The 111,992-nt window shown below is 68.1% G+C and carries 101 protein-coding genes and 2 pseudogenes (1 of these 103 only partly in view); 59 read left to right on the top strand and 44 right to left on the bottom strand.

The window, feature by feature from the left end; translation table 11 throughout:
• Positions 1 to 46 precede the first annotated feature (46 nt).
• The 4 genes from ACTJLF_RS14630 to ACTJLF_RS14615 all read left to right on the top strand — a co-directional run bounded on the left by ACTJLF_RS14630 (position 47) and on the right by ACTJLF_RS14615 (position 3,341).
• A complete protein-coding gene (locus tag ACTJLF_RS14630; protein ID WP_440883322.1) occupies positions 47 to 295 on the top strand; it encodes a (2Fe-2S)-binding protein in 249 nt (82 codons plus the stop codon).
• Entirely contained in the window at positions 292 to 1,596 is a 1,305-nt protein-coding gene (locus tag ACTJLF_RS14625) for an FAD-dependent oxidoreductase (RefSeq protein WP_440883321.1), read from the top strand. The genes ACTJLF_RS14630 and ACTJLF_RS14625 overlap by 4 nt, the downstream gene beginning before the upstream one ends.
• Positions 1,593 to 2,333 carry a GntR family transcriptional regulator gene (locus ACTJLF_RS14620; RefSeq protein WP_019653783.1) on the top strand — a complete coding sequence of 247 codons (741 nt, stop codon included), beginning with the start codon at positions 1,593 to 1,595 and terminating at the stop codon, positions 2,331 to 2,333. Before ACTJLF_RS14625 ends, ACTJLF_RS14620 begins: the two co-directional genes overlap by 4 nt.
• Before the next feature lie 81 nt (positions 2,334 to 2,414).
• Positions 2,415 to 3,341, top strand: a complete 927-nt coding sequence (locus tag ACTJLF_RS14615) for a fatty acid desaturase family protein (protein WP_440883320.1) — start codon at positions 2,415 to 2,417, stop codon at positions 3,339 to 3,341.
• A 7-nt stretch (positions 3,342 to 3,348) separates the two neighbouring features.
• Here the strand turns inward: ACTJLF_RS14615 and ACTJLF_RS14610 are convergent, their stop codons facing one another.
• Positions 3,349 to 4,242, bottom strand: coding sequence for an EamA family transporter (locus tag ACTJLF_RS14610; protein WP_145759545.1), 894 nt, complete (start codon positions 4,240 to 4,242; stop codon positions 3,349 to 3,351).
• Between the two features lie 81 nt (positions 4,243 to 4,323).
• On the opposite strand from ACTJLF_RS14610, the gene ACTJLF_RS14605 reads away from it, so the two are divergent.
• The gene (locus ACTJLF_RS14605) at positions 4,324 to 5,211 is read left to right on the top strand and encodes a LysR family transcriptional regulator (RefSeq protein WP_440883319.1); all 888 of its coding nucleotides are present in this window, start codon (positions 4,324 to 4,326) and stop codon (positions 5,209 to 5,211) included.
• Here the strand turns inward: ACTJLF_RS14605 and ACTJLF_RS14600 are convergent.
• From ACTJLF_RS14600 to ACTJLF_RS14585, 4 genes are all read right to left on the bottom strand, one after another.
• Positions 5,148 to 6,386 (bottom strand): acyltransferase family protein, encoded by a 1,239-nt coding sequence (locus ACTJLF_RS14600; protein WP_440883318.1) that lies wholly within the window; start codon positions 6,384 to 6,386, stop codon positions 5,148 to 5,150. The two genes, ACTJLF_RS14605 and ACTJLF_RS14600, sit on opposite strands and share 64 nt — an antisense overlap.
• A 33-nt stretch (positions 6,387 to 6,419) precedes the next feature.
• On the bottom strand, positions 6,420 to 7,436 hold the full coding sequence (locus ACTJLF_RS14595; RefSeq protein ID WP_440883317.1) for a MerR family transcriptional regulator: 1,017 nt from the start codon (positions 7,434 to 7,436) through the stop codon (positions 6,420 to 6,422).
• Positions 7,437 to 7,458: 22 nt separating this feature from the next.
• Positions 7,459 to 7,794: a hypothetical protein gene (locus tag ACTJLF_RS14590; RefSeq protein WP_126183666.1), complete on the bottom strand. Its 336-nt coding sequence runs from the start codon at positions 7,792 to 7,794 to the stop codon at positions 7,459 to 7,461.
• Positions 7,795 to 7,922: 128 nt separating this feature from the next.
• On the bottom strand, positions 7,923 to 8,093 hold the full coding sequence (locus ACTJLF_RS14585) for a hypothetical protein (protein WP_019653790.1): 171 nt from the start codon (positions 8,091 to 8,093) through the stop codon (positions 7,923 to 7,925).
• Between the two features lie 60 nt (positions 8,094 to 8,153).
• Here ACTJLF_RS14585 and ACTJLF_RS14580 point away from each other — a divergent pair, with 60 nt between their 5' ends.
• On the top strand, positions 8,154 to 9,629 hold the full coding sequence (locus ACTJLF_RS14580) for an MATE family efflux transporter (RefSeq protein WP_440883316.1): 1,476 nt from the start codon (positions 8,154 to 8,156) through the stop codon (positions 9,627 to 9,629).
• A gap of 95 nt (positions 9,630 to 9,724) precedes the next feature.
• On the opposite strand, the gene dbpA is transcribed toward ACTJLF_RS14580, so the two are convergent.
• The 3 genes from dbpA to ACTJLF_RS14565 form a co-directional block, all read right to left on the bottom strand.
• Complete coding sequence (gene dbpA, locus ACTJLF_RS14575) at positions 9,725 to 11,137, bottom strand: ATP-dependent RNA helicase DbpA (RefSeq protein ID WP_440883315.1); 1,413 nt, start codon at positions 11,135 to 11,137, stop codon at positions 9,725 to 9,727.
• A gap of 84 nt (positions 11,138 to 11,221) precedes the next feature.
• The gene (gene infA / locus ACTJLF_RS14570; protein WP_019653793.1) at positions 11,222 to 11,506 is read right to left on the bottom strand and encodes a translation initiation factor IF-1; all 285 of its coding nucleotides are present in this window, start codon (positions 11,504 to 11,506) and stop codon (positions 11,222 to 11,224) included.
• 361 nt (positions 11,507 to 11,867) lie between these two features.
• A complete protein-coding gene (locus tag ACTJLF_RS14565) occupies positions 11,868 to 13,121 on the bottom strand; it encodes an MFS transporter (protein ID WP_132754400.1) in 1,254 nt (417 codons plus the stop codon).
• Between the two features lie 87 nt (positions 13,122 to 13,208).
• On the opposite strand from ACTJLF_RS14565, the gene pdxR reads away from it, so the two are divergent.
• Positions 13,209 to 14,669: a MocR-like pyridoxine biosynthesis transcription factor PdxR gene (pdxR, locus tag ACTJLF_RS14560; protein ID WP_440883314.1), complete on the top strand. Its 1,461-nt coding sequence runs from the start codon at positions 13,209 to 13,211 to the stop codon at positions 14,667 to 14,669.
• 53 nt (positions 14,670 to 14,722) lie between these two features.
• Here pdxR and ACTJLF_RS14555 read toward each other — a convergent pair.
• Positions 14,723 to 14,932: pseudogene (locus tag ACTJLF_RS14555) on the bottom strand (Lrp/AsnC ligand binding domain-containing protein); the annotation flags it as partial.
• 12 nt (positions 14,933 to 14,944) lie between these two features.
• Positions 14,945 to 15,205 carry an Lrp/AsnC family transcriptional regulator gene (locus ACTJLF_RS14550; protein WP_440883313.1) on the bottom strand — a complete coding sequence of 87 codons (261 nt, stop codon included), beginning with the start codon at positions 15,203 to 15,205 and terminating at the stop codon, positions 14,945 to 14,947.
• Between the two features lie 119 nt (positions 15,206 to 15,324).
• Here ACTJLF_RS14550 and ACTJLF_RS14545 point away from each other — a divergent pair, with 119 nt between their 5' ends.
• Complete coding sequence (locus ACTJLF_RS14545; protein WP_440883312.1) at positions 15,325 to 16,623, top strand: aspartate aminotransferase family protein; 1,299 nt, start codon at positions 15,325 to 15,327, stop codon at positions 16,621 to 16,623.
• Between the two features lie 3 nt (positions 16,624 to 16,626).
• Here the strand turns inward: ACTJLF_RS14545 and ACTJLF_RS14540 are convergent, their stop codons facing one another.
• Positions 16,627 to 17,682, bottom strand: coding sequence for a sugar phosphate isomerase/epimerase family protein (locus tag ACTJLF_RS14540; RefSeq protein WP_440883311.1), 1,056 nt, complete (start codon positions 17,680 to 17,682; stop codon positions 16,627 to 16,629).
• Between the two features lie 140 nt (positions 17,683 to 17,822).
• Here ACTJLF_RS14540 and ACTJLF_RS14535 point away from each other — a divergent pair, with 140 nt between their 5' ends.
• Positions 17,823 to 18,716 (top strand): gamma-glutamyl-gamma-aminobutyrate hydrolase family protein, encoded by an 894-nt coding sequence (locus tag ACTJLF_RS14535; RefSeq protein ID WP_019653799.1) that lies wholly within the window; start codon positions 17,823 to 17,825, stop codon positions 18,714 to 18,716.
• A gap of 25 nt (positions 18,717 to 18,741) precedes the next feature.
• Here the strand turns inward: ACTJLF_RS14535 and ACTJLF_RS14530 are convergent, their stop codons facing one another.
• Entirely contained in the window at positions 18,742 to 20,382 is a 1,641-nt protein-coding gene (locus ACTJLF_RS14530; RefSeq protein WP_440883310.1) for an acyl-CoA dehydrogenase family protein, read from the bottom strand.
• Between the two features lie 40 nt (positions 20,383 to 20,422).
• A complete protein-coding gene (locus tag ACTJLF_RS14525; protein ID WP_440883309.1) occupies positions 20,423 to 21,259 on the bottom strand; it encodes a thioesterase family protein in 837 nt (278 codons plus the stop codon).
• A gap of 75 nt (positions 21,260 to 21,334) precedes the next feature.
• Here ACTJLF_RS14525 and ACTJLF_RS14520 point away from each other — a divergent pair, with 75 nt between their 5' ends.
• Positions 21,335 to 21,964, top strand: coding sequence for a TetR/AcrR family transcriptional regulator (locus ACTJLF_RS14520; RefSeq protein WP_440883308.1), 630 nt, complete (start codon positions 21,335 to 21,337; stop codon positions 21,962 to 21,964).
• A gap of 6 nt (positions 21,965 to 21,970) precedes the next feature.
• Here the strand turns inward: ACTJLF_RS14520 and ACTJLF_RS14515 are convergent, their stop codons facing one another.
• The 3 genes from ACTJLF_RS14515 to ACTJLF_RS14505 all read right to left on the bottom strand — a co-directional run bounded on the left by ACTJLF_RS14515 (position 21,971) and on the right by ACTJLF_RS14505 (position 24,045).
• Positions 21,971 to 22,162 carry a hypothetical protein gene (locus ACTJLF_RS14515; RefSeq protein WP_019653803.1) on the bottom strand — a complete coding sequence of 64 codons (192 nt, stop codon included), beginning with the start codon at positions 22,160 to 22,162 and terminating at the stop codon, positions 21,971 to 21,973.
• Positions 22,163 to 22,241: 79 nt separating this feature from the next.
• Complete coding sequence (locus ACTJLF_RS14510; protein ID WP_416490764.1) at positions 22,242 to 23,123, bottom strand: N-formylglutamate amidohydrolase; 882 nt, start codon at positions 23,121 to 23,123, stop codon at positions 22,242 to 22,244.
• Between the two features lie 13 nt (positions 23,124 to 23,136).
• Positions 23,137 to 24,045 (bottom strand): tripartite tricarboxylate transporter substrate binding protein BugE, encoded by a 909-nt coding sequence (locus tag ACTJLF_RS14505; protein WP_440883327.1) that lies wholly within the window; start codon positions 24,043 to 24,045, stop codon positions 23,137 to 23,139.
• A 166-nt stretch (positions 24,046 to 24,211) separates the two neighbouring features.
• On the opposite strand from ACTJLF_RS14505, the gene ACTJLF_RS14500 reads away from it, so the two are divergent.
• Positions 24,212 to 25,144, top strand: coding sequence for a LysR substrate-binding domain-containing protein (locus ACTJLF_RS14500; RefSeq protein ID WP_126183677.1), 933 nt, complete (start codon positions 24,212 to 24,214; stop codon positions 25,142 to 25,144).
• A gap of 16 nt (positions 25,145 to 25,160) precedes the next feature.
• Here ACTJLF_RS14500 and ACTJLF_RS14495 read toward each other — a convergent pair whose 3' ends face one another.
• Complete coding sequence (locus tag ACTJLF_RS14495) at positions 25,161 to 26,147, bottom strand: Bug family tripartite tricarboxylate transporter substrate binding protein (protein ID WP_440883307.1); 987 nt, start codon at positions 26,145 to 26,147, stop codon at positions 25,161 to 25,163.
• 3 nt (positions 26,148 to 26,150) lie between these two features.
• Positions 26,151 to 29,102: a DNA topoisomerase III gene (locus tag ACTJLF_RS14490; protein WP_440883306.1), complete on the bottom strand. Its 2,952-nt coding sequence runs from the start codon at positions 29,100 to 29,102 to the stop codon at positions 26,151 to 26,153.
• Positions 29,103 to 29,187: 85 nt separating this feature from the next.
• Here ACTJLF_RS14490 and ACTJLF_RS14485 point away from each other — a divergent pair, with 85 nt between their 5' ends.
• From ACTJLF_RS14485 to ACTJLF_RS14475, 3 genes are read left to right on the top strand one after another with little or no spacing between them, the layout of a single operon-like run.
• Positions 29,188 to 29,907 (top strand): SET domain-containing protein, encoded by a 720-nt coding sequence (locus ACTJLF_RS14485; protein ID WP_440883305.1) that lies wholly within the window; start codon positions 29,188 to 29,190, stop codon positions 29,905 to 29,907.
• 5 nt (positions 29,908 to 29,912) lie between these two features.
• Complete coding sequence (locus ACTJLF_RS14480) at positions 29,913 to 30,728, top strand: biotin--[acetyl-CoA-carboxylase] ligase (protein ID WP_440883304.1); 816 nt, start codon at positions 29,913 to 29,915, stop codon at positions 30,726 to 30,728.
• A gap of 11 nt (positions 30,729 to 30,739) precedes the next feature.
• Entirely contained in the window at positions 30,740 to 30,940 is a 201-nt protein-coding gene (locus tag ACTJLF_RS14475) for a sporulation protein (RefSeq protein ID WP_354423760.1), read from the top strand.
• 18 nt (positions 30,941 to 30,958) lie between these two features.
• On the opposite strand, the gene ACTJLF_RS14470 is transcribed toward ACTJLF_RS14475, so the two are convergent.
• The 3 genes from ACTJLF_RS14470 to ACTJLF_RS14460 all read right to left on the bottom strand — a co-directional run bounded on the left by ACTJLF_RS14470 (position 30,959) and on the right by ACTJLF_RS14460 (position 33,749).
• The gene (locus ACTJLF_RS14470; RefSeq protein WP_126183681.1) at positions 30,959 to 32,401 is read right to left on the bottom strand and encodes a sensor histidine kinase; all 1,443 of its coding nucleotides are present in this window, start codon (positions 32,399 to 32,401) and stop codon (positions 30,959 to 30,961) included.
• Positions 32,402 to 32,516: 115 nt separating this feature from the next.
• Positions 32,517 to 33,191: a response regulator transcription factor gene (locus ACTJLF_RS14465; RefSeq protein ID WP_019653813.1), complete on the bottom strand. Its 675-nt coding sequence runs from the start codon at positions 33,189 to 33,191 to the stop codon at positions 32,517 to 32,519.
• Between the two features lie 72 nt (positions 33,192 to 33,263).
• The gene (locus ACTJLF_RS14460) at positions 33,264 to 33,749 is read right to left on the bottom strand and encodes a MarR family winged helix-turn-helix transcriptional regulator (protein ID WP_019653814.1); all 486 of its coding nucleotides are present in this window, start codon (positions 33,747 to 33,749) and stop codon (positions 33,264 to 33,266) included.
• Positions 33,750 to 33,895: 146 nt separating this feature from the next.
• Between ACTJLF_RS14460 and recA the strand changes: the two genes are divergently transcribed.
• From recA to ACTJLF_RS14445, 3 genes are read left to right on the top strand one after another with little or no spacing between them, the layout of a single operon-like run.
• Complete coding sequence (gene recA / locus ACTJLF_RS14455; RefSeq protein ID WP_019653815.1) at positions 33,896 to 34,999, top strand: recombinase RecA; 1,104 nt, start codon at positions 33,896 to 33,898, stop codon at positions 34,997 to 34,999.
• Between the two features lie 49 nt (positions 35,000 to 35,048).
• Complete coding sequence (gene recX / locus ACTJLF_RS14450; protein WP_019653816.1) at positions 35,049 to 35,510, top strand: recombination regulator RecX; 462 nt, start codon at positions 35,049 to 35,051, stop codon at positions 35,508 to 35,510.
• Positions 35,491 to 35,922 carry an SRPBCC family protein gene (locus ACTJLF_RS14445; RefSeq protein WP_440883303.1) on the top strand — a complete coding sequence of 144 codons (432 nt, stop codon included), beginning with the start codon at positions 35,491 to 35,493 and terminating at the stop codon, positions 35,920 to 35,922. Before recX ends, ACTJLF_RS14445 begins: the two co-directional genes overlap by 20 nt.
• A 26-nt stretch (positions 35,923 to 35,948) precedes the next feature.
• Here ACTJLF_RS14445 and yiaA read toward each other — a convergent pair whose 3' ends face one another.
• Complete coding sequence (gene yiaA / locus ACTJLF_RS14440; protein ID WP_019653818.1) at positions 35,949 to 36,386, bottom strand: inner membrane protein YiaA; 438 nt, start codon at positions 36,384 to 36,386, stop codon at positions 35,949 to 35,951.
• Positions 36,387 to 36,476: 90 nt separating this feature from the next.
• Between yiaA and ACTJLF_RS14435 the strand changes: the two genes are divergently transcribed.
• Positions 36,477 to 37,220, top strand: a complete 744-nt coding sequence (locus tag ACTJLF_RS14435) for a hypothetical protein (RefSeq protein ID WP_440883302.1) — start codon at positions 36,477 to 36,479, stop codon at positions 37,218 to 37,220.
• A gap of 52 nt (positions 37,221 to 37,272) precedes the next feature.
• Here ACTJLF_RS14435 and argC read toward each other — a convergent pair whose 3' ends face one another.
• Positions 37,273 to 38,196 (bottom strand): N-acetyl-gamma-glutamyl-phosphate reductase, encoded by a 924-nt coding sequence (gene argC, locus ACTJLF_RS14430; RefSeq protein WP_126183684.1) that lies wholly within the window; start codon positions 38,194 to 38,196, stop codon positions 37,273 to 37,275.
• 218 nt (positions 38,197 to 38,414) lie between these two features.
• Here argC and sucC point away from each other — a divergent pair, with 218 nt between their 5' ends.
• The 10 genes and pseudogenes from sucC to ACTJLF_RS14380 form a co-directional block, all read left to right on the top strand.
• Entirely contained in the window at positions 38,415 to 39,581 is a 1,167-nt protein-coding gene (gene sucC, locus ACTJLF_RS14425; RefSeq protein WP_019653821.1) for an ADP-forming succinate--CoA ligase subunit beta, read from the top strand.
• Positions 39,582 to 39,591: 10 nt separating this feature from the next.
• Complete coding sequence (gene sucD / locus ACTJLF_RS14420) at positions 39,592 to 40,485, top strand: succinate--CoA ligase subunit alpha (protein WP_126021035.1); 894 nt, start codon at positions 39,592 to 39,594, stop codon at positions 40,483 to 40,485.
• A 120-nt stretch (positions 40,486 to 40,605) separates the two neighbouring features.
• Positions 40,606 to 41,292, top strand: coding sequence for a TerC family protein (locus tag ACTJLF_RS14415; RefSeq protein WP_019653823.1), 687 nt, complete (start codon positions 40,606 to 40,608; stop codon positions 41,290 to 41,292).
• A gap of 28 nt (positions 41,293 to 41,320) precedes the next feature.
• Positions 41,321 to 42,121, top strand: a complete 801-nt coding sequence (locus ACTJLF_RS14410) for a Stp1/IreP family PP2C-type Ser/Thr phosphatase (protein WP_145759560.1) — start codon at positions 41,321 to 41,323, stop codon at positions 42,119 to 42,121.
• 78 nt (positions 42,122 to 42,199) lie between these two features.
• A complete protein-coding gene (locus tag ACTJLF_RS14405) occupies positions 42,200 to 42,853 on the top strand; it encodes an FHA domain-containing protein (protein WP_019653825.1) in 654 nt (217 codons plus the stop codon).
• Positions 42,854 to 42,904: 51 nt separating this feature from the next.
• On the top strand, positions 42,905 to 45,163 hold the full coding sequence (locus ACTJLF_RS14400) for a CHASE2 domain-containing protein (protein ID WP_440883301.1): 2,259 nt from the start codon (positions 42,905 to 42,907) through the stop codon (positions 45,161 to 45,163).
• Between the two features lie 29 nt (positions 45,164 to 45,192).
• On the top strand, positions 45,193 to 45,996 hold the full coding sequence (locus ACTJLF_RS14395; protein ID WP_440883300.1) for a 3',5'-cyclic-nucleotide phosphodiesterase: 804 nt from the start codon (positions 45,193 to 45,195) through the stop codon (positions 45,994 to 45,996).
• A 211-nt stretch (positions 45,997 to 46,207) separates the two neighbouring features.
• Positions 46,208 to 46,705 (top strand): pilin, encoded by a 498-nt coding sequence (locus ACTJLF_RS14390; protein ID WP_440883299.1) that lies wholly within the window; start codon positions 46,208 to 46,210, stop codon positions 46,703 to 46,705.
• A 100-nt stretch (positions 46,706 to 46,805) separates the two neighbouring features.
• Positions 46,806 to 48,776, top strand: coding sequence for a hypothetical protein (locus tag ACTJLF_RS14385; protein ID WP_440883298.1), 1,971 nt, complete (start codon positions 46,806 to 46,808; stop codon positions 48,774 to 48,776).
• 101 nt (positions 48,777 to 48,877) lie between these two features.
• A pseudogene (locus tag ACTJLF_RS14380) lies at positions 48,878 to 49,859 on the top strand (IS5/IS1182 family transposase); the annotation flags it as partial.
• 281 nt (positions 49,860 to 50,140) lie between these two features.
• On the opposite strand, the gene ACTJLF_RS14375 reads toward ACTJLF_RS14380, so the two are convergent.
• Genes ACTJLF_RS14375 through ACTJLF_RS14350 form a run of 6 tightly spaced genes read right to left on the bottom strand, consistent with a single transcriptional unit; the run spans position 50,141 to position 57,921 of the window.
• Complete coding sequence (locus ACTJLF_RS14375) at positions 50,141 to 54,487, bottom strand: PilC/PilY family type IV pilus protein (RefSeq protein ID WP_440883297.1); 4,347 nt, start codon at positions 54,485 to 54,487, stop codon at positions 50,141 to 50,143.
• Positions 54,488 to 54,513: 26 nt separating this feature from the next.
• On the bottom strand, positions 54,514 to 55,128 hold the full coding sequence (locus ACTJLF_RS14370; protein ID WP_440883296.1) for a hypothetical protein: 615 nt from the start codon (positions 55,126 to 55,128) through the stop codon (positions 54,514 to 54,516).
• 21 nt (positions 55,129 to 55,149) lie between these two features.
• The gene (locus tag ACTJLF_RS14365) at positions 55,150 to 56,382 is read right to left on the bottom strand and encodes a PilW family protein (protein ID WP_440883295.1); all 1,233 of its coding nucleotides are present in this window, start codon (positions 56,380 to 56,382) and stop codon (positions 55,150 to 55,152) included.
• 10 nt (positions 56,383 to 56,392) lie between these two features.
• Positions 56,393 to 56,818 (bottom strand): type IV pilus modification protein PilV, encoded by a 426-nt coding sequence (pilV, locus tag ACTJLF_RS14360; RefSeq protein ID WP_440883294.1) that lies wholly within the window; start codon positions 56,816 to 56,818, stop codon positions 56,393 to 56,395.
• Positions 56,819 to 56,848: 30 nt separating this feature from the next.
• Positions 56,849 to 57,478 carry a pilus assembly FimT family protein gene (locus ACTJLF_RS14355; RefSeq protein WP_440883293.1) on the bottom strand — a complete coding sequence of 210 codons (630 nt, stop codon included), beginning with the start codon at positions 57,476 to 57,478 and terminating at the stop codon, positions 56,849 to 56,851.
• A complete protein-coding gene (locus ACTJLF_RS14350; RefSeq protein ID WP_440883292.1) occupies positions 57,472 to 57,921 on the bottom strand; it encodes a type IV pilin protein in 450 nt (149 codons plus the stop codon). Before ACTJLF_RS14350 ends, ACTJLF_RS14355 begins: the two co-directional genes overlap by 7 nt.
• A gap of 178 nt (positions 57,922 to 58,099) precedes the next feature.
• On the opposite strand from ACTJLF_RS14350, the gene ACTJLF_RS14345 reads away from it, so the two are divergent.
• The 7 genes from ACTJLF_RS14345 (at position 58,100) to ACTJLF_RS14315 (ending at position 67,942) form a co-directional block, all read left to right on the top strand.
• A complete protein-coding gene (locus tag ACTJLF_RS14345) occupies positions 58,100 to 59,764 on the top strand; it encodes a PglL family O-oligosaccharyltransferase (protein WP_440883291.1) in 1,665 nt (554 codons plus the stop codon).
• Between the two features lie 229 nt (positions 59,765 to 59,993).
• A complete protein-coding gene (locus ACTJLF_RS14340; protein WP_440883290.1) occupies positions 59,994 to 60,569 on the top strand; it encodes a GspH/FimT family pseudopilin in 576 nt (191 codons plus the stop codon).
• Positions 60,570 to 60,580: 11 nt separating this feature from the next.
• A complete protein-coding gene (gene pilV / locus ACTJLF_RS14335; protein WP_440883289.1) occupies positions 60,581 to 61,198 on the top strand; it encodes a type IV pilus modification protein PilV in 618 nt (205 codons plus the stop codon).
• On the top strand, positions 61,195 to 62,199 hold the full coding sequence (locus ACTJLF_RS14330) for a PilW family protein (protein WP_440883288.1): 1,005 nt from the start codon (positions 61,195 to 61,197) through the stop codon (positions 62,197 to 62,199). The genes pilV (ACTJLF_RS14335) and ACTJLF_RS14330 overlap by 4 nt, the downstream gene beginning before the upstream one ends.
• Positions 62,196 to 62,828, top strand: a complete 633-nt coding sequence (locus tag ACTJLF_RS14325; RefSeq protein WP_184606091.1) for a pilus assembly PilX family protein — start codon at positions 62,196 to 62,198, stop codon at positions 62,826 to 62,828. The genes ACTJLF_RS14330 and ACTJLF_RS14325 overlap by 4 nt, the downstream gene beginning before the upstream one ends.
• Positions 62,829 to 62,831: 3 nt before the next feature.
• A complete protein-coding gene (locus tag ACTJLF_RS14320; protein WP_440883287.1) occupies positions 62,832 to 67,466 on the top strand; it encodes a pilus assembly protein in 4,635 nt (1,544 codons plus the stop codon).
• Positions 67,463 to 67,942, top strand: a complete 480-nt coding sequence (locus ACTJLF_RS14315) for a type IV pilin protein (protein ID WP_145759573.1) — start codon at positions 67,463 to 67,465, stop codon at positions 67,940 to 67,942. The genes ACTJLF_RS14320 and ACTJLF_RS14315 overlap by 4 nt, the downstream gene beginning before the upstream one ends.
• Positions 67,943 to 67,973: 31 nt before the next feature.
• Here the strand turns inward: ACTJLF_RS14315 and moaC are convergent, their stop codons facing one another.
• On the bottom strand, positions 67,974 to 68,456 hold the full coding sequence (moaC, locus tag ACTJLF_RS14310; RefSeq protein ID WP_019653841.1) for a cyclic pyranopterin monophosphate synthase MoaC: 483 nt from the start codon (positions 68,454 to 68,456) through the stop codon (positions 67,974 to 67,976).
• Positions 68,457 to 68,651: 195 nt separating this feature from the next.
• On the opposite strand from moaC, the gene ACTJLF_RS14305 reads away from it, so the two are divergent.
• Entirely contained in the window at positions 68,652 to 70,076 is a 1,425-nt protein-coding gene (locus ACTJLF_RS14305; RefSeq protein ID WP_440883326.1) for a M48 family metalloprotease, read from the top strand.
• A 19-nt stretch (positions 70,077 to 70,095) separates the two neighbouring features.
• Here ACTJLF_RS14305 and ACTJLF_RS14300 read toward each other — a convergent pair whose 3' ends face one another.
• From ACTJLF_RS14300 to ACTJLF_RS14290, 3 genes are all read right to left on the bottom strand, one after another.
• On the bottom strand, positions 70,096 to 70,449 hold the full coding sequence (locus ACTJLF_RS14300; RefSeq protein ID WP_019653843.1) for a phage holin family protein: 354 nt from the start codon (positions 70,447 to 70,449) through the stop codon (positions 70,096 to 70,098).
• A 94-nt stretch (positions 70,450 to 70,543) separates the two neighbouring features.
• Positions 70,544 to 71,008 (bottom strand): hypothetical protein, encoded by a 465-nt coding sequence (locus ACTJLF_RS14295; RefSeq protein WP_019653844.1) that lies wholly within the window; start codon positions 71,006 to 71,008, stop codon positions 70,544 to 70,546.
• Positions 71,009 to 71,087: 79 nt separating this feature from the next.
• A complete protein-coding gene (locus ACTJLF_RS14290) occupies positions 71,088 to 71,837 on the bottom strand; it encodes a TerC family protein (protein WP_019653845.1) in 750 nt (249 codons plus the stop codon).
• A gap of 496 nt (positions 71,838 to 72,333) precedes the next feature.
• On the opposite strand from ACTJLF_RS14290, the gene ACTJLF_RS14285 reads away from it, so the two are divergent.
• Both ACTJLF_RS14285 and ACTJLF_RS14280 read left to right on the top strand, forming a co-directional pair.
• Positions 72,334 to 72,819, top strand: a complete 486-nt coding sequence (locus tag ACTJLF_RS14285) for a DUF3717 domain-containing protein (protein ID WP_440883286.1) — start codon at positions 72,334 to 72,336, stop codon at positions 72,817 to 72,819.
• A 2-nt stretch (positions 72,820 to 72,821) separates the two neighbouring features.
• Complete coding sequence (locus ACTJLF_RS14280; RefSeq protein ID WP_126183705.1) at positions 72,822 to 73,127, top strand: putative signal transducing protein; 306 nt, start codon at positions 72,822 to 72,824, stop codon at positions 73,125 to 73,127.
• 119 nt (positions 73,128 to 73,246) lie between these two features.
• On the opposite strand, the gene ACTJLF_RS14275 is transcribed toward ACTJLF_RS14280, so the two are convergent.
• Entirely contained in the window at positions 73,247 to 73,807 is a 561-nt protein-coding gene (locus ACTJLF_RS14275; RefSeq protein ID WP_019653847.1) for a YaeQ family protein, read from the bottom strand.
• A 90-nt stretch (positions 73,808 to 73,897) separates the two neighbouring features.
• On the bottom strand, positions 73,898 to 75,277 hold the full coding sequence (gene purB / locus ACTJLF_RS14270; RefSeq protein ID WP_132754361.1) for an adenylosuccinate lyase: 1,380 nt from the start codon (positions 75,275 to 75,277) through the stop codon (positions 73,898 to 73,900).
• A 153-nt stretch (positions 75,278 to 75,430) separates the two neighbouring features.
• Here purB and ACTJLF_RS14265 point away from each other — a divergent pair, with 153 nt between their 5' ends.
• Complete coding sequence (locus tag ACTJLF_RS14265) at positions 75,431 to 76,042, top strand: glutathione S-transferase N-terminal domain-containing protein (protein WP_019653849.1); 612 nt, start codon at positions 75,431 to 75,433, stop codon at positions 76,040 to 76,042.
• 60 nt (positions 76,043 to 76,102) lie between these two features.
• On the opposite strand, the gene ACTJLF_RS14260 is transcribed toward ACTJLF_RS14265, so the two are convergent.
• Both ACTJLF_RS14260 and ACTJLF_RS14255 read right to left on the bottom strand, forming a co-directional pair.
• Entirely contained in the window at positions 76,103 to 77,350 is a 1,248-nt protein-coding gene (locus ACTJLF_RS14260) for a class I SAM-dependent methyltransferase (RefSeq protein ID WP_440883285.1), read from the bottom strand.
• A gap of 421 nt (positions 77,351 to 77,771) precedes the next feature.
• Positions 77,772 to 78,386 carry a glutathione peroxidase gene (locus ACTJLF_RS14255; RefSeq protein ID WP_019653851.1) on the bottom strand — a complete coding sequence of 205 codons (615 nt, stop codon included), beginning with the start codon at positions 78,384 to 78,386 and terminating at the stop codon, positions 77,772 to 77,774.
• 128 nt (positions 78,387 to 78,514) lie between these two features.
• On the opposite strand from ACTJLF_RS14255, the gene ACTJLF_RS14250 reads away from it, so the two are divergent.
• The 3 genes from ACTJLF_RS14250 to ACTJLF_RS14240 all read left to right on the top strand — a co-directional run bounded on the left by ACTJLF_RS14250 (position 78,515) and on the right by ACTJLF_RS14240 (position 80,959).
• A complete protein-coding gene (locus ACTJLF_RS14250) occupies positions 78,515 to 79,372 on the top strand; it encodes a ferritin (RefSeq protein ID WP_019653852.1) in 858 nt (285 codons plus the stop codon).
• A gap of 145 nt (positions 79,373 to 79,517) precedes the next feature.
• Positions 79,518 to 80,408, top strand: coding sequence for an RNA polymerase sigma-70 factor (locus ACTJLF_RS14245; RefSeq protein WP_440883284.1), 891 nt, complete (start codon positions 79,518 to 79,520; stop codon positions 80,406 to 80,408).
• An 89-nt stretch (positions 80,409 to 80,497) separates the two neighbouring features.
• Complete coding sequence (locus ACTJLF_RS14240) at positions 80,498 to 80,959, top strand: carboxymuconolactone decarboxylase family protein (protein ID WP_126183708.1); 462 nt, start codon at positions 80,498 to 80,500, stop codon at positions 80,957 to 80,959.
• A 25-nt stretch (positions 80,960 to 80,984) separates the two neighbouring features.
• Here ACTJLF_RS14240 and ACTJLF_RS14235 read toward each other — a convergent pair whose 3' ends face one another.
• Both ACTJLF_RS14235 and glnE read right to left on the bottom strand, forming a co-directional pair.
• Positions 80,985 to 82,193 (bottom strand): septal ring lytic transglycosylase RlpA family protein, encoded by a 1,209-nt coding sequence (locus ACTJLF_RS14235; protein WP_440883283.1) that lies wholly within the window; start codon positions 82,191 to 82,193, stop codon positions 80,985 to 80,987.
• Complete coding sequence (gene glnE / locus ACTJLF_RS14230; RefSeq protein WP_354423797.1) at positions 82,186 to 84,999, bottom strand: bifunctional [glutamate--ammonia ligase]-adenylyl-L-tyrosine phosphorylase/[glutamate--ammonia-ligase] adenylyltransferase; 2,814 nt, start codon at positions 84,997 to 84,999, stop codon at positions 82,186 to 82,188. Before glnE ends, ACTJLF_RS14235 begins: the two co-directional genes overlap by 8 nt.
• Positions 85,000 to 85,024: 25 nt before the next feature.
• Between glnE and ACTJLF_RS14225 the strand changes: the two genes are divergently transcribed.
• The 4 genes from ACTJLF_RS14225 (at position 85,025) to ACTJLF_RS14210 (ending at position 93,178) form a co-directional block, all read left to right on the top strand.
• Positions 85,025 to 89,335: a YhdP family protein gene (locus ACTJLF_RS14225; protein ID WP_440883282.1), complete on the top strand. Its 4,311-nt coding sequence runs from the start codon at positions 85,025 to 85,027 to the stop codon at positions 89,333 to 89,335.
• Positions 89,332 to 90,147: a carbon-nitrogen hydrolase family protein gene (locus ACTJLF_RS14220; protein WP_440883281.1), complete on the top strand. Its 816-nt coding sequence runs from the start codon at positions 89,332 to 89,334 to the stop codon at positions 90,145 to 90,147. The genes ACTJLF_RS14225 and ACTJLF_RS14220 overlap by 4 nt, the downstream gene beginning before the upstream one ends.
• 232 nt (positions 90,148 to 90,379) lie before the next feature.
• Positions 90,380 to 92,422 (top strand): PAS domain S-box protein, encoded by a 2,043-nt coding sequence (locus ACTJLF_RS14215; RefSeq protein WP_354324862.1) that lies wholly within the window; start codon positions 90,380 to 90,382, stop codon positions 92,420 to 92,422.
• 129 nt (positions 92,423 to 92,551) lie between these two features.
• Entirely contained in the window at positions 92,552 to 93,178 is a 627-nt protein-coding gene (locus tag ACTJLF_RS14210; protein WP_019653860.1) for a response regulator transcription factor, read from the top strand.
• A 200-nt stretch (positions 93,179 to 93,378) separates the two neighbouring features.
• On the opposite strand, the gene ACTJLF_RS14205 is transcribed toward ACTJLF_RS14210, so the two are convergent.
• From ACTJLF_RS14205 to ACTJLF_RS14195, 3 genes are all read right to left on the bottom strand, one after another.
• Complete coding sequence (locus ACTJLF_RS14205; protein WP_440883280.1) at positions 93,379 to 93,951, bottom strand: OmpA family protein; 573 nt, start codon at positions 93,949 to 93,951, stop codon at positions 93,379 to 93,381.
• Between the two features lie 90 nt (positions 93,952 to 94,041).
• Positions 94,042 to 94,701: an OmpA family protein gene (locus ACTJLF_RS14200; RefSeq protein WP_440883279.1), complete on the bottom strand. Its 660-nt coding sequence runs from the start codon at positions 94,699 to 94,701 to the stop codon at positions 94,042 to 94,044.
• A 197-nt stretch (positions 94,702 to 94,898) separates the two neighbouring features.
• Complete coding sequence (locus ACTJLF_RS14195; RefSeq protein ID WP_164713485.1) at positions 94,899 to 95,063, bottom strand: hypothetical protein; 165 nt, start codon at positions 95,061 to 95,063, stop codon at positions 94,899 to 94,901.
• Here ACTJLF_RS14195 and mltA point away from each other — a divergent pair.
• Positions 95,062 to 96,210: a murein transglycosylase A gene (mltA, locus tag ACTJLF_RS14190; RefSeq protein ID WP_019653864.1), complete on the top strand. Its 1,149-nt coding sequence runs from the start codon at positions 95,062 to 95,064 to the stop codon at positions 96,208 to 96,210. The genes ACTJLF_RS14195 and mltA overlap by 2 nt on opposite strands.
• Before the next feature lie 157 nt (positions 96,211 to 96,367).
• Positions 96,368 to 98,632, top strand: a complete 2,265-nt coding sequence (locus ACTJLF_RS14185) for a PhoX family protein (RefSeq protein WP_440883278.1) — start codon at positions 96,368 to 96,370, stop codon at positions 98,630 to 98,632.
• Between the two features lie 126 nt (positions 98,633 to 98,758).
• On the opposite strand, the gene ACTJLF_RS14180 is transcribed toward ACTJLF_RS14185, so the two are convergent.
• On the bottom strand, positions 98,759 to 99,223 hold the full coding sequence (locus ACTJLF_RS14180; RefSeq protein WP_019653866.1) for an Lrp/AsnC family transcriptional regulator: 465 nt from the start codon (positions 99,221 to 99,223) through the stop codon (positions 98,759 to 98,761).
• A gap of 105 nt (positions 99,224 to 99,328) precedes the next feature.
• Between ACTJLF_RS14180 and mdeB the strand changes: the two genes are divergently transcribed.
• The 11 genes from mdeB to ACTJLF_RS14125 all read left to right on the top strand — a co-directional run bounded on the left by mdeB (position 99,329) and on the right by ACTJLF_RS14125 (position 111,757).
• Positions 99,329 to 101,989: an alpha-ketoglutarate dehydrogenase gene (gene mdeB, locus ACTJLF_RS14175; protein ID WP_440883277.1), complete on the top strand. Its 2,661-nt coding sequence runs from the start codon at positions 99,329 to 99,331 to the stop codon at positions 101,987 to 101,989.
• Between the two features lie 67 nt (positions 101,990 to 102,056).
• A complete protein-coding gene (locus tag ACTJLF_RS14170) occupies positions 102,057 to 102,833 on the top strand; it encodes a FadR/GntR family transcriptional regulator (protein WP_126183717.1) in 777 nt (258 codons plus the stop codon).
• A 122-nt stretch (positions 102,834 to 102,955) separates the two neighbouring features.
• Positions 102,956 to 104,281 (top strand): MFS transporter, encoded by a 1,326-nt coding sequence (locus ACTJLF_RS14165; RefSeq protein ID WP_440883276.1) that lies wholly within the window; start codon positions 102,956 to 102,958, stop codon positions 104,279 to 104,281.
• A gap of 157 nt (positions 104,282 to 104,438) precedes the next feature.
• A complete protein-coding gene (gene ltnD / locus ACTJLF_RS14160) occupies positions 104,439 to 105,386 on the top strand; it encodes an L-threonate dehydrogenase (protein ID WP_440883275.1) in 948 nt (315 codons plus the stop codon).
• A complete protein-coding gene (locus tag ACTJLF_RS14155; RefSeq protein WP_440883274.1) occupies positions 105,383 to 106,279 on the top strand; it encodes an alpha/beta fold hydrolase in 897 nt (298 codons plus the stop codon). Before ltnD ends, ACTJLF_RS14155 begins: the two co-directional genes overlap by 4 nt.
• A 25-nt stretch (positions 106,280 to 106,304) precedes the next feature.
• A complete protein-coding gene (gene denD / locus ACTJLF_RS14150) occupies positions 106,305 to 107,318 on the top strand; it encodes a D-erythronate dehydrogenase (RefSeq protein ID WP_145759588.1) in 1,014 nt (337 codons plus the stop codon).
• A gap of 5 nt (positions 107,319 to 107,323) precedes the next feature.
• Complete coding sequence (gene otnK, locus ACTJLF_RS14145; RefSeq protein WP_184606109.1) at positions 107,324 to 108,595, top strand: 3-oxo-tetronate kinase; 1,272 nt, start codon at positions 107,324 to 107,326, stop codon at positions 108,593 to 108,595.
• Positions 108,596 to 108,603: 8 nt separating this feature from the next.
• A complete protein-coding gene (locus tag ACTJLF_RS14140; protein WP_126183722.1) occupies positions 108,604 to 109,275 on the top strand; it encodes a class II aldolase/adducin family protein in 672 nt (223 codons plus the stop codon).
• Positions 109,276 to 109,287: 12 nt separating this feature from the next.
• Positions 109,288 to 110,109 carry a 2-oxo-tetronate isomerase gene (gene otnI, locus ACTJLF_RS14135; RefSeq protein ID WP_019653875.1) on the top strand — a complete coding sequence of 274 codons (822 nt, stop codon included), beginning with the start codon at positions 109,288 to 109,290 and terminating at the stop codon, positions 110,107 to 110,109.
• The gene (locus ACTJLF_RS14130) at positions 110,106 to 111,305 is read left to right on the top strand and encodes an amidohydrolase family protein (RefSeq protein ID WP_184606111.1); all 1,200 of its coding nucleotides are present in this window, start codon (positions 110,106 to 110,108) and stop codon (positions 111,303 to 111,305) included. The genes otnI and ACTJLF_RS14130 overlap by 4 nt, the downstream gene beginning before the upstream one ends.
• Positions 111,302 to 111,757, top strand: coding sequence for a RidA family protein (locus ACTJLF_RS14125; protein ID WP_019653877.1), 456 nt, complete (start codon positions 111,302 to 111,304; stop codon positions 111,755 to 111,757). Before ACTJLF_RS14130 ends, ACTJLF_RS14125 begins: the two co-directional genes overlap by 4 nt.
• A 118-nt stretch (positions 111,758 to 111,875) precedes the next feature.
• Here the strand turns inward: ACTJLF_RS14125 and ACTJLF_RS14120 are convergent, their stop codons facing one another.
• On the bottom strand, positions 111,876 to 111,992 hold the final stretch of the coding sequence (locus tag ACTJLF_RS14120) for a TetR family transcriptional regulator C-terminal domain-containing protein (RefSeq protein ID WP_019653878.1). Its footprint extends 573 nt past the window's final position; 117 of the gene's 690 nt are visible here — the last part of the coding sequence; the start codon falls outside the window, past its right edge; its stop codon occupies positions 111,876 to 111,878.

The following is a 111,992-nucleotide window of genomic DNA, read 5'->3' as shown; positions in this document are numbered from 1 at the left end:
CCACCTCAGCACCTGTCAAAGGCAGCGTCAAGAAGGAGGTTGCCTTATGAGCGCCCACACCCTGCTGAACATCGACGGCCGCCTGGTCCGCGTGAGGGCCGGCAGCTCGGTCGCCGCCGCGCTGCGCGTGGCCGGCGGCACGGGCGTGGCGCGCACCTCCGTCGACGGCCAGCCGCGCGCGCCCTTCTGCGGCATGGGCGTGTGCCAGGAATGCCGCGTGCTCGTCGACGGGCGGCGCAGGCTCGCCTGCCAGACGATATGCGTCGAGGGCATGCGCGTGGAGACTGCGGAATGAGCGGCGTCGTGCCCGAGCATTGCGACGTGTTGATCGTCGGCGCCGGCCCGGCCGGCATGGCGGCGGCAGTGGCGGCTGCGCGCAGCGGCGCATCGATCGCCGTGATCGACGACAACCCCGCGCCCGGCGGACAGATCTGGCGCGACGGCCCCGGCGCGAAGCTGCCGCCGGCCGCGCGCAAGTGGCGCGAGGCGCTCGAACGCCACGCCAACATCCGCGTGCGCAGCGGCACACGCGTCGTCGCTGCGCCCTCGCCCGGCGAACTGCTGCTCGAAGACGCCGACGGTGCCGTGCGCATGCGGTGGGGCAGGCTCATCCTGTGCACAGGCGCGCGCGAACTGCTGCTGCCCTTCCCGGGCTGGACGCTGCCCGGTGTGACCGGCGCGGGCGGGCTGCAGGCGCTCGTCAAGGCCGGCCTGCCGGTCGAGGGCGAGCGCATCGTCGTCGCGGGCAGCGGACCGCTGCTGCTTGCCGCCGCGGCCACTGCGCGTTCGGCGGGCGCCAAGGTGCTGCGCATCGCCGAGCAGGCTTCGTTCGCCGCGGTCGCGCGCTTCGGCGCCAGCCTCGCGCGCTGGCCCGGCAAGGCGGCGCAGGCCGTCGCGCTGGCCGACCCCTGCTATCGCACCTCGTCGCACGTCGTCTCGGCGGGTGGCGCCGTGCAGGTCGAGTCGGTGCGCCTGCGCCAGGGCAACGGCCAGGAGGTGGAGATCGCCTGCGACCGCATCGCCTGCGGCTTCGGCCTGGTGCCCAACACGCAGCTCGGCCGCATGCTCGGCTGCGCGCTGGCTTCGGACGGCTTCGGCGCGCGGGGCCTGCAGGTCGATGCGCGGCAGGCCACCAGCGTGCCGGGCATCTACGCGGCGGGCGAGTGCACCGGTTTCGGCGGCAGCGAGCGCGCGCTGGCGCAGGGCAGCATCGCCGGCCATGCAGCGGTGGGCGACGAGCGCGCGGCCACCGCGCACGAGGGCGAGCGCGCGCGCTGGGATGCCTTCGCGGCGCAGCTGCACCGCGGCTTCGCGCTGCATGCCGCCATCCGGGCGCTGCCACGGCCCGACACCCTCGTGTGCCGATGCGAGGACGTGCCCTTCTCCGCGCTGCAGGACTGCAGCGGCTGGACCGACGCCAAGCTGCACCGCCGCTGCGGCATGGGCGCCTGCCAGGGGCGCGTGTGCGGCGATGCAGCGCAGTTCCTCTTCGGATGGACGCCGCCCGCGCCGCGCCCGCCGCTGTCGCCGGTGCGCATCGCGACGCTCGCGGGACTCGCCGAGATCGAGTCCACGGGCGCGGACGCCCGACAATGACGGCGCCGCCGCATCCGCAGAACGAGACCATGGCCTCCCCGAAGACAGCACCGAAGAAGAAAGAAGCAGAGACAGCCCCCGTGGCCGCCGCCCGCGCGCGGCCCAAGCGCCGTGCCGCCGACGAGGCCTACGACGCCATCGAGACGCTGCTGTCCACCATGCAGCTGCAGCCCGGCAGCCAGATCGTCGAGGCCGAACTCGCCGAGCGCACGGGGCTGGGCCGCACGCCGGTGCGCGAGGCGCTGATGCGCATGGTGTCCATCGGGCTGATCGTGCAGCAGCCGCGCCGCGGGCTGCTGGTGTCGACCATCGACCTGGCCGACCACCTCGACGTGATCCAGACGCGGCGCGTGCTCGAGGTGCTGATCGCCGCCTGCTCGGCGCGCCGCGCCACCGCGCAGCAGCGCCAGGAGATCGTGCGCTGCGCCGAGATGATGGTCGAGGCCGCGAGCCGCGGCGACCTCAACGACTACATGCAGGCCGACCGCGCGCTGGACCTCGTCAACCACCGGGCGAGCCACAACGACTCGGCGGTGCGCGCGGTGATCCCGCCCATCGTCCAGTGCCGGCGCTTCTGGTACGCCTACCAGCACGAAGGCGAGATCGTCGAGGGCGCGAACGCCCACCTGCAGCTGGCGCGGGGCATCGCGACCGGCGACGAGGCGGCCGCCACAGCGGGCGCCAACCGGCTGATGGACTATCTCGAAGTCTTCGCACGCAAGATCATCGACAACTAGGCCGAAGGGCTTCGCTTTCCGCACTGGCACCCCGGGCAACTCCGCGTGCCTGCGCCCGTCTCGCGGCGCATACTGGCCCGCATGGCCGTCGCACCCCGCGCCCAACCCGAGGACTTCTTCACCGCCGACGAGTGGGGCTCGCTCACCGCGCGCTCGTCGTGGAAGGGCCTCTGGCTGGTGCTGCACTGCTGGGGCGTGATCGGCGCGGCGATGCTCGCGGGCATCATGTGGCCGTGGGCCGTTCCGCTGGTCGTGCCGATCGTCGGCGCGCGGCAGCTGGGCCTTTTCATCCTCATGCACGACGCCGCGCACGCGGCGCTGCACCGCAACCGCAAGATCAACGACTGGGTGGGCCACTGGCTGTGCTCGTCGACGCTGCGCGACTACCGGCCCTATCACCTTCAGCACCATCGCTTCGTGCAGCAGACCGAAGACCCGGACCTCGTGCTGTCGGCGCCCTTCCCCATCACGCGCGCCTCGATGTGGCGCAAGGTGGTGCGCGACCTGAGCGGGCAGACCTTCTACAAGCAGCGCTTCGGGCACATCGCCGAAGGCATCCGCAAGAGGGCGCCCGGCGAATCGGCGCTGCAGGTTTTCGGCCGCGAGCTCGCGAAGGACCGGCGATTCCTCGTTGCCAACGGGCTGGGCTTGCTCGCCTTTGCGCTCGCCGGCTACGGGTGGGCGTGGCTTGCGATGTGGCTGCTGCCGATGGCGACTTGGCTGCCTCTGGTGAGCCGCGTGCGCAACATCGCCGAGCATGCGCTGGTCGCGCAGAACGAGCCCGATCCGCTGCGGCAGGCGCGCACCACGCATGCCGGCTGGCTGGAACGTGCGCTGGTGGCGCCCTACTGGGTCAACTACCACTGCGAGCACCACATGTTCACGAGCCTGCCCTGCTGGGCGCTGCCGAAGGCGCACCGCCTGCTGCAGCGGCAGGGCGCCATCGCGCGCATGGAAGTGCAGCCGGGCTACCTGAGCCTGCTCGGGCGGGCCACGGCCGCAGCCTAGCCTTCCCTCAGCGCGCGCCCGCCGGCGCGGTGCACACCTTCGGCGCCTGCGCGCCGCGCTGCGCATGCTGGCTCAGCCAGATGCTCGCGATCACGACGAGGATGCCCAGCACCTGCCAGGTCGAAAGCGCCTGGCCGAGCAGCGCCCAGCCGAGGATCACCGCCGTCACCGGGCTCAGAAAGGCCAGCGGCGCGACGGTCGATGGCTCCAGGCGGGCCACGCCGCGGAACCACACGATGTAGGTCAGCGCGGCGCCCACCAGGCCCAGCCAGCCGAAGCCGATCCAGTTGTGCAGCGTGAGTGCAGGCAGCGGCGGCTCCAGCAGCAGCGCCACGGGCAGCAGCAGCAGGCCGCCCGCGGTGAGCTGCCAGGCGGTGAAGGTCAGCGCCGACACCGGCGGCTGCCAGCGCCGGCTCAGCACCGTGCCGAAGGCCATCGACACCGCGGCAGCGATGGCGGCCGCGATGCCCAGCGCATCGAGCGCCGCGTTCGGCGTCAGCACCAGCAGCGCCACCCCGCCGATGCCGACCACCGCCGCCACCACCGACAGCGCGCGCACCGGCGAGCCCAGGAAGACGCTGGCCAGGAACACCACGAAGAGCGGCTGCACCGAGGTGATGGTGGCCGCCACTCCGCCCGGCAGCCGGTAGGCCGCGAGGAACAGCATCGCCCACAGCACCGAGAAGTTCAGCGCGCCGAGCAGCAGGATGCGGCCCCACCACGCGCGCTCGGGCAGCTGACGCACGATCGCCAGCAGCAGCAGGCCCGCGGGCAACGCGCGCAGCAGCGCCACCGTCAGCGGGTAGTTCGCAGGCAGCAGCTCGGTCGTGACGATGTAGGTGCTGCCCCAGACGGCGGGCGCCGTGGCGGTCAGGAGGATGTCGGTGGTGCGGCTGGTCATGCCTCGAATCTAGTGAGTTGACCGGTAGTTGTGAATGTTCGAATAATGAATTGATTCTTTACCGTCAGTCGTCAATCAGGCATGGACCACCTCACCGCCCTCAGAGTCTTCCGCACCGCCGCCGCCACTGGCAGCTTCGCCGGCGCCGCGCGGCAGATGGGGCTCTCGCCCGCGGCGGTGAGCAAGAACATCGCCGAGCTGGAAGCGCACCTGAAGGTGCGGCTCATCAACCGCACCACGCGGCAGATGAGCCTGACGGAGGCCGGCGCGACGTACCACGAGCGGCTCTCGCGCATCCTCGACGAGCTCGCCGAGGCCGATGCCGCGCTCGCGCCCATGGGCAGCAGCCCCGGCGGCGTGCTGCGCGTGAGTGCGCCCCTGACCCTGGCGCTCACGCTGCTGTCGCCGGCCATCCCGGAGTTCATGGGCCGGCATCCGAACCTGCGGCTGGAGCTGAACCTGCAGGACGCCCGCGTCGACATCATCGGCGAGGGCTACGACCTCGCCATCCGCGGCAGCGACCGGCTCGAGGATTCGAGCCTGGTCGCGCGCGAGCTCATGACCATGGACCACGTGCTGTGCGCCGCCCCCGCCTACCTCGACGCCGCCGGCCGGCCGGGGCAGCCCGCCGACCTGAAGAGCCACGAGTGCGTGCAGTTCACGCTCTCGGGCCACGCCAACAAGTGGACCTTCACGCGCGCCGGCCGCAGCGTGGCGGTGCCGATCGACGGACGCTACAAGGTCGGCTCCAGCATCGCCGTGCGCGACGCGCTGCTCGCGGGCTTCGGCCTGAGCCTGATCCCGCGCATCTACGTGGAGAAAGAGCTGGCCTCCGGCCGGCTGGAGGCGGTGCTGCAGGAATGGGAGGCCGACCGCACGCCGGTGTACGCGGTGTACCCCTCGCGTCACCTCGCGGCCAAGACGCGCGCCTTCGTCGACTTCCTGGTGGAGCGGTTCTCCGGCCGCTGACCGTTCAGCAGCCTGCCGAGGGGCGTGCGGCGCACCAGCAGCTGGTAGCTCGCGAGCGCGGCCAGCGAGGTCGCCGCGATGTTCAGCCCCATCTTCGCGACCGCGCCCAGCGGCACGTCGAACAACAGGATGCCGAAGCCCACGGTGCCCAGCATGTGCACCAGGTACACCCAGTACGAGCTTTGTGACAGGTAGTCGAGCACCGCGTTGCGGCGCGGCAGGTAGCGCAGGAAGCCGCCGATCAGCGCCATGCTCCAGAGCCACGCGGTCGCGCTGTAGGCGTAGGCGATCCAGAACTCGGGATGCGGCACACGATGCAGGCTGCCGCCGCGCGTGGCACCCAGCAGCAGCACCGTCGCGACCAGGAAGGCGAAGCCGGCCGCCGCATGGCCCTTGCAGCGTGCCGAGAAGACTGCGAGCAGCTGTTCCTGCCGGCCATGAACGTACCAGCCGGCCGCGAAGAAGAGGCCGCTGCGCATCCACTCGGCCGCAGGCGGCAGGAAGGAGCCGGTTTCCTGGAGCAGGCCCGACGGATAGGCCATGCCCACGAGGGCCAGCGGCAGCGCCAGCACCGCGAAGCCCCAGCGCCGCGACAGCAGTTGCGTGAAGCCCCGTGACAGTGCCTCGCGCAGCCGTGCCGGCACGAAGCGCCGGACCCGCATGCCGGCCCAGGCCAGCACGCTGAGCCAGAACAGCTGGTACAGGAACCACAGGTGCATGGTGTTGAAGGGCGAGCCGCCGGCCTGCCGCGGGGGTGCCAGCGCGACGTCGATGCCCGGCACGCCGCGCACCGTCAGGTGGATGTAGACCATCGCCAGCACCGTGGTCGCCGCGAACAGCGGCGGCCAGAAGATCGCGAAGGGCAGCGCGAGCCGCAGGCAGCGGTTCCTCAGCATGCCGTTCGCGCCGCGCCGCTCGGCCAGCAGCGCCACGAAGAAGCCGGCCAGCACGAAGAACACCGGCATGCGGAAGCTGTGGATGAACAGCAGCAGCAGGTCGGCCACCGGCGACGTCTTCGGGTCGCGCCAGGGCAGCGGCGAGTCGACGGTGAGGTGGTTGATCGCCACGTGCAGCACGATGCCGAGCCACATCATGAGGGCGCGGAGGTTGTCGAGCGCGTGGAGCCGCTCGAGCGGCTGCGGATGTGGCGGCAGTGGAGTGTGTGCGTTGTTCATGAGGCCACTGTCGGGCCTCACGCAACGTCAGGGTCAAGCGCTGCGCGGGGCCGTCGCGGGGTTCATCGCACGCAGCAGGTAGTCACGCACCGCAGGCGTGGTGACGGCGGTGGCCTGCAGCACCGGCTCGGCGGCCATCGCCTGCATCAGCCGGGCGCCGATGCCGGGGTCGTGGTCGGTGAAGGCGTCGAACAGGCGCACCCATTCGCGCGCGATGGCCCGCACGGCCTCGTCTTCGGGCGGAACGCCGCGCGCCTGCAGGGCAGCGAGTTCGGCCGCGAGCCTGCGCCATTCGTCTTCGGGCGGCGGGCCCAGCCGTGCGAAGTCGTCGGTGCGCATGTGGCGCAAGAGCGCGGCCATGCGGATGCCGATGGCCTCGCCGATGTAGTCGACCAGCTCGGCGGACGGCCCGTCGTCGCGGCGCGCCACGGGTTCGCGGCGGTACATCTCGCCCCAGCGCGTGACGAGGTCGTAGTTGCCGTCCATCCACTGGCCCATCAGCGTCATCCAGCGCGCGGCCAGCGGCTGCACCTCCAGCGAACCGGCCGGCACGCCCCGCGCCATGAGCGCGGCCACCTCGGCCACCAGCGGCGGCCAGCGGTCGGCCACCTGCTTCCAGTTGGCCATGAGCGACCTGATCTCGGCGGGGCTGAAGTAGCGGCCGTAGGTGGTCATCTGCTCGAGCGTAGCGAGCCAGTCCTTCATGTCGGGCTGGGCGCCTTCGGCCAGGCGCTGCTCGAGCAGGCCGAGCCGCTCGCGCAGCGCGGTGGCCTGCGCGATCTGCTGGTCGAGCGATTCGATCTGCCGCGCGATGATCGCGGGCATCGAGCCGCCTTCCGCGTCGAGCACCGCGCCGATCTCGGCCAGCGGCAGGCCCAGCAGCCGCAGCGCCTGGATGGCGTGCAGGCGGGCGATGTCAGCCGCGTCGTAGAGGCGGTAGCCGGCCTCCGACCGCGCCGAGGGCGCCAGCAGGCCGATGGCGTCGTAGTGGTGCAGCGTGCGCACCGTGAGGCCGGTGTGCCGGGCGAGTTCTCCGACCTTGAGCAGCACGGGTTGTCGCTCCTGCGGGGACTCAGCCGGCTTCGGAACCGGGCTCGGGCTCGGGCAGTTCCGGATCCTCCCAGCCGAGCAGTTCGGCCAGCCGCCGCACCACCCACGTGGCCTCGGCCGGCGACACGCCCGATTCGGGCGCGGCCAGTCCGGCGTGGATGCGGCGCAGGATCTCGCTTTCGACCGGCACCTCGGTGTGGTGCTGGATCTGCGCGTGGCCCACGAGATGGCTGGCGAGGTCCTCGCAGATCTCGTAGCGCTCGCGCACCACGCCGATGGGCTCGCTCAGGCGCTGGCGCGCGTCGCTGTAGACGGCGAAGAACGAGGGCGGGATGAGGATCTGGTTGTCTTCGGACATCGCGGGCCTGGGGAAAGTCTGGTGGCAGCGGCGGCCCCAATGACAAAACGCGCCCTGGGGCGCGTTCGTCGTGGCTCCTTCGGTGCTCTTTCAGGAAGCGTGGGGAGCCGGCGGGGGCAGAAGCCGGATCAGCCGCCCTTCTTGGCGCGCTTGCCGGGGTTCTTCTTGCTGCGCGTGGCGGTGCCGCGTTCGAGGCTGACCTTCTGGCCGCCACCGGAGCGCGGCGCGGTGTAGCCGGGCAGCGGCGTCGGCTTCGGGGTGGCAACGCGTTCGGCTTCGGTACGGAATGTCTTGGGCATGAAAAGCTCGGGTAAAAGTGAATGTTCGAACCTGCAATTAGGCCACATCGGGAATTTCACATGCCAATAACCGCAACGGCCGGTGGTGTCGGGCGCGCGCGTTTCGTTTCGGGCTCGCTGATGCGCCACGTCTGCGTGATGGCCGGCACAGGGGCCATCGGGCTGATCGCGGTGTTCGCGGTCGACCTCATCAACCTGTTCTACATCTCGCTGCTGGGCGAGAAGGAGATCGCCGCGGCCATCGGCTTCGCGGGCGTGGTGGGTTTCTTCCATGCGTCGCTGTGCATCGGGCTGACGATCGGCATCGCGGCGGTGGTGTCGCGCACCGTGGGCGCGGGGCGCGCCGAGGATGCGCGCCGCATCGCCACGTCGAGCCTCGTGCTGATGACGGCGCTGGCCGTGGTGGCGGGCACGGGCACCGCGTTCTTCCTGCATCCGGCGCTGCACGCGCTCGGCGCACAGGGCGAGACGGCGCGGCTCGCGCACCGCTATCTATCGGTGACGGTGCACACGCTGCCGCTGCTGGGCATCGGCATGGCGACCTCGGCGCTGCTGCGCTCCATCGGCGATGCGCGCCGCTCGATGACGGTGACGCTCGGCGGCGCCTTCGTGACGGCTGTGCTCGATCCGATCCTGATCTTCGGCTTCGGCCTGGGGCTCGACGGCGCGGCCATCAGCGCGGTGGTCTCGCGCATCGTGCTCGCGGCCATCGGCCTGCACGGCGTGATCGTGCGGCACCGCATGCTCGGGCGCTTCGAGCCGCACAAGCTTGCCGACGATGCGCGCGCGCTCGGCACGGTGGCGGCTCCGGCGGTGCTGACGAATCTTGCGACGCCGGTAGGCGCGGCCTTCGTCACGCATTCGGTCGCGCAGTTCGGGCCCTCGGCGGTGGCGGGCGCCGCCACCATCGACCGGCTGACGCCTGTGGCCTTCGGGCTGGTCTATGCGCTCAGCGGCGCGGTCGGGCCGATCCTTGCGCAGAACCTGGGTGCGGGGCAGTTCCGCCGCGTACAGGAGGGCCTGCGCGACAGCCTGCTCTTCATGGTGGTGTCGGTGGCCGCGGCGTGGCTGGTGCTGGGGCTCGGGCAGGGCGTGATCATCCGGGCGTTCTCGGCCGACGGACAGGCGGCGCAGCTGATCTCGCTCTTCTGCAGCTGGCTGGCCGCGAGCTTCTTCTTCGCGGGCGGGCTGTTCGTGGCGAACGCCTCGTTCAACAACCTCGGGCATCCGCTGCTGTCGACGGCGTTCAACTGGGGGCGCGCCACGCTGGGCACGATTCCGTTCGCCTGGTGGGGCTCGCACTACGGCGCGGCCGGCGTGCTGATCGGGCAGGCGGTGGGCTCGTCGATCTTCGGCCTGCTGGCGGTGATCGTCGCGTTCCGGCTGGCCGCGAAGCTGGCGCGCCAGGAGCTGCCGGCGCCGGACGCCATACCGGCCCCGGTGCTCGACGCGCCGGTGGCGCCGACCTCGGCACATGCGGAGGCCGCAGCTTTGAGCACGCCGCAATCGGTTCCGAAGGGCGCCGCATCTTCGTGAGGGCCGCCGCGCACGGCCGCCCGAAGCGGGCCGGCCTGCCCCCGGGTAGGGGGTTGGAGAAGCGACACGAAGTGCGCGAAGCCTGGGAGCGAGTCCTAGATGAGCCGCACCCTGACCGACTTGCCCTTCACGCGGCCGGCGGAGAGCTTGCGCGCCGCCTCGGCCGCGATCGCACGGTCCACCGCCACATAGGTCGAGAACTCGTTGACGTTGATCTTGCCGACCTGCTCCTTCGCATAGCCGCATTCGCCGGTCAGCGCGCCCAGCACGTCGCCGGCGCGGATCTTCTCCTTGCGCCCGCCCACGATCTGCAGGGTGGCCATCGGCGGCTGCAGCGGCGCGCCCTTGCCCGGCGTGAGTTCGGCCAGCGGGTGCCATTCGGATTCGCGGCCCTGCAGCTGCTCGATCTTCCCGACGCTGCCCATCTCGTCCATGCTGGCCAGGTTCAGCGCCAGCCCTTCCGATGCGCCCTGCTGTCCCACGCGGCCGGTGCGGCCGACGCGGTGGATGTGCACTTCGGCATCGGGCGTCACGTCGACGTTGATCACCGCTTCGAGCTGCGCGATGTCGAGCCCGCGCGCCGCCACGTCGGTGGCCACCAGCACCGAGCAGCTGCGGTTGGCGAACTGCACCAGCACCTGGTCGCGCTCGCGCTGCTCCAGCTCGCCGAAGAGCGCCAGCGCGCTGAAGCCCTGCGCGCGCAGCACGTCGACCAGGTCGCGGCACTGCTGCTTGGTGTTGCAGAAGGCCAGCGTGCTGACGGGGCGGAAGTGGTCGAGCAGCAGGCTCACGGCGTGCAGGCGCTCGTGGTCTTCCACCTCGTACCAGCGCTGGCGGATCTTGCTGCCCTCGTGCTGCGACTGCACCGCGATCTGCTCGGGGCTCTTCATGAACTGCTCGGCGAGCTTCGCGATGCCTTCGGGATACGTGGCCGAGAACAGCAGCGTCTGGCGCTCCTTCGGGCACTGGCGCGCCACCTTCACGATGTCGTCGAAGAAGCCCATGTCGAGCATGCAGTCGGCCTCGTCGAGCACCAGGGTGTTGAGCGCTTCCAGGTCCAGGTTCCCGCGCTCGAGGTGGTCCATGATGCGCCCCGGCGTGCCCACCACGATGTGCGCACCGTGCTCCAGGCTCGCGACCTGCCCGCGCAGCGCGACGCCGCCGCAGAGCGTGACCACCTTGATGTTCTCCTCGGCGCGCGCGAGGCGGCGGATCTCGAGCGTGACCTGGTCGGCCAGCTCGCGCGTCGGGCACAGCACCAGCGACTGCACTGCGAAGCGGCGCGGATTGAGGTTGGCCAGCAGCGCCAGGGCGAAGGCGGCGGTCTTGCCGCTGCCGGTCTTGGCCTGCGCGATCAGGTCCTTGCCGAGCAGCGCGCTCGGCAGCGAGGCTGCCTGGATCGGCGTCATCTGCGTGTAGCCGAGCTGCGTGAGGTTGGCCAGCATCCGGGGCGAGAGCGCCAGCGTGGAGAAGCCGTTGTTGCCGGCCGTGGAATCAGGGGTGGTCATGGTTCTAAGGCCGACAGACGCGCGAATGACAAAGGCCTTGCGGCGCCCCTGGGGAGCGTCGCAAGGCCTTGGGTCGGTGGCGTATCAGCGGCGGGGTGAGTTGTTGCCGGAACCGCCGGAGCCGGAGTTCGTCGGCGGGGGGCCGCGGCGCTCCAGGTGGCGGAAGGTGATGCGGCCCTTGGTCAGGTCGTAGGGCGAGAGCTCGAGCGAGACCTTGTCGCCGGCCAGGATGCGGATGTGGTGCTTGCGCATCTTGCCGCCGCTGTAGGCGATCAGCTGATGGCCGTTGTCCAGCGTGACGCGGTAGCGCGAGTCCGGCAGGACTTCGGTCACCGCGCCGTTCATTTCGATCAGTTCTTCCTTTGGCATCTGTGCTTACCTCTGAATCGTTCGTTCGATGTGTGTTGGAGATTGAATTGGTGTGATTGTTTCAGCCCGCGAACGGGAGCGCGAGACGGACGCGCGATTCGCTTCAACAGGAACGACGGCAGTGGTGGCCATCATGGGCGCCGGTCGGGCACTCCAACACACTGTGAACGCCGGCGTGCCGAGCGGGAGGCCGGAGAATCCGGAAAGCAGCGCAGCTCGCAGGCGGGATTGACGAAATTCTTCGTCGTGGTATCGAAACGAACCCGACATTATAGCTTGCGGGGCATGACAGTTGCTTGTCTTGAAGCAATGCTCCAAAGAAAAAGGCCCCGAAGGGCCGTGGTGCATGCGTTATTTGCTATCAAAAACATAGCTTCGCCGAAGCGGATCCGGGCACGCGCGCCTGGCGTGCGGCACGCAGCAGCAGCATCAGGCCGGCGAGCTGGCAGGCCGCCCCCACCCAGCCCACCGTGGCGACGCCGAACAGGTCGATCGCCACCCCGCCCAGTCCCGAGCCCGCCGCGATGCCCAGGTAGATCGCCGAGGCGTTGAGCGACAGCGTCATCGGCGCGCGCTCCGGCGCGAGCCGGATCAGCCGCACCGCCTGCGCCGGCCCGAAACCCCAGCCCGCGAAGCCCCAGAGCGCCGACAGCACCACGATCGCTGGCAGCGCCAGTCCGTGCGGCAGCATCTGTGCGGCGAACGACAGCCCGCCCAGGATCAGCACCAGCATCAGCGCGAAGCCCTGCGCCATGCGGTCGGCGCCGAAGCGGTCGGTGGCCCAGCCGCCGGCCGCAGTGCCGATGGCCGCTGCCACGCCGATGGCGAAGAACACCGCGCCCGTGCCTTCAGTGCCGAAGCCCAGCGTGTGCGAGAGGAAGAGCGCGATGTAGGTGTAGAAGCTGAAACCACCCGTGGCCCAAAGCAGGCTGACCAGCAGCCCCGGCAGCACGCCCGGCTCCCGGGCCACGGCGAAGGCCGGAGTGCGCTTTTGCGCGGCAGGCGCCTGCGACAGATCGCGCGGCAGCCCCAGCGCGAGGCCCCAGGTGGCGAGCGCCGCCACCGCTGCGATCAGCAGGTAGGCCGTGCGCCAGCCGCCCCAGCCCGCGATCCATGCGCCCAGCGGCACGCCGAGCGCCACCGCCACCGTGCCGCCGCCGGTCACGATCGCCAGCGCCCGGCCGCGCAGCGCGGGCGACACCATCACCGCCGCCACCGCGCTCGCCGTCGGCAGGAACACGCCGGCCACCAGCCCCAGTGCGACGCGCGCCAGCGCCAGCTGCACGAACCCGTGCGCCATCGATGCGGCCAGCGTCAGCCCCGAGAAGGCCGCGAGGCTCACCACCAGCAGCCGCCGGCGCCCGAAGCGCGCCAGCAGCGCCGCCATCAGCGGCGAGCCGATCGCATAGCTCAGCGCGAACAGCAGCACCAGCTGCCCGGCGCGCGCGGCGCTGATCCGCAGGTCGGCTGCGAGCACCGGCAGCAGGCCTGCGACCATGAAGCTCTCGGTGCCGATGGCGAATGCGCCCAGCGCGAGCCAGCCCAGGCTTAGCGGCAGGCGTTCGGCCGGCTGCGGCGAGGAGGAGGGGGAAGAAGAAAGAGCCGGGTTGTTCATGACGATGGACTCCGTGGCGAGTGTGTTCAGTGCCTCCAGAATAGGTTTGCAACTGGCTCTTCAAAAGAACCACAATCGGCGAAGTTCATGGAGCCACTTTTCGAACTCGCCATCCGCCTGCCGCCCGCCGGCTCGCGCGACCTGCTGCGCGAGCTGCACCGCCAGCTGCGCGCAGCCATCCTCGATGGCCGCCTGCAGCCCGGCTCCCGCCTGCCCGCCACGCGGGCGCTGGCGCAGCGGCTGGGCGTTTCGCGCAACACCATGCTGGCGGCCTACGACCTGCTGCTGGGCGAGGGCTACCTGCTCGCGCGGCCGGGCGCCGGCACCTACGTGGCCGACACGCTGCCGGTGTCCCGACGGCGCCTCGTCCCCAGGAGAGCCCTGGCCTCCGGCCGCGACCCCCGCCTCGTGCCCGCGAGCGTTCCCGGCGCCGATCTCGCCCCCACCCTGCAGCCGCCGCCCGCGCGTGACGACTTCCGCGTCGGCCTGCCCGACGTGAGCCTCTTTCCCTTCGACATCTGGCGCCGCCTGAGCGACCGCGCCCTGCGCCGCATCGCGCGCCAGACCGCCGACTACGCCGACCCGCAGGGCCAGCCCGCGCTGCGCGAGGCGATCGCCGGGCATGTGTCGTTCACCCGCGCGGTCGGCTGCACCGCCGACGACATCGTGGTCACGGCCGGCGCCCAGCAGGCCTTCGGGCTGCTCGCGCGCATCCTGGTGGTGCCGGGGCGCACGGTGGTCGCGGTGGAGCAGCTTTTCTACCCCTCGCTGCGCGAGGCCATGCTGGCGGCGGGCGCGAAGGTGGTGACCGTTCCCACCGACGCCGAGGGCCTGTGCGTGGACCGCATCCCGCCCGATGCGCGCGTGGTCTGCGTGACGCCCTCGCACCAGTTCCCGACCGGCGTCGCGATGTCGCCGCAGCGCCGTGCGGCGCTGCTGGCCTTCGCGCGCGAGCGCAACGCCGTCGTCGTCGAGGACGACTACGACAGCGAATTCCGCTTCGCCGGCCGCCCGCTCGACGCCCTGCAGACGCTGGACCGCGCCGAGTCGGTCTTCTACGTCGGCACCTTCTCGAAGAGCCTCTTTCCCGCGCTGCGGCTGGGCTTCGTGGTGGCGCCGCCCTGGGCCCGCGCGGCGCTGGTGCGATCGCGCGAGCTGGCCGACTGGCACGGCCCGGTGCTCGGGCAGGAGGCGCTCGCGGCCTTCATTGCCGAAGGCCACCTGGCGCGCCACATCCGCAAGATGCGCAAGCTCTACGGCGCGCGGCGCAACGCCCTGCTCGACGCGCTGGCGCGCCACGGCGCGGGCCGGCTGGAAGTGATTCCCTCCAGCGCGGGCCTGCACCTGTCGGCCTGGCTCCACGGCGGAACGCGCGCCGACTCGGTGGTCGAGCGCGCCGCGGCGGCCGGCATCACGCTGCCGCCGCTGTCGCGCTTCGCGCTCGATCCGCTGGCGCCCGGCACGCCCAACGGGCTGGCCTTCGGCTACGGGCTGATCGGCGAAGCGCAGATCGACGGGGCGATCCGGCGGCTGGCCGGGCTGCTGTAGCTAGGGCCTGTCCACACTATGTCCGCGGCCCCGGAAATAGTGTGAACAGGCCCCTAGGCCCGGTCCAGCGGCAGCTGCGTGGTGAACTTGGTGGTCGACAGCACCACGTCGCTCGAATAGTTCTCCAGCTCCAGCGCGTCGCCCAGCTGCTCCTGCGCGAAGGCCTGGTACTCGGGCAGCGAGCGCGCGCAGATCACGAGCACGAAGTCGGTGTCGCCCGCCACGCAGTGGCATTGCAGCACCTGCGGCAGCGCGTGCACCTTGCGCTCGAAGGCCTATATCGCCTCGCGCGTGGTGCTGCGCAGCGACACGCGCGAGATCACCAGCACCGGAAAGCCCACGCGCGCCGCGTCGAGGATCGCCACCTCCTCGCGGATCACGCCCGAGCGCCGCAGCCGCTGCACGCGCTTGAGGCAGGCCGAGGGCGAGAGGTTCACGCGCTCGGCCAGCGTCTGGTTCTGCAGGCCGGCGTCGGCCTGCAGCTCGGCGAGGATGCTCTGGTCGATGCGATCGAGATCGAGGGTGCCGGTCTTCATGGTGCCGCCAGTGTGGCGCAACGCCCGTGCAATCGGATGCGCTTTGGGGCCTGCACAACGACACCGGATTCTCCCGCCGCTGGCTACGCTGCCCGCATCCCCACGAAAAGGAGCATCCGATGGCAGAAGGCGCAACCTACGACCCGGCGGCCGCCAGGCACCTCGTGCGCTACGGCATGGGCCTGAGCCCGCACGTGATCGTCAAGGCGCGCGGCGCCACGCTGTGGGACCAGCACGGCCGCGAGATCCTCGACTTCACCTCCGGCCAGATGTGCGCCACCATCGGCCACAACCATCCGCGCATCGTCGCGGCCATCGAGAAGGCCTGCGAAGGCGCGCTGCACCTCTACAGCGGCTTCGTCGGCCCGGCCGTGCCCGCGCTGGCGGGGCGGCTGGCGTCGATGCTGCCGCCGTCGCTGTCGAAGTCGCTCTTCCTTTCCACCGGCGGCGAGGCCAACGAGGCGGCGGTGCGCATGGCGCGGCTGACCACCGGCCGCTACGAGATCGTGGGCCTCAACGGCGGCTGGCACGGCGTGACCGGCGGCATCGCCTCGCTCACCTTCGCCGGCCGTCACCACGTCGACTACGGGCCGCGCAAGCCCGGCACCATGTCGATTCCGGCGCCCAACTGCTACCGATGCCCGGTGCGCCACTGCCGCGATGCCTGCGACACCACCTGCCTCGACGTCGGCTTCGACATGGTCGACGCGCAATCCAGCGGCTCGCTCGCGGCCTTCATCGCCGAGCCGGTGCTCAGCTCGGGCGGCGTGATCGTGCCGCCCAGGGGCTACTTCCCCAAGCTCAAGGAGAAGTGCCGCGAGCGCGGCATGCTGCTGATCCTCGACGAGGCGCAGACCGCCTTCGGCCGCATGGGCGCCAACTTCGCCTTCGAGCAGGCCGATGTGGTGCCCGACATCCTCACCGTGTCGAAGACGCTGGGCGGCGGCGTGGCCATCGGCGCGACGATCACCGGCGAGGCCATCGAGCAGGACTGCCACGACAAGGGCTTCGTGCACGTCACCTCGCACGTGTCCGACCCGCTGCCGGCCGAGGTCGCGCTGGCCGTGCTCGACGTGCTGGAGGAGGAAGGCCTCGCCCGCCGCGCCGCCGAGATGGGCCGGCGGCTGCGCGATGGCCTGCAGACGCTGAAGGCCCGGCACGAGGTGATCGGCGACGTGCGCGGCCACGGCCTGCTGCAGGGCGTCGAACTCGTGAAGGACCGCGAGACCCGCGAGCCCGACGCCGAGCGCGGCCGCGCCATCACCGACGCCTGCATGGCGCGCGGCCTCAGCATGAACATCGTGTCCGTCGGCGGCATGGCGGCGGTGTGGCGCATCGCGCCGCCGCTGAACGTGAGCGAGGCCGAGATCGACCGCGGCCTCGAGATACTCGACGACGCGATCCGGTCTACGTCCTAGTCTCTAGCCGATCCCCAGCATCCGCTTGTTCGTCGCCACGTCGACCCCGCCTGCCGCGAAGTCGTCGAAGGCGCGGTCTGCCACGCGGATGATGTGGTCGGCGATGAACTTCGCGCCCTCGCGCGCGCCGTCTTCGGGGTGCTTGATGCAGCACTCCCACTCAAGCACCGCCCAGCCCGGGAAGTCGTACTGCGCCATCTTCGAGAAGATGGCCTTGAAGTCCACCTGCCCGTCGCCCAGCGAGCGGAAGCGCCCTGCCCGGTTGATCCAGCTCTGGAAGCCGCCGTACACGCCCTGCTTGCCGGTCGGGTTGAACTCGGCGTCCTTGACGTGGAAGATCTTGATGCGCTCGTGGTAGTGGTCGATGTAGGCCAGGTAGTCGAGCTGCTGCAGCATGAAGTGGCTCGGGTCGTACAGCAGGCAGGCGCGCGGATGGTTGTTGACGCGCTCCAGGAACATCTCGTAGCTCACGCCGTCGTGCAGGTCTTCGCCGGGGTGGATCTCGTAGCCCACGTCGACGCCGGCCGCGTCGAAGGCGTCGAGGATGGGCCGCCAGCGGCGCGCGAGTTCGTCGAAGGCCTCCTCGATGAGGCCCGGCGGGCGCGGCGGCCATGAGTAGAGATAGGGCCAGGCCAGCGCACCCGAGAAGGTCGCGTGCGCCGTGAGCCCGAGGTTGGCCGAGGCCTTCGCCGCGAGGTGCAGCTGCTCGACGGCCCACTGCTGGCGCCGCACCGGGTCGCCGCGCACCTCGGGCGCCGCGAAGCCGTCGAAGCCCGCGTCGTAGGCCGGGTGCACCGCCACGAGCTGGCCCTGCAGGTGGGTCGAGAGCTCCGTGATCTGCAGGCCGTGGCTCGCCAGCGTGCCCTTCACCTCCTCGCAGTAGGTCTTGCTCTCGGCTGCGCGCCGAAGGTCGAAGAGGCGGGCGTCCCAGCTCGGTATCTGCACGCCCTTGTAGCCCAGGCCGGCGGCCCAGCCGGCGATGCCGTCTAGCGTGTCGAAGGGGGCGGTGTCTCCCGCGAACTGGGCCAGGAATATGGCTGGGCCCTTGATGGTTTTCATCGGCTTGTCTTCCTTGTACGTTGGGGCAGCGTTGAAAGCATACTTGGCGTGTCGTCCGACCCCGTGCGAGAGGCCAACGAGCCAAAATGGACTTTCCTTTCCGCATCCCCCGTCCGGTTCGCACTGGCGACAGTCCTGCGATGACACAACCTGTTTCCGCCCGGCTCAAGATCGGCCTGTCGGCCTGCTTCTCGCATGCCGACCCGGCGCGTTCGCTCTTCACCAACAAGACGCTGCAGTACGTCGAGCAGTCGATCGCGCACTGGCTCATGTCCGCCGGCGCCATGGTCGTGATGGTGCCCTGCCCCACCGGCGAGACCGCGCGCGGCGATACCAAGCTGTCGCACTACGCCGAGTGGCTCGACGGCGTGGTGATGCACGGCGGGGCCGACGTCTGGCCCGGCAGCTACGGCGAGGTGCCGCTGAAGGACGCCTGGATCGGCGACCGCATCCGCGACCTCTACGACCTCGCGCTGGTCGAGGCCTTCGAGCAGGCCGGCAAGCCCATCTTCGGCGTTTGCCGGGGCCTGCAGCTCATCAACGTGGCCTTCGGCGGCACGCTCTACCAGGACATCGAGGAGCAGCACGGCCACCCCCAGACGCTGAAGCACCGCGACCCGGTGACCTACGACCAGAACTTCCACGACATCGAGATCGTCGAGGGCACGCGGCTTTCCAAGCTCTATCCGAAGATTCGCTCGGCGCGCGTCAACAGCATCCACCACCAGGGCATCAAGGGGCTCGCGCCGGGCTTCGAGATCGAGGCCTGGAGCCTGCCCGACCGCGTGCCCGAGGCCATCCGCCGGCTGCCCGACCGCGGCCGCAGCTACATCGCCGCGACCCAGTGGCACCCCGAGTTCCACAAGTACGGCAGCACCGAGACGGTGGACGACACGCCCATCCTGCACGACTTCCTCTGGGCCTGCGCCACCGCCAAGGTCGCGCCCAGGACCTCGCCGCGCTCCGGTCCCGGCAAGATCCGCGACCGCGCCGCGCGCGTGCTGCGGCAGGCGCTGCTGAGAAGGCGGGGCTAGGCGGACGCGAGCCTCGCCCAGGCGCTCAGCGCCAGGCGGCGCGCAGCAGCGCTGCCGGATCGGAAGTGCCGGCACTGATGCCCGTCACCGGCCCCCAGTCGGGATCGAAGCGGCTCGACAGGAAGGCGGCCGACTCCTCGTCGCTCGCGTGCTCCAGCATCAGGCAGGCCTGCGCGGCCAGCACCAGGCGCTGGGTGAAGCGGCGGGCCTGCGGCTCCAGCTCCTGTGGCGGCAGCTGCGTCATGCGGCGCACGGACTGCAGCGCGTCGAGCACGCGGGGCTCGCCGGTGGCGACTTCCCGCAGCTGGTCGAGCACGAGATGCGCGTCGTCGGGATTGCGCGAGACGGCGCGCAGCACGTCGAGGCACATCACGTTGCCCGAGCCTTCCCAGATCGAGTTGACCGGCGCCTCGCGGAACAGCCGGCCCATCGGGCTCTCCTCGACGTAGCCGTTGCCGCCGAACACCTCCATCGCCTCGCCGGTGAAGGCCACCGCGCGCTTGCAGTTCCAGAACTTGGCCGCGGGCGTGAGCAGGCGGCGCCAGGCCGTGTCCAGCGGCGCCGCCGAGCCGAAGCGCGAGGCCAGCCCCATCGCCAGCAGCGTGGCGGCCTGCGATTCGAGCGCCATGTCGGCCAGCAGCGCGGTCATCACCGGCTGGTCGGCCAGCGCCTTGCCGAAGGCGTGGCGGTTGCGCGCGTAGTGCAGCGCCTGCGCGAAGCCCTGGCGCATGAAGCCGGCGCTGGCCAGCGCGCAGTCCAGCCGCGTCACGGTCGCCATCTCGATGATGGTCGGGATGCCCCGGCCCTCCTCGCCCACGAGCACGCCCCAGGCCTCCTTGAACTCGACCTCGCTGCTCGAGTTGGAGCGGTTGCCCACCTTGTCCTTCAGCCGCTGGATGTGCACCGCGTTCCTGCTTCCGTCGGGCCGCCAGCGCGGCGCGAAGAAGCACGAGGAGCCGTGCTCTTCGGTCTTGGCCAGCACCAGGTGGCCGTCGCACATCGGCGCCGAGAAGAACCACTTGTGACCGGTGAGGAGGAATTCGCTTCCCCATGGACCACTCCCCGCCGGCACGGCGCGCGTGGTGTTGGTGCGCACGTCGCTGCCGCCCTGCTTCTCGGTCATGCCCATGCCGACGGTGATCGAGGTCTTGCCCTCGAGCGGAATGTCGCGCGGATCGTGCTCGTTCGACGCGAGCTTGTCGCGCAGCACGGCATGCAGCGCCGCGTTGCGGCGCACGACAGGGATGCAGGCCTTGGTCATGGTGGTCGGGCAGGTGGAGCCCGACTCGATCTGGCTGTGCATGTACAGCGACGCGCCGTAGCCCACCCAGGCCGAGGGCCGTTCGTCGAAGAACGGCAGGTTGGCGATGCCGTTGCGCCGGGCGATGGCCATCATCGTGTGCCAGGCCGGATGGAAGCGCACCTGGTCGATGCGCTCGCCCGTGCGCGAGTGGGTGTGCAGCTCGGGCTCGTGGCGGTTCGCGTCCTCCGCGGCACGCAGCGTGGCCTCGGCGCCGTATTCCGCGCCCTGGCGCACCAGTTCCTCGTCGCGCCAGGCCGCGCCGCCGCGTTCCACTGCGCCGCGCAGCGCGGGGTCGCTGGTGTAGACGTTGTAGTCCTTGAGTTCGGGGACCTGGTTGTCGGGATGGATGCCGGTGGTGGTCATGCGCGTCTGTCTCCTGAGTGTTCGTTCGGGTGTCGATGGATCAGGCGCCGGGGCTGCGTTCGCGCAGCACCAGCGTCTGGGTGGCGATGCCGATCGGGCCCTGCTCGTCGAAGAGGTGGGACACGACCAGGCCCGCGCCGCCGCCGTGCACCTCCGAGGCCGAGCGCAGGCCGATCCACTCTCCCTGCGGCACGCGGAAGAGGTTCATGCTCAGGTCGGCATTGGTGAACAGGTAGCGGTCGACCGGCAGCACCCAGCTCAGCCCGTTGCCGAAGTCGGCCGCCGCCGCGGCGCGCATCGCAGGCGAGGTGGCCGCGCCGCGCAGCAGCGGCAACGCGAGGCGGAACCATGCGGAACACGGACCGGGCCGGGTCGAGTCGCCCTCGGCGACGCGCGTCTCCATGGCCGTGCTGTAGAACGACTCGCCCTCGGGCAGGCCCGGGATGCGCACGTGCTGTGTGCAGTCGCGCGGCAGCGGCCGCAGCGGCTCCTGCGGCCAGCCCGGCAGGCCGGGCGGAAGCGCCAGCGACTGGCTTGCCAGCAGCAGCGCGTGCGCCCGCGCCACCAGCACCTCGCCCGCCAGCAGATCGATGCCCACGCGCACCGTGGATCGCGCTGACTGCACCTGCGTGCGCGTGACGAGCGGTGCCAGCGGCACCGGCTTGACCAGTTCGAGCGTGAGCCGCGACAGCTGCCAGCCAGGCCCCGGCGCAGCGCGCTCGGCCACGTGAACCAGCAGCGCGGCCGGTGCGCCGCCGTGCTGCGCACGCGGGTCCCAGGGGCCGCGCGACGACGGGCCGGGCAACCATGCATCGTCGCCCTGTGCGGTGTAGACAGCTGGATGCGATTCGTCCCGGGTGCTCTCGTCTTGTGCCATTGCAGAATGCCGTTCGATGGGTCAGAAAATTCTAGGAACAACCCGCCCGCGAGGTGTTCGGGTTCGGCTGCGCTGATGGCGACCGCTCGCGCCCCGGCCGCCACCCCCAGGCGCAAGCCGCGCCAGTCCCGCGCGCGCCACACCTCGCAGGCCCTGCAGGAGGCCTTTGTTCGGCTTTTGGTCGAGAAGGGCTACGCCGCCATCACCATCCGCGAGATCGTGTCGGTGGCCGGCACGGGGCTCGGCAGCTTCTACGAATACTTCGCGAGCAAGGAAGACCTGGCGCGCGTGTGCCTGCACCTGCGATCCAAGGCACTGCTGCTGGACATGCGCGCCGCCGTCGCCGCGCATGCGGGCCGGCCGCTCGCGGAAATCGTGGATGCAGTGATCGACGCGCAGCTGGAGGCGCATCGCGCGCAGCCCCTGGCCTGGGGCGCGCACTACCTGCTGGAGCGGCATCTCTCGGGCCCCGAGGCCTATCGCAAGATGTACGACCGCTTCGTGGCCGAATGGGTGGGCGTGCTCGACGCGGCCATCGACCTGTCGCCGGACTGCCAGAAGAAGGAAGTCGCCCGCGTGTGCCAGACCATCATCTACGGCCTGTTCGCGCACCTGCACATCGGCACGGGCGGGCGGCCCGACCTTCAGGCGCTGTCACGGCAGTTGCGTGCCGCACTGCACGGCTACCTGAAGGGCGTGACCTGATCCGGGTCAGCGCGGGCTGCTGCTGTTCTTGTAGCCGCTGACGCTGGCGTCGATGGTGCCGAACACCGTGACGCCGCTGCCGCTGCTCGGCGTTGCGGCGGAGGAGCCGGCGTTGCCTGCGGAACCCGTGCCGGCGCAACCCGTGGCCAGCACGCCCATGGCGATCGCGAATGCGGCGGCGATGAAAGACGACTTCAACGGAATCTCCTGGGTGGTTGGATCGGAACCACTATAGGCCGGCCGCGTAAAGCGGCCTGTAACAGCACACCCGGCGCCGTCAGGGTTGTTGGCGCGGGTCGGTGGCCAGCAGCATCTCGACCATCGAGCGCAGGTGCCCCTGCAGCCGCGCCGCGCCGGCCTCGTCGAGCGCCAGCGTGGCCTCGTCCATGTAGAGCCTGCGGTTGATCTCGACCTGGATGCTGTGCCGGTTCGCGTCGGGCCTGCCCTGCCGGCGCACCAGTTCCACGCCCTTGTAGGGATGGTTGTAGTCCACGCTGTAGCCGAAGCCGCGGAGGTGTTCGCAGATCCTGCGCGACAGCGCCGGATCTGCCGTGCTGCCGTCGCGGTCGCCGATCACGAAGTCGGCATGCACCAGGCCCGGAAAGTCGGTCGCATGGCTGGCCGCGACGGCCGGCATCGAGTGGCAGTTGATGTGGATGCTGTAGCCGTGGCGCGCATGCGCCTCGTCCACCGCCTGCGCCACGGCGGCGTGGTACGGCCGCCAGCAGCTGTCGATGCGATGGCGCACCTCTTCCACCGGAAGCAGTCGGTCGTAGATCGGCAGGCCGTCGTCGGTGAGCTTCCAGATCAGGCCCTTGCCCAGGCGCACCTTCGACAGCACGCGCGGGTCGGTGGAGACCGGGTCGGTCCACGTGCCTTCGAGCATGCTGGTGTCGATCTCGGTCGTGTCGCGGTTGGCGTCAAGGTAGCTGCGTGGAAAGTGCGCCTCGATCCATGCCGCGCCCAGTTCGGGCGCGAAGGCATAGAGCTTCTCGACGTGCGTGTCCTCGGCCCGGCGCAGCGTGGCCAGGTCGCGCACCGTGCGGAAGTCCTCGGGGTAGACGGTGCCGCTGTGCGGGGAGTCCAGCACCAGCGGCGTGTGCCCGGCGACGCTTGTCACCTGGGCGCGGGTTTGAATCAGTTTCAGGACAGGATGCATAGGCAGGCCGGGCTCAGTCCAATCGCACGCGTGCGAATTCGGCCACCTTCTTCATCTTGTCGATCTCGCTGGCGATCTGCCTGGTGAACTGCGCCGGCGTGGTGCCCGAGGCGTACAGGCCCTGGAGCGCCAGGCGCTCGCGCACCGAGGCGTCCTTCAGCGCGGTGGCCACGGCCTGCTGCATGCGCAGCACCAGCTCGGCCGGCGTGCCTGCGGGCGCGACCATGCCGAACCACGACGGGTCGTTGTTGACCGGATAGCCCAGCTCCGCATACGTGGGCACGTCGGGCAGCACGTCGAGGCGGCCGTTCCACGACACGGCCAGCGCCTTCAGCTTTCCCGCCTTCACGTGCGGCAGCGAGGAGGCCACCTGGTCGAAGTACACCGGCACCTCGCCCGCGAGCACGTCGTTGATGGCCGGGCCCGCACCGCGGTAGGGGATGTGCACCATCGAGGTTCCGGTGCTGCTCTTGAACAGCTCGCCCCACATGTGGCCGATGGTGCCGTTGCCCGGCGTGGCGTACGACACCTTGCCCGGGTTGGCCTTCAGGTACTTCACCAGCTCGGCGAAGCTGGCCACCGGCAGCTTCGTCGGGTTGATGACGATCACGCCCGGCGCCTTGACGATCTCGGTGACGGCGGCGAAGCCCTTGATCGGGTCGTAGGGCAGCTTCTGGTAGACGGCCGGGTTCACGCCGTGCGTGGACAGGGTGGCGATGCCGAAGGCCAGGCCGTCCGGCGTGGCGCGGGCCAGTTCGGCCATGCCGATGGAGCCGCCGGCGCCCGCGCGGTTGTCGATGACCACGGGCTGCTGGAGGATCTTGCCGAGGGGCTCGCCGAGCACGCGCGCCGTGATGTCTGTGGCGCCGCCAGGCGGGAAGGGCACGATCAGGCGGATCGGCTTGCCCTGGGCGAAGGATATTCCTGGCACGACAGATGCGGCGGCGAGGGTGGAAATGAAATGACCGACGTAGCATGGGATTTTTCCGATGAATCAGGAGGTGACGGAGCGATTCGCTCCCATCACCTGAAGCAAAGGATAGACCAGCTAACATTCCAATCTGGAATGTTTTGATGGGCTTCCTTCCATGTCGCTTCGCCGTCTCAACCCGCCCCTGAACCTGCTGCGCGCCTTCTCGACCGTGGTGCGCTTCGGCGGCGTCTCGCGCGCCGCCGAGGCGCTGCACCTCACGCAGGGCGCCGTCAGCAAGCAGGTGCAGGAACTCGAGCGCTGGATCGGCGCGCCGCTGTTCGAGCGCAGCCGCAAGCGCCTCGCGCTCACGCCGGCGGGCGAGCGCTACGAGAAGGCAGTGCGCGCCACGCTGGCGCAACTGGAGGCGGCCACGCTGGAGCTCATCACGAGCGGCGACGGCGGCGGCGCGCTGCACCTCTCCGCCCTGCCCACCTTCGGCGCCAAGTGGCTGATTCCGCGGCTGCCCGATTTCCAGCGCGCGCATCCGCAGATCACGCTGCATTTCGTGCCCTTCGTGCACGGCTACGACTTCGAGCGGCCGGAGCTCGACTGCGCCATTCTTTTCGGCGATGGCCATTGGCCCGGCGCCCGGTCGCACTACCTCGCGGGGCAGGACGTGGCGCTGATCGCGCCGCGAGCGGCGCAGGCCGAGGTGGCCATCCGCACGCCGCAGGACGTGGCACGCTGCACGCTGCTGCGCCACGTCACGGTGCCGCAGTCGTGGCTGCACTGGAGCGAAACGCATGGGGTGCGCGGGCTCGACCCGCTGGCGGGTCCGCAGTTCGACCAGTTCCAGACCATGATTCGCGCGGTCATGGCCGGCATGGGCGTGGCGCTGGTGCCGCGCTGCCTGGTGCAGGACGAGATCGCCTCGGGGCTGGTGGACGAGCCGCTGCCCGGCGGCGGCTACCGCGGCAACGAGGGCTACTGGTTCTGCTACCCGGAAGGGCGCGGCCAGCTCGCCACGCTCGATCATTTCCGCAGCTGGCTGCTCGCGGAGGTGGACCGCGCCAAGGAGGCGCCGGCCCCCCTGCCCGCCCCTGGCTGAAGCGCCCGGCGGGACGCTACTCGGGCTTGGCGCCCGAGGCCTTCACCGCCGCGCCCCAGACACCGATCTCGCTCGCCACGAAGCGGTCGAACTCGGCCGGCGTGGTCGGTGCGGGCTCGGCGCCGCGCTCGCGGATGAAGCGGGCCATCTGCTCGCTCTTGAGGATGTCGGTCACCTCATGGTTGAGGCGCTCGACGATCTCGCCCGGCGTGCCGCGCGGCGCCATCAGGCCGAGCCAGCCGACGGCCTCGAAGTTCTTCGTGCCCGCCACGCCGCTCTCGCGCACGGTGGGCACGTCGCGCAGCTGCGAGGAGCGCGTGGCCGAGGTCACGGCCAGCGGCACCGCGCGGCCCGACTTGATGTGCGGCAGCGCGGCCGTCACCGAGTCGATCATCAGCGGCACCTGGTTGCCCAGGAAATCCGACTGCGCCGGGCCGCTGCCCCGGTACGGAATGTGCGTGACGAACACATGCGCCGCCGCCTTGTACATCTCGCCCGACAGGTGCTGCGTGCCGCCGATGCCGGCGCTCGCGTAGCTCAGCCGGCCGGGTTCGGCCTTGGCGCGCGCGGTGAGCTCGGCCAGGGTGCGGATGCCGCTTTCGGGCGTGGCCAGGAACACCAGCGGAACCTTGGCGACGAGCGAGATGCCGACCAGATCCTTGCGCGGATCGAAGCCCGGCTTCGCGTAGAGCGTCTGGTTCACCGCCATCGCGCTGCCTGCCACCACCAGCGTGTAGCCGTCGGGCTGCGAGCGCACCACGAACTCGGTGCCGATGTTGCTGCCGGCGCCGGCCTTGTTGTCGACCACCACCGGCTGCCCCAGCCGCTTGCCGAGCTGCTCGGCCAGGGCGCGGGCGAAGATGTCGGTGGCCTGCCCGGGCGGGAACGGCACCACCAGCTTGACCGGCTTGTCGGGCCACGCGGCGGCCTGCGCCGGGCCGGTGCCGCCGAGCAGCACCGCCGCAGCCATCGCGAGGCTTGCGCCGAAGCGTCTGCGCCGCATGGCTCAGGGCGCCGAGAGGTGCTTGCCCACGATGCCCGCGAGCTCGAACATCGTCACCTGGTCCTTGCCGAACACGGGCTTGAGCTTGGCGTCGGCGTTGATCGCGCGCTTGTCCTTCGCGTCCTGCAGGCCGTTGGCCTTGATGTAGTCCCACAGCTTCTTGACCACCTCGGTGCGCGCGACCGGCTCGTTGCCGATCACCGCCGCCAGCGCGTCGCTGGGCTTCAGGCCCGCGCCGGGCTTGCGCGGCGCGGCGGCCTTCTTCGCGGCCGGTGCCTTCTTGGCGGCGGGCGTCTTCTTCGCCGCGGCCGTCTTCTTGGCTGCAGGGGTCTTGCCGGCGAAGGTCTTGCGCGGCGGGAACTTGGCTGCACCCTCGCGCGGCGCGAACTCGAAGGTCACCTTGCCCTCTTCCGCATTCCAGGTCAGGAAGGCCTTGAAGGGGCGGCGCGTGCGCATGCTCACGAACTTGTCGAGCAGGTCGGTCTTGCCGGTGGCCAGCAGCTTCTCCATCTGCGCGCGCTCCACCGGCTGCTGCAGGATGATCTTGCCGGTCTTGAAGGTGCAGCTCGGCGTGGGCTGCGCATTGGTCGGCACCGACTTCTCGCAGACGTAGTTGCTGCCGTGCTCGAACACCGGCGCGCCGCACACCGGGCAGGGGCCCACGGTGTCCTGATCGCTGAAGTCGACGATCTCGCCGCTTTCCTCGTTCTTGTCGTCGCCGAAGTCGAACTCCAGCTTCCAGTTCTTCGCCTCCTCGTCGTACTTGATGACGATCTCGGAGGTGAAGGGCCAGCCGGCCTTGGAGCGGAAGCCTTCCAGCGGACCGATGTGCTTGTCGCGCAGCAGCGCCTCGGCCTCTTCCACCTCGAAGGTGCGCCCGGCCGGCGACTTGCCGAACGAGAAGCCGCAGGCGTCCTCGCCCGTGCCGCTCTTGCCGGTGCAGGCGTAGCGGCGGTAGTTCTCGCGCACGATGCCGCCGCAGTTGGGGCACGGCGTGCGCAGGGTGGCGTAGTCGCCCGGCACGGTGTCGCGGTCGTATTCCTTGGCCTTCTTGACGATGTGCTGCGTCATCTCGGCGATCTCGCGCATGAAGGCGTCGCGGCTGAGCGAGCCCTTCTCCATCTGCGCGAGCTTGTATTCCCACTCGCCGGTCAGCTCGGCCTTGGAGAGTTCCTCCACGCCCAGGCCGCGCAGCAGCGTCATGAGCTGGAAGGCCTTGGCCGTGGGGATCAGCTCGCGGCCTTCGCGCAGGATGTACTTCTCGGCGATCAGCCCTTCGATGGTGGCCGCGCGCGTGGCCGGCGTGCCGAGGCCCTTCTCCTGCATGGCCTCGCGCAGCTCGTCGTCGTCGATGGTCTTGCCCGCGCCTTCCATGGCGCCGAGCAGCGTGGCTTCGGAGTAGCGTGCCGGCGGGCGCGTCTTCAGGCCCTTGATGTCGGCCGCGAGGGTCTTGACGATCTCGCCCGGCTTCACCGGCACGAGGCGCTTGCCGTCCTTGTCGTCTTCCTTCTCGTCGTCCTGCGCTTCCTTGCCGTAGATGGCGAGCCAGCCCGGCTTCACCAGCACCTTGCCGTCGGTGCGGAAGGCGTACTTCCTGCCGCCCTGATCCACCGTGCTGATGCGCGTGGTGACCTGGTACTCGGCGCTCGGGAAGAACACCGAGAGGAAACGCCGCACCACGAAGTCGTAGAGCTTCTGCTCGGCCTCGCTCAGGCCGCTGGGCGCCTGCAGCGTCGGGATGATCGCGAAGTGGTCCGACACCTTCGCGTTGTCGAAGATGCGCTTGTTGGGCTTCACGTAGTTGCCGTCGATCGCCTGCTGGGCGAAGGGCGCGAGGTGCTTCATGCCGCTGTTCGCGAGCATGCCCATCGTCTGCTTGACCACGGGAAGATAGTCTTCCGGCAGCGCGCGCGAATCGGTACGCGGATAGGTCAGCGCCTTGTGGCGCTCGTACAGGCTCTGCGCCAGCGCCAGCGTGGTCTTGGCGCTGAAGCCGAAGCGGCTGTTGGCCTCGCGCTGCAGCGAGGTCAGGTCGAACAGCAGCGGCGAGGCCTGCGTGGTGGGCTTGCTCTCTTCCGTGACGGTGGCGGGCTTGCCGCGCGCGGCGTCGGCGATGGCGCGGGCTTCCTGTTCGTTCCACACGCGGTCGGCGCGCTGCTCGGGGTCGGGCTCGCCGTTGGGCAGCAGCGGGGCGCCGGCCTTCTTCCAGTCGGGGTTGAACCACTTGCCGGGGTACTCGCCGGCCTCGGCGCCGAAGGTGCCGTGGATCTCCCAGTAGTCGCGCGAGACGAACTTGCGGATCTGCTCCTCGCGCTCCACCACCACCGACAGCGTGGGCGTCTGCACGCGCCCCACGGTCGTGAGAAAGAAGCCGCCGTCGCGCGAATTGAAGGCCGTCATCGCACGCGTGCCGTTGATGCCCACCAGCCAGTCGGCCTCCGAGCGCGAACGCGCGGCGTCGGCCAGGCCCTGCATCTGCTTCTCGGTGCGCAGGGAGTCGAAGCCGTCGCGGATGGCCTGCGGCGTCATCGACTGCAGCCACAGCCGTTTCACCGGCTTGTTCAGCCCCGACTTGCCGCCCGCGTACTGCTCGATGAGCCTGAAGATCAGCTCGCCCTCGCGCCCCGCGTCGCATGCGTTGATGAGCTGCGTGACGTCCTTGCGCTTGGCCTGCTTGACCACCGCGTTCAGGCGCGTCTTGGTCTTGTCGACGGGCTTCAGGTCGAAGTGCGGCGGGATCACCGGCAGGTTGGCGAAGCTCCACTTGCCGCGCTTGACGTCGAATTCCTCGGGCGCCTGGATTTCGACCAGGTGACCGACAGCGCTGGTCACGACATAGCTGTCGTTCTCGAAATGCTCGTCATGTTTGTCGAATTTGCCGGCCACCGGCGTGAGAGCGCGGACGATGTCCTGCGCCACCGACGGCTTTTCTGCGATTACCAACGTCTTTGTCATCTAAGGGCTCTCTATACTCTGCGGCTTCCCGCGTGCGCACGCGCACACGCGCATGTGTGCATATTCAAACTAACAGACTTCGGCGATGCCTTCCAAATCCCCACTTCCGGCCGGTCGTGATTCGCAGGCCACCGCGCTCCCCGAGGCGGATGCGAAGTCCGCCAAGGATCGCTCCACCGGCCGCCGCATCCAGATGCGGCGCTCTGCCGTCCACGGCAACGGCGTTTTCGCCGTGCAGGACCTGGCCGAAGGCGAGACGCTGATCGAATACAAGGGCGAAGTCATCAGCTGGAAGGAGGCGCTGCGCCGCCATCCGCACGACCCGAGCCAGCCGAACCACACCTTCTACTTCCACATCGACGACGGCCGCGTGATCGACGGCAACGTCAAGGGCAACGATGCACGCTGGATCAACCACTCGTGCGAGCCGAACTGCGAAGCCGACGAGGTCGACGGGCGCGTTTATATCAAGGCGCTGCGCAACATCGCAGCCGGCGAAGAGCTCAACTACGACTACGGCCTGATCATCGACGAGCCGTACACGCCGAAGCTGCTCGCCGAATTTCCGTGCTGGTGCGGCTCGGAGCAGTGCCGCGGCACGCTGCTGACACCGAAGGATGAGGACGAAGAAAAGAAAAAGAAGAAGAAGGCGAAGAAAAAGGCTGAAAAGAAGGCCGAGAAGAAGGCCGAGAAGAAGGCCGAAAAGAAAAAGGCCGAGAAAAAGGAAGCCAGGAAGGCCGAGAAGAAGGCCGACGCCAAGGCTGAAAAGAAATCGGCGAAGAAAGCCAGGTCCGCCAGGGACTGAAGGCGATGAACGACAGCAGCACCGCCGACTGGTTCCAGGACCGGCTCGCCGCGGCGGTCGCGCCGCTGCTGCCCGGCTTCGCGGTCGAGGCCGTGGCGGAAATCGACTCCACCAACACCGAATTGATGCGCCGCGCGCGTGCCGGCCGTGTCGAGCCCGTGCTCCTGGTGGCCGAGCGCCAGACGGCCGGGCGCGGCCGCCTCGGGCGCCCCTGGCAGAGCGGCGCGCAGCAGGATGCGGCCGCCTCGCTGACCTTCTCGCTCGGCATGCCGCTGGCGCCCGCCGACTGGTCGGGCCTGTCGCTGGCCGTCGGCGTGGCGGTGGCCGAGGGGCTCGATCCCTCGGGCGCGCACAAGGTCGGCCTCAAGTGGCCCAACGACATCTGGGTCGACGACCGCAAGCTGGTCGGCATCCTCATCGAGACCGCCCTGCCCTCCGACGGCGGGCCGGCCGCGTCGCGCTATGTGGTGATCGGTATCGGCATCAACATCGGCGCGCGCGAGGGCGACGGCATGCGCACGCCGCCGGCATGGCTGCACCAGTGGCGCCCCGGTGCCACCGCGGCCGAGGTGCTGGCCGATCTGGCCGGGCCGCTGGTGCGGACGGTGCTCGACTTCGAGGCGCGGGGCTTCGCGCCCTTTGCCGAGCGCTTCGCCGCGCGCGACGTGCTGCGCGGACGCGAGGTGATGCTCAGCGACGGCACTGCCGGCCTGTGCGAAGGCGTGGCCTGGGGCGGCGAGCTGCAGGTACGCACCGACGCGGGCCTGCAGCTGATCTCCAGCGACGAAGTGAGCGTGCGCCCTCGCGGCATGGCCTTCTGATCTTCACCAACATGAAGCTGCGCCTGCTCCTCGTCGTGCTGCTGCTGGCCAACGCCGGCTACTTCCTCTGGACACGCGGCGACCTCGCGGGCTTCGGCCTCGCGCCGGCCTCCCTCGCGGAGCGCGAGCCGCAGCGCCTGGCGCGGCAGATCCACCCCGAGTGGCTGCAGATCCGCAAGGAATCGGCGAAGCCTGCTGCGCCGGCGCCGTAGACGGTTTCCGGGCGCGCCTCAGGAGGGCTGCTCGGCTTCGAAGCGCACGGTGAACAGCGCCCCTGGCGGGTGCTTGCCCGGATGCGCGTCCTCCAGCTTCACCTGCGCGCGGTGCTGGTTCGCGATCTCCAGCACGATCGGCAGGCCCAGCCCGGAGCCGTCGGCCTCGTTGCCGAGCACGCGGTAGAAGGGCTCGAACACCAGCTCGCGGTCGGCCTCGGCGATGCCCGGGCCGTTGTCCTCCACCTGCAGCAGCAGCACGTGGCCGAAGGGATCGGCCAGCACGCGCACGGTGATCAGGCCGGGGCGCTCGGGCGTCGAGGGCGTGTAGTTGATGGCGTTGTCGACGAGGTTGCGCACCAGCTCCTTCAGCAGCGTGGGATTGCCGTCGAACACCACGCCCGGCTGGCCGGGCTCCACGCCGTCGTAGCCCAGGTCGATGCGCTTCTCGATCGCGCGCGGCACAGCCTCGCGCACCACCTCGATGGTCAGCTTCGCGAGGTCGCAGGGCTGGTGGTGCGCATGGGCGCTGTTGCCCTCGGCGCGCGCCAGCGACAGCAGCTGGTTCACCGTGTGCGTCGCGCGCTTGCTCGCGCGGCCGATCTGCTTGAGCGACTGCTTCAGTTCGTCGGCGTTCGCGCCCTCGCGCTGCGCCAGGTCGGCCTGCATGCGCAGGCCCGCCAGCGGCGTCTTCAGCTGGTGCGCCGCGTCGGCCAGGAAGCGCTTCTGCGTGCCGATGGAGTCGTTGAGCTTGTCCAGCAGCTCGTTCACCGACGACACCAGCGGCACCACCTCCAGCGGCACCGAGGACTCATCCAGCGGGCTCAGGTCGCCGGGGCGCCGCTCGCGGATGCGCGCCTCCACCACCGACAGCGGCTTGATGCCGCGCACCAGCGCCAGCCAGATCAGGAGCACCGCCAGCGGCAGGATCGCGAACTGCGGCAGCAGCACGCCCTTGATGATCTCCGCCGCCAGCACCGACTGCTTCTCGCGCGTCTCGGCCAGCTGCAGCAGCGTGGGCGGCACGTCGTCGGCACCGCTGGCGATCCACATCGAAGCGACGCGCACCGGCTGGCCATGCACGTCGCTGTTGTGCAGGAACACCTGTCCGGGGGGCAGCGGCTCGTCGAGGCCGGGCTGCGGGATGTCGCGCTCGCCGCTGAGCAGGTTGTCGTAGCCGTCGAGCAGCTGGTAGTAGACGTGGCCGGCCTCGTCGGCGCGCAGGATCTCGCGCGCCGACTGCGACAGCACGAACTGCACGTGCCCCTCCTTCACCGTCACCAGCTCGGCCAGCACCTTCACGTTGTGCTCCAGCGCGCGGTCGAAGGGCGCGTTGGCGATGCCCTGCGCCACCAGCCAGGTGACGCCGATGCTCACCGGCACCAGCAGCAGCAGCGGCGTGAGCATCCAGTCGAGGATCTCGCCGAACAGGGAGCGCTGCGCGCGCTGGAAAAGCTTCACTTGGTTCGCTCCCGGGCAGCGCGCACCGCGTGCCTCTGCGCCGCCGTCTTTCCGAGGGCGATGCCTGCGGGCCGGCAGATCCGGTTCCGCGGCATTTCCCGCATGTCAGGGCGCATCAGGGCTGGATCTTCTCGAGGCAGTAGCCCAGCCCTCGAACGGTCGCGATGCGCACCGGGCCCTTCTCGATCTTCTTGCGCAGGCGGTGGATGTAGACCTCGATGGCGTTGAGGCTCACTTCCTCGCCCCATTCGCACAGGCGGTCGACGAGCTGGTCCTTGCTCACCAGCCGGCCGGCGCGCTGCAGCAGCACTTCGAGCAGGCCGAGTTCGCGCGCCGAGAGCTCGATCATCTTGCCGTCGATGGTGGCCACGCGGCCGGCCTGGTCGTACACCAGCGGGCCGTGGCGGATCGTGTTGCTGGTGGCGCCCATGCCGCGCCGGGTGAGGGCGCGCACGCGCGCCTCGAGCTCCTGCAGGCTGAAGGGCTTGGCCATGTAGTCGTCGGCGCCGTGGTCCAGGCCCTTGACCCGCTCCTCCACGCTGTCGGCGGCGGTGAGCACCAGTACCGGCAGCTGCGAGCCGCGTGCGCGCAGCCGCTTGAGGATCTCGATGCCGTGCAGGCTGGGCAGCCCGAGGTCGAGGATCAGCAGGTCGAACTCGTCATGGGTCATGAGCGCGGTGTCGGCCTGCGAGCCGTTGGCCACGTGGTCGACTGCCGCGCCCGAGGTGCGCAGGCTGCGCAGCAGGGCATCGGCCAGCACCTGGTCGTCTTCGGCAATCAGAATCCGCATGCGCCACCTCCGGCCTGTTTCAGGTGTCGGGCGCCACGCCGGCGCCGTTCACATTTGTCTCTTCGCCGGAGTCTAGCCCGCCGTATAGGCTTCGAGTCCGATGGTTACCACGGTGGCGATCTCGTCGCCCACGCTGCTTCGGAACTCCTTCTCGGCCTGCGTGACGGCGCCGCGGAAGGCGTCCAGCCAGGCCAGCCCGTCGGCGGTGAAGAGCACGCGCCGCGCCCGTGCGTCCAGCGGATCGGGCCCGCGCGTGACCAGCCCCCAGGCCTCGCACTGGTCGACCAGCGCGCCCATCGCCTGCTTGGTCATGCCGGCGCGCTCGGCCAGCTCGGTGAGGCGCGAGCCCTCGCGCGACAGGTGCCGTGTGATGTGGATGTGCGCCGCGCTCACCTGCGCGCGCGCCGCGAGGTTCGACAGGGCCAGCGGCACGTCGACGTCGTGCGCCATCAACTCCAGCACGCGCTCGTCGAAGCGGCGCATGGCGTGGCCGAGCAGGCGGCCGAGGTGGGTCTGGCGCCAGGCGTCCTGGTCGGCTGGGAAGGGGGCATCGGCCATGGCTTGAAATGGTAAAGCAAACTGACCAAAAAACAGGTTTGCGTAGTGAGATCAGCCTCTACACTACTGTTCAAGCATCCAGCCTGTAGTTAAACGCAGATGGGTGGAGTCACACACAAGCCATTGATCTTCAAGGAGTTTTTCAAATGGACGCAGTAGTCAAGGGTTCGAGCATCGGCGCCAACAGCGAGAAGGCCAAGGCCCTGCAGGCCGCACTGGCCCAGATCGAAAAGCAGTTCGGCAAGGGCACCATCATGCGGCTCGGCGAGGGCGAGGTGCTGGAGGACATCCAGGTCGTCTCCACCGGCTCCCTGGGCCTGGACATCGCGCTGGGCGTCGGCGGCCTGCCGCGCGGCCGCGTCATCGAGATCTACGGCCCTGAATCCTCGGGCAAGACCACGCTCACGCTGCAGGTCATCGCCGCCATGCAGAAGCAGGCCGGCACCTGCGCCTTCGTCGACGCCGAACACGCCCTCGACGTGCAGTACGCCCAGAAGCTCGGCGTCAACCTGTCCGACCTGCTGATCAGCCAGCCCGACACCGGCGAGCAGGCGCTCGAGATCGTCGACTCGCTGGTGCGCTCGGGCGCTGTGGACCTGATCGTGGTCGACTCGGTCGCCGCGCTCACGCCCAAGGCCGAAATCGAAGGCGAGATGGGCGACTCGCTGCCCGGCCTGCAGGCCCGCCTGATGAGCCAGGCGCTGCGCAAGCTCACCGCCACGATCAAGAAGACCAACTGCATGGTCATCTTCATCAACCAGATCCGCATGAAGATCGGCGTGATGTTCGGCTCGCCTGAAACCACCACCGGTGGCAACGCGCTGAAGTTCTACGCCTCGGTGCGCCTGGACATCCGCCGCATCGGCACCATCAAGAAGGGCGACGAGGCCATCGGCAACGAGACCAAGGTGAAGGTGGTGAAGAACAAGGTCTCGCCTCCGTTCAAGACGGCCGAGTTCGACATCCTGTTCGGCGAGGGCATCAGCCGCGAGGGCGAGATCATCGACATGGGCGTGAACGCCAAGATCATCGACAAGTCGGGCGCCTGGTACGCCTACAACGGCGAGAAGATCGGCCAGGGCCGCGACAACGCCCGCGAGTTCCTGCGCGAGAACCCCTCGCTGTCGCGCGAGATCGAGAACAAGGTGCGCGAGTCGCTGGGCGTGCCGCTGCTGGCCGCCGATGCCGAGGACGCGCCCGAGAAGCCGCAGAAGGCTTCCAAGGCCGACAAGGCGGACAAGGGCGAGTAAGTTCGAGCAAGGACAGGCGCGGCCCCGCGGGGCCGCGATCGCCCCCCGCATGGCATTCGAAGCTCCTTCACTCAAGGGCCGCGCGCTGCGCCTCCTGAGCCAGCGCGAGCATTCGCGTGCGGAGCTGGAGCGCAAGCTGGCAAGGCACGAGGAAGAGCCCGGCACGCTGGCGAAGGCGCTCGACGAGCTGGCCGCCAAGGACTTCATCAGCGAGCCGCGCGTGGTGGCCTCGGTGCTTCACCAGCGCGCGGCGACTTCCGGGGCCCTGCGCGTGAGGCAGGAGCTGCAGGCCAGGGGCATCGCGCCCGAGGCCATCGCCGAGGCGGTGGCGGGCCTGCAGGAAACCGAGGTCGAGCGCGCCGCCGCCCTGTGGCGCCGCCGCTTCGACGCTCCGCCTGCCGATGCGAAGGAGCGGGCGAAGCAGATGCGATTCCTGATGGCGCGCGGCTTCTCGGGCGCCGTCGTCTCCAAGGTGCTCAGGAGCGATTTCGATGAAGCAGCAGACGAGTGAAGGCGCCGCGGCGCAATCCCGCGTCATCACCCAGCGCGTCGCCTGCGAATGGCGCCGCGTCTACGTGCTGGCGGCCGACCCGAAGCGCCTGCCCGAATGGGCCAGCGGCCTTGCGAAGAGTGCACTGGTGCCGCACGGCGACCACTGGATCGTGCGCACGCCCGAAAGCGGCGAGGCCCGCATGCGCTTCGCCCCGCGCAACGATCTCGGCGTGCTCGACCACTGGGTGGCGCCCGAAGGCGTGCCCGAGGTCTACCTGCCGTTCCGCGTGATCGGCGTCGCGCCGGACGCCTGCGAGCTTCAGTTCACGCTGCTGCGCCAGCCGCACATGGACGATGCGGCCTTCGAGCGCGACGCGCAGTGGATCGCCCGCGACCTGCGCACCTTGCGCGACCTGCTCGAGGCGGGCTGACGGGACGGACTGACCGGGCGGCGGCTTCAGCCGGCTTCGGGGGCGTCGTCGAGCGAAGGCGCTTCGCTCTTGTGCGCGGCGATGTCGCGCACGTTCTTCTGCACGGCCACCGCGCCGAACAGGCTCAGCAGGAAGGCCATCGCGTAGAAGCCCTTCTCGCTGGCCGCCAGCGTGGCGTTGAAGAGGCCGATGGCCAGCAGCGCCACCGACAGCAGCAGCGAGATCCAGCACAGGCCGTAGTAGATGCCGGTGACCGAGATGCCCTCGAGGCGGTCGCGCACCGTCTTCTGCAGCGACACGGCGGAGAAGAGGCCATACATCAGCACGGTGAAGTAGTAGCCCTTCTCGTTGAGCTGCATGGCTGCGTTCCACAGCCCGATCAGGTAGACGATGGCGCCGATGAACAGCGCTGCCCAGGAAGCGGCGACGAATGCCGCGGTCGGTTTCTGGAATCGGACGGCCATGGGATTCTCCTCGTATGGTTTGCGCGCGATTATGGTGGAGCGGCGCCGATGGCATGATCCCCGTCAATAACAACGGAGGAGTCTTTCCACATGTCGTCATCCGACCCCGCGGCCCCGCAGCCGTCGCTCGTGCGCACCGGTGCCAAGGCCGGGCTGTCCTTCGCCGGTTCCGTGATCAAGGGCGCCCTTCTCGGCGTGTTCCTGGGCGGCGGCGTTTTCTTCTTCTACCTGAGCCAGTTGCAGGGCCCGGGCAACGTCGCCGCGCGCGCGGGCGGCGTTGGTGCCGCCCTGGCGCTCATCACCTCGCCGCCGCTGCTGGTGGCGCTCCTGCTGCTGTTCTTCGTGGTCGTCTACGTGGCGCTGGGTGTGCAGCAAGGGCGTGCGCGCGCGATGCAGCACCTGGTCCAGGCGCGCGGCGAGGCGGTGTCGCAGCGGCTCGGCGGCGCCATCGCGGGCCGCATCGAGGCCATGCCGAGGGCGCATGGCGCCTTGCACCGGGCGGCCGACTGGCTGTCGGTCGATGCGCTGAGCAAGCAGCTCGCGCCGGTGCTGGGCGAGGGCAGGGCGGTGCGCACGATCGTGGCCTTCGTGATCGGCAGGCTGCCGCTGAGCGAGATGCTGGCCGAATGGCAGCAAAGCCGCGATGAGAACGCAAATGCGCCGGTGGCGGGCGAGGGCGGTGCCGCGGTGCAGGATCCGGCGCTGCGCGCGCTGCTCACGCGCCGCATCCACGAGGCGCTCCAGGACATGGCGGAGCCCTCGCGCATGCCGCTGTACATCGCGCTGGGCGCTCACGCGGCCCTGCTGGGCGTGGGGCTCTGGCTCGTGAAATGAGCGGCGGGCGGGCTGTTTGCCCGCCGCGCCGCTGAAGCCCGTGAAAGGGGGCTCAGAGCCCCAGCATCAGCTTCAGGTTCTGCACCGCGGCGCCGCTGGCGCCCTTGCCGAGGTTGTCGAGGCGGGCGATCACCACGGCGTGTCGATGGTCCTCGTTCGGGAACACGCGGATCTCGAGGTTGTTGGTGTCGTTGAGCGCGAGCGCCTCGAGCTTGCCGTCTTCGGTCGGCGGCAGCACCTTCACGAACTTCTCGGGCGTGTTGCTGCGCGCGTAGTGCGCGGCCAGCGCGTCCTGCAGGTCGCCGGCCTTGGGCTTGCCGGGCAGCAGGTCGAGGTGCAGGGGCAGCTGCACCAGCATGCCCTGCTTGAAGTTGCCTACCGACGGGATGAACACGGGCCGGCGGGTGAGGCCGGTGTAGGTCATGATTTCGGGGATGTGCTTGTGCTTGAGGCCCAGCGCGTAGATCTCGAAGGCGGGCGCTTCGCCCGTCTCGTAGGCCTCGATCATGGTGCGGCCGCCGCCCGAGTAGCCGCTCACGGAAGGCAGCGAGATGGGGAAGTCGGCCGGCAGGATGCCCGCGTCGACCAGCGGGCGGACCATGGCGATCGCGCCGGTGGCGTAGCAGCCGGGGTTGCCGACGCGCTCGGCCTTGGCCACGGCCTGCCAGTGGCCTTCGGTGAGTTCGGGGAAGCCGAACACCCAGCCCGGGGCGATGCGGTGCGCCGTGGAGGCGTCGATGATCTTGGGCTTGGCGCCGGGCAGCTGGTCGATCAGCGCGACCGATTCGCGAGCGGCGTCGTCGTGCAGGCACAGCACCACCAGGTCGACGCCGGCCATCAGCTCGCGCTTGGCGTTGGCGTCCTTTCGCAGCTCGGGGGCGATGCTCACGAGTTCGACCTGCGGCATCGCCTGCAGCCGTTCGCGAATCTGGAGGCCGGTGGTGCCGGCTTCGCCGTCGATGAAAACCTTGGCCATGATGGAATTGCCCCTGGGTAGCTGGTGGAGGAAGTACGGGAAGTACGTATTGCCCGCAACCACACTCTCAGTATTGGTGCGGCGCACCATGATACAGTCCGCGGTTGTTCGCCGCCCCCAGCCGTCAGGCTGCCGTCGCCCGCGGACAACAGAGCATAGACCCTCTCCAGCCCAGATCTCCCGATTTCTCAACTTCCTCCTTCCGAGAGACATCCCTCATGAAGATTCACGAGTACCAAGGCAAGGAAATCCTTGCCAAGTTCGGCGTGCCGGTGCCGCGCGGCATCCCGGCCTACACGGTCCAGGAGGCGGTTGAAGCCGCCCAGAAGCTTGGTGGCCCGGTCTGGGTCGTCAAGGCCCAGATCCACGCGGGTGGCCGCGGCAAGGGCGGCGGCGTCAAGGTCGCCAAGTCCATCGAGGACGTCAAGAAGCTCGCCGGCGAGATCCTGGGCATGCAGCTCAAGACCCACCAGACCGGTCCCGAAGGCCAGAAGGTCCGCCGCCTGTACATCGAGGACGGCGCCGACATCCAGAAGGAATACTACGTCTCGGCCGTGACCGACCGCGCCACCCAGAAGGTGGCCTTCATCGCTTCCAGCGAAGGCGGCATGGACATCGAGGAAGTGGCCCACTCCTCGCCCGAGAAGATCATCACCGTGTTCGCCGACCCGGCCCAGGGCCTGACCGACGAACAGGCCAAGCAGATCGCCGACGGCATCGGCATCCCGGCCGACTCCACCGCCCAGGCCGTGGACATCTTCAAGAAGCTCTACACCTGCTACATGGAGACGGACGCCTCGCTGGTCGAGATCAACCCGCTCAACCGTGACAGCAAGGGCAACATCATCGCCCTGGACGCCAAGTTCAACTTCGACAGCAACGCGCTGTTCCGCCACCCCGAGATCGTCGCCCTGCGCGACCTCGACGAGGAAGACGCGGCCGAAGTGGAAGCCTCGAAGTTCGACCTCGCCTACATCTCGCTGGACGGCAACATCGGCTGCCTGGTGAACGGTGCCGGCCTGGCCATGGCCACCATGGACACCATCAAGCTGTTCGGTGGCGAGCCGGCCAACTTCCTGGACGTGGGCGGCGGCGCCACCCCCGAGAAGGTCACCGAGGCCTTCAAGATCATGCTGAAGAACAAGAACGTGGAAGCCATCCTCGTGAACATCTTCGGCGGCATCATGAAGTGCGACACCATCGCCACCGGCGTGATCGCAGCCTGCAAGGCCGTGAACCTGCAAGTGCCGCTGGTCGTGCGCATGAAGGGCACCAACGAAGTCGAAGGCAAGAAGCTGCTGGCCGAATCGGGCCTGCCGATCATCAGCGCCGACACCATGGCGGAAGCGGCCCAGAAGGTCGTGGCAGCAGTCAAGAAGGCCTAAGGAACAAGTCATGTCGATCTACATCAACAAAGACACCAAAGTCATCACGCAGGGCATCACCGGCAAGACCGGCCAGTTCCACACCGAGAAGTGCCAGGAATACGCGAACGGCAAGAACGCCTTCGTGGCCGGCGTGAACCCGAAGAAGGCCGGCGAGTCGATCTTCAACATCCCGATCTTCGGCTCGGTCAAGGAAGCCGCCCAGCAGACGGGCGCCACCGTGTCGGTGATCTACGTGCCGCCGGCAGGCGCCGCGGCCGCCATCTGGGAAGCCGTTGAAGCCGACCTCGACATGGCGATCTGCATCACCGAAGGCATCCCGGTTCGCGACATGCTCGAAGTGCGCAACAAGATGAAGGCCAAGGAAGCCGCCGGCGGCAAGAAGACGCTGCTGCTGGGCCCGAACTGCCCCGGCCTGATCACGCCCGACGAGATCAAGATCGGCATCATGCCCGGCCACATCCACCGCAAGGGCCGCATCGGCGTGGTCTCGCGCTCCGGCACGCTGACCTACGAAGCCGTGGCTCAGCTGACCGAGATCGGCCTGGGCCAGTCCTCGGCTGTCGGCATCGGCGGCGACCCGATCAACGGCCTGAAGCACATCGACGTGATGAAGGCCTTCAACGACGATCCGGACACCGACGCCGTGATCATGATCGGCGAGATCGGCGGCCCCGACGAGGCCGACGCTGCCCGCTGGTGCAAGGACAACATGAAGAAGCCGGTCGTCGGCTTCATCGCCGGTGTCACCGCGCCTCCCGGCAAGCGCATGGGCCACGCCGGCGCGCTGATCTCGGGCGGCGCCGACACGGCCGAAGCCAAGCTGTCCATCATGGAAGAATGCGGCTTCACCGTGACGCGCAACTTCTCGGAACTGGCCAAGCTGCTCAAGGCCAAGCTGTAAAGAGACGGCTCCGCGACACCGGCCGCAGAGCCGGGTCATGAGAGGACCACGCAGAAACAAGAAAGCGCCCGCACTGGCTTGCGGGCGCTTTTTTCAATAAAACACAGTGGGATCAGAGACATGGAATTTCTTCAAAGCACCGATTTCTGGATAGGTCTGCTCAAGATCATCTGGATCAACATCATCCTGTCGGGCGACAACGCGGTGGTGATCGCCATGGCGGCGCGCTCGCTGCCGCCCGCGCAGCAGCAAAAGGCCGTGCTCTTCGGCTCGGGCGCGGCCGTGGTGCTGCGGATCGTGCTCACGGTGGTGGCGGCCAAGCTGCTCGCCCTGCCTTACCTGCAGATCATCGGCGGCATGCTGCTGCTGTGGATCGGCCTGCAGCTGCTGAGCGAAGACGACGACGGCGAGGGCGAGTCCAAGGAATACGGCAGCATGATGGCGGCCGTGCGCACCATCCTGCTGGCCGACCTGGTGATGAGCCTGGACAACGTGATCGCCGTGGCGGCCGCGGCACAGGGCAGCATGGTGCTGCTGATTCTTGGCCTGGCGATCAGTATTCCCTTGGTGATTTTCGGCAGCACGCTCATGATCAAGCTCATGGAACGTTTCCCGATCATCGTCATGCTGGGCGCCGCCCTGATCGGCTGGGTCGGCGGCGAGACCATCGCCCAGGACGCCATCCTGCGCGACACGCTGGCGGCCAACCCCTGGTTGCACTACGCGGCTGCGGCTGCCGGTGCGGTGTTCGTCGTGGCCGTCGGCCGCCTCATGCAGCGACGTGCGCACGCCGCTGCGCAGCACTGAGTCCAAGAGAAAGCGGCGCTGACAGACCATGGCGAGTGTCGGCGTCTCCCTTTTTTCCACCCGCCCTTCGCTGACCTGGGAGTTCGCCTCCCTGACCGACGTCGGGCGGATGCGCGCCCACAACGAAGACGCGGTGCACGTCGATCCCGCCCTGGGCCTGGCCCTGCTGGCCGACGGCATGGGCGGCTACAAGGGCGGCGAGGTGGCCAGCGCCATGGCCGTCTCGCTGCTGCACGCCAGCTTCGGCCGCTGGTTCGCCCACGCGGGAATGCAGGCGCCGGCCCGCGTGGTCAGGCGGGCCCTGCAGGCGGCCACCGACGAGGCCAACAGCGCGATCCTGCACGAAGGCACCACCAACCCCGAACTGCAAGGCATGGGGACGACCCTGGTCCTGGCGGCGTTCCGGCCGCAACGGGTAGTGGTCGGTCACATCGGCGATTCGCGCTGCTACCGCCTGCGCAACGGCAAGCTGGAGCTGCTCACCCGGGACCATTCCCTGCGCCAGCAGCAGCTGGACGCCGGCGCCATCACGGCCGAGGAGGCGCTGAATTCCCCCACCCGCAACCTCGTGACGCGCGCCGTCGGGGTCGAGGCCCAAGTCTTGCTGGAAATGCATGAGCACAGCGCAAGACCGGGCGATCTCTATATGCTTTGCTCCGACGGGCTCAGCGAGATGGTTTCCGATGAGCAGCTTTTCACGCTTCTAGAACACGATGTCGGGCTTCAGAAAAAAGCATCACTTTTGGTTGCAATTGCCAATGACAATGGCGGACGGGACAACATCTCCGTCGTCCTGGCCAGGGCGAGCGTCGCGGAAGCGCCGCGCTAGGGCCGCTGGCAGGTTCCGCGGGCAGCCAGGCAGTCTGCCCGCCATCGTCATTCATGCTTTGGATTCGGGGAGTCGGCAATGCCGAAGATGATCATTTCGGTCGATGGCGTTGTCATCGGGCAGGTGGCGCTCGCCAAGGAGCGCACGACGCTGGGACGCCGTGCCTACAACGACATCGTGATCGACAATCTGGCGGTCAGCGGCGAGCACGCCGTGCTGCACATGACTGGCGGCGAAGTTGAAATTGAAGATCTCAACAGCACCAACGGCACCTACGTCAACGCGCTCGCCGTCCAGCGGCAGGCGCTCAAGGACAACGATGTCATCGAGGTCGGAGGCTGCCGCATCCACTTCCGCGCCCGCAGCAACCTCGACACCGGCGCCGGCTCCATCCGCACGGCCTCGGGCGAGTACCCGTCGGGCGCCATGCCACTGTCTTCGGCGCCCACGGAGTCCGGCGCGCTGGTCGAACTCGGCATTCCGGTGCTGCGCGTGCTCTCCGGCGTCAACGAAGGACAGGACGTCGCGCTGCAGAAGGTCGTCACCACGGTCGGCAAGCCCGGCGTCGCGGTGGCCGTGGTCACGCGGCGACGCCAGGGCTACGTGGCCGCCGGCGTCGAAGGCAACGTCACGCTCAATGGACTGCAGCTGGGGTCGGAGGCCGTCGCGCTGCAGGAGCGCGACGTGCTCGAGCTGGGCAATGCCACGCGCATGCAGTTCGTGCGCATCTGAGCCGCTCCCGTTTCTGGCTCTCCAGGGGCCGGCCTTCACGGACCGCATGCCGTGAGAGAAGAACTGCGGCGGCACTGGCCGCGCATCGTCATCACGCTGCTGCCGGTGCTGTTCGCGCTGGCGCACGCCACGGGCGCCTGGCGGCTGACCGCGCTGGAGCGCCTCGACCAGCTGATCTACGACATCCGCCTGCGCGCCACCATGCCGGGCACGCCCGACGCACGGGTGGTGATCGTCGATGTCGACGACGCCAGCCTCGCGCGCCAGGGCCAGTGGCCGTGGCCGCGCGACAGGATCGCGGCCCTGGCCACCGAGCTGTTCGACCGCCAGCAGGCGGCCGTGCTGGGCTTCGACGTCATGTTCCTGGAGCCCGACCGCAGCTCGGGCCTCGACAGGCTGCGGCAGCTCGCGAGCGGCCCGCTGGCCAGGACGCCGGGCCTGGCCGCCGAGATCGAGCGGCTCGCGCCCTCGCTCGACCATGACGCCACGCTTGCCGCCGCGCTGAGCGGCCGGCGGGTGGCGCTGGGCTACTACTTCACGCGCACCGAGCCGCCGAGCGCGAAGGGACAGCTGCCCGCGGCGCCCCTACTTCCGGCCGGTGCCTTCCCCCAGGGCGCTGCCTACGCCACGGGCTGGAACGGCTTCGGCGCCAGCCTGCCGGAGCTTGCGAAGGCGGCACCCGTCGCGGGCTTCCTGAACACCCTGGTCGACATCAACGGCGACGGCGTCATCCGCAGCGTGCCGCTCATCGCCCGCTACGACGGCGACAAGGCACAGCCGGGCTACTACGAATCGCTGGGGCTTGCGGTGTACCGGCTCGCGAACGGATCGCCGCCGGTGCAACCCACCTTCGCGCCCGGCGGCGGAAGCACGCCCCAGCTCGAATCGCTGAGGGTGGGGCGGCTGCGCATCCCGGTCGACGCCACCGGCAGCATGCAGGTGCCGTTCCGCGGCCAGGGCGGTGCGGACGGCGGATCGTTCCGCTACGTACCCGCCGCCGACGTGCTCGAAGGACGCCTCGCCCCCGGCGAGCTGAAGGACAAGATCGTGCTCGTGGGAGCCACCGCCCCGGGGCTGCAGGACCTGCGCGCCACGCCCGCCGAGGCCGCGTTCCCGGGCGTGGAGGTGCACGCGAACATCGTCTCGGCACTGCTCGAGCGGCGCCTGCTCAGCGTGCCCGACTACGCCCCCGGCTACGAGGTGCTGCTCGTCGTGCTGACGGGGCTCCTGCTCGCCTTCGGGATGTCGCTGCTGTCCGCATCGCGCGCCATGCTGCTGGCCGTCGGCGCGATGGCGGCGCTGATCGGGATGAACGTATGGCTCTACACGGGCTACAGCCTCGTGCTGCCGCTCGGCTCGGCGCTGGCGATGGCGGCCCTGGCGTTCGCGTTCAACATGAGCTGGGGCTACTTCTTCGAGTCGCGCGCCCGGCGCGGCCTCGTGCGGCTCTTCGGCACCTACGTGCCGCCCCAGCTGGTCGACGAGATGATGGCGCAGCCCGACCGCTACAGCATGCGCGCCGAGAGCAAGCCCATGACCGTGATGTTTTGCGACATGCGCGACTTCACGCGCCTGTCGGAGCAGATGGCGCCGGCCGAGCTGCAGGGCTTTCTCAATACCGTCTTCAGCCGGCTCACCGACGTGATCAGCGCCCACCGCGGCACCGTCGACAAGTACATGGGCGACTGCGTCATGGCCTTCTGGGGCGCACCCGTCGACACGCCGGACCACGCCACGCTCGCCGTGCGCGCCGCGCTCGACATGGCCGAAGCCGTGCACGACATCAACCGCATCCATCGCGCGAGCGGCCGGCCCGAGATCAGCGTGGGCATCGGCATCAACAGCGGCGTGATGAGCGTGGGCGACATGGGCTCGGCGGCGCGCCGCAGCTACACGGTGGTCGGCGATGCGGTCAACCTCGCATCGCGCCTCGAGGGCCTGAGCGGGCACTACGGCGTCGAAGTGGTCGCCAGCGGCGCGACGCGCGAACTCGCGCCGGGCTTCGTCTGGCAGGAGCTCGACAGCGTGCGGGTCAAGGGAAAAGCGCAAGCCGTTTCCGTTTTTACGCCTCTCGCCGCGGGCACCCCCGAGGCGCTGCAGCAGGCGCAGCAGATGCTCGAACGATGGAGCGTAGTCCTCGCCGCATATCGCCGGCAGGACTGGGCCATGGGCCGAAACTTGCTGGCGCCCCTGCTCGCCGCGGATGCGAAAAAAGTCCTTTACCAGCTCTACGCCCAGCGTTTAGCCTCGATGGCGTTGCGACCGCAAGACCCGAACTGGGACGGCGCAACCCGGTTCGAGACCAAATGACGACAGACGCATCAAAGGGGTCTTTCACAATGCAGGTTCGTGTGCTGGGTTGCTCGGGCGCCATCGCCAAAGACTGCCGCACCACCTCGTTCCTGGTCGACACGGACCTGCTCGTCGATGCGGGCACGGGCGTCGGAGACCTCACGCTCGACGAGATGGTCGGCATCGACGACGTCGTGCTCACGCACAGCCACCTCGACCACATCGCCGCACTCCCCCTGATGGTCGACGCCGTCGGCGGCCGCCGCTCGCAGCCGCTGCGCGTGCATGCGCTCAGGGACACCATCGACGCGCTGCGCGTTCACATCTTCAACAACGTCATCTGGCCCGACTTCGAGAGCATTCCCAGCCCGCAGGCGCCGTTCGTGAGCTTCCATGACATCGCCGTGGGCCAGCAGCTGCCGCTGGGAAGCCGCGAGCCCAAGGTGGTCGAGGTGCTGCCCGCAGTCCATACCGTGCCGGCCTGCGGCTTCGCCGTGCGGCCGGCCGAGCGAAGAGCCCACTGGGTGTTCAGCGGCGACACCGAGCGCAACGCGCCCTTCTGGGAACGTGTGAACGAACTCGACGTGGCGATGCTGGTCATCGAAACCGCATTCAGCAGCCGCGAGCAGGCGCTGGCGGAGCGCAGCCTGCACCTGTCGCCCCCACTCCTGGCTGGCGAGCTGGCCCGTATCGCCCCGGGCAAGCAGTACCCGATCTACATCACCCACACCAAGCCCGCCGAAACCGACGAGATCATGAGCCAGATCGAAGCCCTGGTGGTCGAGCAGGCGGCAGGCATGGCGCAACGGGACATTCGCTGGCTGAAGGTGGATGGCGTCCTGACTTTCTGACTACCGGTCAGTGACGCGTTGGCATGACAAATTTGTCACCGCGTGTAGCATCTTTAGGCAAGTTGTGTCACACGGTGTAACTCCAATGTGGTCAGAGGTGACACGTCCGGTACGGGAAAGGCGCCCCAAGCGGGTGGCACAGATGCTGCGGAAGGTACCTCGCTCCGGGCAGGTTCCCGGGCGTAACAACCAACCTACCTGGAGTTAGTGAATGAACCGTCGTTCCATCGCACGCAACGTGCAAAAGGGTTTCACCCTTATCGAATTGATGATCGTTGTGGCGATCATTGGTATTTTGGCTGCTGTGGCTTTGCCGGCTTATCAGGACTACACCATCCGCGCCAAGGTGTCTGAAGCGATTCTGGCTGGCTCGTCGTGCCGTACCAGCATTACCGAGACGGTGCAAAGCGCGGTTGGCTCGACCCTCCCGGCTGCTGGAGCCTGGGGTTGCGAATCGAGCGGTTCGACCAAGTACGTTGCTTCTGTGGACACTACGAATACTGGTGTTGTCACTATCACGACATCGGCCGCTACCGATCTGAAGGATGCAGCAAGCAAGACGATCACGATGACTCCTTATGCTGACGCAACTACTGCACTCACCAACACTGACACCGGTAAGACTATTTTCAAATGGGTCTGCGGTCCCGGTACCTCGGGCACGGCTATTAACGCCAAATACCTGCCGGGATCCTGCCGCGGTCAGTAATCAGACGCTCAAAAATTAAAGGCCCCGTCGGGGCCTTTTCTTTTTCCGAAAAAATATGCGAAATCGACTCTCAACTTGGCACTGGGCTACGTTGTATGCGTTGAATCTGACTTTCTGCTATCTTGCGGGGAAAGATTACAACTGGGATCTACTGAATTACCATTTTTATGGGCCCTCGCTGTTGCTGGAGGGGCGTTGGAGCCAAGACTATTTTGCGGGCAGCATTCAGTCTTATTTGAATCCTGTTGCGTATGTGCCATTTTATTTAATGGTCAAATGGGGGTGGCCGGCCCTTCTAATAGGATTGATCCTTTCCACCTTCCAGTTTTTTAATATAGTGGTAATTGGAAGTATTGCGGAAAAGCTGCTATCTGAGCGAGATGAAGACGTTCGCGCGCCGATTTATATGGCGTGTTTGTTGGCGATGATCGCTCCGCCCTATTTGCAGGCGAATGGCTCTTCTTTTAACGATCCATATGGTTCGATTTTTATTCTTCTAGCCCTGCGCATCTTGTTGCAACGCGACTTGGATTTTTGGCGGCAATCTATTCTTGTAGGGCTTTGCTCGGGAGTTGCAGCCGGAATAAAACTGACAAGCGGCACTTTTGCCGTCGCATTTGCGGCCTTCTTCGTGGTTAGAGCTGTACTTGAACGTCGTATTTTGTTTGGCCGTCTTGCAAAAGAATTGATTGGATATGGGGTCGGCGCTGCATTGGCTTTTGCTATCGTTCACGGATTCTGGTCGGTTAGACTATGGCAAGAGTTTGGGAGCCCTGTATTTCCATTTTTTAACGCAATATTTAGGGCCCCGGAATTTCCCTTTGTGAATAACCGTGACTTTCGTTTTCTCGGGAGTGGGTTGTCGGGGCTTTTTCTTCTGCCATTCGATATGCTTCGTGTGCAGAGTTGGATATATAGCGAAGCCGTATCTCCGGATATTCGTCCTTCGGCGTTGGTGTTACTTGCCGCGGCCAGTATTTGTCTGGGGCTATGGCGCTTTTTTTCATCAACTTTAAACGGCTCGCATACACCGGCCCAGAGTTTCTTGCAGAGATTCTCGCTCGCCAATTTTTGGACGCCCGCAGTTAGCGTAGTCTTTTTTGCCATCTTCGCATTCCTGCTTTGGGGTGTCACATCCCGCATTGGACGGTATGCATTTTCACTTTGGCTTCTTTTGGGGCCACTACTTAGTTTGGCTGCGGTCTACGTCGGCGGCGTCAAATTTGCTCGCGTGACTCTAGCTGTGCTGCTTTCTTTGCAAGCCTACATTCATCTTGCTCACGGAGCTTCCCGATGGTCCCCGGTGGCGTGGGAAGAGGCGTGGCTTAATTTTCAATTGCCCCACGCAATTACGGAGCGGCCCGCTGGAATAATTTCGATGGATACGCTATCGTTTTCGGCAATTGCTCCATCTCTTCATCCGGGATCGGGGATGGCGACGATCAACGGAATGCATACGGTAGCAAATGGCAGTGAAATGCCGGCGCGGTTGATTTCCTTGGTTGAGAAATATCGTGCCAATCTCTATGTACTCTATGCTATTGGGCAATTTGGCTCCGAGGATAAAGTGGAAATTTCCTTGGCTAGAGTGAAGATATTGAATGAAAAATTGGCCCCCTATGGAATGAGGATCGAATCCGCGTCTTCCGCATCTGCGTGTGAGTATGGGCGCTTGCCTTTTAATAAGAAGACTCACGCTTGGTCGCTAGAGCCTAATGTTGAGGAGGCCTATGTATTTGCCTTCTGTAAGCTTGTTGAAACATCCGCATCGCAAAAAATGGAGGCGGCAAATAGAAGTCGTTTGAATGACAGTGTTTTCAATATGATTGAGGATGCGTGTCCTGAATCATTCGCTCCCAACAGGGGGGTGACAATTCATCACAATGACGAGTATATCCGTTCCTATTTCAATACGGCATCCGGTTTGTACACTGATCATGGCGCGATATATATGACCGGCTACAGGGTGCTCTTTCCAACCTATATCGGACAGATTGGGGAAATTGAATCGCAAATAAAATATGCTAATTTTAAATGCCCTAAATTGCCTGCTAACCGCTATCTAGAATGAATCGACTTAGGCTTCAGGCGGTATAACAAGAAAATTTTGGGGTCCGATTCCAATCGGCCGCGGACAAATCTTGGAAAACTAAGGGTCAGATTCAAATCAATGACCCGAGCAGCCTCACACGCGGTGGAAGCGCATCGGCGGCGAAGGGCGTGAAGCCGCTCTTGATGGTGACTGCGACGCAGTCCGGTGCCTCGGCGTCGGGAAGGCCTCCAGCGGGGACCGTGGCCTTGTCGACACGACCGCGACGTCCAAGGCAATTGCGCACTCCACCGACAGCCGGCTGTTGCAGGGAGCCGCCAATACCTGGAGAAGGCCGCCGAAGAACAGGGCCTGAACCTGCGCCAGAGCTACACGCGCATCGCTCCGAGGCTGGTCGCGCAGATTGGGCGCCATGCCCGTGCCAAGCAGTTCAAGCGCATGCGCCGCGCCGTTCGCACACTCCGCATGCGCGTGGGGCGGGTGCCGCGCGAGGTGGCGTGTCCCAACTTGGCGCGCTGCCCGAGCAGGTACGAACCAAAGTCAGCGACTTGCTCACTCGCACGGCGCGCATCCTCGCTCAGCGAAGGACAAGAATAAGCCGTATGCCTTGCATGTTCCCATGTCGAGTGCATCTCCAAGGCAAGGCCGAACGCTCTGCGAGTTCGGCGTGAAGGGGAGCATTGCGACGACCTTGAGGGAAGACCTAGTGGCGGGCATGCGGAGCATGCCGGGCAATCGACACGACGGCCACACGCTGGCCAAGACTCTCGAACAAGCGAGCATCCTTGCTGAGTGCGAGCTATCCACGGCGATCGTGGACAAGGGCGCGCAAATCGAAGGGGCGCACATCCTGCGCTCGGGCCATAAGCGGGGCATTACCCAACGCTCAGGGTGACGATTCATTGGCGCGGTGCCATCGAGCGGGCGATCGAGCACATGAAGATGGATGGGCGTCTTGGGCGCAATCCGCTCAAGGGTGCCTTGGACGACGCGCTGCATGCGGTGATGTGCGGCGCCGGCCACAACCTGCGCCTGATCCTGGCGAAGCTGCGACTTCTTTGTGCCTCCTTGGCCTACCTCTTGGGAAGATATCGGCTGCGCTGATGCGGTCCACCACGACCGGTCGTCTTGCATCCGGTGAAGCCGGATTGCTCAGGACGGACCTATACCAACTGCTTTCGGCCGGCATTTGTTCATCGCGATACCTCCAGTTTCAAGATATCGCAAAGACGCCCATCGAAAATCTTTCGCTATTAATTCGATAGTCAACTGCGCGAGTTGGGCGCACCGCAGTCCGATTTTTCATGACTTCCGCAGGGCGCACAAGCCCGCTCCACTTCCCGCCAGTTCAGCAGCCCACATGCGCCGCGCCCTTTCCGCGATCCCTATTCCAGTGATATTTCCCGCCAGTTCAGCAGCTTCCGGAGCACACGCTCGTCGAAGTCGCCCGGCGCCTTGCCGGCGTCGCCCTTGCTGGTTCCGTAGATCAGCCGGGTCTTGCCGCCCACGCGGATGAAATTCAGGTCGGTTACGACGCCTTCTACGCTGATATAGCTCAAGTTGTTCCCATTGGCGTCCACCAGCTTGGTCCTGCCGGAGCCGAAGTCCATCGCGTAGACGCGGCTCTTGCCCGAGGGGTTGCAGGCATCTCCCGTGGGCAGGGTGGTCGAAAAGGCCACGCTGCTGCTGAAGGCCGTGTAAGGGCTGATCACGCGCCAGTTCACGGCGTTTGTGCCCGTGCCGTCGACGCCCAGGTTGACGTACCAGCCCGCTGTGCTGGTGACGGCGGGAATGGCGGAGCCGTCGTCCGGCGGCGTCACGTTGACCATCCGCGCGCGCGTGGCGGGGAAGTCCTGGCCATCTCCGGCCTTCGCAGCAAAGGCGCCCAGGCCCATGCCGCCATCGGCGATGCCGTAGAAGCTTTGCATCTGGCCACTGGCGATGTCCGTGCTGTCCAGCAGCCGGCCGGTGCCCACCAGCACGTAGCGCTCGCGCAGCTTGGGGTGGACTTGGATCAGCGGCTGGGTGGTGATGGGCTGAGCGGCACCGCTGCCGTCTGCAAGTTGCGCGATCTTGGTGGGGGCGGGGTAGCTGCCGGTGCCGTTGATGTCGAAGCGCCAGAGTTGTCCGTTCAGGTCGCCGACGTAGACGGCGTCGGCCGTGAAGTCTGTGTAGTCCTGCACGTAGGCTGCCGGATGCGCCATGCCGTTGGAGGCCACGGTACCAGTGCTCATCTGCTCCAGGAGCGCGCCGTTGGCTGGGTTGACGATGAAAAGATGGCCCTTGCCGTCAGTGTTGTTGTAGCCGGAGCCGAAGATGACAACCCAGCCGTACTTCTTGGTCTTGACCACCACCGGATTGCCGAAGGTGTAGCCCATGTCCACGCAGTCAGTGGTGCAGGTGCCGCCAGCTGCTACTGGCAGTTGGCTGCGCTTGGGGAATTCCCACAGCACCTTGCTGGCCAGGCCCGTGGTGCCGGTTTCGCTGGCGCTCATGGCCGTGGGGTCGGTGATGTCCAGGGCGTAGTAGGTGCGCCCGCCCTTGCCCAGCCCGCCGATCAGCACCGAGTGCCAGTTGGGCGCGGGGCTGGTGGCAGTGTCACTGGTCTGGGGCGCGCGGCCGGCGCGCGCCAGGTCGATGTCGAACGCCAGCGCCGTTGCATCCACATAGTTGCGGTGGGCGTACTGAGGCCGGCCGAGTTGGGCCAGCAGGCCGTCCGTGGCTGCGGTGTCGCTCGGGTCCTTGTTGAACAGCACGCTCGGCACATAGGCGAAGAGTTCCTGGCCCGCGCCGGTCGCGGTGCCGCCCTTGAAAGCGTGCAGCATGCCGTCGTTGGCGCCGACGTACAGCGTCAATGGCCGGTTCTTGTTCGCCTCTTTGAAGGTGCTGTAGCCGGGGTTGCTGGTGTCGGCAAGACGGGCACTGGGCGCGCCCACGGTTGTGACGCGGGAGTTGACGATGTCGCCCAGGCGATTGCGTTCCAGGCCCGTGGCTCCCGCCGTGGAGCGCGCGCGGTAGCCGTTGCCTTCCAGGCTGCTGTCGCCGCGCAGCCACTTCACATAGTTCGCGCTGTCGTCGCCGCTGACGTAGGTGGTGTCGAGTGCGAGCTTCTGCGCGTTGCTGAGGCTGGCGAGCCGGAACGGCACCCCGCCGCCGGCCCCGTTGTTGGCCTCGGGATTCCAGGTCGCCACGCGGCGGCTGCTGTCCCAGCCGGTGGAGGTGGCGGCGGTGCCCAGCTGGTTTTCCAGCGTAGTGCGGGTCGTCCAGCTCGGCGTGCTGGCCACGGTGGGCACGCCATCTGCGTTGAAGGTGATGCCTCGCGCGCTGACCACGCCGCTCCAGTTGGAGGAGTCGTATTGCGCGGAATACGAGACGTCGCCCGTCACCGATGGCTGCGCAGTGGAAAGCGACAGCGAGGTGGTGTAGTTCTTGATGTTGCTGGCGATGCTGGCGAAGGCTTGGGTCAGGCCCGAAACCATGGTGTCGGGCTTGCCGGCGGCGAAGTAGTTGTCGGGGCGTGCCCAGGTCGAGTTGTTGCGTGTGTCGGTCAGGATCTCGCCATTGGTGGACCACCAATCCAGCGGAATGGTGCCGGCGTAGGTGTACGGGTCGAAGTTGATCGCCCCCGTCGCGTCGATCAGTCCCGCTTCCTTGAGCTTGCTTTGCTTGAGCCCGCCGAACTTCGCGGCCAGATAGAACTTGTTGTTGCGTGAGAAGGATTGTTCCAGCACGTCCACCCAGTAGGTCTGCACTGTCTGTGCGCCAGCGAGGTCGGAGCGCAGATCCTTGGTGTTGGCCTCGAAGGCCAGGCCCGCCATGTAATCGGTCGAGTAACGGCTGGCGCCGCCGCTCACGGCATCGCCGCTGGCGCCCAGCCCAGCACCCATGCCCTGCAGCACCTTGGCGTTTCCGGTGGACCTCGGGGCATCGAACAGCCGGTCCCCGGACACCGCCGTCGGCATGGCGGGCTCGTGGTCCGTGAGCGTGTTGCCGGGCACGTTTTTGTCCCGGTGGGTATAGATATCGCCGATGCCGAGCACAAAGTTGCGCTGGCAGGAATACAGGATCGGGTCATCCCACGTGCCGATGATGGGGAAGCCGTCCGTCCACCGGGCCTTTTGAGCCGCGTTGCCGCTCGAGATGTCCGACCATGAAGCCACGTTGCCCTGATTGCTGAAGTAGCGCAGCGCGGCGTAGTAAAGCTCGTTGACGGGGTCGTAACTCTTGTACTGGCCGGGCGAGAGCTGACCGAACTTGTTGAGGTAGTTCATCACGCCGCTGTCGCTCACGCCGGTGCTGCGGGCGTCGTCGCTGTCCGGGTTGCGGATGAAAACACCCGTGGTGGCATTCCATTCAGCGGCGGCGTTGGTGACTGCGGCCTGGCCCGGCATCGGTTTGGTGGGCCCCACGAATTTCTGGCGGGCACGCATCACGCCGCCATCGCGCAGTTCATTGTCATCGTTCAGGTAGCCGAAGGCGCTGAAGCGGATGTCGTTCGCGTATTTCTGCACCAGCCCCTCGGGCTTCCAGCCGTTCGTGTACTGCTTGCAGTTGGTCTCGACGCCGCCCGCTGCTGCGGAAGGGTCGCAGACCTTCGTGCGCATCGTGAGATCGTAGGAGGCGTTTGCGCTTGTCATGGCCTCCACGGTGCTGAATGCGGCGCCGTCGTCCAGTGGCTCCGAGAAACTTGTGTAGGCGGTGGCATTTGGGAGCTGCCATGACAAGACGACGCTGGCACCGCCCGTGTTGTCCCACTGGTCGATCCGGACTGAAAACGACTGCCCCGCCGTAAGAGCGATGTCGCTTGTGACATCTGCGTTGGTTGCGTCGGTGTAGGTGGCGTTGTTGATCCGCCTGTTGGCGTTGGTGAAGTTGCTGCTGCCAGTCGTGTCCACATAAAGCCGCGCGCCATCGTCGTGCTGGAGCTTGAACTTGTAGTTTCCCGTCGCTGGCGCGACGAAGGTTCCTGTGAACTGTGTTGAGAACTTGTCCGCGTCGATGTTTGCCCTAGGGGATCCGGACCAGACCTGGTTCGCGCTGACATTGTTGTCTGTATATAACGGACTGGTCAGGTTCGCATTGCCGCTGAGAGCGGTGCCGTTCCAGTACTTGACCGTGAACAGTCGCTGGGTTTGCTGCGAAAAGCGCATGCGAAAACCCATGCCGTTGACCCGGATGCGGAAGTTCGTTGCGCTGGCAAAGGGTGTTGCCCCGGCGATATAGGCCGAAGGAAGAGAACGGTCACCGAACAGGCCCTGGCCCGAGTGCCAGCCTTTTTCAAGAATGGTTTCCGTCTCGGTATCGACGACGCGGCGTCCGCCCGTCATGGCCCAGCGGAAGGGGTCGATGGTGGCCGTGGCGGCCCAGTTCAGGAAGTTGCCGCTCCATTTGCCGGAGCAGGTGCGGTTGGTGGCCAAGCCGGCGGGCCGGAAGGAGCTCGTGTCCCCGGTGTTCGTGTCGTTAGGCGCGGCGTTGTACTGGTAGGTGTAGCACTTCTCCGGATCGAAGTAGCCCAGGAATCGGGTGGTGGGCGCATAGTTGTCGGTGTGCGCTGTGCGGGAGGCTGTGGGCCATTCCACTGACAGCGTCAGCGCCAGGTTGCCGGGCACGGTGGCGCTGGCAAAGACAGGTTGGTCGGCCAGCGCGGCGGCATGGGCCACGCCCTGCCAGGGCAATGTGATCATCAGCGCCACGGCAACGGCGCGCTTCGAGGTGAGGGTTCGGCTTGTCATGGCGGGGCGTCCGGCGCGGGGGCGGATCAATCGGTTTCTGGCTTGGTGAAGGTGCTCTGGATGAACACCCGCGTGTTGCGCGGGCCAAGGACGCGCGCACTGACGCGGTAGATGGGCTCGGTCACGTAGGCCAGGCCGGTACTGCCGCCGGGGCGCAACTGGGCGCTGCCGCCGGCCGGGTTGCTCAGTGGGGTGGCGCAGCCTTCCTTGCCCTGCAGTTCGGCGGTCTGTGTGTCGTTGATGCACAGGCGTTCGACGACGTAGCGGATCTTCACGTCGTTGGTAGCACCGGTGAGGTCGTTCGTGGTCTTGCCGACGGCGGCGAATCGCGTGTCGTCGAGCAGTGCAAGGGGAATGCCCTGGGCATTGGTTGCGAGGGGCACGGCGCTGTAGTTGTTGTCCTTGCTGGCACTGGCGGGATAGCTGACCTTCACAGCCTTGGCGATGGCCTGTTCGGCCTGGTTGACCAGATCGCGGCGGAAGGCGAGGTTGCCTGCGCCGGCGAGCGAGCTGTTCATCGAGCGCATGACGGCCACGCCGCTGGCCAGCAGGACGACGAGCACCACCAGGGCGACCAGCAGGGCGGCGCCGCGCTCGTTGCGCCGGGCACGGGAGAGGGGGCTGATGACGGTGAAGTTCATGGCAGGACGGAAGCGGCCCGGTCAGGGCATGAGTGCGTTGCGCAGGGGGATCGTGGTTTCGACCACGCGGTGCGCGTAGTGGCGGTCGGCATCGGAAAGCGTGACGGTGCTTTCGCCAGGCAGGCTTTTGAGCAGCGTGTATTCCGCATCGGCCGCGAGCTGCGGCTGGCGCGCGCCGCTGCGCAGCAGCAGGCTGACACGCACGCCGACGATGCGGCGAAGGTGCTCGGGCGGGCTTTCGGCCAGCAGGGTCGCGGGGGCGTAGGTGCCGGTGGGTGCCTGCCAGCTCAGGCTTGTCGTAGCGAAGTTGCCGGTGCTGATGTTGTTGTCCACGCGATAGACGGCGCGCAGCGCGACCACGCCTTCGGCCACGGCCTCGGGCGTGTCGGCGCCGCTGGTCTGCAGGAGGTCGCCGCGGTACAGAACGTGGTCGGTGCCCACGCCGAACAGGTCCAGGCGCAGATCGCTGGCCTTGCCCATGCCGGAGATGAAGCTGCCGCGCTCCGCGAGACCGGCGCCGATCACCGTGCCGAGCTTGCTTGTGTCGCCCACATAGGTGCCGCCGATATCGAGCAGCTTGGAAGGCGTGGCGTTGGCCGGGAAGGCGCTGAAATCCGAAGCCACCTGTGTGATCACGCATTCGCTGGGCGTGCCGGTGCTGGCGCTGACGAGCAGCACGTCGCCCGGCTGGAAGCCCAGAGTGTTGTCGAGTTCGATCTGGCTCCCCGAGAGGTTGGCCCGGACCTCTCTGCCCACGCCGCCGATGCCGGCGCTGCCAGCCACGACCATCAGGATGTCGGAGCCGCCGGCCGACTGGCCCTGGCCGATGAGCACGGGTGTCGCACCCAGCTTGGCCTGGCCCGCGGCGCCGCCCAGGAAGCCGGCAAAGGGCGCTGGCAGCACACTCGCGCGGGGCAGCACGGCGGTGGCTCCGCGCTTCGCATTCAGCTTGCAGCCCAGGGCGCCGTTGGTGTCCGCGCCTGTGCCGTCGGATGCATTCCAGCCCTGCATGAAGCCGGAGCCGGCGTTGCGCAGGGCGCGGTCGATGACGGTGGCGGCATAAGCGCCGCCCTGGGTCATGTCGTTGAAGCCGGTGGTCACGCGCTCGTGCTGGCGGCCGACGACGATCATCGTGGTGACGACCAGGACCACGAGGAGGCCGATGGCCAGCGCGACCAGCAGTTCGACCAGGGTCAGGCCGGCCTCGCGCAGGCGGTGTGTTGCGAAAACGGGAGTGGGGGCGGGCTGCATCATGGGCTGCCGATCAGGGAACGGGAACCACCGGGAGATAGGCTCGGGTGCTGAGGGTGCCGCCTTCGTCGGCGCTCTTTCTGGAGGGCTGCTTCCAGGTGATGGCAACGTCGGCAGCACTCCCCGAGAGGGTGGCGTCGCCCGGCACGGCGGTGACGGTGCCATCGCCATTGGGCAGCCGGCTGCCCACCGTGGTGTCCCAGGCCGTGACGTCGTCGTCGGCTACGGTGGTCGAGCGATTGATCCACATCGCGGCGATGATCTCGTCGGCAAGCAGGGCGGCCTGGTTGCGGTCTTCGGCATCGTTGGCGACGTTGATGGCACGGGCCTGCAAGCCGATGAGGCCGAGCACGCCGAAGGAAAGGATCAGGACTGCGACCAGCACTTCGATCATGGCGACGCCGTGCTGGGAGCGGCGGGACGGGGAGGCGGGTGTCATGGTGTTCTCGGATGAGGTGCCGTGGGCCTGTCAGGCCGGGCAGCCATCGGGTGTGGTCGTGGCGTCGAAGGTCTTGCTCGGGTCGCACATGCGGACTTGCCCGCCCACGTTGACCAATACGCGCAGGCTGCGCGTGGCCCCAGTGAGCGCCACGCCATAGATTTGCGCGGGGCCGCCCGAAGGCAGTTCGCACGATTTGCCGGTGATGCCAGGCGCGCTGTTGTATTTCAGGCGCCCCAGGCTGCTGAAGCACAGTACGGCTGGGCCGGTGATGGCAACCTCGGAACCGACATCGTCGATGACGCCGGTGTCGAGCAGCGCCATGCTTTCGCTGGAGCCGTCGGGAACAACCGTGTACGCGGCCCAATGCTTGCCGTTGATCGCCGCCGCAACGGGTGTATCGCCCGAGGGCGTGGCGTTGGTGAGAATGAACACGACTTGCTGGTTGCGGCGCATGGCCTCGGTTTGTGCCGTGCGCAGGCCGTTCTGGAGCGTGTTGGCGACGGCGCGCACCTTGTTGTTGCGCACGAAATCGATCAGTAGCGGCGCAGCAATGCCCAGCATGACAGCCAGCACGGAGATGGTGACCATCAGTTCGATGAGAGTGAAGCCCATCGTGGCACGACGCCGACTGAGGTGGCCGAGGCCGACATTCAGCATGCCTGGCCCTTCTTGAGGATCCACGCGGAATTGCAGGTGGGGCCCCAGGCGCTGGCGGTGGTCGAGCGCACGTTCTGGTTGGTGACCTTGAAGGTGAAGCCCAGGCCCGTGGCCTGAATGGTGTAACTGGTAGCGTCGGGCGTGCCGTCGCACGAGAGGGCGAACTTCCCCGCATTGGGCGCCGTGGAGCAAGGCGTCGCGGCGCCGCCGGAGATCGTCGCGAAGGTGCGGTGATTCTGGTAGTGGCGTTCCATGTCGGCCTGCAGGCTCATCAGGCCGGCCGTGCCTTCGGCGATCTGGCCACGCAGGACGTAGTCTCTATAGGAGGGATAGGCGACGGCCGCCAGGATGCCGATCACCGCCACCACGATCATCAACTCGATGAGAGTGAAGCCTGCGGCGGCGCGGCGGAGATTTCGGACTTGTCGGATAGCGGAGGGCATCGATGTAGCACCGGACGGCAATTTGTGAACAAACGCACCTAAATGTGGCCGAATGTGAACAAGGATGATGCCGAAACCTCCTCTCGAAGCCCGTGCCGTTTGTCGGCTGTGCCCGACCGTTTGGAAACATTTGTAAATATCTGGCGGGCAGCGACTGCCTGCCTGCCCAATTCGTCTGATGCCTTTCCTCAGTTCGGCACTGATCGCCATTCCTTTCCTGTTCCCTTTGGTTGCCGGTCCGTCGGTGCATGTATGGCAGTTGCTTTGTTCGTGGACCTGCGCAGCACTCCTGCTGCTGAGCAACGCCAATTCCGGGTCTTCTCCTGCTCGCGTTCTCTGCTGGCTCGCGATCTGCGCAGGATGCATCGCGCTGTTCCGTGGCGACGGGCCGGGCAGCTGGGTGGTCGCCTGCGTCGCAGTGGGGGGCGTCGGGGTTGCGGCGCTAGTGGGAGCGCGCATGGCTGGTTCCGGCGGAGCAGCTTCCTCATTGGCGTGGGGAATCCTGGCTGCGGGCCTGATCAGTGCCGTCCTTGGCCTTCTGCAGTACTACGGCAAGGCTGAATGGCTGTCTCCCTGGACCAACTCTCCCCCTGTCGGGCAGGCGTACGCCAACCTTCGCCAGCGCAACCAGTTCGCAACGCTGATCAGCATGGCTTGCGTGGCTGCCCTGTGGCTTTACGCGACGCGACCCTCGGCAAGCGTTCGGCGTTGGTTGATCGCTTCAGCGCTGCTCCTTCTGGTGGCCGCAGGCGCCTCGACATCCCGTACGGGGTTGCTGCAACTGTTGTGCATCTTCGGGGTGGCGGCTTTCATCTCGCGACGGGAACGCAGCTCGGCGTCCCCCGAAAGAGCCGGAACGTCCGGTCGGCTTCCGCCTCCAGGGCTCCTCCTCGCCACCATCCCCCTCTACTTCGCCATCGCCTGGCTCCTCCCCCAATTGGCCGGCGGCGGCGAAGGCGCAGTCGAAAGCATGCTCCAACGCCTGCACACAGGCGCCCCCCAGGACCACAGCCGCCTGATCCTGTGGCGCAACGTGCTCACGCTGATCGCCCAGCACCCTTGGACCGGCTGGGGGTGGGGCGAACTCAGCTTCGCCCACTACAGCACTCGGTACGACGGCGCCCGCTTCGTCGAGATCCTCGACAACGCCCACAACCTCCCGCTGCACCTGGCGGTGGAACTGGGCATTCCCGCCGCCGTGCTGATCTGTGGCGGCTTTCTCTGGATGGTGATTGCCGCGCGGCCCTGGCGCGAACGGGACCCCGCCCGCCTGATGGCCTGGGGCATGCTGGGAGCGAACGTGCTGCACAGCCTGCTCGAGTATCCGCTCTGGTATGGCCCGTTCCAGCTGGTGTTCGGCCTGTGCCTCGGCATGCTCTGGCCGGGCAAGGGGCGTTCTGCGATATCTGCGATATGGCCTGCGCTGTCGTCGCTGGCAGCGGTCGCGATGCTGGCGATCGTGGGGCTCGCGGGCTGGGACTACATCCGCGTCAGCCAGATCTATCTGCCACCTGACGAACGGCTCCCGGCTTACCAGGAAGACACGCTCGCCAAGGTGCGTGGAACCTGGCTGTTCACGCGCCAGGCCGAGTTCGCGGAGTTGACGCTGGTCGCCGTGACACCCGCCAACGCCGCCGAAATGCACTCGCTCGCGCAGCGGGTGATCCATTTCTCGCCGGAGCCGCGCGTCATCATCAAGCTGATCGAGAGCGCCCGGCTGCTCGGGCGCGACGCTGAAGCGAGGGCGCAGGCGGAGCGTTTCAGCGAGGTCTATCCGCAGGAATTCGCCCGCTGGCTGAAAGAAGCCGATCGCGACCCGGCACAGCTGCCGCCGCCGCAGTAGAGCAACAGAAGTGGATCGGCAGGCCGCTCGTGCGAGCTGGCCATTGGCATCGAGCGCGAGCGCCCGGCTTCGCGGTACGAGCGTGACTTTTTCTACGGCCTTCGCCCGCATGAGCTCCAGTCGTCGAACGGTCGCGCGCGGCTGACAAGCGGCATCTTTAATACTTTCAAACTCATTTAGCATCGAAAAACACATATAGACACAAGCGTTGCGAGGGAGGACTCCAACCATGCTCATGAAGCGCAAGGCGTTTCATTCCAGCGGCTTCACGCTCATCGAACTCGTCGTCGTCGTCACGATGATGGGCATCCTGCTTTCGCTGGCCGTGCCCAGCTTCGTCGCGATGCAGAGGAGCTCTGCTGCCGCGACGCTCGGCAACGAATTCGCCATGGCCATCGGCTTCGCGCGCTCCGAGGCCATCGCGACGAACAAGTGCGTCACCGTCTGCGCTCCCGCGGACATCACGGTCGCGGATCCGGTCTGTACCCAAAGAGGGCGCGAATGGAGCGGCGGCTGGATCGTCTTCTCCAATCCCAAGTGCGACAGCGTCGCGACCGATGACACTGCGCGGCTGCTGAAGTTCTACATCGGCAAGACGGGCGGCCCCACGCTGACCGCGCCCACCGGCAAGGTCGCGACACTGCGGTTCGACGCGCGAGGCCGATCGAGTCTTGCCGGACAGCAGGCGCTGGATCTCGCGCCCGCAGGCGGCTCCGCCACCAAGGTCATGTGCCTGGACATGATGGGACGCGCCCGCGTCGGCAACGTCGGCGGCATCAGCTGCAACGACAGCAACCAGAACTAGGCGGGGGACGGATGATGTTTCGCGCTCGTCAATCGGGTGTGGCGCTGATCGAGGCGCTGGTCGCTCTCCTGGTCTTTTCGCTCGGGCTGGTTGCCATCGCGAGCCTGCTGGCCGTCGCGCTGAAGTACCAGACTGGCAATGAGGCCCGACTGAACGTCTCGGCCGTGATCGACGACCTGTCCGAGAGGATCCGCGTCAACGCGCCCGGAGCGAATGGATATTCGGGTGTCGTCGCAGGTGTCGGCGTGGAGGGCAAGGGCTATCTGCTGACCGACGCCTATTCGGAGCAGGTCGCCGAGGTGGCCACCGAACCAGCAAAGGATTGCGCGAGCGCTGTCTGCACACCGGCGGAGCTGGCCGTCTTCGACCTCGCCCGCTGGAAGAACATCCTGCGCGCCGCGTTGCCGGGGGGCGCCGGCTACGTCACCGGGGATGTCCGCGCCGGGTTCGACGTCAGCGTCATGTGGTTCGACAAAGGCGCTGTAGATGAGAAGGGTAACGCCCTGGAGCAGGCCGCTTGCACCAGGAAAAAGGAGGACCTGCAAACGGGCTCCGCACGTTTCTGCTGCCCCGAGGGAGCGAAGGCACCGGCTGGCGTGCGCTGCTATACCGCGAGGGTCCTTCCATGAAAAGCCGTGCTTGCAGGTCGCGCGGCCTCACGCTGGTCGAACTGCTGGTAGCCATCGTGATCGGGTTGCTGCTCGTTGCCGCAGCGGGCTACCTGTTCATCTCGACGACACGAGCCTCAAGGGCCATCGACGCCAGCGCGCAGCAGCAGGAGGCCGCGAGCGTCGTGCTGGACATCATCGGCCGCGACCTGAAGAACGCGGGCTTCTATCCCGCCAGCTTTCCCGTCTCCAGCGAATCCCCCAGGTTCCAGGGTGCCTATTCGAACATCGTCTCGGCCTCGGCCCACGCCTTCGACCAGGGCATCTTCGGATGCAGCTCGGGGCTGTTCGACGTGGAGAAGGGTACTTGCCCTGCAGTCAAGGACGGAGAGCCCGATTCGCTCGTCGTCAACTACTTCTCTGCCGACAACTTCGAGACCGAAGGCGTGGGCACGAGAAAGGACTGCCTGCGCCAGGACGTGGAGCTCGCCGAGTTCAGTGGAACGAAGTACAACGAGGCTCGCGCTGGCAGCGGTGCGAAAGGCACGGGCACCGTCGCGCTGCCGCTGTTCATCAGCAACGTCTACGGCCTCGGCGCGAGCTACACCTATCAGCAGGACGGCCGGTCCATCTCGACGCGCAGCTTCCGCTGCGCCGGCAACGGACCCAACACCAAGCCTTATCAGCCCATTGTGCCGGGCGTCACCCAGCTGAGGTTCCGCTACGGCGTCTCCGAGGCCAATACGCTCGAAGCGCCTGCGCGTTTCTTCACGGCAACGGAAGTCAACCGTCTTTCGGTCGCCACCATCAACGGGGAGAGCAAGACGGGATGGCAGCGCGTCGTCGCCGTCCAGGTGTGCGTGATGACCAGGACGCTCGACGCCTCCGTGAGGCAGACATCCGGCGGAAGCTATGTGGACTGCGACGGCACCTCCGTCTCGTTCACCGATTCGGATCGCGCCGTCTACAAGCAGCAGACCCGCATCTTCGGCGTCCGCAACAACCTCACGAGGACATTTTGAAGATCCCGCGCTACCCTGCCGCCGAACGCGGACTCGCCATGGTCGTGGTGCTGGTGTTCATCCTGATCCTGTCGGGCGCTGCCGCCTTCGCCGTGCGGCGCGTGATGTTCGGCGAGCACGTCGCGCGCAATGTGCTCGACATGGAGGTCGCCAGGCAGGCGGCAGAGGCTGCCCTGCGCGATGCGGAGCGAGACATCTCCCTTGCAGCCGACGTGGAGGGCGCAGCCTGCGCACGTGGCGACGACCGTCCTATCAAGTCGGCCTACGGCGAGCCGAACTTCGGCACCGACTGCCCGCGTGGCCAGTGCCGCTTCGGCGACCAAAGCCCCGCGGCCTATTACGCAGCCAGCAACTCCAAGTCGAAGACCAATCCAGAGCCCTGGTGGCCGGCGGCCATTGGCGGTGTCGGCTGGAAGGCGTCTCCGCCCTCGACTTGCAATTTCACCGGCGCGGTGCCGCTCGGCACCTTCACCGGCACGCCTGGAGTCACTGGCGTGTCGCGCCAGCCCGAGTACCTCATCGAGTACATGCAGCGCGGGGACGACATCTATTTCAGGAATACCGCCCGCGGCTGGGGGCTCGATCCGAACACCGAAGTCGTGCTGCAAAGCTACTTCAAGCGAAGCTGAAAAATGAAATCATCGATCCCGAAGCTGGTTGCGATGCTGGCACTGGTTGGCGCCGCCGCTTCCAATGCCCAGATCCAGGCGATTCCGCCCAATGTGAATCCGGACCCCAACCTCCCGATGGTGGTGCTGAACGTGTCCAAGGACTACAGCATGTTCAGCCGCGCCTACACCGACTACGAAGACCTGAACTTCGACGGCAGCATCGATTATTTCTTCCTGCCCCATTTCAAGTACTACGGCTACTTCGATCCCACGAAGTGCTACAGCTACAGCACGCAAAGCGGCAATTTCGTTCCGAACAAATTGGCCGACAGGGAAACGGTCAACGGAGATCCTGCGGGCTCGCAAAGGTATTACTGCGCCGGCGCATCCGCGACCACCTCCAGTCTCTGGAGCGGCAATTTCCTGAACTGGGCCACCATGTCCCGCATGGATGTGCTGCGCAAGATCCTCTACGGCGGCTTGCGTTCCACCGACGAGGCCGGCTCGCCGGGCAGACCCGGCAAGACCGTGCTCGAAATGGCATTCGTGCCTCGCAACAGCCAGGCCTATGCGAAATACTACAACGGCCGCGACTTGATCCGCCTCACGCCGTTCTCCTATGCGAGCGGACTGACCCTGTGCCGGCGTCATGAAAATCCTGGAAGCGGCGATACGCAGGAGTCGCAGGTATCCACTTTGAGGCCCGTGATTCGTGCGGCCGAAGGCAACTACATCCTCTGGAACATGACGGAAGTCCTGAGCTGCAACTGGAGCAACGAGCAACGATATGGGTGGCAGCCGTCGACCGTGCAGTTCATGACCGACAACTATGTGGGAGCTGGCGGCGCATCGGCCCACAACGGCAGCTTACCTTCAAGGGCCGACGAATACCTGGCCCGCGTCGAGGTCTGCAAGAAGGACCTCATCGGGGAAGAGCGCTGCAAGCAGTATCCGAACTCGAACCTGAAGCCTATCGGCCTGCTGAATGAGTTCGGCGAGAGCAGCGATTACGGCCGCAGTCCGGCCAAAGCCGAATTCGCGATGTTCCTCGGTTCCTTCGACACCAATCTCGATGGTGGCGTGCTTCGAAAGAACATGTCGGAGATCAACGACGAGATCGATGCGCAGACCGGCGTGTTCAAGGTTTTTTCCGACGCCAATGACCGCGGCATCATCTATTCGCTGAACCAGCTGAGGCCGTTCGGGTACAACCCCTCAAAGGGAATTTACTCGACGACCTGCACCTCCTACAACATCGAGAATGGGAAGTGCCCGTCATGGGGCAATCCCATCGGCGAAATTCTCCTGGAGGGGCTGCGTTACTACGCCCACCACTCCAAACAAAAGGCCCTCTACAGCGGCGGAAAAAAAGACGAGACGCTCGGCCTGCCGTCTCCCGCCTGGATCGATCCGCTCCAGGCAAATCCGGTCTATCCGAATTCGCAGAAGTCGCGTGAGTCGCTTTACGGCAAGAACATCTGCCGCCCGCTCAACATGGTCACCGTCTCCAGCGGCGTGGGAACCTTCGATGGAGACAAGATGGGCGCCTTCAACGACAGCGCTTCAGGCATCGGCGCACCGCATAGCGCCGCCTATTACACGGACCTCATCGGCAACTCCGAGCATGAAGGCATTTCGGGCACGACCCGCCTGGCGGGCTCCAACGGCACGGACGTCAACGGCATCTGCACCGGCAAGCTCATCGGCAACCTGAGCCTCGTGGCGGGCCTGTGCCCCGAGGCGCCGAACATGCGGGGTACCTATCTTGGCGCGGGCGCCGCCTACTACGCGCATGTGAACCGCGTTCGCTCCGACCTGACCGTGCCCGTGGACGCCAACGCCAACGTGTTGAAGGTCCGGCAGTACGCGGTGACGATGTCGGGTGGGTCGGCGTCCATCCGCATTCCGGTTCCGGGGTCCAATCCAAGCAAATACGTCTTCATCACCCCCGCCAGCATTGATTGGAGCGGTACACCCCCTCTCCCGGGCAACATGGTGGACTTCAAGGTCCTGAGGCGCGCGGCGAACGGCGAATCGGGAACCTTTCTCGTGCTCTGGCAGCACCAGGCGCTCGGCGAAGACCAGGACCAGGACATGCTCGGCTCGATCCGATACGAGACCGATGCGAGCACCACGCCGCCCACGCTGCGCATCTTCACGCAGACCCTGGAGTCGAACACCGGGCATGCCAAGCCCTTTGCCTTCGGCTACACCGTGGTGGGCAGCGACAAGGACGGGAGCCACTTCCACAGCGGCATCAACAACTATGCCTCCGGAGAGTCGAGTGCCGTCTATGCTTCCTCCAGCAAGCAGGCCGCGCCCAGGCACACGGAAGACAAGTGCTATCTGAACGACGACGGGACAACACCGCCCGACTGGCGTTACGACAAGGCCCCGCGCCTGTGCGTGAAGATCGGCGACGTCTTCGTCAAGGGCGAGACCCGGCTCGACTACAAGATGATCGGCTCAGGCGACGTAGCGATCCAGGACCCCCTCTGGTACGTTGCCAAGTACGGCGGCTTCAAGGACTCTGAGAAGAATCCGACCGGATTCCCCGACGCCGTCTCCAAGTGGGACGTCAAGCGTGCCGACGGCGCCGCCTGCGGGGCTGCCGGCCAGCCCAGCTGCAGCGACGGCATTCCTGACAACTACTTCCTCGCCCGGCGCCCGGACCTGCTCGAGGAATCGCTGCGGCAGGTCTTCGCGGACATCACCGGCAACTCGAACTCCGCCCCGGCCGTGTCGCGTCCCGACCTGCGCGCCGGTGACTACAAGTACGTCGCGAACTTCTCGGCCTCCGACCTGCACGGCGAGCTGCTGTCGTACCGGCTGGATTCGGCAGGCAATTTCGGCAGCACGCCCTCCGCGAGGGGGCAGGTCAACCTCACGAACGCGACGACGCGCGAGATCATCACGAACCTCGGTACCACCGGCGTGCCGTTCACCTATGCAGGCCTGAACGTCCCTGCGGGCGCTGCATACCTGGCCGGCCTCAATGCATCGACGAGCGTGCAGCAGGACATCATCGGCTACCTGCGCGGCACCCGCACCAGGGAGAAGCTGTACGGCGGCACCTTCCGCGACCGGAACTCGGATTCGATCATGGGCGGCGTGGTCAATTCCAACCCCTGGCTTCAGGACCGGCCCGCGGCCAACTTCTTCGGCTCCGTCTTCGAGGGCTACGGCACCTTCAAGACCGCACAGAAGTCGCGCGCCAAGCTGGTCTGGGTGGGCGCCGCGGACGGCATGCTCCACGCCTTCACCGCCGATACGCTGATGCCGGTGATGTCCTATGTGCCGCAGGCGCTCTCCTCGCGCCTCAAGGAGTTGCCGGACGCCACCATCACCGAGTTGCGCGCCTATGCGGACGGGTCTCCCTTCACCGCGGACGTGAAGACTTCCGCCGCGACCAGCCCATGGAAGACCTACCTCTTCTCCAGCCTCGGGCGTGGCGCGAAGGCGATCTTCGCGCTCGATGTGACGTCACCTGGGGCGCTGACCGAGGCGAATGCCGCCAGCATTTACAAGTGGCAGTTCACCGCAGCGGACGATGCCGATCTCGGCTACGTGGTCTCCGACGGCGGGGTGCATCCGGCAAGCAATCAGGCCGCGCAGGTCGCCAGGATGGCCAACGGCAAGTTCGCCGTGCTCTTCGGCAACGGCGTGTCGAGCACGTCGGGCAAGACCGTGCTCTACATCCTCTTCATCGACGGGCCGAGCTCGGCCGGAAAGTGGGTCGACAACGCCCACTACAAGCGCATCGAGGTCGGCACGGCGGGCGGCGGCGGACTGATGCAGCCCACCTGGCTCGATACCAACGACGACGGCATCGCCGACGCGATCTATGCGGGCGATCTCAAGGGCAACATGTGGAAGTTCGACGTCTCCAGCACCGATGTGACGGACTGGAAGGAGGCCTACGGCAAACCGCTGTACTCGGCGCTGGACGCTTCGAGCAAGACGCTGCCGATCACGACTGCGCCGGTGCTGCGCTTTCATCCCCACGGCGGCCAGGTCGTGGTGTTCGGCACGGGGCAGTCGATCTTTTCCGGCGACTTCCCCGACACGGTACGGCAGCACCGCATCTTCGGAATCTGGGACAAGCCGGGCTATGCCGCCGCCCCCGGCGCCATTCCCTCGGGCGTCACCGATCTCCAGCAGCGCACGTGGGGCCTCGACACGGCGAAGGCCGAGGCGATCGTCCAGAGCGCCACCGATGCCATCGACTGGAGCAGCAAGAAGGGCTGGTATGTGAATATTCCAACGTCGTTGTCTTCGGGCATGGTGCTGGGCAATCCGAAGGCCGTGGGCAAGGACGTCAACATTCCCATCGTCTACAAGAAGGCAACGCAGGGCGTCGTGTGCGCCGACACCGGAGTGGGCGCGGACGTGCAGGTGAACGGTGTCGCGGGCGTCTCCATGACGCCGAATCTCTTCGGCATTGCCGGCGCTGCCGGCGCGGTGATCGGCATCGTCGGCCTCGACCAGCGCTTCGCCATCCCCGAGGACTCGACCGCCCGCTGCACCGCGGGCCTGTCCTGCGCCCGGATCGTCGGGCCGAACTCGGACGTCACGATGAAGAGGAACACCACCCAGTCGCGCATCTTCTGGCGCGAGATCCCCGGCCTGAAGACCACCGTGGAGAAGCACCGATGAGCGCGGCGCGCAAACGTGCGGGAGGCTTCACGCTGGTCGAGGTGATGATCACGGTGGTCATCATCGCGATCCTCAGCGCCATCGCCTACCCGAGCTACAAGGAGCAGATCGCCAAGGGCAAGCGCGCGCAGGTGAAGGCCTCGCTCTCCCAGGCCCAGCAGTGGCTGGAGCGGCACTACAGCGAGAACTACAGCTACGCGAAGACGGCGGGCGGAACAGACATCAACGCGGACGGCGGGATCTTCAAGACGCAGTTCGGAACTTCTCCCTTGCCGGGTGGAGGTGCCGCGAACTACACCATCGCGCTGACGCCCAACGCGGCGGGCACCGGCTACAGCCTGAAGGCGACCCGCACGGGTTCGATGAGCGGAGACCGTTGCGGCGACTATGTCGTCACCCACACCGGACGGAAATCGGTCGAGAACTACACGGGCTTCGATGCGGCGCTCGCGGCTGCGAGCGAATGCTGGAACTGAGCCGCGGTTCCCGGGTTCCTGAGAAGGCGGGCTACCCCGCCACCCAGCTCCCCGACTTGCCCCCATGCTTCTCCAGCACATGCACGTCGGTGATCCGCATGCCGCGGTCCACCGCCTTGCACATGTCGTAGATCGTCAGCAGCGCCACCTGCACGGCGGTCAGCGCTTCCATCTCCACGCCCGTCGGCCCCACGGTCTCGACAGTCGCCGTGCACACCACCTGGGGGGCGCTTCCCGCATCGGCCAGGGCGAACGCCACCGCCACGCGGGTCAGCGCCAGCGGGTGGCACAGCGGAATCAGGTCGCTGGTCTTCTTGGCTGCCTGGATGCCCGCGATGCGCGCGATGCCCAGCACGTCGCCCTTCTTCGCGGTGCCGGACTCGATCAGCGCGAGCGTCGCCGCCTGCATCTCGATGCGGCCGGTGGCGACGGCCACGCGGTGGGTGGCGGGCTTGGCGGCCACGTCGACCATATGGGCCTGGCCCTGGGCGTCAAAATGGGTGAGGGTGCTCATGGGTGAACGATCGGGTTGGACGTGCATCATACGAGCCCGAGCCCTTGACGAGGAACGCCGCGCTTGACTCCCCAACGCCACTCCCGAAACCAGCGGACGCCCGCCCTGCGGTCGTTGTGCGCTAGTGTTTTGATAGCTTCCCAGGTGCTGCTGCCGGTGCCCGCGCTGGCGCAGATCCAGCAGGTGCTGCCCGGCATGGGCGACGGCGGCGAGATGACCGCCAGCGCCGAGCGCCACCTGGGCGACCAGATCGCCCGCGAGCTGTACCGCGACACCGACTACATCGACGACCCGGTGATCGCCGCCTACGTGCAGGACATCTGGCAGCGCCTGCTGGCCGCCGCCCGCGCGCGCGGCGAGCTCACGCCCGAACTCGACGAGCGCTTCGCGTGGACGATCCTGCTGGGCCGCGACCGAAACATCAACGCCTTCGCGCTGCCGGGCGGCTATCTCGGGCTCAACCTCGGGCTGGTGGCCGTGGTCGGCAGCCGCGACGAGCTGGCCACGGTGCTCGGGCACGAGCTCTCGCACGTCACGCAGCGCCACATCTCGCGGATCATGACCCGGCAGGGCCGGCAGATGCCGCTGATGATCGCTGGCCTGATTCTCGGGATGATCGCGGCCGGCAAGAGCCGCAATGCCGACGCCGGCCAGGCCATGATCATGGGCAGCCAGGCGATGTTCGCGCAGAACCAGCTCAACTTCTCGCGCGACATGGAACGCGAGGCCGACCGCATCGGCTTCGGCGTGATGACGCAGGCCGGCTTCGCGCCGCAGGGCGCGGCGACGATGTTCGAGAAGCTGCAGTACGCCTCGCGCCTCAACGACAACGGCTCCTACCCCTACCTGCGCAGCCACCCGCTGACCACGGAGCGCATCTCCGACATGCAGGGCCGCTTCCAGTTCAACATGGACACGGTGCCGCCGCAGCCGCTGGCCATGGACCACGCGATGATCGCCGCACGTGCCCGCGTGCTGACGCGCCCGGGCGTCGACGTGCTGCGGCTCTGGATCGACTCTGCCTCCAGCGGCGAATTCGCCAAGAGCTCACCGGCCCAGCAGGCCGGCACGCTGTACGCGGCGGCGCTGTCGGCGAAGGAAATCCGCGACTACAAGGCCGCGCGCGCACTGGCCGAGCGCCTGACCGCCCGCGTGGCCGACGACCCTGCAGCGGCCAGGCAGGCGCGCTGGCTCAGCGCCGAGATCGAGCTTGCCGCCGGCGCGGCGCCCAAGGCTGCAGCCCTGCTCGATGCGAAGTCGAAGGATCGGCCCGAGATGCTGCTCGCCGCCGAGGCCGCCGCCGCCATGCGCCAGCCGGCACCGATGATCCAGGTGCTGCGCGACTGGGTCGCCACCAATCCGCGCGACGCGACCGCATGGCGCACGCTCAGCAGCCTCTATGGCGCGCAGAACGACACTCTGCGCGCGGTGCGTGCCGACGCGGAGGCGAACGTGGCGATCCTCGACTACCCGGCGGCGCGCGACCGCTTCAAGGCGGCGCAGGAGATCATCCGCCAGTCGAAGGTGGTCGACCACTACGAGGCGTCGATCATCGACACCCGCGCCCGCGCGGTCGATGTGCTGGTGAAGGAGCAGGCGGCGGAGCCGCCGCTCAAGTAGCAGCAGCCGGCGGGCGCGCTCAGCGCCTGGAGAGCAGCCCGCCCAGCGCCGACTCGATCAGCAGCCCCAGCAGCGAGTACAGCAGCGAGCCGATCAGCGCGGCCAGGAAGCCGTTGACGTGGAAGCCGCCCAGCAGGCCCGAGGCGGCCCAGAAGAGCAGCGCGTTGATGATGAAGAGGAAGAGCCCGAGCGTGACGATGGTGACGGGCAGGGTCAGGATCACCAGCACCGGCCGCACGACCATGTTGAGCAGGCCGATCACCGCGGCCGCGATGAGCGCGGAGCCGAAGCTGTTGACCTGGACGCCGCTGTAGAGGTATGCGACCGCCAGCAGCGCCACGGCGCTGAGCAGCCATTTGAGGATGATGCGCATGGGGGCAGGATACCCCAGGGCCCGCAAAAGACAACGAGCCCCGGCACCTTTCGGCGCCGGGGCTCGCAGGGAATCGAGCTTCAGTCCTGCGGCCTTATTCGGCCAGTTCGTTCGCCAGCACGAGCAGTGCGCCCATGCCCATCACCGCGCCAGGGAAGGCCCAGCCCGACTGCTGAGGCGGCGTCTGGTCCGGCGTCACCGGCTCCAGGTCGACGCCGACCTTCGGGCGGCGCGCATCGACCACGTGAGTGGCCGAATGCTCGCGCTTGAGCTGCGCGGTGAGCTCGGCCAGCGGGCCCTTGGCCAGCACCGGCGTCACCTGGCCGCCGTTGCGCTCCAGCAGCGGCGTCATCTGCGCCTGCACCTTGCTGAACCACTTGGCGCGCCAGTTCTCGCGCGCGCTGTGGCTCACCCACTTGCTGATGCGATGCGTCATTCGAGGAGCGCAGGCCACGAGCACCCAATGGCGCGCCACGACGCTGTTCGCGTCCGGCGCCAGTTCGGCGAACTGCTCGCAGGCGTAGGTGGCGTCGTCGACGTAAAGAATGATCTTTTCCATGGCGTGCTCCTTCAGGTAGTTAGAGTGACAGAGACAGTGTTGGTCAGGAAGTTCGTGGCGGGGCCGCGGTCGCCGGCGTTCAGCCGGTCGTCACCGCCGGTTCCTCGTGCTTGTTGCGGGCATGGCGCGCGGCCACCCACTTGCCGACCACCAGCACCAGCAGTGCACCGATAACGCCGGCTGCGTACTTGATCACGTCGGTCTGCGGCACCTTCGGCACCCAGGTCCAGGCGGCGGTGTTGGCGAGCGCAGGGTCGGAGACGGCCATCGTGCCGGCGATCCAGCCCAGCAGCATGCCGCCGGCCGTGATGATCATCGGGAAGCGGTCCATCAGCTTGATGACCAGCTGGCTGCCCCAGACGATGATCGGGATGCTCACGAGCAGGCCGAAGATCACGAGCGGCATCTGGTGGCTGTCGCCGGCGCCTTGTGCGGCCCCCGCGATGGCGATCACGTTGTCGACGCTCATCACGAGGTCGGCGACGATCACGGTCTTGACGGCACCCCACAGCTTGTCGCTGCCGGTGATGTTGCCGTGCCCGTCGTCATGTTCGGGAGCCAGCAGCTTGATGCCGATCCACACCAGCAGGATCGCGCCCACCAGCTTCAGGAACGGGATCGCCAGCAGGGTCAGCGCGAAGAAGATCAGGATCACGCGCAGCGCGATCGCGCCCGCGGTACCCCACAGGATGCCTTGCGTGCGCTGGGCCGGCGGGAGTTTGCGGCAGGCCAGCGCGATCACCACGGCGTTGTCGCCGCCCAGCAGGATGTCGATCATGATGATCTGACCGACTGCGACCCAGAACTCCGGGGTCATGAACATTTCCATAGGTTTCCTCTTTGTCTGCGCGCCCCTGCCTCTCCCTTCAGGGGCGACGACGGAAGGCGCATGGCTATGCGTTTCGATTCATCCCGTGCAGGGCGAGTCGAAAGCGAGGAATGAAGGCCGGGGGACACCGGGGACTTGCGAACGCTTCGACCAAACCTGCACAGGTTCAAATCGAAGGTCTTGCTCGACAGCGCGCGCGCAAGAACCCGCGCGTACGTTGCCCGACAGGCCGGAAGTGTTTTGCTTCGTATTGACGACCTGACGATTCGCGCCGCCGTGGCCGGCAGCGGTCGGGAGCTACTCCCCTTCGTGCGGCGGATTAGAGCATCGAAGCTCTTGGCGGCGCAATCGAAAGTTTTCAGGAATTCAAAGAGAACTGCTTCGGAATGCCCATGGATAAAGGGCTTGAAGCTCTTCTTTTCATAGCGACCATGTCCCTTCGGCGCTTCGGGACATTGCCGGACTATGATCGCCGTCCGCTGCTTTTTCACGCTCCATGGCCGCCATACACATCACCGACATCGAGGCCGCCATCAACTACTGGCGCGAGAAGACGCCGTCGCCCGACGGCGTCACGCTAGGCCCTGCATTGCGGGCGCTGGCCGAGGTCTACGCGCTCATGGTCTTCCATCACGAGGACGAGGTCGACGAGGTCGGCTTCCCGGCCAAGGCCTGGGCCGCCTGGATGGCCTGGTACGACAGCACGCCCGACACCCCCTGCATCGCGATCTGCTCCACCAGCCAGGGCGACGACGAATGCAAGGGCTGCGGCCGAACCTTCGACGAAGTGCAGTTCTGGCCCGGCATGTCGCCCGTCGAGAAGCGCGCCACATGGCGCCGCATCACGATGGAAGACTCGGCCTGGCGCTTCAACCGCTATGCCGAGCGCGCACGCGAGGCCGAACGCGAGCCATCGTCGCCGCCGCCATCGGCCGACGAGCCCGAGTTCGATCCCGACGACGAGAAGAACTGGGCCCCCTGACCATGCGCCGTCTTGCGCAAGCGCCCAACCTCGCGATCGCGACCGTGTGGGCGCACGCCTTGCGCGAGGAGGGCGTGGCCGCCACCGTGCAGCGCGAGTTCCTCGGCGCGGTGATGGGCCAGCTGCCGCCCGACCAGTGCCTGCCCGAGATCTGGATCGACGACGAAGCCCAGTTTGATCTCGCCAAACGTCTGCTGCACGAACTGCAGCACCGCCCGCAGCGCAGCTGGCGCTGCGTGTGCGGCGAGCAGATCGAAGGCGGCTTCGAGCAGTGCTGGCAGTGCGGTCAGATGATGCCGGCCGTCTAGAAACAACGAGCATGGCGCCTTCGCGAAACACCGCGGAGCCGGCTTCGCCGGGCCGCAGGTGTTGCCCCCGGTAGGGAGTTGGCGAAGCGCACGAAGTGCGCGCAGCCTGGGGGCGAGCCCTATTTCCAGCGCAGCAGTTCGATGTCGACGCTGTTGGCGCCGTCGCCCAGCGTCAACGTGTTCTCCTGGATCGTCGCCTGCAGCTGCATGCTGCGCTGCGCCAGCGCGGCCAGGGCCTGCGAGGCGCTGGTCGGCACGCGGTACACCTTGAGGTTCTGCGGCCGCGTGAGCTTGTTCTCGATGCCGCGCCACCAGATCTCGGCCGCGTGGTTGAAGGCGTAGACGATCACCTCGTCGGCCTTGTTGCAGGCCTTGATGATGGGTTTGTCTTCAGGCTGTCCGACCTCGATCCAGAGCTTGACCTCGCCCGTGAAGTCGCGAAGCCACACGTCGGGCTCCTCGACGTTCGACAGACCGGCGCCGAAGGCCAGCGTGCCGTCGCCGTTGCACACGTCCTGCAGCTGGTGCGCGTTGAGCGCGAGCGCCACGAGCCTGATCATCATCCGCTCGTCGGTCTCGCTGGGGTGGCGCGCCAGGGTCAGCGCGTGGTCGGCGTAGTAGCCGTGGTCGATGTCGGCCACCGCGAGGGTGGCCTTGAAGATGGTGGATTTGAGGGCCATGGGTGCGCGAGTTTAGGCGGCAGGCGCCCCGGGGATGCGAAAGAAACAGCCGCCCGAGGGCGGCTGTCGGCGTGAAGGCGCGAACGCCTCCTAGATCCGGCTGGCGAGCTCCGCGGCCTTGCCCACGTAGCTGGCCGGCGTCATGGCCAGCAGACGGGCCTTCTCGGCCTCGGGGATGTCCAGCGAGCGGATCAGCCCGTGCAGCGCCTCGGCCGTCACGGTCTTGCCGCGCGTCACTTCCTTGAGCTGCTCGTAGGCGCCCTGCACGCCGAAGCGGCGCATCACCGTCTGGATCGGCTCGGCCAGCACTTCCCACGAGGCGTCGAGGTCGGCGGCCAGCGCCTCGTCGTTGAGCTCGAGCTTGCCCAGGCCGGTGGCCAGGCTCGCGTAGGCCAGCGTGGCGTAGCCGAAGCCCACGCCGATGTTGCGCAGCACCGTGCTGTCGGTCAGGTCGCGCTGCCAGCGGCTGATGGGCAGCTTCTCGCTCAGGTGCCGCAGCACCGCGTTGGCCAGGCCCAGGTTGCCTTCGGCATTCTCGAAGTCGATCGGGTTGACCTTGTGCGGCATCGTCGAGGAGCCGATCTCGCCCTTCTTCAGGCGCTGCTTGAAGTAGCCCAGGCTCACGTAGCCCCAGATGTCGCGCGAGAAGTCGATGAGGATGGTGTTGGCGCGGGCCACCGCGTCGAACAGCTCGGCCATGTAGTCGTGCGGCTCGATCTGGATGCTGTAGGGTTGGAAGCTCAGGCCCAGGCCCAGCGGTGCGGGCGTCTCGACGACCTTGCGGCTGAAGGCTTCCCAGTCGAAGTCGGGCCAGGCGGCCAGGTGGGCGTTGTAGTTGCCGACAGCGCCGTTCATCTTGCCCAGCAGCTTCACCGCGGCGATCTGCTCGCGGGCCTTCGACAGGCGCACCGCCACGTTGGCGATCTCCTTGCCGACCGTGGTCGGGCTGGCGGTCTGGCCGTGCGTGCGCGAGAGCATCGACACGCCGGCGAACTGGTGCGCCATCTCGCGCAGCTTGGCGATCAGGCCATCGAGGGCCGGCAGCACCACCTTGTCGCGCGCAGCCTGGATCTGCAGCGCATGGCTGGTGTTGTTGATGTCCTCGCTGGTGCAGGCGAAGTGCACGAACTCGGCGGCTGCGAGCAGTTCGGGACGGGCCTCGAACTTCGACTTGATCCAGTACTCGACCGCCTTCACGTCGTGGTTGGTGGTCTTCTCGATCTCCTTGATGGCCAGCGCGTCGGCCTCGGAGAAGTGGGTGACCAGGCCCATCAGGTACTTGCGCGCGCCGCCGGTCAGCGGCTTGAATTCGGCGAAACCGCAGTCGGACAGCGCAATGAACCACGCCACCTCGACTTGCACGCGCCGGTGCATATAGCCCTGCTCGCTCATCAGCGGACGCAGCGCCGCGAGTTTGGCCGCGTAGCGGCCGTCAAGGGGGGAAAGGGCGGAAACGGTGGAAAAGCTCATGCCTCAATTTTAGGCGGGCGCCGCGCGCAGGGGCCGGCGGAGCGCTTCCGGGGCGTTTGGGGAGACGATCCGCAGGGGATCGGGCCTCTGGTTTTCCCGTTCACCTAAAATGACTATTACCAAACGTCATCAATGCATAGGGAGAGAGCCTTCATGAAACTGATCGGATCCGCCGCCAGCCCCTACGTGCGCAAGGTGCGCGTGGTGCTGGCCGAGAAGCGGCTCGATTACCAGTTCGTGATCGAAGACGTCTGGGCTGCCGACACCACCATCTCCAGCTCCAACCCGCTGGGCAAGGTCCCCTGCCTGATCATGGAAGGCGGCGAGGCGATGTTCGATTCCCGCGTGATCGTCGAGTACCTGGACACCCTGTCGCCCGTGGGCAAGCTGATTCCGCAGCAGGGCCGCGAGCGCGCCGAGGTCAAGACCTGGGAGGCGCTGGCCGACGGCGTCATGGACGCCGGCGTGCTCTGGCGCCTGGAAGCCACCTGGTCCGGCCGCGCCGACGGCGAGCGCAGCGCCGCCTGGATCGAGCGCCAGCGCGCCAAGGTCGAGGGCGGCATCTCAGCCATGGCCAAGGGCCTGGGCGACAAGCCCTTCTGCAGCGGCATCCACCTGAGCCTGTCGGACATCGCCGTGGGCTGCACGCTGGGCTGGCTGGACCTGCGCTTCCCCGAGATCGACTGGCGCAAGGACAACGCCAACCTCGCGAAGCTGTTCGACAAGCTGATGCTGCGTCCGAGCTTCATCGACACCAAGCCCTGAGCGGGCGTCGGCGAAACGCGAAAAAAGGAAGGCGCCCCAGGGCGCCTTTTTCCTTGTCCCTCAAGGTCTGCGCAGCGTGTACTGCACCACGTCGATGTTCGCCTGCGAGAACGCCGCCTCGCAGTAGGCGAGATAGAACTCCCAGATGCGCATGAAGCGCTCGTCGAAGCCCAGCTGCAGCACGCTTGCGCGCCGGGCCAGGAAGCTCTCGCGCCAGCGGCGCAGCGTTTCGGCGTAGTCGGCGCCGAAGCCGAACTCGTCCACCACCTCCAGTCCTGCCGCCTCCGCTTCCAGCCGGAACTCGCGCGGACAGGGCAGGCAGCCGCCCGGGAAGATGTACTGCTGGATGAAGTCGGTCGAGCCGATGTAGCGGTCGAAGAGCGCGTCGTCGATCACGATGCTCTGCACGCAGGCGCGGCCGCCCGGCTTGAGCAGGCGGGCCAGGGCGCGGAAGTACTCCGGCCAGTAGGCGCGGCCCACGGCTTCCACCATCTCGATGGAGCAGATCGCGTCGAAGGGGGCGTCGTCGATGTCGCGGTAGTCCTGCAGCCGCAGGTCGGCGGCGAGCCCGGCGGTGCGCTGCCGGGCGTAGGTGAGCTGCTCGGTCGACAGGGTCACGCCCGTCACCGAGGCGCCGAAGTCGAAGGCCGCCATCTCGGCCAGCGCGCCCCAGCCGCAGCCGATCTCCAGCACCCGGTCGCCGGGCTTCGCGTGCACCGCCTCGAGCGCGCGGCGAACCTTCGCGCGCTGCGCCTCCGGCATGGGCTTCGACAGGTCGCCCTCGAACCAGGCCGACGAGTAGTTCATCGTCTCGTCGAGCCACAGCGCGTAGAAGCCATTGCCCAGGTCGTAGTGCGCGTGGATGTTGCGCGAGCTGCCGGCCTTGCTGTTGCGGTTCAGCAGGTGACGCAGGCGGTAGAGCAGGCGGCCGGCCCAGCTGCCGTACACCACGTCTTCGATGGCGCGGCGGTTGGCGATGAAAAGCCGGAGGAGCTCGGTGAGATCGGGCGTGCTCCAGTCGCCTGCGATGTAGCTTTCGGCGAAGCCGATGTCGCCCGACTTGAGCGCAGCCTTGCAGACATTCCAGTTGCGCAGCGTGATCGAGGCCGAGGGGCCCGAGCCGGCCGCGGCGCCGAAGTGCCGCACCGAATCGTCAGGCAGCCTCACCGTGAGCGAGCCGCAGGACAGCCGCTGGAGCAGGCCGAGCACCGTGCGGGCCGCGGCGGGCGGGGTCCGGGATCGTCCGAAGGAGGGGGAGGGAGCGGTGCGCGCGAATCCCGGCAGGGGCATGGCGTCCGCGCAGGACATGCCGGGAGCTTCGCAGTGGGTTCGTCCAAGAACCGGGTGGAGGTCGTCGTTTTCGGCCATGACCCGATTACGCGCAGCGGCGCAAACCGGATTCAGGGAGAACGATCGGGAGGGGCCCATCGGACCTGGGTTCGCGTGCGGCGCGACCCGGTCCGGCCCGAATACAAAAATGCTGCGAGGCGCCCCGACGCGAAGGAGGGAGGGAGGGAGGAGGAGAAGAATCGCCTCGGGATTTCGACCAGACGGCAAGCGCCCGGAAGACCTCGCAACATGAAAACCGTGGGGCAGCGACTCGAAAGTCAGTCACTGCCCACGCGATTTAGGAGCGCGGTATCGGCGGCACGGTTCCCGTCCGGTTTGTAAACGTTTGTTCCCGGTGGGGCAGCACGGAAATCGACCGGTCGGTAAAAGTTGCCGACGGTCAGTTCGGTCCGAGCTGCTTCTCGATGACGTTCACGAACCCGTTCTCGTCCGGCGCCGTCATGCTCGACCATGCCTGCACGACCTTGCCGTCGCGCCCGATCAGGTACTTGTAGAAATTCCACTTCGGCGTGGTTCCCGAGGCCTGCGCCAGCTGCCTGAACAGCGGATTCGCGTCCGTGCCGCGCACCGACGACTTCGCGAACATCGGGAATTTCACGCCGAAGGTGCTTTCGCAGAATTCGGCGATCTCCTTGTTGGAGCCCGACTCCTGGGCGAAATCGTTCGACGGGAAGCCCAGGACCACCAGGCCGCGGGAGCGGTACTTCATGTCCAGCGCCTCCAGGCCCTTGTACTGGGGCGTGAAGCCGCAGAAGCTGGCCGTGTTGACCACGAGGACCACCTTGCCGGAGTACTGACACAGGGATTGGGGTTTTTCGTCCTGCAGCCGCGGGAACGTGTGCTGAAGGATCACCGGGCATCCCGCGGGCTCCGCGGCGGCGGGCGCTGCAGGGGGGGTCTGGGCCTGCGCCGCAAGGGGCGAAACCAGGCTCGCCACGAGGGAAACCGCAGGGGCGCAGCGCCACAACATCGACAATCGGAAGGGGGTTCGCATGGCGGCTCCTGATTCAAAAATGGGAATGCGCATCCATGCTGCAAGGACGCGCGTATCCGCATCATCGCGCGTCTGTCATGGGCGCGCCAAACGGGCCGATTAAAATCGACGGCCTTAGAAAGATATAGATGCTCTATCCGGAACTCTTCAGACAACTCGAATCCGTCCGCTGGGACATGGACAAGGACATCCCGTGGCAGTCGTTCGACGCATCCTTGCTGTCGGAAGAGCAGGCGCAGACCATCAAGATGAATGCCATCACCGAGTGGGCGGCACTGCCGGCCACCGAGATGTTCCTGCGCGACAACCGCCACGATAGCGATTTTTCCGCTTTCATGTCCATCTGGTTCTTCGAGGAGCAGAAGCATTCCCTCGTGCTGATGGAGTATCTGAAGCGCTTCAGCCCCAAGCACGCCCCCACCGAGGAAGAGCTGCACGAGGTGCGCTTCGACTTCGACCCGGCCCCGCCGCTCGAAACCCTCATGCTGCATTTCTGCGGCGAGATCCGCCTCAACCACTGGTACCGCCGTGCCGCCCAGTGGCACACCGAGCCGGTCATCAAGCACATCTACACCACGCTGAGCCAGGACGAAGCCCGCCACGGCGGCGCCTACCTGCGCTACATGAAGCGCGCGCTGGAGAAGTTCGGCGACGAGGCCCGTGCCGCCTTCACCAAGGTCGGCGTCCTGATGGCCAGCGCCCGGCGCACGGCGCAGGCCCTGCACCCGACCAACCTGCACGTCAGCAAGGCGCACTTCCCGCGCGACACCGTGCAAAGCCGCATGCCCGACCCCGACTGGCTGGAGCACTGGCTCGACAAGCAGATCAAGTTCGATGCCGTCTGGGAAACCAAGGTCGGCGAGCGCATCCTGCACAACCTGAGCCTGCTGATGAACCGCAGCTTCAAGACGGTGCAGGAGCTGAACCGCTACCGCAAGGAACTGGCAGCCACCCTCGGCCCCAAGCCCGAATACCAGGGCGCGTAACTGTTGCTCGCCCCCAGGCTGCACGACATTTCGTGTCGCTTCGCCAACCCCCTACCGGGGACGGCCGTGCGCGACGGCCCTCCCTAAAACTCCACCTGTTGGTGAGAGGGCGTCACAAACCGGGGACGCCAGCCGTCTAGCCCGCATGGACGACGCAACCCTCACCTTCGACCGCCACCGCCCTCGCCTGCAGGGCATCGCCTACCGCATGCTGGGTTCCGTGGCCGAGGCGGAAGAGGTCGTGCAGGACGCCTGGCTGCGCTGGCATGAAGCCGCCAGGGACACCCTCGACAGCGCCGAAGCCTGGCTCGTGACCGTGGTCACGCGCCTGTCGATCGACCGGCTGCGTGCCGCCAAGGTCCAGCGCGAGCACTACATCGGCGCCTGGATGCCCGAGCCCACGCTGACCGGCGAGCACGATTCGCCCGCCACGCCCGAACAGCTGCTCGAGCGCGCCGACAACATCTCCGTCGCCTTTCTCGCCGTGCTGGAGCGCCTCGCGCCCGAGGCCCGCGCCGCCTTCCTGCTGCGCGAGGTGTTCGATGCCGACTACGACGAGATCGCCCTCACCCTCGGCAAGACCGAAGCCGCATGCCGCCAGCTCGTGCACCGCGCCAGGCTCCAGGTGCAGGAAGGGCGCCCGCGCTTCTCCGTGCCGCGCGAGACCCACGAGCGCCTGCTGCGCGCCTTCGCCGATGCCGCCGCGCGCGGCAGCCTGCAAGAGCTGAAGGCGCTGATGGCCGAGGACGTCGAGCTCATCGGCGACGGCGGCGGCAAGGTGCAGAGCTTCAGCAAGATCCTGCGCGGCAGCCAGCGTCTTGCGCAGTTGTACTTCGCGCTGTGGCGCCGCCTGGGGCCGGCGGTGCGCATGGAGCTCGTCGACATCAACGGCGAGCCCGGCATGCTGCGCTTTCTCGATGGCGAGCTCGAATCGGCCCAGACCTTCGAGATCGAGAACGACCTCATCGTGCGCATCCGCGCGCAGCGCAACCCCGACAAGCTCGTGCGCATCGCGCAGATCTATTCCTCGAAATAGTTCGCGCGGCTGTCACAGGGCGCCAGGCCCGCCCGTCTTCAGTGGGTAAGCAGATCGATTCCATCGCAACCCACTGGAGAAACCGAACCATGAACACCACCGCACGCCTGAACTGGTTCAAGCTGGTCCCGAAGTCCTTCGAGGCCATCCTCGGCGTCAACGCCACCATCGAGTCGAGCACGCTCGGCAAGGTGCTGGTCGACTACGTCTACGCCCGCGTCTCGCAGATCAACGGCTGCGCCTACTGCCTCGACATGCACGTGCGCGACCTGCGCAAGCAGGGCGAGGAATGGCAGCGCATCAACAGCCTCGCCACCTGGCGCGAGGTGGGCTTCTTCAACGAGCGCGAGCGCGCGGCGCTGGCCTGGGCCGAATCGCTCACGCGGCTGGCCGACCGCTACGACGCGCGCGACGCCGAATTCGCGGCGCTCAAGGCCAACTTCAGCGACCTGGAGATTGCCGAGCTGTCGGTGGCGGTCGCGCAGATCAACACCTGGAACCGCCTCAACGTCGCCAGCGGCATTCCGGTAGCGGTCAAGCCGCTGCTCTGACCACAAGGCGAAGGCGCGCAGGCGCCTACCTGCGCTCGACCACCATCGGCGAGATGTGCAGGTTCTCGCGCAGCTGGCCGACCACCTCGCCGGCCGCGTTGCGCGAGACAAATGGCCCGGCCTGCAGCCGATGCGTGCCGGCCTCGCTGAACACGCGCAGCTGCGACGCCAGCGAGGGCACGCCGCGCGCGGCCTGGTTCAGCAGGCTCTCGGCACCGTCCCGCTCGCGGAATGCGCCCAGCTGCACCCAGAAGCCGGGGAGCGCCGCGGCGGGTCGCTGAGCGACGTCAGCGGGCGGCGTAGAGGGCCGCGCAGAGGGCGGAGCCGCTGCCGCCTGCAGCGGCGGCAGTTCGTTGACCACGATGGCCTGCCGGCCCGGCGGAATGGATGGCGGCGATTGCGCCGATTCCGGCTCCGCCCCCGTCCCCGGCGGCAGGGCCGCGGCCATCGGCGTCTGCGGAACGACGGGCATCGTCGATGCGGGCTGCGGCGCGTCGCCGCCGGCCATCGCCACCGGCGCTACCCATTCGGCCGGCACGCGCACTTGCTGTTGCTGCTGCTGTGGCAGCGCCGCGCTCGCCACGCGCACCGGCGCCGTCCGTACCGGCGGGGGCGTTTCGGCGGCGGCATACGCCGTTCCCGAATCGCGCCGCCATGCGCCGGTGCGGATGTCCTCGTTCGTGATCCGCTCGATCTCCACCGGCGCCACGCCGCGAAGCAGGTCGAGCTTGAGCGCGGCCGTGTAGCTCAGGTCGATGACGCGGCCGTCCACGAAGGGTCCGCGATCGTTCACGCGCACGATCACCTCGCGCCCGTTGGCCGGGTTGCGCACGCGCACGTAGCTCGGCAGCGGCAGCGTCTTGTGCGCGGCTGTCATGGCGTACATGTCGTAGGGCTCGCCGCTGGACGTGGACGCCGCATGGAACTTGCGCCCGTACCACGAGGCCAGCCCCGATTCGCGGAACGGCCGGTCGTCGGTGATCGGCACATAGCCGCGGCCCAGCACCGTGTAGGGCTTGCTGGTGCCGCCCAGGCTGCGGATCGGCTCGACGCGGGGTTCGGCGTCGGGCACGTTGGCGAGGTCGGGCGGGATGTTGGTCCCGGGGCCGTCGCGGCCGCTGGCCACGCCGCCCCCGCTGCGCGGACCGCTGGCGCAGCCCGCAAGAAGAACGGCGACGGCTACCGCGCACGCCGCCAGCGCGGTCGTGGCCGGGGAACGGGTTCCCTCAGCCAAATACGGCCTTCCACAGCGCCAGCATGGCATCGCGCTCGGCCGCCAGCGCGGGCGGCGTGACCTGCGTGGGTTCCTCGTTGAGGCGTGCGCGGTGCTGCACGCGGCGCAGCTCGCGGTAGGCGCGCGCCGCGCTGCGGCCCACGCCTTCGGGCAGCAGGCCGGCCAGTTCGGCACGCAGCAGGAGGGCGATGTTGCCCACGTTCGGAATCAGCTCGGGATGGTCGGCCGAAGACGACAGCACCAGGAACTGCACCGCGAACTCGGCATCGACCATGCCGCCGGGGCTGTGCTTCACGTCGAAGCGGTCGGGCTTCACCGGCCGCGCGCTGCGCAGCTTGTTGCGCATCGCGATGATCTCGGCCTTCAGCGCCTCGCGGTCGCGCGGCGCCACGAGCACGGCCTCGCGCACCTGGTCGAATCGCGCGCCCAACTCGGCGCCGTGGTCCTCGCTGCCGAGCACGAAGCGGGCGCGCGTCATGGCCTGGTGCTCCCAGGTCCACGCGGTGTTGCTGCCGCGGCCGAGCTGGTACTTCTCGTAGGCCTCGAAGCTGGTGGTCAGCAGGCCGGAGTTGCCGTTGGGCCGCAGGGCGGTGTCGATCTCGAACAGGTCGCCCTCGCGGGTCTTCACCGTGAGCCAGTTGATGAGCTTGCGCACGTAGGCCGCATAGACCTCGCCGGCGCGCTCGTCGTCGTCGTCGTAGACGAACACGATGTCGAGGTCGCTGCCGTAGCCCAGCTCCTTACCGCCGAGCTTGCCGTAGCCGATGATCGCGAACTGCGGCACCTCGCGGTGCCGGTTGCGCACGTGCGGCCAGCACCAGCGGGCGGTCACGCGCAGCGTGGCGTCGGCCAGCGCGCTGAGGTCGTCGGCCACCTGCTCGACGGTGAGCCGGCCGTCCACGTCGCGCGCCAGGGTGCGGAACACCTCGGCGTGGTGCGCGTGGCGCAGCAGGTTCAGCAGCCGCTCCTCGTCGGCCTCGCCGGTGCGGGTGAGCGATGCGTGGCGCGCGTCGAGCTCGCGCTCGAACTCGGCGGCGACGAATCGGCCCGAGAGCATCTCGTCGCTCGCGAGCTCGTCGATCACGCCGGGGTGCTGCATCAGGTAGCGTGCGGGCCACTTGGCCGCGCCCAGCAGGCGCAGCAGGCGTTCCTGCACGGCGGGGCGCTCGACCAGGAGCGCCAGGTAGCTCTCGCGGCGCATCAGCGGCTCGATCCAGTCGGCCCAGCGCATGGCGGCGTCGACGTGGCGCGGGGTCTGGCCCGCGCCGTCGCCGTCGGGCTCCTTGAGCCACTGGCCGGTGCGCTGCACCAGCTGGCGCAGGCGCGCGCGGGTTTCCTCGCGCAGCGCCAGCACGCGGGGCTGCTCGCACCAGTCGCGGATGCGCTCGGCGAACACCGGGGGCAGGTCGCCGAGCAGGTCGGCCAGGTCGGCGGGGGCGGCGGCCTTCTTTCCGCTGCACTTGCCGTTGCAGGGTTTCTCGCCGCCGAGCAGCTTGTCGAACTCCTGCGCGACGAACTCGCGGTGCGTGTCGAGCTGCTCGAGGAAGGGGCAGCAGCTCGCGTAACCCATGCTCTGGGCGATCCAGCGCAGGTCGTCGTCGGATACCGGCAGCACGTGGGTCTGCTGGTCGTCGAGGTACTGGATGCGGTGCTCGACGCGGCGCAGGAACTCGTAGGCCGCGGCCAGCGCATCGGCCGTCTCCTGCGGCATGAGGTTGGCGCGCGCCAGGCGCTGCAGCGCGTCGAGCGTGGGCCGCGTGCGCAGCTCGGGGAACTGCCCGCCGCGCACCACCTGCAGCAGCTGCACGGTGAACTCGATCTCGCGGATGCCGCCGCGCGAGAGCTTCACGTCGTTGGCACGCTCGGGGCGCCCGGCGCTGCGGCGTGCCGACTGCTCGCGGATCTGCCGGTGCAGCACGCGCAGCGAATCGAACACGCTGTAGTCGAGGTAGCGTCGGAACACGAAGGGCAGCACCGCGCCGCGCAGGCCCTGGGCCTGGCCTGCGAGCACGACGTCGCGCGGCGCGACCACGCGGCTCTTCATCCAGGCGAAGCGCTCCCACTCGCGGCCCTGCACCTGGAAATACTCTTCCAGCGCATCGAGCGAGACCACGCTCGGGCCCGAGTTGCCGTTGGGCCGCAGCGCCAGGTCGACGCGGAACACGAAGCCGTGCTCGGTGGTGTCGCCCACCAGCGCGTAGATGCGCTTCACGGCGCGCGCGAAGTATTCCTGGTTGGACAGGCGGCCGCGCCCGTCGGCGTCGCCCTGGGTCTCGCCGTCGACGTCGTAGAGGTAGATCAGGTCGATGTCGCTCGACACGTTGAGCTCGCGCGCGCCGAGCTTGCCCATGCCCACGATCCACAGCTGCGCGCGCTGACCCTCGGGGCCGAGCGGGGCGCCGTGCGTGGCGTCGAGTTCGCGGCAGGCCTCGCGGCAAGCGATGTCCAGCGCCAGTTCGGCGAGCTCGGTGACGGCGGTGGTCACCACGGCCAGCGGTGCCTGCTCGTCGCAATCAAGAGTTACAAGCCTCTCCATCACCAGCTGCCGCACAATGCGCAGAGCGTCGCCGACGCCGTCCCCGCGCTGGCGCAGTGCCTCGTAGGCCACCGCCATCGATTCGCGCCGCGGCGCGCCCGGGGGAAGCAATGCAAGCTCGGCGGCATACCTGCGGCGCAGGCGCTGCACGAACCTCGAATACGAAGAGAAGGCGCCCTGCGGCGCCGGAGAACTGGGAGAAATGGTGTCTGGCAACTGGTTCACACCGATGCTGGTTTCCGCGGAACCCGTCTGAAAGCTGGCGGTCATAATTCCGGACACAGCGCGATCCTCAATGAACGACACGGCGTCTTCCCCTTCACGTCTGCTCAAAATCACCGCTGTGACGGCGCGCTGGCTGCTCGGTCTCTTGATCGCTGCATGGCTTCTGCTGGCGCTGTCAGTCGTTGTCCTACACGCGTGGATTGTGCCGCGAATCGGCGATTTCCGTGACGCGCTCGAGGCGCAGGCTAGCAAGGCCATCGGCGTGCCGGTGCGCATCGGATCGATCACCGCCCGCTCCGAAGGGCTTTTCCCGGCCTTCGAATTGCGCGACGTGGTGCTGCAGGACGTGGACAAGCGGGAGGCCCTTCGCCTCGCACGCGTGGTGGCCAGCGTGTCGCCGCGCTCGCTGTGGCGGCTCAATTTCGAACAGCTCTACATCGAGCGCCCGCAGCTCGACGTGCGCCGCGACCGTCAGGGAAAACTCCATGTGGCTGGTTTGCACATGGACACCGACACGACCGGAGAAACCCGCGGTGCCGACTGGTTTTTCGCGCAGCGCGAGCTGGTCATCGAAGGCGGCACCGTGCGCTGGACCGACGAGCAGCGCCAGGCAGAGCCCCTGCTGCTGACCGACGTGCGCTTCGTCGCGCGCAACAGCGCCCGGCGCCACGGCCTGCGCCTGGACGCCACGCCGCCGGCCGGCTGGGGCGAGCGCTTCACGCTGCGCGGCCAGTTCCGCCAGCCGCTGCTGTCGATCCGCACCGGCCACTGGCAGACCTGGGACGGCCAGCTGTACGCCGACCTGCCCTACATCGACGTCACCCGGCTCGGCCAGTACATCTCGCTCGATGCGCGCATCCGCGAGGGCAACGGCGCGCTGCGCCTGTGGGCCGACGTGGACGACGGCCAGGTCGTCGGCGGCGCGGTCGACCTGGGGCTCGACAAGGTCGACGTCTCGCTCGACAAGGGCCTGCAGCCGCTGGTTCTGCGCGCGGTCACCGGCCGCCTTTCCGGCCAGCTCACCGAGGAGACGCTGGAGTTCTCCACCACCGCCTTGCAGTTCGATACCGCCGACGGCATGCGCTGGCCCGGCGGCAACCTGTGGCTGCAGCACACGCCCGCCAGGGGCCGCACGCCCGAGCACGGCGCGCTGCGCGCCGACCGGCTCGACCTGGCCGCGCTCGCCCTCATCGCCGACCGGCTGCCGCTGGGCGACGCCACCCACCGCCTGCTCGACAGCTACGGGCCGCGCGGCCTGGTCGAGCACGTCGACCTGAACTGGCAGGGCTCGCTGGGCGCACCCACCCGCTACCAGGCCAAGGGCCGGGTCAGCGGGCTGCGCATCGCCTCGCAGCCGGCGCCGACCGACGCCGCGGCGGGGCCTTCGCAGCAGACCCCGGCGGCTCCGGTCGCGATACCCACCGCGGCGACCACGACCGTCTCCGCCACGGCCGCCACCGCTGCAGCCGCTGCCACCGCCGCAGCCCCGCACCAGACCCACGACGCCGGCACCCCCGGCCTGAGCGGCGCCACCATCGACTTCGACGCCACCCACACCGGCGGCACCGCCACGCTCGCCATCGCGCAAGGCACGCTCGAATTCCCCGGCGTGTTCGAGGAGCCCGTCATTCCCGTCGACCGGCTCTCCACGCAGCTGCAATGGAAGCTCGACAGCGGCAATGGCAGCGCGCAGCTGCAGGTGTCGAAGCTCAGCTTCGCCAACACCGACGCGGAAGGCGAGGCCCAGGCCAGCTGGCGCACCAGCGATCCGGCCGTCTCGGGCGGCAAGTCGCGCTTTCCGGGCGTGCTCGACCTGCAGGGCAAGCTCACCCGCGCCGACGGCACGCGCGTGTTCCGCTACCTGCCGACGGGCATCCCCCAGCACACGCGCGACTACGTGCGCGAGGCCGTCACCAAGGGCGTCGCGAGCAGCGTCGACTTCCGCGTGCGCGGCGACCTGCACGACATGCCCTTCAAGGACCCGAAGCAGGGCGACTTCCGCATCGCCGCCAAGGTGTCTGACGTCAACTACGCCTACGCGCCGCCTTCGATCACCAACGCAACGCCTTCGCGCAACGGCACCCCGGCGCGCGTCTGGCCGGCGCTCACCGGCCTGTCGGGCGAGCTGGTGTTCGAGCGCGACAGCATGCTGGTGCGCAACGCGCGCGGCCGCCTCGCAGGCACCACCGGCGTCGAGGTGACCAGGGGCGAGGCGCAGATCCCGGAGCTGTCGCACCATGCGCAGGTGCTGCGCGTCGACGTGCAGGCCAAGGGGTCGCTGGGCGAGGTGCTGCGTGCGGGGGCGCCGCTGGCCGGCACCGAGCCGGGCGGCATCGGCGAGATCATGCAGGCCGCGCGCGCCACCGGTTCAGCCGACTACAAGCTGCACCTCGAGCTGCCGCTGGAGGCCATGGACAACGCCAAGGTGCAGGCCAGCGTGGCACTGGCCGACAACGAGCTGCAGGTGGTGCCGGCGGCGCCGTCGTTCACGCAGGCCAGGGGCACGGTCAACTTCACCGAGACCGGCTTCTCGCTGGCCGGCGTGCAGGCGAAGCTGCTGGGCGGCGACATCCGCGTCGAAGGGCGCGGGCGCTTCAGCGGCCCCAACCGCGAGGTCGCGCTGAAGGCGCAGGGCACGGCCACCGCCGATGGACTGCGCGGCGCGCGCGAGGTCGACTGGCTCGCGCGCCTCGCGAAGAAGGCGACCGGCAGCACGCCCTACACAGCCACGTTCTCGGTGCGCGACGGCGCGCCCGAGTTCTCGTTCGCCAGCAGCCTGCAGGGCCTGGCGCTGCAGCTGCCGCCGCCGCTCGTGAAGACGGCCGAGGAGCAGATGCCGCTGCGCATCGAGAAGAAGGTGCTCGCGCGCGACACCTCGAAGCAGGGGGCCGCCGCGGCCACGCAGGATCAGATCTCGCTCGACCTCGGCCGTGTCGGCGCTGTCCAGTACGTGCGCGAGCTCGTGGGCAGCGAGGCGCGCGTGCTGCGCGGCAGCATCGGCGTGGGCCTCGCGCCGGGCGAGACGGCGAGCCTGCCCGACAAGGGCGTGTTCGCGAACATCAACGTCGCCAAGCTCGACACGGCGGCCTGGGAAGCGCTGCTGGGCGAGGCGACGGGCACAGGCGCAGGTACAGGCACAGGCGCAAACGCAGCCACCGGCACCAACGCCGGCGCCGATGCCCCCGAGCGCCCCGACGATCCGGCGATGGCCTACCTGCCCACGCGCATCGCGGTGCGCGCGCAGCAGCTCGGCGTCGCGGGACGCACGCTGCACAACGTGGTGCTCGGCGGCACGCGCGATGGAAACCTCTGGCGCGCCAACATCGACGCCAGCGAGCTCAGCGGCTATGCCGAATACCGCCACGCGCAGGCCGGGCGCCTCTATGCGCGCCTCGCGCGGCTGAAGATCGCGCCCTCCGAGGCCACGCAGGTCGAGACCCTGCTCGACGAGCAGCCCGGCAACCTGCCGGCGCTGGACATCGTCGTCGACGACTTCGAATTGCTGGGCAAGCGCCTGGGCCGCGCCGAGATCGACGCGGTCAACCGCGGCGGCGCCGGCCGCGAATGGCTGCTCAACAAGCTGACCTTCACCATGCCCGAGGCCAGCTTCGTGGCCAAGGGGACCTGGGCGGCAGGGGCTGGAGCTCCGGCGGGCCAGCGCCGCACCGCCATGACCTTCAGGCTCGACATCGCCGACGCCGGCGAGCTGCTCACGCGCTTCGGCATGCCCGGCGTGCTGCGGCGCGGGCGCGGAAGGATGGAGGGCGACGTCAACTGGCGCGGCTCGCCGTTCTCGCTCGACTACCCGAGCCTGGGCGGGCAGCTGCAGCTCGACGTGGAGCAGGGCCAGTTCCTCAAGGCCGACCCGGGGCTGGCCAAGCTGCTGGGCGTGCTGAGCCTGCAGGCGCTGCCGCGCCGCCTCACGCTGGACTTCCGCGACGTGTTCAGCGAGGGCTTCGCCTTCGACTTCATCCGCGGCGACGCGAAGATCAGCAAGGGCATCGCCAGCACCAACAACCTGCAGATGAAGGGCGTCAACGCCGCCGCGCTGATGGACGGCTCGGCCGACATCGTGCGCGAGACGCAGAACCTGCGCGTGGTGGTGGTGCCCGAGATCAACGCCGGCACCGCCGCGCTGGTTGCCACCGCCATCAACCCGGCAGTCGGCCTGGGCACCTTTCTTGCACAGTGGGTGCTGAGCAAGCCGCTCGCGGCGGCGGCCACGCAGGAGTTCCACATCGAGGGCACCTGGGCCGACCCCAAAATAGCGAAGGTGCCCCGCACCCTGCAGCTTCTGCCGCAGACCATTCCCGGCGCGCCCGGTCTGCCGCCGACCTCGCGGACCGCGGACGACGGCAAGAAAACGGAGACCAAGCAATGAAAGTCGCAGCCATCCAGATGGTGTCGGCCATCGCCCGCGAAGCCAACCTCGCGCGCGCCCACGACCTGCTCGCGCAGGCCGCCGCCGGCGGCGCCGAGCTTGCGGTGCTGCCCGAGTATTTCTGCATGATGGGTGCGCGCGACACCGACAAGCTGGCCCTGCGCGAGACGGCGGGCGCGGGCACGGTGCAGGGCTTCCTGGCCGACGCGGCGCGCGAGTTCGGGCTGTGGATCGTCGGCGGCACGCTGCCCGTCGAGAGCACCGACGCGGAGCACGTGTTCAACAGCTCGCTGGCCTTCTCGCCCGACGGGCGCTGCGTGGCGCGCTACGACAAGATCCATCTCTTCTTCTTCGACAACGGCACCGAGCGCTACGACGAGCGCCGCGTCATCGCGCCCGGCGCGAAGCCGGTGGTGTTCGAGCTGCCCTCGCGCGACGGCCACCGCTGGCGCGTGGGCATGAGCGTCTGCTACGACCTGCGCTTTCCCGAGCTGTACCGCGCGCTCGCGAAGCAGGGCGCCGACCTGCTGCTGGTGCCCAGCGCCTTCACGCGCACCACCGGCGCCGCGCACTGGGAGGTGCTGCTGCGCGCCCGCGCCATCGAGAACCTGGCCTGGGTGGTCGCGCCCGCGCAGGGCGGCACGCACGAGAACGGCCGCCAGACCTGGGGCCAGTCGCTGGTCGTCGATCCCTGGGGCATGGTGGTGGCGCAGCAGGCCACCGACGAGGGCGTGGTGCTGTTCGACATCGACGCGGCCAAGGTGCAGAGCACGCGCACGCAACTGCCCGTGCTCTCGCACAGCGTTCTCTAGATGACTCCCGGGCCTGCCCGCTTCGTGAGGCCGCCGACCCCCTTCGAGGGGGCAACACCGGCGGCCCGCCAAAGCCGGTTCCGCGGAACTCTCGGATTCACCCCCAGGCTTCGCGCACTTCGTGTCGCTGCGCCAACCCCCTTCGAGGGGGCAACACCGGCGGCCCGGCGAAGCCGGTCCCGCGGTGTTCCTGGAACAAGCCGCGTACCTTGCGTGCGGCGGTGGTGCCGGCATGTCTGATGCGCTGCTGACCGTCGCACCGCAGCGATGGGCGCTGCTGGCCTATGCGCGGCTGCGCTCGCTGTGGCAGCGCTGGTTCCTGTGGCTGCTGCTGGCGGTGCTGGTGTCGGTGCTGCTGGTCACGGTGGTGTGGCTCGCGGGCCGGCACGAAGTGGAGCAGGTGCAGGCCGCGCTCGACCGCGACACCGCCGACGCGGTCGCCGACCTGCGCAGCGGCTTCCAGCGCAATGCGCAGAGCCTGCGCGCCACGCAGGCGCCCGGCGCCGATCCCGCCAGGTGGCCGGAGGTGGCTGCCGCGCTGCTGCGCGAGCATCGCGAGTGGCTGCGGCTCGAATGGCGCGATTCGGCGCTGCGCCCGCTGCAGGCCGTCAATACGCCCTACCGCATGCGCGTGCTCGACGAGGACACGCGCGGCCCCGACCAGTCCGACGTGTCGCTGGCCTGCGCCGCGGCGCGCAAGCTGGGCGCGTCGGCCTATTCGCCGAGCCACTACGTGCCCATCGCGGGCGGCGGCGGCATCGAGGTGATGGAGCTGTGCGTGCCGATCGACGCGGGCGGCTACCTGGTGGCGAGCTATTCGCTGCGCGACGCGCTGATCGAGCTGGTCGGCCCCACGCTCACGCGCGGCCAGGAGGTGGCCTTCACCGAGGCCGACGGCACGCGGCTGGTGGCGCTGGGCAGCTCGCGGCGCACCGGCACGCGGGTGTTCACCTCGCAGCAGCTCATCGACCTGCCGGGCACCTCGCTGATGCTGCGCGTGGACGGCTGGCGCGCGGCGCCCGACCTGTTCCCGAACATGCTCACGGCGCTGGTCACGGCGATCTCCATCGCACTGGTGTCGGTGCTGGTGCTGCTCGCGCGCGACACGCGCCGCCGCCTGCGCGCCGAGCGCGACCTGGCCGACGCGCTGGCCTTCCGCAAGGCGATGGAGGACTCCGTCATCACCGGCCTGCGCGCGCGCGACCTGCGCGGCCGCATCACCTACGTCAACCCGGCCTTCTGCGAGATGGTGGGCTTCAGCCCCGAGGAGCTCATGGCGGACAACGCCGAGGCACCCTACTGGCCCACCGAGCTGGCGCACGAGTACCAGCAGCGGCAGGCGCGGCGGCTCGCGGGCGGCATGCCGCCGCGCGAGGGCTTCGAGTCGGTCTTCATGCGCAAGGACGGCACGCGCTTTCCGGTGCTGATCTTCGAGGCGCCGCTGATCAACGCGCACAAGGTGCAGACCGGCTGGATGAGCGCGTTCATCGACGTGAGCGAGCAGCGCCGCATCGAGGAACTCTCGCGCGCCAGCCAGGAGCGCCTGCAGGCCAGCGCGCGGCTGGCCACCGTGGGCGAGATGGCCTCGCTGCTGAGCCACGAGCTCACCCAGCCGCTGGCCGCCATCGCCAGCTACGCGAGCGGCTCGCTCAACCTGCTGGGCCCCGACGCCAAGGGCGACCAGGGCGAGGTGGCGATGGCTGTTAAGCGCATCGCCGAGCAGGCCGACCGCGCCGGGCAGGTGATCCGCAGCGTGCACGACTTCGTGCGCCGCCGCGACCGCACGCGCGAGGCCGTCGCGCCGCAGGCGCTCATCGACGCGGTGCTGCCGCTGGTGCGGCTGCAGGCGCGCAAGCTGGGCGTAATCATCGAGGTGGTGCTGGAAGACCGCCTGCCCGCGGTCATGTGCGACCGCACGCTGGTCGAGCAGGTGCTGCTGAATCTCGCGCGCAACGCGATGCAGGCCATGGACAGCCCCGACAACATCGGCAGCCGCGTGCTGCGGCTGCGCGTGGCGCGCGCCGCCGCGATGGGCGCCGCGGGCCAGGAAGACGGCCGGCGCTGGATCGAGTTCTCCGTGGCCGACCTCGGCAGCGGCATCACCGAGGAGGTCGCCGAGCGGCTCTTCACGCCCTTCTTCACCACGCGCGCCGACGGCATGGGGCTCGGCCTGAGCCTGTGCCGCACCGTGGTCGAGCAGCACGGCGGTGCGCTCCTGTTCGAACCCAACAAGCCGCGCGGAACCGTGTTCAGGTTCACGCTGCTGAGCACATGATCACCCCCAGGCTTCGCGCACTTCGTGTCGCTTCTCCTTCCCCCTCGCCGGGGGCGACACCTGCGGCCCGGCGGAGCCGGTTCCGCGGTGCCCTCGAAGGGCCCGCGCCTGTTTTTGGATTGAATTGATATGCAACCGCTGATCGACGGCTTGATCTTCATCGTGGACGACGACGCCAGCGTGCGCGAGGCGCTGGCCTGGCTGCTGCGCTCGCGGCGCCTGGCCAGCGAGCACTTCGCGAGCGCGGAGGCGTTCGAGCAGTTTCTCGACCAGGGCCCGCTGCCGCAGCAGCCACTGTGCCTGCTGCTGGATGTGCGCATGCCCGGCACCAGCGGGCTGGTGCTGTTCGACCGCATCGTGGAGCGCGGGCTGCTGCCCGCGATGCCGGTGATCTTCCTGACCGGCCATGCCGACGTGCCGACGGCCGTCGACGCGGTCAAGCGCGGCGCCTTCGACTTCTGCGAGAAGCCCTTCTCCGACAACGCACTGGTCGACCGCATCGAGCATGCGCTGAGCGCGTCGCAGCAGGCACTGGAAGTGCAGCGCGCACGCCGGGGCCTGGCCGAGCGCATCGGCGAGCTGACCGATCGTGAGCGCGACGTGATGCGACTGGTGGTCGAGGGCCTGCCGAACAAGCTCATCGCCGACCAGCTCGCGATCAGCGTGCGCACGGTGGAGGTCCACCGCGCGCGCGTGTTCGACAAGATGGAAGTGAAGTCGGCCGTCGAGTTGGCCAACCGTCTGCGCGAACTCTAGCCCCCTGATTCTTCGCGGAACGCCGCGGAACCGGCTCTACCGGGCCGCGGGTGTTGCCCCCTGCAAGGGGGGCACAGCGCACGCAGTGCGCGAAGCCTGGGTGAGCTCAGGACCACCGCGGAACCGGCTTCGCCGGGCCGCAGGTGGTGCCCCCTGAAAGGGGGTTGGCAAAGCGACACGAAGTGCGCGAAGCCTGGGGGTTAGGCCTTCTCCGCCACGAAGATCTCGACGCGGCGGTTCTGTGCGCGGCCTGCGGCCGTGTTGTTGTCCACCAGCGGTTCGCGCGAGCCGCGGCCGTCGGTGGTGATGGCGGTGGTCGAGACGCCGCGGCTCACGAGGTGGTTGCGCACGCTGTCGGCGCGGCTCACCGAGAGGCGCTCGTTGCCTTCCTCGCTGCCGGTGTTGTCGGTGTGGCCCACCACGCGCACGCTGGCGGCGGTGGCGCTCTTCAGGCCTTCGGCGACCTTGTCGAGCACCTGCGCGAGGTTGCGCTTGACGTTGGCGCGGCCGGTGTCGAACGACATCTCGTTGGGGATCACCAGGTGGAGCTGGTTGTCGGCGGTCTGCTCGATCACCACGCCCGTTCCCTTGGTCGAGGTCTCGAGGTCGCTCTTCAGCGTGGCCAGGCGGGCCGTCCAGCTGTTGGCCGGTGCGGCTGCGGCTGCGGGCGCGGCTGCAGGCGCGGGTGCCGGCGGGGGAGCCGACTGCGATGCGCAGCCCGCGATGAACAGCAACGCGGCGGCTGCCGCACTCGAAACAACGAACTTCCTCATGAGATTCCCTCTTAATGGACCAATGGAACGGTTATGGCGGGAACCGGCCTTTCAGCGCGGCCGGTTTCCCTCTCGTGCGCCGGCGCTCGCTCAGCCTCGCGGCCCGCGCTCGCCCACGTAGATTTCGACGCGGCGGTTCTGTGCCCTGCCTGCGTCGCTGTTGTTGTCGGCGATCGGCTCGTGCGAACCGCGGCCTTCGATGCGGAAGATCGCTGCGTTCACGCCGCGCGCCACGAGGTAGTCGCGGGTGCTGGCCGCGCGGTCGACCGACAGGGGGTTGTTGATGGCGTCCGAGCCGGTGCTGTCGGTGTGGCCGATGATGCGCACCTCGGCGTTCGGGTTGCCGCGCAGGCCGCTGGCGAACTGGTCTAGCACCGGCGCGAAGTTGGGCTTGATGTTGGAGCGGCCCACGTCGAACGACACGTCGCTCGGGATCTGCAGCTTCAGCTCGTTGTTGGGCGTCTGGGTCACGGCCACGCCGGTGCCCTGGGTGGCGGCTTCCATCTGGCGCTTCTGGTTCTCCATGCGCTGCGACCACAGGTAGCCGCCGAGCGCGCCGGCTGCCGCGCCGACAACCGCACCCGTGCCGATGGCCCCGCGGTTTCCGCCGGTGGCCGAGCCGATGGCGGCTCCGCCCAGCGCGCCGATGCCGGCGCCGATGCCGGTGTTGCGCTGCGTGTCGGTCATGCCGCCGGCACAGCCCGAGAGGACGAGCGCGGCGGCGGTGGTGGCGAGTAAGAACTTTTTCATGGCGTTCCCTTTCGAGGTTGATTGAAGCGAGCGACAGCTTAGCCTTCGGGGAGTGCGTGATGGTACGGGCTCAAAGCCCTACGGAAAATAAGAAAAGTTTCGTCATCGCGCATGAATGCTGCGATGATTGCTACTAAAGTAATAGCAATGGGGTGGTTGTCCGACAGTGCTGAGCGGCCGGGGACTTCAGGAGCAATTCACGCTTCGGGCGGGCGCTTTCCCTGGTCGGTGCCGCGGCCGGCCTCCGGCTCGTCGTCGTCATCGTGCAATTCACCCTTGTTGCGGCCGGAAAACATGGTCCACCAGATGATCAGAATGAACACCAGTCCCGCGGCGAGGGCTTCAAGCAGAATCAAACCCATGAGAAATGGACTCCAGTGGCTGGTCGGGATTGCGATCGTAGCAACGCTCGCCGCCTGCTCCACCGGCCCGCGCACGCCCGAGGCCCCCATCCGCCCCCCCGTCAGCCAGCCGCGCGACCTCGGTCCGCTCACCGGTTCGCTCGCGCATCCCAAGAGCCGCTGGGTGCCCGTCGGCTGGAGCGAGCTCCCTGGCTTCGGCGAAGACCCCCTGCACGAGGCGTGGATCGCACTGCTGGCGAACTGCACCCGCCCCAACGCCGCCTTCGCGCCGCTGTGCCGCGACGTGCGCCAGCTGACCATCGCCACCCCCGAAGAGCAGCGCCAGTGGATGACAGAGCGGCTGCAGCCCTATCGCGTGGAAGCGCTCAACGGCCAGAGCGAAGGCAAGCTCACCAGCTATTACGAGCCGGTGTACGAGGCCTCGCGCGTGCCCACTGCCACCTTCAACGTGCCGATCTACCAGGCGCCCGACGGCCTCGTGCCGCGCCGCCCCTGGTACACGCGCCAGGAGATCGAGACCCTGCCCGAGGCGCAGGCCGCACTGCGCGGGCGCGAGATCGCATGGATGGCCGACCCCATCGACGCGCTGATGCTGCACATCCAGGGCTCCGGGCGGCTGCGCATCACCGAGGCCAACGGCTGGCAGCACACCGTTCGCGTCGCCTTCTCGGCCACCAACGAGCAGCCTTACCGCAGCGTGCAGCAGTGGCTCGTCAGCCAGGGCGTGGCCAAGGTCGGCAAGTGGCCCGACGACACCAAGGCCTGGGCCGCGCAGAACCCGCAGCGCGTGACGCAGATGATGTGGAGCAACCCGCGCTACGTGTTCTTCCGCGAAGAGACCATGAGCGAGGTCGATGCCGCCTTCGGCCCGCGGGGCGCGCAGGGCGTGCCGCTCACGGCCGGCCGCTCCATCGCGGTCGACCGCGAGAGCATTCCCTACGGCACGCCGGTGTGGCTGGCATCCAGCGGACCGGCGGCGCAGCTGCAGAAGCTGGTGGTGGCGCAGGACACCGGCAGCGCCATCCTCGGCGCCGTGCGCGCCGACTACTTTGCCGGCACCGGTGCCGATGCGGGCCGCCTCGCGGCGAGCATGAACCAGCCGCTGAGGCTGTGGGCCCTGTGGCCGCGGCAGCTGCCCGCGCCCTGAGCCGGGGAGCGCCGATCCGGACGAGGCTTCGATGAAGGGTTTCCGAAAAAGACCCGGCATAACCTGACCGGAAGCTGATCAATTCACGGAGTCGTCATACGAAGTGCCTAACTTCGCGGGCTGGTTTTTCCCCAACCCACGAAGAAAGACATTGCGCATGACCGCAAACACCCGCTCCGACGATCGCCCGGTCGAAATCGAAGACATCGGCACCAACACCACGTCGAATCCCTCGTTCAACGACCTGATCGCCGCCCGACTGAGCCGCCGCCGCCTGTTCGGCCTGGGCGTCGGCACGGCCGGCACCGCGCTGCTGCAGGCCTGCGGCGGTGGTGGCGGTGGCGGCACCGCCTTCCCGGTGCTGCCCCCGGCACCTGCACCGGCTCCCGCTCCGGCGCCTGCCCCCACGCCGGCACCCAGCCCCGCCCCGATGAAGCTCGGCTTCAATGCCGTTGCCAAGAGCCTCGCCGACGTGGTCACCGTGCCGGCCGGCTACACCGCCAGCGTGCTGTACCGCCTGGGCGATCCGATCGCCTCGGGTGTCGCCGCGTACCAGAACAACGGCAATGACGACGCCACCACGTACGACCGCCGCGCAGGCGACCACCACGACGGCATGACCTACTTCGGCATGAACGCGTCGAACAAGTGGGATGCCACCGGCGCATCGCGCGGCCTGCTCGTGATGAACCACGAGGCCATCACACCGCTGTTCCTGCACCCCACCGGGCAGACCGTCAGCGGCAGCGGCACCGCGGCCGCGCGCACCGTGGCCGACGAAGTGCTGCGCGAGTTCTACCTGCACGGCGTGAGCGTGATCGAGGTCAACAAGAGCGGCAGCACCTGGAGCTACAAGCAGGACTCGAGCTTCAACCGCCGCGTCCACACGCTCACCGAGATGGCCTTCTCGGGCCCCGCCGCCAAGACCGGCTACCTGAAGACCAAGTACTCGACCGACGGCAGCAAGACCCGCGGCACGGTCAACAACTGCGCCAACGGCACCACGCCGTGGGGCACGTACCTCACCTGCGAGGAGAACTGGGCCGGCTACTTCCGCCGCATCGCCGTCAACGACGATGCCAACCGCACGGCCAAGGAACTGGCTTCCTTCAGCCGCTATGGCGTGGCCGGCACCGGCCGCGAACTCTGGGCCACCGTCACGCCCGACACCGCCGACAACCTGTACGGGCGCTGGAACACCGAGGTCGTCGCCACGAGCGGCACCGCTGCCGACGACTACCGCAACGGCGCCAACACCTATGGCTGGGTGGTCGAGATCGATCCGTTCAACCCCTCCAGCACGCCCAAGAAGCGCACCGCGCTCGGCCGCTTCGGCCACGAGGGTGCCTGCCTGGGCCCGGTCGTGGTCGGCAAGCCGCTCGTCTGGTACATGGGCGACGACTCGCGCAACGAGTACATCTACAAGTTCGTGTCGACCAAGAACTGGGACGCCGCCGACATCGGCGGCGGCACGGCCGCCGGCGACAAGTACATGGACGACGGCAAGCTCTACGTCGCGAAGTTCAAGGCCGACGGCACGGGCGACTGGCTCGAGCTGAAGCTGGGCGTCAACAACATCACCGCCGCCTACTCCGCATACGCTTTCGCCGACGCGGCCGACGTGCTGATCAACGCCCGTCACGCAGCCGACGCGGCCGGCGCCACCAGGATGGACCGCCCCGAGTGGACGGCCGTCAATCCGAAGACCGGCGAGGTCTACGTCACGCTGACCAACACCAATTCGAGCTCGCGTCCGATCGGCAAGACCGACGCCGCCAACCCGCGCTTCTACAACGACAAGACCACCGCCGGGAAGGACCAGAAGGGCAACCCGAACGGCCACATCGTACGCTTTGCCGATACCAACGGCGACCCGACCTCCGCCACCTTCAAGTGGGACGTGTACCTCTTCGGCGCGCGTTCCACCGCGTCGGCCGATGTCAACCTCTCGCAGCTCGGTGCCGACAACGACTTCTCCAGCCCCGACGGCATGTGGTTCAGCCAGGCGGCGCCCGGCCTGCTGTGGCTGGAGACCGACGATGGCGCCTACACCGACGTGACCAACTGCATGCTGCTGGCGGCCCTGCCGGGCAAGGTCGGCGACGGCGGCGCGAAGACCATCACCAACGTCGACGGCGCCACCACCGCCACGCAGGCCACCTTCGTCGGCAAGGCTCCGGGCACCGACGGACTGCGCCGCTTCCTGGTCGGCCCCATCGACTGCGAGATCACCGGCATCGCCGAATCCGGCGACGGCCGCGCGCTGTTCGTGAACATCCAGCACCCGGGCGAGACCACGGCCAGCACGAACATCTCGGATCCGACGAAGTTCCTCAGCCACTGGCCGGAAGGCGGCAACGCCCGCCCGCGCTCGGCAACCATCGTCATCACCAAGAACGACGGCGGCCTGATCGGCCTCTGATCGACCTGGGTCGGATTCCCCTGTCCGGCGGGGGCACCGCGGAACCGGCTTCGCCGGGCCGCAGGTGTCGCCCCTGGCGAGGGAGTTCGCGCAGCGACACGAAGTGCGCGAAGCCTGGGGGTGTGCCTATTTCGGCAACGGCAGCGCCGTCTTGTATCTCACCTGCTTCAGCGCAAAGCTGGAGCGGATCTTCTCGATCCCCGGAATCGGCGTGAGCTGTTCCAGGATGAATTTCTCCAGCGCCGCCATGTCCGCCACCGCGATGCGGATCAGGTAGTCGCTGTCGCCCGTCATGAGGTAGCACTCCATCACTTCGTCGTGCTCGGCGATGCGCTGCTCGAAGTCGGCGAGCGACTGCTTGCTCTGCGTCGTGAGGCTGATCGAGATGAACACGTTGAGCCCGAGGCCCAGGGCCTTGGCGCTTGCGAGCGCGACATAGCGGTCGATCACGCCGCTGGCCTCGAGCACCTTCACGCGCGAGAGGCAGGGCGATGGCGACAGGTGCACGCGCCGCGCCAGCTCCACGTTCGACAGCGCGCCGTCGCGCTGAAGCTCGTCCAGAATGCGCAGGTCGATGGCGTCGAGTTGCATGAAATGCCGTGCAGATTGAATATCGCGGAATTTTATGCTGCGAGGCCTGCATGGGCTTGGCGCTGCCGGTAGCTAATTTTCCGGACTGCGGCCTAAAGTGCTGCCATGAACGCCCCGATTTCGCCCGACCAGATGCGCGCCCTGCTGCTGGATGAAGCGCAGCTCTCGCACGATCCCGACCCCGCCGAGACCGCCGAGTGGCGCGACGCCTTCGTGGCGCTGGCGCAGACGCAGGGGCCGCAGCGCGCCAGGCAGATGCTGGCCGAGCTGGCCCGCCTCGCGCGGCAGCAGCGCATCGGCTGGCAGCCCGAACTCGCCACGCCGTACGTCAACACCATCGCGGTGGAAGACCAGCCGCCGTTCCCGGGCGACCTCGCCATCGAGGAAAAGCTCGCCTCGCTGATGCGCTGGAACGCGCTCGCGATGGTGGCCAAGGCCAACCAGGCGTACGGCGAACTTGGCGGCCACATCGCCAGCTATGCGAGCGCGGCCGACCTGTTCGAGACCGGCTTCAACCATTTCTTCCATGCGCGCAGCGAGCACCATCGCGGCGACCTCGTGTTCTTCCAGCCGCACAGCGCCCCCGGCGTCTATGCCCGCGCATACCTCGAAGGCCGCCTGAGCGAGGAAGACCTGAAGCACTACCGCCAGGAACTCACCGCGCCCGCCTTCGTCGACGGCAGCGGCGCGCGCGGCCTGTGCAGCTATCCGCATCCGTACCTGATGCCGGACTTCTGGCAGTTCCCGACCGGCTCGATGGGCATCGGCCCCATCAGCTCGATCTACCACGCGCGCTTCATGCGCTACCTCACGCACCGCAACCTGCTGAACTGCGAAGGCCGCAAGGTGTGGGGCGTGTTCGGCGACGGCGAGATGGACGAGCCCGAGTCGATGAGCGCCTTGACGCTCGCCGCACGCGAGAAGCTCGACAACCTCGTGTGGGTGGTCAACTGCAACCTGCAGCGCCTGGACGGCCCGGTGCGCGGCAACGGCCGCATCATCGACGAGCTCGAGAAGCTCTTCGCCGGCGCGGGATGGAACGTCGTCAAGCTGATCTGGGGCAGCGACTGGGACGGGCTCTTCGCCCAGGACGTCAGCGGCGCGCTGGCGCGCGTGTTCGCCAACACCGTCGACGGCCAGATGCAGACCTTCGCGGCCAAGGACGGCCGCTTCAACCGCGACAACTTCTTCGGCCAGAACCCCGAGCTCGCGCGGCTGGCCGAAGGCATGACCGACGAGCAGATCGACCGCCTGAAGCGCGGCGGCCACGATCTCGTGAAGATCCATGCCGCCTACGCCGCAGCCGCGGCGCACCGCGGCCAGCCCACCGTGATCCTCGCCCATACCAAGAAGGGCTACGGCATGGGCAGCGCCGCGCAGGGCAAGATGACCACGCACTCGCACAAGAAGATGGGCGACGTGGACCTCATCGAGTTCCGCGACCGCTTCAACCTGCCGCTGACCGACGCGCAGGCCACCGCGATGGACTTCTACCGCCCCGCCGAGGACAGCGCCGAGATGCGCTACCTGCGCCAGCACCGCGAGTCGCTCGGCGGCGCCATGCCGCGCCGCGAGACCGCCTGCGCGGTGGTCGCCAAGCCCGACATCGCGAGCTACGCGCAGTTCGCCACTGTTGCCGGCGGCAAGGAGATGAGCACCACCATGGCCTTCGTGCGCATGCTGGGCAACCTCATGAAGGACAAGGCCCTCGGCCCGCGCATCGTGCCCATCGTGGCCGACGAGGCGCGCACCTTCGGCATGGCCAACCTGTTCAAGCAGGTCGGCATCTATTCGAGCGTGGGCCAGCGCTATGCGCCGGAGGACATCGGCTCGGTGCTGAGCTACCGCGAGGCCACCGACGGGCAGATCCTGGAAGAGGGCATCAGCGAGGCCGGCGCCATCGCCAGCTGGACGGCCGCGGCCACCAGCTACAGCGTGCACGGGCTGGCGATGCTGCCCTTCTACATCTACTACTCGATGTTCGGCTTCCAGCGCGTGGGCGACGCGATCTGGGCCGCGGCCGACCAGCGTGCGCGCGGCTTCCTGCTGGGCGCCACGTCGGGCCGCACAACCCTCGGCGGCGAGGGCCTGCAGCACCAGGACGGAAGCAGCCACCTCGTGGCCGCGACCATCCCCAACTGCAAGGCCTACGACCCGGCCTTCGCGGGCGAGATGGCGGTGATCGTCGACGCGGGCATCCGCGAGATGATGGTCGAGCAGCAGGACGTGTTCTATTACGTCACGCTCATGAACGAGAACTACGCGCAGCCCGACGTGCCGGCCGGCGCGGAAGGCGACATCCTGCGCGGCTGCTATCGCTTCGGCACTTACGCGCCGGCATCGGGCAAGGCGAAGAAGAAGGTCACGCTGATGGGCTCGGGCGCGATCCTCACCGAGGTCGTGAAGGCCGCACAGCTGCTGGCCGACGAAGGCATCGAGGCCGAGGTGTTCAGCGTCACGAGCTGGAGCGAGCTCGCGCGCGATGGTCTGGCCTGCGAGCAGCGCGAACTGGCGGGCGAAGAAGCCGGCGTGCCCTTCGTCGCGCAGCAGCTCGGCAAGGGCGGCAGCAGGACACCGATCATCGCCGCCACCGACTACGTGCGCGCCGTGCCCGAGAGCGTCCGCGTCTTCCTGCCCGAGGGCCGCCGCTACATCACGCTGGGCACCGACGGTTTCGGCCGCAGCGACACGCGCGCTGCGCTGCGCGGCTTCTTCGGGGTCGATGCGCAGAGCATCGCGAAGGCCGCACGCCACGCGCTGGGCTGAATTCCTGCGGTCTCCGCGACGGGGCGGGCCCTGCGTTAGAGTCGCAGGCCCCACCCCCTTCGCACCCATGACCGCCCGCTTCCAGTCCATCGCCCCTGCCGTCCGCCTGGCCGACCGGGTGGCCGATGCGCTTGCGGCCGAGGTGCGCAGCGGGCGGCTCTCCGAAGGCGACCGGCTGCCGACCGAGACTGCGCTGGCCGAGCAGTTCGGCGTGAGCCGCACGGTGGTGCGCGAGGCGGTGTCGCGGCTGAAGTCGCTGGGGCTGCTCGATTCGCGGCAGGGCAGCGGCGTCTACGTGCGCGCTGCCGGCGTCGAGCCGCTGCGCTTCGAGATGCCGCACGTGGCCTCGCGCGAGGCGGTGATCCAGATGGTCGAGCTGCGCCGTGCGCTCGAAGCCGAGGTCGCCGCGCTGGCCGCAGAGCGGCGCACCGAGGAGGAGATGCAGCGCATCCGCGACGCCATCGCCGCATTGCACGCGGCGGTCGAGGCGGGCGGCAACGGGGCGGACGAGGACGTGCTCTTCCACCGCGCCATCGCCGAGGCGGCCCGCAACCCCTTCCTGATCGGCACGCTGCAGTACCTGCGGCAGTTTCTGCACGGCGCCACCCGCGTCACGCGCGCCAACGAGGCGCGCCGCGCCGATTTCGCGCGCGAGGTGGCGCAGGAGCATGCGCGCATCGTGGAGGCGATCGAGGCCGGCGACCCGCTGCGCGCGCGCGAGGCCGCCAAGAGCCACATGGACAACGCGATCCGCCGCATCGAGCAGGCCGATCCGGTGTTCTGGCAGCAGGAGGGCGAGCAGCTCGCCCGTCCGCTGGTCGAAGGCTGGCCCGTCGGCGGCTGAGCCGACACACAAAGACACCACAAAGTCGCCAGAAGGCGAGTTCTCCGAGGGTTTACCCGGGTCGGCCAGCAAAACCCAGATTTGTATGATGACCTGACAAATCATCAGAGACACAGCTTTTCATGACTTCCTCGACCCTCCAGGCCGGCGCCATGTCGCCCGCCGCCGCCGACGCCGCGCTCGAAAAGCGCGCCTATTCCAAGGTGTTCTGGCGCCTCGTGCCCTTCCTGATGCTCTGCTACGTGATCGCGTACCTCGACCGCGTGAACGTCGGCTTCGCCAAGCTGCAGATGGGCCAGGACCTGGGCTTCAGCGAAACCGTGTTCGGCCTGGGCGCCGGCATCTTCTTCCTGGGCTACTTCCTGTTCGAGGTGCCGAGCAACCTGCTGCTCAACCGCGTGGGCGCGCGCATCTGGATCGCGCGGATCATGATCACCTGGGGCCTGCTCTCGGCCTGCTTCATGTTCGTGAAGACGCCCACCAGCTTCTACATCCTGCGCTTCCTGCTCGGGCTGGCCGAGGCGGGCTTCTATCCGGGCGTGATCCTCTATCTCACGCACTGGTACCCGGCGCACCGGCGCGCGCGGATCATCGCGGTGTTCATGTCGGCGATTCCCGTGGCGGGCATCTTCGGCAACCCGCTGTCGGGCTGGATCATGGACAGCTTCCACGGCGTGTCGGCCATGAGCGGCTGGCAGTGGATGTTCCTCATCGAGGCCATCCCCGCCGTGCTGATCGGCCTGATGGTGCTCTTGTACCTGGACAACGGCATCGCCCAGGCGCGCTGGCTGAACGCCGAGGAAAAGGCGCTGCTGCAGCGCGAGGTGGCGAGCGACGCCGTCCACGGCGCCAAGGGCCCGCACTCGGTGGCCGGCGTGTTCCGCGATGCGCGCATCTGGTGGATGGCCTTCATCTACTTCGCGTTCGTGATGGGCCAGTACGCGCTGACCTTCTGGCTGCCGACGCTGGTCAAGGCCACCGGCGTGCAGGGCAACCTGAACATCGGCCTGCTCAGCGCCATTCCCTTCCTCTGCGCCATCGTCGCGATGAACCTCTTCGGCCGCAGCGCCGACCGACGCCAGGAGCGCCGCTGGCACCTGATCGTGCCGGCCATGATGGGCGCCGTGGGCTTCACCGTCGCCGCCTCGTATACGCAGAACACCGCCGTGTCGCTGGCGTTCCTCTCGCTCGCCGCCGCCGGCGTGCTGACCTGCGCGCCGCTCTTCTGGTCGCTGCCCACCGCCTTCCTGACGGGCACGGCGGCCGCCGCGGGCATCGCCGCCATCAACTCGGTGGGCAACCTCGCGGGCTTCGTGAGCCCCTACCTCATCGGCTACCTGAAGGACCTCACGGGCAGCACGCAGATCGGCATGTACGTGCTGGCCGGCGCGCTGGTGCTCGGCGCCATCGCCGTGTGGTTCACGCCCAAGCAACTCGTCAACCGCTAGATGAAGTACACCCTCAGGCTTCGCGCACTGCGTGTCGCTGCGCCCACCCCCTCGCCGGGGGCGACACCCGCGGCCCGGCAAGGCCGGTTCCGCGGTGGTTCCCCAAGGGGGCGCGTCGCACCGGGCGGCCGGCCTTGCAACTGAAGGAAGCAACGCAATGAATCAAGAAAAGACTCCCGCCACCACCTCCACCGCCACCCCCGTCGTCGGCCTCGTGGGCCTGGGCGCCATGGGCGCCGGCATGGCGCAGTCGCTGCGCCGCGCGGGCTATGCGCCGCATGTGTTCGACGTGCGCCGCGAGGCCGCCGAAGCATTCGCGCGCGATGGCGGCACGGCCTGCGCCACGCTGGCCGAGCTCGGCGCGCAGTGCGACATCGTGGTCAGCGTGGTGGTGAACGCCGCGCAGACCGAGTCGGTGCTGTTCGGCGACGGCACCTCGCCCGGCTGCGCGGCGTCGATGAAGCCCGGCAGCCTGTTCGTGATGTGCTCCACCGTCGATCCGAACTGGTCGGTGGCGCTCGAGGCGCGTCTCGAAAAGCTCGGCATCCTCTACCTCGACGCGCCCATCTCCGGCGGCGCCGCCAAGGCCGCGAGCGGCCAGATGACGATGATGACCGCCGGCACGCCCGCCGCCTACGAGCGCGCCGGTGCGGTGCTGGACGCCATGGCCGCCAAGGTCTACCGCCTGGGCGACAAGGCGGGCGCCGGCAGCAAGGTGAAGATCATCAACCAGCTGCTGGCCGGCGTGCACATCGCGGTGGCGGCCGAGGCCATGGCGCTGGGCCTGCGCGAGGGCGTGGACCCGGCGGCGCTGTACGAGGTCATCACCCACAGCGCGGGCAACAGCTGGATGTTCGAGAACCGCATGGCGCACGTGCTCGCCGGCGACTACACGCCGCTGTCGGCCGTGGACATCTTCGTGAAGGACCTGGGCCTGGTGCTCGACGTGGCGCGCGCGAGCAAGTTTCCGCTGCCGCTGTCGTCCACCGCGCACCAGATGTTCATGCAGGCCTCGACCGCCGGCTATGCGCGCGAGGACGACAGCGCCGTCATCAAGATCTTCCCCGGCATCGAGGTGCCGGCGCCGAAGGGGAATGCGTCGTGAGCGAGCCGGCGCTCAAGTTCGTCGACACGCCGCTGCTGCGCATCGGCTACGAGGAATGGAATCCCGCGGGCAAGGCCACCGCGGTGCTGGTGCACGGCTGGCCCGACAGCCCGCGCTGCTGGCACGGCGTTGCCGAGCGGCTCGTCGACGCCGGCTGGCGCGTGCTGCTGCCCGCCCTGCGGGGCTTCGCGCCGACGACCTTCCTGCATGCCGACACGCCGCGCAGCGGACAGCTCTCGGCGCTGGGCCGCGACCTGCTCGACTTCATCGACGTGCTCGGCCTGCGGCAGCCCGCGCTGGTCGGCCACGACTGGGGCGCGCGTGCCGTGGCCAATGCCTGCGGGCTGCGGCCCGGCGTCGCCAGCGCGCTCGTGCTGATGTCGGTCGGCTACGGCACCAATGCGCCCGACCAGCCGATGCCGCTCGCGCAGGCGCGCAACTACTGGTACCACTGGTACATGGCCACGCCGCGCGGCGAACGCACGGTGCATGACGACCGCATCGCCTTCACGCGGATGATGTGGGACACCTGGGCGCCGGCCGGCTGGTACGAGCCTGCCGAGTTCGAGGCCACCGCCGCCGCCTTCGAGGGCGACGACTGGGCGCGCGTGGTGGTGCATTCGTACCGCCATCGCTGGGGCCATGCGCCGGGCGACCCGCACTACGCGGCCGACGACGCCGCGCTCAACCCCGCGCCCGTGCTGCCGGTGCCCACGCTGGTGCTGCACGGCGCGGCCGATTCCTGCAATCATCCCGACACCTCGGCCGGCAAGGAACGCTTCTTCAGCGGCCCCTACCGCCGCGAGCTGCTCGACGGCGTGGGCCACTTCCCGCAGCGTGAGGCGCCGCAGGCTGTGGCCGACGCGCTGCTGCGCTTCCTGCCCGCGCTCTAGAACGAACACGAAAGACAAGACGACCATGAACATCCTCATCACCGGCGGCTGCGGCTTCCTGGGCGCCCGCCTCGCCCGCACGCTGCTCTCGGGCGGCAGCCTTGCGCTGGCCGGATCGGCCGCGCAGCCCGTCTCGCGCATCACCCTGGCCGACCGCGTGCCGCCGCCCGCCGACCTGGCGTCCGATGCGCGCGTGCAGTTCGTGCAGGGCGACCTGCTGGAGCAGCTCGCGAACGGCGCGCTGCCCATCGCCGACACGCAGCTCGTCTTCCACCTCGCCGCCGCCGTGAGCGGCGAGTGCGAGGCCGACTTCGACCTCGGCATGCGCAGCAACCTCGACGCCACGCGCGGCCTGCTCGAAGCGGCGCGGCGCGCGGGCCATGCGCCGGTGTTCGTGTTCTCCAGCTCGGTCGCGGTGTTCGGCGATTCGCCCGAGCAGCGCCTGCCCGCCGTCATCGAGGACACCACGCTGCCGACGCCGCAGAACAGCTACGGCATCCAGAAGTTCATCGGCGAGCAACTGGTGGCCGACTTCACGCGCAAGGGCTTCGTGCAGGGCCGCAACGTACGGCTGATGACGGTGTCCGTGCGCCCCGGCCGACCCAACGGCGCGGCATCGAGCTTCCTGAGCGGCATGCTGCGCGAGCCGCTGGCCGGCGAACGCGCACGCTGCCCCGTGTCGCCCGACACGCCCGTCGCGCTGGCCTCGCCCGGCAACACCGTCGCGGGCATCGTGCGCGCGGCCACCGCCAGCGCCGCCGAATGGGGCGCGCGCACGGCGGTCAACCTGCCGGCGCTGACCACCACCGTGCGCGAGATGGCGCAGGCGCTCGAACGCATCGCGGGCAAGGAGGCCACCGGCCTGATCGACTGGGAACCCGACGCCGCCATCGCGAAGATCGTGACCAGCTGGCCCAGCCGCATCCACGCCGCGCGCGCCGAGGCGCTGGGCCTGAAGTCCGACGCCAGCTTCGACGCGATCCTGCGCGACTACGTGCGCGAGAACGCGCAGGCCGTGAAGCTTGCGCTGAAGGACTGAACGCCATGTCCAAGCTCGTGCTCGGCTGCATCGCCGACGATTTCACCGGCGCCACCGACCTCGCCAACAACCTCGTGCGTGCCGGCATGCGCGTGGTGCAGGCCATCGGCGTGCCCGAAGGCCCACTCGATGCCGACGTGGATGCGGTGGTGGTCGCGCTCAAGTCGCGCACCATCGCGCCGGCCGAGGCCATCGCGCAGTCGCTCGGCGCCTTGCGCTGGCTGCAGGCGCAAGGCGCGAAGCAGATCTACTTCAAGTACTGCTCCACCTTCGACAGCACGCCGCAAGGCAACATCGGTCCCGTGACCGAAGCGCTGATGGACGCGATGGGATGCGACTTCACCATCGCCACGCCCGCCTTCCCCGACAACAAGCGCACCGTGTTCAAGGGCTACCTGTTCGCGGGCGACGTGCTGCTCAACGAGAGCGGCATGCAGAACCATCCGCTCACGCCGATGACCGACCCGAACCTCGTGCGCGTGCTGCAGGCGCAGTGCACGCGCAAGGTGGGGCTCGTCGACTACGCGGTGGTGGCGCGCGGCGCCGCCGCCATCGAGGAGCGCATCGCTCAGCTCAAGGCCGAGGGCGTCTCCATCGCCATCGTCGACGCGGTGTCGAACGACGACCTGCTGCGCATGGGCCCGGCGCTCGCGAAGATGCCGCTGGTCACCGCAGGCTCGGGCGTGGCCATCGGCCTGCCGGCCAACTTCGGCCTCGCGCCCTCGTCGCAGGCGAGCGAACTGCCCGGGGCCGGCGGCAAGTCGGCGGTGGTCTCGGGCAGCTGCTCGCTGGCCACCAACCGGCAGGTGCTCGATTTCATCCAGCGCGGCGGCGCGGCACTGGCCATCGATCCGCTGCGCATCGCGGCCGGCGTCGACGTCGCGGCCGAGGCGCTGGCGTGGGCCGCTCCGCTGATCGACAAGGGCCCCGTGCTCGTCTACTCGACCGCCGAGGCCGGCGCCGTGAAGTCGGTGCAGGGCCGCCTGGGCGTGGAAGAGGCCGGTGCGATGGTCGAGCGCACGATTGCCGCCATCGCGCGCGGCCTGGTCGAGCGCGGCGTGCACCGGCTGGTGGTGGCCGGCGGCGAGACCTCGGGCGCCTGCGTGCAGGCGCTGGGCATCGCGCAGATGCAGATCGGCCCGCAGATCGACCCCGGCGTGCCGTGGTGCCATGCGCGCTCCGAAGCCGCGCCCGAGGCCGGCCTGCACATCGCGCTGAAGTCGGGCAACTTCGGCAGCGACGATTTCTTCACCAAGGCATTTACAGTGCTCGCATGACCGAGAGCATGACTGCAGAGAACCAGGCCCGCGAGGAGATCTGCCGCGTCGGCCGCAGCCTGTTCGAGCGCGGCTACGTGCACGCCACGGCCGGCAACATCAGCGTGCGCCTGGACGACGGCGGCTTCCTCATCACGCCCACCGATGCCTGCCTCGGCTTCCTCGACCCGGCGCGGCTCGCACGGCTCGACGCGCAGGGCCGGCAGACCGGCGGCGACCGCGCCAGCAAGACCATCGCGCTGCACACGCGCATCTACGCTGCCGCGCGCGCGTTCGATGCGAACACCGCCTGCGTGATCCACACCCACAGCACGCACTGCGTGGCGCTCACGCTGCAGGCTCCCGGCGATGAACTGCTGCCCGCGCTCACGCCCTACTTCGTGATGAAGGTCGGCCATGTGCCGGTCATTGCGTACCACCGGCCGGGCGCGCCCGAAGCGGCCGAGCAGGTGGCGCAGGCCATCGGGCGCTTCGGCGCCGCCGGCACGCCGATCCGCGCCGTGATGCTCGCGCGCCTGGGCCCCAACGTGTGGCACGACACGCCGGCCGCCGCCATGGCCGTGCTCGAGGAACTCGAGGAAACCGCAAGGCTCCAGCAGCTCGCCCAGGCCGCAAGGCCCGAGCCGCTCGATGCCGACCAGATCGATGAACTGCGCCGCACCTTCGGTGCGCGCTGGTAGTAAAAACACCCCATGCCCCAATTCGCCGCCAACCTCTCGATGCTCTACCCGGAGCTCGCCTTCCTCGACCGCTTCGACGCCGCCGCGAAGGACGGTTTCAAGGCCGTGGAATACCTCTTCCCCTACGACTTCACCAAGGAAGAAATCGTCGCCAGGCTCGAGCACAACGGCCTGCAGCAGGTGCTGTTCAACGGCCCGCCTGGCGACTGGAACGGCGGCGAGCGCGGCCTGGCCTGCCTGCCGGGGCGCGAGGCCGAGTTCCGCGAAGGCATCGCCAAGGCCATCGACTATGCCGTGGCGCTCGACTGCCCGCGCATCCACGTCATGGCCGGCCTCGTGCCCGCCGGACAGCAGCGCGACGCGCTGCAGCCCGTCTACATCGACAACCTGCGCTGGGCCGCTGCCGAGGCCGCCAAGGCAGGCCGCGACGTGCTGATCGAGCCGATCAACACGCGCGACATCCCGGGCTTCTTCCTCAACCGGCAGGACCATGCGCACGAGATCGTCGAGACGGTGGGCGCACCCAACCTCAAGGTGCAGATGGATCTCTACCACTGCCAGATCGTCGAGGGCGACGTGGCGATGAAGATCCGCAAGTACCTGCCGACCGGCCGCGTCGGCCACATCCAGATCGCGGGCGTGCCCGATCGCAACGAACCCGACATCGGCGAGCAGAACTACCCGTACCTCTTCGACGTGCTCGACGAGGTGTCGGCGCAGTGCGGCTGGCAGGGCTGGGTCGGCTGCGAGTACCGGCCGAAGCGCGGCGCGGAGCCCGGCGGCACCTCGGCCGGCCTGGGCTGGCTGCGCGACTGGCGGCAGCGGCACGCATGAAGCTCGAGGCGCTGCGCATCCCGGCGCCGCTGCGTGGCTTCGCGGCGGGCGATGTGCAGCTGTTCGACATCGTGCTGGCCGGCGACAGGGTCGCTTCCATCGCGCCCAGCGCGCAGCAGCAGCATGCGAAGGGCACGCTGCTGAGCGCACTGGTCGAGGCCCACGCGCACATCGACAAGAACTACACCGTGCAGGATGTGGGCGCCGCGCAGGGCAACCTGTTCGTCGCGATCGAGCGCATGAATCGCCATCGCGAGAGCTGGACCGGCGAGTCGCTGCGCCTGCGCATGGAGCGCGCGCTTCGCGATGCCTGGCTGTCGGGCACGCGCGCGCTGCGCACGCACCTCGACTGGGTGCAGCCCGAGCCGCCGGCCGCGCTGGCGGTGTTCGAGGCGCTGCGCGAGGAATGGCGCGGCCGCATCGAGCTGCAGTTCGTATCGCTCACGCCGCTCGACCTGTTCGCCGGCATCGACGCCGGCGAGCGCATCGCGCGCGAGGTGAAGCGCGCGGGCGGCGTGCTCGGCGCCTTCGTCTACCGCAACGAGGGCATCGTCCACAAGCTGGGCCGCGTGTTCGACCTTGCGCAGCAGCATGGCCTGGCGCTGGACTTCCACGTCGACGAAGGCCTGGACATCGAGGCCACCGGCCTGCGCAGCATCGCCCAGTTGGTGCGTGCGCGCGACTTCGGGCAGGGCGTGGTCTGCGGCCATGCCTGCTCGCTGTCGGTGCAGGAAGACGCCGTGGCCGCCGAAACGCTCGCGCTGTGCGCCGGCGCCGGCATCCACCTCGTCGCGCTGCCCACCACCAACCTCTACCTGCAGGGCGCATGGGACCGCACGCCGGTGCAGCGCGGCATCACGCGCATCCGCGAGGCGGCGGCACGGGGCTTGCGTGCGAGCCTGGCGACCGACAACGTGCAGGACGCCTTCTATCCCTACGGCAGCTACGACCTGCTGGAGACCTTCGGCCTCGGCGTGCAGGCGGCGCACCTCGCGCCGGCCGACGACTGGCTCGACACCGTCACCGTGAGCCCAGCGAAGGCGCTGGGGCTCGCGTGGGACGGGCGCATCGCGCCGGGCTGCCCGGCCGACCTGCTGGTGCTGTCGGCCACCGGGGAACATGAACTGATCGGCCCGCGCGGACGGCAACGCACCGTCATCCGCGCCGGCCAACGACTGGAGAGCAACGAGCAATGAGCATGGGCAAGCCGATGGCCAACTACGCGGCCGCCAAGCGCGTGGGCGATTTCGTCTTCATGAGCGGCGTGGTCGCCGTCGATCCGGCCACGCGCCGCGCGGTGGCCGGCTACGACGCCATTCCGGAAGAAGCGCGCACCGCGCTGCAGGGCGTGGGCTACGCCACCGGACAGATGTCGGTGGACGTGTTCGAGGCGCCCATCGTCGCGCAGAGCTGGTTCGTGCTCGAGCGCATCCGCCAGATCGCGGCCGAGCACGGCGGCACGATGGAAGACGTGGTGAAGCTGGTGCAGTACTTCCGCCACCTGCCGCACTACGCCTTCTACAACCGCGTGCGCGGCCTGTTCTATCCGGGCGAGCCGCCCGTCAGCACGGTGGTGGAGGTGTCGCGCTTCCTGCCGGGCGACGAGGTGCTGGTGGAAGTTGAGGCGACCATGTACCTGCCGGAATAGGTACTCCCCCAGGCTTGCCCACTTCGTGTGGCCGCCAACCCCCTCGCCGGGGGCAACACCTGCGGCCCGGCAGAGCCGGTTCCGCGGTGTTCCGCGGTGTTCCGCGAAAAGTCTCGCCCTACCTGACGCCCGCGCCCTTCAAAAGGAACTCCGTCACCTGCTCGATCAGGTAGCGCCGGTCCTTGTCGTCGCCCTGCTGCGCGGTGTCGCGGAAGTAGGCGGCCTGCGTGGCGTG

This window comes from Variovorax sp. 22077, assembly GCF_052044195.1.
Classification (GTDB): domain Bacteria; phylum Pseudomonadota; class Gammaproteobacteria; order Burkholderiales; family Burkholderiaceae_C; genus Variovorax; species Variovorax atrisoli.
The sequence above is the reverse complement of the archived record's forward strand: the minus strand, read 5'-3'. Positions and strand labels throughout refer to the sequence as shown.

Coding starts and splice junctions, on each gene's coding strand:
- ACTJLF_RS14300 (WP_019653843.1), bottom strand. CDS start 70,449: ATGCGCATCATCCTCAAATGGCTGCTCAGCGCCGTGGCGCTGCTGGCG.
- pilV (WP_440883289.1), top strand. CDS start 60,581: ATGATGTTTCGCGCTCGTCAATCGGGTGTGGCGCTGATCGAGGCGCTG.
- ACTJLF_RS14215 (WP_354324862.1), top strand. CDS start 90,380: ATGTCTGATGCGCTGCTGACCGTCGCACCGCAGCGATGGGCGCTGCTG.
- ACTJLF_RS14445 (WP_440883303.1), top strand. CDS start 35,491: ATGAAGCAGCAGACGAGTGAAGGCGCCGCGGCGCAATCCCGCGTCATC.
- ACTJLF_RS14305 (WP_440883326.1), top strand. CDS start 68,652: ATGGGCGACGGCGGCGAGATGACCGCCAGCGCCGAGCGCCACCTGGGC.
- dbpA (WP_440883315.1), bottom strand. CDS start 11,137: ATGACCACCCCTGATTCCACGGCCGGCAACAACGGCTTCTCCACGCTG.
- glnE (WP_354423797.1), bottom strand. CDS start 84,999: ATGACCGCCAGCTTTCAGACGGGTTCCGCGGAAACCAGCATCGGTGTG.
- ACTJLF_RS14240 (WP_126183708.1), top strand. CDS start 80,498: ATGAACACCACCGCACGCCTGAACTGGTTCAAGCTGGTCCCGAAGTCC.
- ACTJLF_RS14615 (WP_440883320.1), top strand. CDS start 2,415: ATGGCCGTCGCACCCCGCGCCCAACCCGAGGACTTCTTCACCGCCGAC.
- ACTJLF_RS14390 (WP_440883299.1), top strand. CDS start 46,208: ATGAACCGTCGTTCCATCGCACGCAACGTGCAAAAGGGTTTCACCCTT.
- ACTJLF_RS14610 (WP_145759545.1), bottom strand. CDS start 4,242: ATGACCAGCCGCACCACCGACATCCTCCTGACCGCCACGGCGCCCGCC.
- ACTJLF_RS14315 (WP_145759573.1), top strand. CDS start 67,463: ATGAGCGCGGCGCGCAAACGTGCGGGAGGCTTCACGCTGGTCGAGGTG.
- ACTJLF_RS14495 (WP_440883307.1), bottom strand. CDS start 26,147: ATGCGGCGCAGACGCTTCGGCGCAAGCCTCGCGATGGCTGCGGCGGTG.
- ACTJLF_RS14375 (WP_440883297.1), bottom strand. CDS start 54,487: ATGACAAGCCGAACCCTCACCTCGAAGCGCGCCGTTGCCGTGGCGCTG.
- ACTJLF_RS14265 (WP_019653849.1), top strand. CDS start 75,431: ATGAAACTGATCGGATCCGCCGCCAGCCCCTACGTGCGCAAGGTGCGC.
- ACTJLF_RS14195 (WP_164713485.1), bottom strand. CDS start 95,063: ATGGGTTTGATTCTGCTTGAAGCCCTCGCCGCGGGACTGGTGTTCATT.
- ACTJLF_RS14370 (WP_440883296.1), bottom strand. CDS start 55,128: ATGAACTTCACCGTCATCAGCCCCCTCTCCCGTGCCCGGCGCAACGAG.
- purB (WP_132754361.1), bottom strand. CDS start 75,277: ATGAGCTTTTCCACCGTTTCCGCCCTTTCCCCCCTTGACGGCCGCTAC.
- argC (WP_126183684.1), bottom strand. CDS start 38,196: ATGGCCAAGGTTTTCATCGACGGCGAAGCCGGCACCACCGGCCTCCAG.
- ACTJLF_RS14280 (WP_126183705.1), top strand. CDS start 72,822: ATGCGCCGTCTTGCGCAAGCGCCCAACCTCGCGATCGCGACCGTGTGG.
- ACTJLF_RS14620 (WP_019653783.1), top strand. CDS start 1,593: ATGACGGCGCCGCCGCATCCGCAGAACGAGACCATGGCCTCCCCGAAG.
- mltA (WP_019653864.1), top strand. CDS start 95,062: ATGAGAAATGGACTCCAGTGGCTGGTCGGGATTGCGATCGTAGCAACG.
- ACTJLF_RS14165 (WP_440883276.1), top strand. CDS start 102,956: ATGACTTCCTCGACCCTCCAGGCCGGCGCCATGTCGCCCGCCGCCGCC.
- ACTJLF_RS14500 (WP_126183677.1), top strand. CDS start 24,212: ATGTCGCTTCGCCGTCTCAACCCGCCCCTGAACCTGCTGCGCGCCTTC.
- ACTJLF_RS14405 (WP_019653825.1), top strand. CDS start 42,200: ATGCCGAAGATGATCATTTCGGTCGATGGCGTTGTCATCGGGCAGGTG.
- ACTJLF_RS14290 (WP_019653845.1), bottom strand. CDS start 71,837: ATGGAAATGTTCATGACCCCGGAGTTCTGGGTCGCAGTCGGTCAGATC.
- ACTJLF_RS14525 (WP_440883309.1), bottom strand. CDS start 21,259: ATGGCACAAGACGAGAGCACCCGGGACGAATCGCATCCAGCTGTCTAC.
- ACTJLF_RS14180 (WP_019653866.1), bottom strand. CDS start 99,223: ATGCAACTCGACGCCATCGACCTGCGCATTCTGGACGAGCTTCAGCGC.
- ACTJLF_RS14255 (WP_019653851.1), bottom strand. CDS start 78,386: ATGCGAACCCCCTTCCGATTGTCGATGTTGTGGCGCTGCGCCCCTGCG.
- ACTJLF_RS14260 (WP_440883285.1), bottom strand. CDS start 77,350: ATGTCCTGCGCGGACGCCATGCCCCTGCCGGGATTCGCGCGCACCGCT.
- ACTJLF_RS14250 (WP_019653852.1), top strand. CDS start 78,515: ATGCTCTATCCGGAACTCTTCAGACAACTCGAATCCGTCCGCTGGGAC.
- recX (WP_019653816.1), top strand. CDS start 35,049: ATGGCATTCGAAGCTCCTTCACTCAAGGGCCGCGCGCTGCGCCTCCTG.
- infA (WP_019653793.1), bottom strand. CDS start 11,506: ATGCCAAAGGAAGAACTGATCGAAATGAACGGCGCGGTGACCGAAGTC.
- ACTJLF_RS14550 (WP_440883313.1), bottom strand. CDS start 15,205: ATGAAGACCGGCACCCTCGATCTCGATCGCATCGACCAGAGCATCCTC.
- ACTJLF_RS14545 (WP_440883312.1), top strand. CDS start 15,325: ATGGCAGAAGGCGCAACCTACGACCCGGCGGCCGCCAGGCACCTCGTG.
- sucC (WP_019653821.1), top strand. CDS start 38,415: ATGAAGATTCACGAGTACCAAGGCAAGGAAATCCTTGCCAAGTTCGGC.
- ACTJLF_RS14475 (WP_354423760.1), top strand. CDS start 30,740: ATGAAGCTGCGCCTGCTCCTCGTCGTGCTGCTGCTGGCCAACGCCGGC.
- ltnD (WP_440883275.1), top strand. CDS start 104,439: ATGAATCAAGAAAAGACTCCCGCCACCACCTCCACCGCCACCCCCGTC.
- ACTJLF_RS14185 (WP_440883278.1), top strand. CDS start 96,368: ATGACCGCAAACACCCGCTCCGACGATCGCCCGGTCGAAATCGAAGAC.
- yiaA (WP_019653818.1), bottom strand. CDS start 36,386: ATGGCCGTCCGATTCCAGAAACCGACCGCGGCATTCGTCGCCGCTTCC.
- sucD (WP_126021035.1), top strand. CDS start 39,592: ATGTCGATCTACATCAACAAAGACACCAAAGTCATCACGCAGGGCATC.
- ACTJLF_RS14140 (WP_126183722.1), top strand. CDS start 108,604: ATGACTGCAGAGAACCAGGCCCGCGAGGAGATCTGCCGCGTCGGCCGC.
- ACTJLF_RS14630 (WP_440883322.1), top strand. CDS start 47: ATGAGCGCCCACACCCTGCTGAACATCGACGGCCGCCTGGTCCGCGTG.
- ACTJLF_RS14460 (WP_019653814.1), bottom strand. CDS start 33,749: ATGGCCGATGCCCCCTTCCCAGCCGACCAGGACGCCTGGCGCCAGACC.
- ACTJLF_RS14350 (WP_440883292.1), bottom strand. CDS start 57,921: ATGCCCTCCGCTATCCGACAAGTCCGAAATCTCCGCCGCGCCGCCGCA.
- ACTJLF_RS14245 (WP_440883284.1), top strand. CDS start 79,518: ATGGACGACGCAACCCTCACCTTCGACCGCCACCGCCCTCGCCTGCAG.
- ACTJLF_RS14540 (WP_440883311.1), bottom strand. CDS start 17,682: ATGAAAACCATCAAGGGCCCAGCCATATTCCTGGCCCAGTTCGCGGGA.
- ACTJLF_RS14410 (WP_145759560.1), top strand. CDS start 41,321: ATGGCGAGTGTCGGCGTCTCCCTTTTTTCCACCCGCCCTTCGCTGACC.
- ACTJLF_RS14365 (WP_440883295.1), bottom strand. CDS start 56,382: ATGATGCAGCCCGCCCCCACTCCCGTTTTCGCAACACACCGCCTGCGC.
- ACTJLF_RS14435 (WP_440883302.1), top strand. CDS start 36,477: ATGTCGTCATCCGACCCCGCGGCCCCGCAGCCGTCGCTCGTGCGCACC.
- ACTJLF_RS14220 (WP_440883281.1), top strand. CDS start 89,332: ATGAAAGTCGCAGCCATCCAGATGGTGTCGGCCATCGCCCGCGAAGCC.
- ACTJLF_RS14345 (WP_440883291.1), top strand. CDS start 58,100: ATGCCTTTCCTCAGTTCGGCACTGATCGCCATTCCTTTCCTGTTCCCT.
- ACTJLF_RS14225 (WP_440883282.1), top strand. CDS start 85,025: ATGAACGACACGGCGTCTTCCCCTTCACGTCTGCTCAAAATCACCGCT.
- ACTJLF_RS14340 (WP_440883290.1), top strand. CDS start 59,994: ATGCTCATGAAGCGCAAGGCGTTTCATTCCAGCGGCTTCACGCTCATC.
- ACTJLF_RS14605 (WP_440883319.1), top strand. CDS start 4,324: ATGGACCACCTCACCGCCCTCAGAGTCTTCCGCACCGCCGCCGCCACT.
- ACTJLF_RS14130 (WP_184606111.1), top strand. CDS start 110,106: ATGAAGCTCGAGGCGCTGCGCATCCCGGCGCCGCTGCGTGGCTTCGCG.
- ACTJLF_RS14465 (WP_019653813.1), bottom strand. CDS start 33,191: ATGCGGATTCTGATTGCCGAAGACGACCAGGTGCTGGCCGATGCCCTG.
- ACTJLF_RS14295 (WP_019653844.1), bottom strand. CDS start 71,008: ATGGAAAAGATCATTCTTTACGTCGACGACGCCACCTACGCCTGCGAG.
- ACTJLF_RS14535 (WP_019653799.1), top strand. CDS start 17,823: ATGACACAACCTGTTTCCGCCCGGCTCAAGATCGGCCTGTCGGCCTGC.
- ACTJLF_RS14520 (WP_440883308.1), top strand. CDS start 21,335: ATGGCGACCGCTCGCGCCCCGGCCGCCACCCCCAGGCGCAAGCCGCGC.
- ACTJLF_RS14205 (WP_440883280.1), bottom strand. CDS start 93,951: ATGAGGAAGTTCGTTGTTTCGAGTGCGGCAGCCGCCGCGTTGCTGTTC.
- ACTJLF_RS14415 (WP_019653823.1), top strand. CDS start 40,606: ATGGAATTTCTTCAAAGCACCGATTTCTGGATAGGTCTGCTCAAGATC.
- mdeB (WP_440883277.1), top strand. CDS start 99,329: ATGAACGCCCCGATTTCGCCCGACCAGATGCGCGCCCTGCTGCTGGAT.
- recA (WP_019653815.1), top strand. CDS start 33,896: ATGGACGCAGTAGTCAAGGGTTCGAGCATCGGCGCCAACAGCGAGAAG.
- ACTJLF_RS14275 (WP_019653847.1), bottom strand. CDS start 73,807: ATGGCCCTCAAATCCACCATCTTCAAGGCCACCCTCGCGGTGGCCGAC.
- ACTJLF_RS14565 (WP_132754400.1), bottom strand. CDS start 13,121: ATGAACAACCCGGCTCTTTCTTCTTCCCCCTCCTCCTCGCCGCAGCCG.
- pdxR (WP_440883314.1), top strand. CDS start 13,209: ATGGAGCCACTTTTCGAACTCGCCATCCGCCTGCCGCCCGCCGGCTCG.
- pilV (WP_440883294.1), bottom strand. CDS start 56,818: ATGACACCCGCCTCCCCGTCCCGCCGCTCCCAGCACGGCGTCGCCATG.
- moaC (WP_019653841.1), bottom strand. CDS start 68,456: ATGAGCACCCTCACCCATTTTGACGCCCAGGGCCAGGCCCATATGGTC.
- ACTJLF_RS14330 (WP_440883288.1), top strand. CDS start 61,195: ATGAAAAGCCGTGCTTGCAGGTCGCGCGGCCTCACGCTGGTCGAACTG.
- ACTJLF_RS14485 (WP_440883305.1), top strand. CDS start 29,188: ATGCCTTCCAAATCCCCACTTCCGGCCGGTCGTGATTCGCAGGCCACC.
- ACTJLF_RS14510 (WP_416490764.1), bottom strand. CDS start 23,123: ATGCATCCTGTCCTGAAACTGATTCAAACCCGCGCCCAGGTGACAAGC.
- ACTJLF_RS14395 (WP_440883300.1), top strand. CDS start 45,193: ATGCAGGTTCGTGTGCTGGGTTGCTCGGGCGCCATCGCCAAAGACTGC.
- ACTJLF_RS14355 (WP_440883293.1), bottom strand. CDS start 57,478: ATGCTGAATGTCGGCCTCGGCCACCTCAGTCGGCGTCGTGCCACGATG.
- ACTJLF_RS14585 (WP_019653790.1), bottom strand. CDS start 8,093: ATGCCCAAGACATTCCGTACCGAAGCCGAACGCGTTGCCACCCCGAAG.
- ACTJLF_RS14170 (WP_126183717.1), top strand. CDS start 102,057: ATGACCGCCCGCTTCCAGTCCATCGCCCCTGCCGTCCGCCTGGCCGAC.
- ACTJLF_RS14320 (WP_440883287.1), top strand. CDS start 62,832: ATGAAATCATCGATCCCGAAGCTGGTTGCGATGCTGGCACTGGTTGGC.
- ACTJLF_RS14125 (WP_019653877.1), top strand. CDS start 111,302: ATGAGCATGGGCAAGCCGATGGCCAACTACGCGGCCGCCAAGCGCGTG.
- ACTJLF_RS14530 (WP_440883310.1), bottom strand. CDS start 20,382: ATGACCACCACCGGCATCCATCCCGACAACCAGGTCCCCGAACTCAAG.
- ACTJLF_RS14590 (WP_126183666.1), bottom strand. CDS start 7,794: ATGTCCGAAGACAACCAGATCCTCATCCCGCCCTCGTTCTTCGCCGTC.
- otnI (WP_019653875.1), top strand. CDS start 109,288: ATGCCCCAATTCGCCGCCAACCTCTCGATGCTCTACCCGGAGCTCGCC.
- ACTJLF_RS14490 (WP_440883306.1), bottom strand. CDS start 29,102: ATGACAAAGACGTTGGTAATCGCAGAAAAGCCGTCGGTGGCGCAGGAC.
- ACTJLF_RS14480 (WP_440883304.1), top strand. CDS start 29,913: ATGAACGACAGCAGCACCGCCGACTGGTTCCAGGACCGGCTCGCCGCG.
- ACTJLF_RS14580 (WP_440883316.1), top strand. CDS start 8,154: ATGCCAATAACCGCAACGGCCGGTGGTGTCGGGCGCGCGCGTTTCGTT.
- ACTJLF_RS14285 (WP_440883286.1), top strand. CDS start 72,334: ATGGCCGCCATACACATCACCGACATCGAGGCCGCCATCAACTACTGG.
- otnK (WP_184606109.1), top strand. CDS start 107,324: ATGTCCAAGCTCGTGCTCGGCTGCATCGCCGACGATTTCACCGGCGCC.
- ACTJLF_RS14600 (WP_440883318.1), bottom strand. CDS start 6,386: ATGAACAACGCACACACTCCACTGCCGCCACATCCGCAGCCGCTCGAG.
- ACTJLF_RS14210 (WP_019653860.1), top strand. CDS start 92,552: ATGCAACCGCTGATCGACGGCTTGATCTTCATCGTGGACGACGACGCC.
- ACTJLF_RS14200 (WP_440883279.1), bottom strand. CDS start 94,701: ATGAAAAAGTTCTTACTCGCCACCACCGCCGCCGCGCTCGTCCTCTCG.
- denD (WP_145759588.1), top strand. CDS start 106,305: ATGAACATCCTCATCACCGGCGGCTGCGGCTTCCTGGGCGCCCGCCTC.
- ACTJLF_RS14625 (WP_440883321.1), top strand. CDS start 292: ATGAGCGGCGTCGTGCCCGAGCATTGCGACGTGTTGATCGTCGGCGCC.